At 44.0% G+C, this 115343-nt stretch carries 80 protein-coding genes and 6 pseudogenes; 44 read left to right on the forward strand and 42 right to left on the reverse strand.

The window, feature by feature from the left end; genetic code table 11:
* Positions 1–172 precede the first annotated feature (172 nt).
* Positions 173–4111, reverse strand: coding sequence for an AAA family ATPase (locus ACED41_RS07970; RefSeq protein ID WP_371724745.1), 3939 nt, complete (start codon positions 4109–4111; stop codon positions 173–175).
* Between the two features lie 138 nt (positions 4112–4249).
* On the opposite strand from ACED41_RS07970, the pseudogene ACED41_RS07975 reads away from it, so the two are divergent.
* Positions 4250–4345, forward strand: a pseudogene (locus ACED41_RS07975) (IS1595 family transposase); the annotation flags it as partial.
* 190 nt (positions 4346–4535) lie between these two features.
* Here ACED41_RS07975 and ACED41_RS07980 read toward each other — a convergent pair.
* Entirely contained in the window at positions 4536–4790 is a 255-nt protein-coding gene (locus ACED41_RS07980) for a hypothetical protein (protein WP_371724746.1), read from the reverse strand.
* Positions 4791–6257: 1467 nt separating this feature from the next.
* On the opposite strand from ACED41_RS07980, the pseudogene istB reads away from it, so the two are divergent.
* Positions 6258–6924 (forward strand): annotated as a pseudogene (gene istB / locus ACED41_RS07985) (IS21-like element helper ATPase IstB); the annotation flags it as partial.
* Between the two features lie 238 nt (positions 6925–7162).
* Here the strand turns inward: istB and ACED41_RS07990 are convergent.
* From ACED41_RS07990 to ACED41_RS08015, 6 genes are all read right to left on the reverse strand, one after another.
* A complete protein-coding gene (locus ACED41_RS07990; RefSeq protein ID WP_371724747.1) occupies positions 7163–11848 on the reverse strand; it encodes a UvrD-helicase domain-containing protein in 4686 nt (1561 codons plus the stop codon).
* On the reverse strand, positions 11838–14627 hold the full coding sequence (locus tag ACED41_RS07995) for a PD-(D/E)XK nuclease family protein (RefSeq protein WP_371724748.1): 2790 nt from the start codon (positions 14625–14627) through the stop codon (positions 11838–11840). Before ACED41_RS07995 ends, ACED41_RS07990 begins: the two co-directional genes overlap by 11 nt.
* A 173-nt stretch (positions 14628–14800) precedes the next feature.
* Positions 14801–15220: a glycine zipper 2TM domain-containing protein gene (locus tag ACED41_RS08000; protein WP_371724749.1), complete on the reverse strand. Its 420-nt coding sequence runs from the start codon at positions 15218–15220 to the stop codon at positions 14801–14803.
* A gap of 62 nt (positions 15221–15282) precedes the next feature.
* A complete protein-coding gene (lepB, locus tag ACED41_RS08005) occupies positions 15283–15942 on the reverse strand; it encodes a signal peptidase I (RefSeq protein WP_371724750.1) in 660 nt (219 codons plus the stop codon).
* A gap of 457 nt (positions 15943–16399) precedes the next feature.
* Positions 16400–17230, reverse strand: coding sequence for a hypothetical protein (locus ACED41_RS08010; RefSeq protein ID WP_371724751.1), 831 nt, complete (start codon positions 17228–17230; stop codon positions 16400–16402).
* An 89-nt stretch (positions 17231–17319) separates the two neighbouring features.
* A complete protein-coding gene (locus tag ACED41_RS08015) occupies positions 17320–18990 on the reverse strand; it encodes a WYL domain-containing protein (protein ID WP_371724752.1) in 1671 nt (556 codons plus the stop codon).
* A gap of 250 nt (positions 18991–19240) precedes the next feature.
* On the opposite strand from ACED41_RS08015, the gene ACED41_RS08020 reads away from it, so the two are divergent.
* The gene (locus ACED41_RS08020) at positions 19241–20263 is read left to right on the forward strand and encodes a helix-turn-helix transcriptional regulator (protein ID WP_371724753.1); all 1023 of its coding nucleotides are present in this window, start codon (positions 19241–19243) and stop codon (positions 20261–20263) included.
* Between the two features lie 499 nt (positions 20264–20762).
* Complete coding sequence (locus ACED41_RS08025) at positions 20763–22187, forward strand: hypothetical protein (RefSeq protein ID WP_371724754.1); 1425 nt, start codon at positions 20763–20765, stop codon at positions 22185–22187.
* A gap of 88 nt (positions 22188–22275) precedes the next feature.
* Here ACED41_RS08025 and ACED41_RS08030 read toward each other — a convergent pair.
* A pseudogene (locus ACED41_RS08030) lies at positions 22276–22548 on the reverse strand (hypothetical protein); the annotation flags it as partial.
* A 296-nt stretch (positions 22549–22844) separates the two neighbouring features.
* Positions 22845–23942 (reverse strand): alpha/beta hydrolase, encoded by a 1098-nt coding sequence (locus ACED41_RS08035; protein WP_371724755.1) that lies wholly within the window; start codon positions 23940–23942, stop codon positions 22845–22847.
* A 288-nt stretch (positions 23943–24230) separates the two neighbouring features.
* On the opposite strand from ACED41_RS08035, the gene ACED41_RS08040 reads away from it, so the two are divergent.
* The 5 genes from ACED41_RS08040 to ACED41_RS08060 all read left to right on the forward strand — a co-directional run bounded on the left by ACED41_RS08040 (position 24231) and on the right by ACED41_RS08060 (position 31344).
* The gene (locus ACED41_RS08040) at positions 24231–24935 is read left to right on the forward strand and encodes a response regulator (RefSeq protein ID WP_029235682.1); all 705 of its coding nucleotides are present in this window, start codon (positions 24231–24233) and stop codon (positions 24933–24935) included.
* Between the two features lie 36 nt (positions 24936–24971).
* Complete coding sequence (locus ACED41_RS08045; protein ID WP_371724756.1) at positions 24972–26291, forward strand: sensor histidine kinase; 1320 nt, start codon at positions 24972–24974, stop codon at positions 26289–26291.
* Positions 26292–26426: 135 nt separating this feature from the next.
* A complete protein-coding gene (locus ACED41_RS08050; RefSeq protein ID WP_017065177.1) occupies positions 26427–26702 on the forward strand; it encodes a hypothetical protein in 276 nt (91 codons plus the stop codon).
* Positions 26703–27274: 572 nt separating this feature from the next.
* Entirely contained in the window at positions 27275–29644 is a 2370-nt protein-coding gene (locus ACED41_RS08055) for a M4 family metallopeptidase (protein ID WP_371724757.1), read from the forward strand.
* A gap of 143 nt (positions 29645–29787) precedes the next feature.
* Positions 29788–31344, forward strand: coding sequence for a M28 family metallopeptidase (locus ACED41_RS08060; RefSeq protein WP_371724758.1), 1557 nt, complete (start codon positions 29788–29790; stop codon positions 31342–31344).
* 143 nt (positions 31345–31487) lie between these two features.
* On the opposite strand, the gene lhgO is transcribed toward ACED41_RS08060, so the two are convergent.
* The 4 genes from lhgO to ACED41_RS08080 form a co-directional block, all read right to left on the reverse strand.
* Complete coding sequence (gene lhgO / locus ACED41_RS08065) at positions 31488–32702, reverse strand: L-2-hydroxyglutarate oxidase (RefSeq protein ID WP_371724759.1); 1215 nt, start codon at positions 32700–32702, stop codon at positions 31488–31490.
* A 26-nt stretch (positions 32703–32728) separates the two neighbouring features.
* Positions 32729–34906, reverse strand: a complete 2178-nt coding sequence (locus ACED41_RS08070) for a TRAP transporter permease (RefSeq protein WP_371724760.1) — start codon at positions 34904–34906, stop codon at positions 32729–32731.
* Positions 34907–35119: 213 nt separating this feature from the next.
* A complete protein-coding gene (locus ACED41_RS08075; RefSeq protein ID WP_371724761.1) occupies positions 35120–36133 on the reverse strand; it encodes a TAXI family TRAP transporter solute-binding subunit in 1014 nt (337 codons plus the stop codon).
* 317 nt (positions 36134–36450) lie between these two features.
* Positions 36451–37791 carry a sigma-54-dependent transcriptional regulator gene (locus ACED41_RS08080; RefSeq protein WP_371724762.1) on the reverse strand — a complete coding sequence of 447 codons (1341 nt, stop codon included), beginning with the start codon at positions 37789–37791 and terminating at the stop codon, positions 36451–36453.
* A 230-nt stretch (positions 37792–38021) separates the two neighbouring features.
* On the opposite strand from ACED41_RS08080, the gene ACED41_RS08085 reads away from it, so the two are divergent.
* Positions 38022–40085 (forward strand): ATP-binding protein, encoded by a 2064-nt coding sequence (locus ACED41_RS08085; RefSeq protein WP_371724763.1) that lies wholly within the window; start codon positions 38022–38024, stop codon positions 40083–40085.
* A 120-nt stretch (positions 40086–40205) separates the two neighbouring features.
* Here the strand turns inward: ACED41_RS08085 and ACED41_RS08090 are convergent, their stop codons facing one another.
* The 6 genes from ACED41_RS08090 to ACED41_RS08115 all read right to left on the reverse strand — a co-directional run bounded on the left by ACED41_RS08090 (position 40206) and on the right by ACED41_RS08115 (position 48122).
* Positions 40206–42656, reverse strand: coding sequence for a family 20 glycosylhydrolase (locus tag ACED41_RS08090; protein ID WP_065584465.1), 2451 nt, complete (start codon positions 42654–42656; stop codon positions 40206–40208).
* A 127-nt stretch (positions 42657–42783) separates the two neighbouring features.
* Positions 42784–43413, reverse strand: coding sequence for a bifunctional 4-hydroxy-2-oxoglutarate aldolase/2-dehydro-3-deoxy-phosphogluconate aldolase (locus ACED41_RS08095; protein WP_017070148.1), 630 nt, complete (start codon positions 43411–43413; stop codon positions 42784–42786).
* Between the two features lie 20 nt (positions 43414–43433).
* Complete coding sequence (locus ACED41_RS08100) at positions 43434–44381, reverse strand: sugar kinase (protein WP_017070149.1); 948 nt, start codon at positions 44379–44381, stop codon at positions 43434–43436.
* A 90-nt stretch (positions 44382–44471) separates the two neighbouring features.
* Positions 44472–45986 carry a sodium:solute symporter family protein gene (locus tag ACED41_RS08105; RefSeq protein WP_048660497.1) on the reverse strand — a complete coding sequence of 505 codons (1515 nt, stop codon included), beginning with the start codon at positions 45984–45986 and terminating at the stop codon, positions 44472–44474.
* A gap of 206 nt (positions 45987–46192) precedes the next feature.
* A complete protein-coding gene (locus ACED41_RS08110; RefSeq protein ID WP_371724764.1) occupies positions 46193–46585 on the reverse strand; it encodes a RidA family protein in 393 nt (130 codons plus the stop codon).
* Positions 46586–46688: 103 nt separating this feature from the next.
* Entirely contained in the window at positions 46689–48122 is a 1434-nt protein-coding gene (locus tag ACED41_RS08115) for an amidohydrolase family protein (RefSeq protein ID WP_017065165.1), read from the reverse strand.
* A 176-nt stretch (positions 48123–48298) separates the two neighbouring features.
* On the opposite strand from ACED41_RS08115, the gene ACED41_RS08120 reads away from it, so the two are divergent.
* Positions 48299–49573: an amino acid deaminase gene (locus ACED41_RS08120; RefSeq protein ID WP_017065164.1), complete on the forward strand. Its 1275-nt coding sequence runs from the start codon at positions 48299–48301 to the stop codon at positions 49571–49573.
* A 173-nt stretch (positions 49574–49746) separates the two neighbouring features.
* Positions 49747–50610 carry a MurR/RpiR family transcriptional regulator gene (locus ACED41_RS08125; RefSeq protein WP_017062019.1) on the forward strand — a complete coding sequence of 288 codons (864 nt, stop codon included), beginning with the start codon at positions 49747–49749 and terminating at the stop codon, positions 50608–50610.
* Here ACED41_RS08125 and ACED41_RS08130 read toward each other — a convergent pair.
* Positions 50607–51146, reverse strand: a complete 540-nt coding sequence (locus ACED41_RS08130) for a hydrolase (RefSeq protein WP_371724765.1) — start codon at positions 51144–51146, stop codon at positions 50607–50609. The genes ACED41_RS08125 and ACED41_RS08130 overlap by 4 nt on opposite strands.
* 192 nt (positions 51147–51338) lie before the next feature.
* On the opposite strand from ACED41_RS08130, the gene ACED41_RS08135 reads away from it, so the two are divergent.
* The 6 genes and pseudogenes from ACED41_RS08135 (at position 51339) to ACED41_RS08160 (ending at position 56600) form a co-directional block, all read left to right on the forward strand.
* Positions 51339–51923 carry a porin family protein gene (locus ACED41_RS08135; RefSeq protein ID WP_065584469.1) on the forward strand — a complete coding sequence of 195 codons (585 nt, stop codon included), beginning with the start codon at positions 51339–51341 and terminating at the stop codon, positions 51921–51923.
* Between the two features lie 231 nt (positions 51924–52154).
* Positions 52155–53777, forward strand: coding sequence for a phosphoethanolamine transferase (locus tag ACED41_RS08140; protein WP_371724766.1), 1623 nt, complete (start codon positions 52155–52157; stop codon positions 53775–53777).
* A gap of 327 nt (positions 53778–54104) precedes the next feature.
* Complete coding sequence (locus tag ACED41_RS08145; RefSeq protein ID WP_017062015.1) at positions 54105–55040, forward strand: CorA family divalent cation transporter; 936 nt, start codon at positions 54105–54107, stop codon at positions 55038–55040.
* Positions 55040–55615 (forward strand): mechanosensitive ion channel family protein, encoded by a 576-nt coding sequence (locus ACED41_RS08150; RefSeq protein ID WP_371724767.1) that lies wholly within the window; start codon positions 55040–55042, stop codon positions 55613–55615. Before ACED41_RS08145 ends, ACED41_RS08150 begins: the two co-directional genes overlap by 1 nt.
* Positions 55616–55633: 18 nt before the next feature.
* A pseudogene (locus ACED41_RS08155) lies at positions 55634–55833 on the forward strand (AraC family transcriptional regulator); the annotation flags it as partial.
* Positions 55834–55967: 134 nt separating this feature from the next.
* Positions 55968–56600, forward strand: a complete 633-nt coding sequence (locus ACED41_RS08160; RefSeq protein ID WP_050647609.1) for a triacylglycerol lipase — start codon at positions 55968–55970, stop codon at positions 56598–56600.
* A gap of 151 nt (positions 56601–56751) precedes the next feature.
* Here the strand turns inward: ACED41_RS08160 and ACED41_RS08165 are convergent, their stop codons facing one another.
* Complete coding sequence (locus ACED41_RS08165) at positions 56752–57726, reverse strand: arginine deiminase-related protein (RefSeq protein ID WP_017061193.1); 975 nt, start codon at positions 57724–57726, stop codon at positions 56752–56754.
* 586 nt (positions 57727–58312) lie between these two features.
* Here ACED41_RS08165 and ACED41_RS08170 point away from each other — a divergent pair.
* Together ACED41_RS08170 and ACED41_RS08175 are read left to right on the forward strand one after the other, a co-directional pair.
* Entirely contained in the window at positions 58313–60163 is a 1851-nt protein-coding gene (locus ACED41_RS08170) for an ABC transporter ATP-binding protein (protein WP_017065156.1), read from the forward strand.
* A 285-nt stretch (positions 60164–60448) separates the two neighbouring features.
* Entirely contained in the window at positions 60449–61153 is a 705-nt protein-coding gene (locus tag ACED41_RS08175) for a hypothetical protein (protein WP_017065155.1), read from the forward strand.
* A 108-nt stretch (positions 61154–61261) separates the two neighbouring features.
* Here the strand turns inward: ACED41_RS08175 and ACED41_RS08180 are convergent, their stop codons facing one another.
* Positions 61262–61750 carry an Lrp/AsnC family transcriptional regulator gene (locus tag ACED41_RS08180; RefSeq protein ID WP_004732526.1) on the reverse strand — a complete coding sequence of 163 codons (489 nt, stop codon included), beginning with the start codon at positions 61748–61750 and terminating at the stop codon, positions 61262–61264.
* 278 nt (positions 61751–62028) lie between these two features.
* On the opposite strand from ACED41_RS08180, the gene ACED41_RS08185 reads away from it, so the two are divergent.
* Positions 62029–62199 carry a hypothetical protein gene (locus ACED41_RS08185; protein ID WP_017061196.1) on the forward strand — a complete coding sequence of 57 codons (171 nt, stop codon included), beginning with the start codon at positions 62029–62031 and terminating at the stop codon, positions 62197–62199.
* A 638-nt stretch (positions 62200–62837) separates the two neighbouring features.
* Here the strand turns inward: ACED41_RS08185 and putP are convergent.
* The 4 genes from putP to ACED41_RS08205 form a co-directional block, all read right to left on the reverse strand.
* Complete coding sequence (gene putP / locus ACED41_RS08190; RefSeq protein ID WP_371724786.1) at positions 62838–64328, reverse strand: sodium/proline symporter PutP; 1491 nt, start codon at positions 64326–64328, stop codon at positions 62838–62840.
* Between the two features lie 183 nt (positions 64329–64511).
* The gene (locus ACED41_RS08195) at positions 64512–65216 is read right to left on the reverse strand and encodes a 1-pyrroline-5-carboxylate dehydrogenase (RefSeq protein ID WP_371724768.1); all 705 of its coding nucleotides are present in this window, start codon (positions 65214–65216) and stop codon (positions 64512–64514) included.
* 11 nt (positions 65217–65227) lie between these two features.
* Complete coding sequence (putA, locus tag ACED41_RS08200) at positions 65228–68365, reverse strand: bifunctional proline dehydrogenase/L-glutamate gamma-semialdehyde dehydrogenase PutA (protein WP_371724769.1); 3138 nt, start codon at positions 68363–68365, stop codon at positions 65228–65230.
* 181 nt (positions 68366–68546) lie between these two features.
* A complete protein-coding gene (locus ACED41_RS08205) occupies positions 68547–69371 on the reverse strand; it encodes an AraC family transcriptional regulator (RefSeq protein ID WP_136982552.1) in 825 nt (274 codons plus the stop codon).
* A 258-nt stretch (positions 69372–69629) separates the two neighbouring features.
* On the opposite strand from ACED41_RS08205, the pseudogene ACED41_RS08210 reads away from it, so the two are divergent.
* Together ACED41_RS08210 and ACED41_RS08215 are read left to right on the forward strand one after the other, a co-directional pair.
* Positions 69630–69806: pseudogene (locus ACED41_RS08210) on the forward strand (SUMF1/EgtB/PvdO family nonheme iron enzyme); the annotation flags it as partial.
* A 364-nt stretch (positions 69807–70170) separates the two neighbouring features.
* Positions 70171–70953, forward strand: a complete 783-nt coding sequence (locus ACED41_RS08215) for a helix-turn-helix transcriptional regulator (protein WP_032546410.1) — start codon at positions 70171–70173, stop codon at positions 70951–70953.
* Between the two features lie 102 nt (positions 70954–71055).
* Here ACED41_RS08215 and pdxH read toward each other — a convergent pair whose 3' ends face one another.
* Entirely contained in the window at positions 71056–71691 is a 636-nt protein-coding gene (gene pdxH, locus ACED41_RS08220) for a pyridoxamine 5'-phosphate oxidase (RefSeq protein ID WP_137001607.1), read from the reverse strand.
* A 166-nt stretch (positions 71692–71857) separates the two neighbouring features.
* On the opposite strand from pdxH, the gene ACED41_RS08225 reads away from it, so the two are divergent.
* The 6 genes from ACED41_RS08225 (at position 71858) to ACED41_RS08250 (ending at position 81432) form a co-directional block, all read left to right on the forward strand.
* Positions 71858–73780 (forward strand): ATP-binding protein, encoded by a 1923-nt coding sequence (locus tag ACED41_RS08225; protein WP_229647589.1) that lies wholly within the window; start codon positions 71858–71860, stop codon positions 73778–73780.
* A gap of 84 nt (positions 73781–73864) precedes the next feature.
* Positions 73865–75151 (forward strand): sigma-54-dependent transcriptional regulator, encoded by a 1287-nt coding sequence (locus ACED41_RS08230; protein WP_371724787.1) that lies wholly within the window; start codon positions 73865–73867, stop codon positions 75149–75151.
* A 112-nt stretch (positions 75152–75263) separates the two neighbouring features.
* Positions 75264–76655, forward strand: a complete 1392-nt coding sequence (locus ACED41_RS08235) for an HlyD family type I secretion periplasmic adaptor subunit (protein ID WP_017061206.1) — start codon at positions 75264–75266, stop codon at positions 76653–76655.
* Positions 76656–76714: 59 nt separating this feature from the next.
* Positions 76715–77383, forward strand: coding sequence for a transglutaminase-like cysteine peptidase (locus ACED41_RS08240; RefSeq protein ID WP_019823329.1), 669 nt, complete (start codon positions 76715–76717; stop codon positions 77381–77383).
* A gap of 5 nt (positions 77384–77388) precedes the next feature.
* The gene (locus tag ACED41_RS08245; RefSeq protein ID WP_017061208.1) at positions 77389–79299 is read left to right on the forward strand and encodes a LapD/MoxY N-terminal periplasmic domain-containing protein; all 1911 of its coding nucleotides are present in this window, start codon (positions 77389–77391) and stop codon (positions 79297–79299) included.
* A gap of 18 nt (positions 79300–79317) precedes the next feature.
* Complete coding sequence (locus tag ACED41_RS08250) at positions 79318–81432, forward strand: type I secretion system permease/ATPase (RefSeq protein WP_371724770.1); 2115 nt, start codon at positions 79318–79320, stop codon at positions 81430–81432.
* Positions 81433–81556: 124 nt separating this feature from the next.
* On the opposite strand, the gene ACED41_RS08255 is transcribed toward ACED41_RS08250, so the two are convergent.
* The 4 genes from ACED41_RS08255 to ACED41_RS08270 all read right to left on the reverse strand — a co-directional run bounded on the left by ACED41_RS08255 (position 81557) and on the right by ACED41_RS08270 (position 88031).
* Complete coding sequence (locus tag ACED41_RS08255) at positions 81557–83227, reverse strand: DUF342 domain-containing protein (RefSeq protein WP_065584477.1); 1671 nt, start codon at positions 83225–83227, stop codon at positions 81557–81559.
* A gap of 419 nt (positions 83228–83646) precedes the next feature.
* Positions 83647–85740: a GNAT family N-acetyltransferase gene (locus ACED41_RS08260; RefSeq protein ID WP_371724771.1), complete on the reverse strand. Its 2094-nt coding sequence runs from the start codon at positions 85738–85740 to the stop codon at positions 83647–83649.
* A gap of 93 nt (positions 85741–85833) precedes the next feature.
* Positions 85834–86808: a ParB/RepB/Spo0J family partition protein gene (locus tag ACED41_RS08265; protein ID WP_017065141.1), complete on the reverse strand. Its 975-nt coding sequence runs from the start codon at positions 86806–86808 to the stop codon at positions 85834–85836.
* A gap of 5 nt (positions 86809–86813) precedes the next feature.
* Positions 86814–88031 carry a ParA family protein gene (locus tag ACED41_RS08270; RefSeq protein ID WP_081229176.1) on the reverse strand — a complete coding sequence of 406 codons (1218 nt, stop codon included), beginning with the start codon at positions 88029–88031 and terminating at the stop codon, positions 86814–86816.
* A gap of 1259 nt (positions 88032–89290) precedes the next feature.
* Between ACED41_RS08270 and ACED41_RS08275 the strand changes: the two genes are divergently transcribed.
* On the forward strand, positions 89291–91270 hold the full coding sequence (locus ACED41_RS08275; protein WP_017065140.1) for a replication initiator protein RctB domain-containing protein: 1980 nt from the start codon (positions 89291–89293) through the stop codon (positions 91268–91270).
* Positions 91271–91650: 380 nt separating this feature from the next.
* Here ACED41_RS08275 and ACED41_RS08280 read toward each other — a convergent pair whose 3' ends face one another.
* Positions 91651–92169 (reverse strand): transcriptional regulator, encoded by a 519-nt coding sequence (locus tag ACED41_RS08280; protein ID WP_371724772.1) that lies wholly within the window; start codon positions 92167–92169, stop codon positions 91651–91653.
* Positions 92166–93020 (reverse strand): annotated as a pseudogene (locus ACED41_RS08285) (ABC transporter ATP-binding protein); the annotation flags it as partial. The gene ACED41_RS08280 and the pseudogene ACED41_RS08285, both read right to left, overlap by 4 nt.
* A 218-nt stretch (positions 93021–93238) precedes the next feature.
* Between ACED41_RS08285 and ACED41_RS08290 the strand changes: the two are divergent.
* On the forward strand, positions 93239–93433 hold the full coding sequence (locus tag ACED41_RS08290) for a hypothetical protein (protein WP_017061218.1): 195 nt from the start codon (positions 93239–93241) through the stop codon (positions 93431–93433).
* Between the two features lie 189 nt (positions 93434–93622).
* Positions 93623–94183, forward strand: a complete 561-nt coding sequence (locus ACED41_RS08295; RefSeq protein ID WP_032547138.1) for an NADAR family protein — start codon at positions 93623–93625, stop codon at positions 94181–94183.
* A 174-nt stretch (positions 94184–94357) separates the two neighbouring features.
* Here ACED41_RS08295 and ACED41_RS08300 read toward each other — a convergent pair whose 3' ends face one another.
* Complete coding sequence (locus ACED41_RS08300) at positions 94358–95116, reverse strand: ABC transporter substrate-binding protein (protein WP_017061220.1); 759 nt, start codon at positions 95114–95116, stop codon at positions 94358–94360.
* An 88-nt stretch (positions 95117–95204) separates the two neighbouring features.
* Here ACED41_RS08300 and ACED41_RS08305 point away from each other — a divergent pair, with 88 nt between their 5' ends.
* Positions 95205–97637: a response regulator gene (locus tag ACED41_RS08305; RefSeq protein ID WP_371724773.1), complete on the forward strand. Its 2433-nt coding sequence runs from the start codon at positions 95205–95207 to the stop codon at positions 97635–97637.
* 151 nt (positions 97638–97788) lie between these two features.
* Here ACED41_RS08305 and ACED41_RS08310 read toward each other — a convergent pair whose 3' ends face one another.
* On the reverse strand, positions 97789–98541 hold the full coding sequence (locus tag ACED41_RS08310; RefSeq protein ID WP_017061222.1) for an SDR family NAD(P)-dependent oxidoreductase: 753 nt from the start codon (positions 98539–98541) through the stop codon (positions 97789–97791).
* Between the two features lie 12 nt (positions 98542–98553).
* Positions 98554–99249, reverse strand: a complete 696-nt coding sequence (locus ACED41_RS08315) for a sulfite exporter TauE/SafE family protein (protein WP_371724788.1) — start codon at positions 99247–99249, stop codon at positions 98554–98556.
* Positions 99250–99611: 362 nt separating this feature from the next.
* On the opposite strand from ACED41_RS08315, the gene ACED41_RS08320 reads away from it, so the two are divergent.
* Positions 99612–100928 (forward strand): aspartate aminotransferase family protein, encoded by a 1317-nt coding sequence (locus ACED41_RS08320; protein WP_371724789.1) that lies wholly within the window; start codon positions 99612–99614, stop codon positions 100926–100928.
* Between the two features lie 184 nt (positions 100929–101112).
* On the opposite strand, the gene ACED41_RS08325 is transcribed toward ACED41_RS08320, so the two are convergent.
* Positions 101113–102627 carry a PLP-dependent aminotransferase family protein gene (locus ACED41_RS08325; RefSeq protein ID WP_017061225.1) on the reverse strand — a complete coding sequence of 505 codons (1515 nt, stop codon included), beginning with the start codon at positions 102625–102627 and terminating at the stop codon, positions 101113–101115.
* A gap of 239 nt (positions 102628–102866) precedes the next feature.
* Here ACED41_RS08325 and ACED41_RS08330 point away from each other — a divergent pair, with 239 nt between their 5' ends.
* From ACED41_RS08330 to ACED41_RS08345, 4 genes are all read left to right on the forward strand, one after another.
* Positions 102867–103733, forward strand: coding sequence for a transporter substrate-binding domain-containing protein (locus ACED41_RS08330; RefSeq protein WP_065584482.1), 867 nt, complete (start codon positions 102867–102869; stop codon positions 103731–103733).
* A 131-nt stretch (positions 103734–103864) separates the two neighbouring features.
* Positions 103865–104503, forward strand: coding sequence for an amino acid ABC transporter permease (locus tag ACED41_RS08335; protein WP_017061227.1), 639 nt, complete (start codon positions 103865–103867; stop codon positions 104501–104503).
* Positions 104504–104625: 122 nt separating this feature from the next.
* Positions 104626–105291, forward strand: a complete 666-nt coding sequence (locus ACED41_RS08340; protein ID WP_371724774.1) for an amino acid ABC transporter permease — start codon at positions 104626–104628, stop codon at positions 105289–105291.
* The gene (locus ACED41_RS08345; RefSeq protein WP_371724775.1) at positions 105284–106138 is read left to right on the forward strand and encodes an amino acid ABC transporter ATP-binding protein; all 855 of its coding nucleotides are present in this window, start codon (positions 105284–105286) and stop codon (positions 106136–106138) included. The genes ACED41_RS08340 and ACED41_RS08345 overlap by 8 nt, the downstream gene beginning before the upstream one ends.
* Positions 106139–106246: 108 nt before the next feature.
* Here ACED41_RS08345 and ACED41_RS08350 read toward each other — a convergent pair whose 3' ends face one another.
* Entirely contained in the window at positions 106247–106975 is a 729-nt protein-coding gene (locus ACED41_RS08350; protein ID WP_004732583.1) for a UTRA domain-containing protein, read from the reverse strand.
* A gap of 211 nt (positions 106976–107186) precedes the next feature.
* On the opposite strand from ACED41_RS08350, the gene ACED41_RS08355 reads away from it, so the two are divergent.
* The 6 genes from ACED41_RS08355 to ACED41_RS08380 all read left to right on the forward strand — a co-directional run bounded on the left by ACED41_RS08355 (position 107187) and on the right by ACED41_RS08380 (position 112606).
* Positions 107187–108290, forward strand: a complete 1104-nt coding sequence (locus tag ACED41_RS08355; protein ID WP_371724776.1) for an ABC transporter substrate-binding protein — start codon at positions 107187–107189, stop codon at positions 108288–108290.
* A 61-nt stretch (positions 108291–108351) separates the two neighbouring features.
* On the forward strand, positions 108352–109251 hold the full coding sequence (locus ACED41_RS08360; protein ID WP_371724777.1) for an alkaline phosphatase family protein: 900 nt from the start codon (positions 108352–108354) through the stop codon (positions 109249–109251).
* The gene (locus ACED41_RS08365; RefSeq protein ID WP_371724778.1) at positions 109248–110141 is read left to right on the forward strand and encodes an ABC transporter permease; all 894 of its coding nucleotides are present in this window, start codon (positions 109248–109250) and stop codon (positions 110139–110141) included. The genes ACED41_RS08360 and ACED41_RS08365 overlap by 4 nt, the downstream gene beginning before the upstream one ends.
* Positions 110141–110926, forward strand: coding sequence for an ABC transporter permease (locus ACED41_RS08370; RefSeq protein WP_004732591.1), 786 nt, complete (start codon positions 110141–110143; stop codon positions 110924–110926). Before ACED41_RS08365 ends, ACED41_RS08370 begins: the two co-directional genes overlap by 1 nt.
* Positions 110926–111945, forward strand: a complete 1020-nt coding sequence (locus ACED41_RS08375; RefSeq protein ID WP_108195142.1) for an ABC transporter ATP-binding protein — start codon at positions 110926–110928, stop codon at positions 111943–111945. Before ACED41_RS08370 ends, ACED41_RS08375 begins: the two co-directional genes overlap by 1 nt.
* Position 111946: 1 nt before the next feature.
* Positions 111947–112606, forward strand: coding sequence for an HAD family phosphatase (locus ACED41_RS08380; protein WP_102320939.1), 660 nt, complete (start codon positions 111947–111949; stop codon positions 112604–112606).
* Between the two features lie 75 nt (positions 112607–112681).
* On the opposite strand, the gene ACED41_RS08385 is transcribed toward ACED41_RS08380, so the two are convergent.
* From ACED41_RS08385 to ACED41_RS08395, 3 genes are all read right to left on the reverse strand, one after another.
* A complete protein-coding gene (locus tag ACED41_RS08385; protein WP_010432275.1) occupies positions 112682–113347 on the reverse strand; it encodes a response regulator in 666 nt (221 codons plus the stop codon).
* Positions 113344–114714 carry an ATP-binding protein gene (locus ACED41_RS08390; RefSeq protein ID WP_065584490.1) on the reverse strand — a complete coding sequence of 457 codons (1371 nt, stop codon included), beginning with the start codon at positions 114712–114714 and terminating at the stop codon, positions 113344–113346. Before ACED41_RS08390 ends, ACED41_RS08385 begins: the two co-directional genes overlap by 4 nt.
* Positions 114715–115002: 288 nt before the next feature.
* The gene (locus ACED41_RS08395) at positions 115003–115248 is read right to left on the reverse strand and encodes a hypothetical protein (protein WP_010432281.1); all 246 of its coding nucleotides are present in this window, start codon (positions 115246–115248) and stop codon (positions 115003–115005) included.
* Positions 115249–115343 lie beyond the last annotated feature (95 nt).

Consider the following 115343-nt stretch of genomic DNA (forward strand, 5'->3'; position numbering starts at 1 on the left):
AGAAATACGCGAAACGGGGTTGTTCTATCTTTAAATTTAATTACGCAACAAAGCCTCTATTAGTACCGGATTTAACCTATAGAGGGGATATTATAAAAACTTACAACTCAAACCTTGGTTACACCGTCCTAATCGGACCCGATTAATGACTTCTTATCTTTTAGTTAAGGGATCAGACCGCTATTTTTAACTTATCATCCAGAGTCAAAAGTAATGATTGTATTTCTCGAAAAGACATGGTCTCTTGCTTTAAAATTTGTGTTGCGACCGCATCAAGCATAGGACGTTTAGTAGTAAGCTTCTTCTCGATTCTTTCTTGCGCGTTTTCTAACCATGACAACAATGCGGATTCCGCTTTATTGGATAATTCACTATGGCCGATGGCCTGTAGGCGTTGAATGTTTACTGAGCCAATCGTCGGCTCCAAACCAGAGACATAAATAGCTTGTACACACAGTTTTGTCGCTTCATCAATATCATTAGACGCTCCACCGCCAACATTATTTTCATCTCCAAAAAATAGCTTTTCCGCTGCTCTACCGGCAAGAATAACCTCCAATTGCTTTTTCACGTCCTCAGTAGTCAAACTCAGGTTGTCTCCCACCTGGTCAGCCACGACAAACCCTAAGGCCTTTCCTCTGGGCTTAATTGAAACTTGCTTTATTCTTCTCTCAGGAAATAGCCAGTGGATCGCAAGTAGATGCCCCGCTTCATGATATGCCGTTCGGGTTCTGTCTTCATTACTAGTTTTTACCTGCATATTTTGCTTGCCAAATACAACGCGATTAACAGCCTCATGAATGATCAAAGAGTTAACCGCCGTCTTAGACGATACTGCCGAGTAAACGGATTCTTTTATCACTTGATGAAGTTCAGCTCCTGATAACCCACCGGTCATTTGTGCAAAATCATCGCGCATTTCAAGTGCCAGATTCATACCTTTGCCACAAAAAAACCGGTCAAAATAGAGTCCACGCTCTGTCTCGTTGGGGCAACGTATATTGATTACTTCGTCTATGCGCCCGGGCCTAATGAGAGCACTGTCTAGAAGGTCTACATTATTGGTAGCCGCAATGACAAACACAGGATCATCCCCAGAGTCAAAACCGTCAATCTCAGTCAACAGTGTATTAATATTCAACACACCTGACCCGACGTTCTGTGCTGATGCAGAACGTCGGCATGGGGCAATAGAATCGATTTCATCAATAAACACTATCGAAGGGGAGTACTTTCTCGCCGTAACAAATAACTTCCTAATATTTTTTGCGGTTTCACCATATGAACTTGATACTAACTGAGCAGCGCTCATAGAAAAGAAAGGTAATTTGCACTCACCAGCAAGGGCTTTAGCAAGCATTGTTTTTCCATTCCCAGGAGAACCAGAAAAGACGTAGCCTTTAGGTGGTTTAATACCAAATGGCTTGAGTTCATCAGAAGATTTTACCCATTTAATTGCTCGTCTAAGTTGGGATTTTTCAGCATCTAAACCAATGACATCATCAAATGACATGTTTGGAATTTCGAGGTTAAATAAAGAATCCTTTCCAAGGTCTACACGATCAATTTTTTGCTTGTACCCAATACGCCTAAACACAACCTCAACTGTATCTCCGTTGCGAACAACTTCGGAATTATACTGTACGACTTCACCTCGACGCTTGAGTCGGAGTAAAACTCGCTCTGACATGATCCTGTGAAGAATTGTGTTTGTTACTTGTTCAAGCCCTCTTGTTAAAGATGAGCCTTCTAGATAAAAATGCTGGCGTGTGATATGTCGTAATTGTGAGTTTTTCTGCCCTAAGCTTGATTTTTCTGGCTTTACATCAATTGAGTCCAGCGTGCCTTCAGCATTGTCGCTCACGATATAATGACTATATTTATCATTTGAAGGGTATGAGTAGTCACTAATATCGCTATGACGACCAGAAGTTCGCAAAGAAGGTAAATGGCCTACTGCGACTTTTGCCTGATGCGTATCCAAACTGTAACTAAACACAATTAAATCACTATAGATGCTGCTTAATTTTTCGGCAAATACATTCGAATCATCTTTGGATAATGCATGGACATTAACAAGTAATGCATCAAAGCCCGCATTATCAATACGACTTTCCAGTGCTTCAATCGAAGAAAAGTGTGTAATTTGGCATAGAGAATCATCTAGATGAAATTCACTGAAGAGTCTATCTGAACTATCCAATACGGCGATGTTCAAGATCTGGCCATCATTGGCATTTTCAGCTAGCTTAACTGAAATTTTAATCTTTTGGCTGTCCACATCAAGTTGCGTAATAGCACGATTAATAAGATCAGCCTTTACCATTGCAACTGCCGCTTGCACGCTCCGAGGAGCCATCTTTGCGCCTAGTGTTTCCAGAAGAAAACCCGCAAATTCTTCTGGGAATGTAAAAGAAATGTCTTGATGAGATACCGCCTCAAAATCTAGGTGTTGCTTCGTTATATCGATCAAGTGGTTAACTTTCACTTCTTCAAAAATGACTGCATTACCTTTCATTAAGCGGTTAACAAACTCCGGAGACATTTGGCTAACATTATCCCCTGAATCTTCACGCAAAAGTTCGAATGGGCATACATCTTCTACCCGCATATTTTTCGTTATTAGATCAGCTCCGAGGTTGGTCGTAAAAACACACACACATTGAGAAAAGTCGACCGTTTCTTGAGTCGTGTTGTCCTTCGCTTTACCATCACTAAGCACAGACAACAGCGATTGCAATACGACTGGGTGGGCTTTTTCAATCTCGTCAAAGATCAGAACTTGTCTCGGTTGAGCTTTCACACATGAAGTTAATACGCCCATACTCGGTGAGGTATACTGAATACCTACACCAAATAATCTCATCGCATCTTTTCTATTCGTATAACTTTCCATGTTAAATGTATTGTACTCATAACCCGCTTCAGCAACTTGGCACAAAGAGACTGAGAGTTCCTCCGCCAACATAGTTTTGCCAACTCCAGATGGGCCCATAAAGGTAAAAATATTTCTTGGCCCTTTTGGTACATCGATTAAACTCGACATCAAGCCTTTTGATATCTCATTTATGGCCTTATGCTGGCCTTTTACCGTCTTGGTTAAAGATTCTTCAATCTGATTTATGTGCCTTGCGCCGCTTATCAATTGATTGGTTTTACGGTTGCTTGAAAGAAAATGATTCACGTCTGCATGGCTCAATTCACTCATACTTTCTAGCCAAACGACAACGTCAAAAAAACCATCCTCACAAGCACCCGCAAATGACCGCTTAATAAATTCATCGGATGTGAGTTTTGATGTTTTTCGTTTTGCTTCAGCATACCAACCCGGTGAATCTTCCCGCGAAAGAACCGTAGCTTTGTTCGCGAGTAATTCTCTAAGATGATAAATTGATTGTTCGAATCGGATCGAATACTGAGGAACACCGAAATAATTGGCTAGCCTTTGCATGCTGTCTGAATGCCCAAGAATAGCAGCTAATACGACCTTTGGATCAAAGTCTAAATCGCCATCCAATACATCAAACTGGTCCGTGGACAAAGTTGACATACGCTCTGCGACAGTTAAATAGGTTAATTCATCAAAAAACTGCTTACCTGATTGGTCAATACGGCTGTAGTTACCAGTGTATGAAAACATTTTATCCCCCCGACTTTCACTCATTGATTTTCTATATAAAGATTCAAAAAAACTCAGCTCAATATTACTGCTACTGCGTATCACCGCTTCATTCTTATAAACTCTTAATAATTCACTCTTCACTTTCTCTGAAAATTTTTTCGTGTCATACCCATTACGGCTATGCCTTTCTAATACAGAGTCTAAGTAACTAATTCCGCCCATCTCTTTAATGATGGAAAGAAATTTCCTATGATCATAGATAGAACAAATATGCAATTCATACCCAAACATGGCATCATTTTTCTGTCGCAACTCATAGCTTAATAACTTTGTTGATAATCCACTCCTCTTTGAGTAATCATCAACTAACATTATTATTATGGGTATGAAACACCACTCATTTTGAAGAACTTCTTTGACTATATGCATATCTCCAAAATAGATTTGTTCTTTTTCTAAAAAGGCATGAACAATAGTTTCATACTTCATAATAACCTCTAATTATTTGGCGACTTTCTATTGTTCAAACTTTACCGCTTTAAACTGACACTTTTCGTCTGAATCACTTGGTTTGGGCTAGCTTAGAAAATAGAGATATCATCTGCATTTTTTCGTAGCGGTGAGTAGTGCTATAACTGCCACCAACAAACCTAGTTAACCGCAGGTACGCTCTTAGCCAATATCAAGCTCCCTCTCACTACATGGTTTCTTGCAATATTCCTTTACAAAGAGGACTGCAAAAGCCTCACTTGATTCAGCATACTGTCGGTATTTCTCAATTAATTTCTTTTCCATACGATACCTAGCCTTCTGATATTTTTATTTCATGGTTTATGATTTTTTATCAAAGTCAGTGGTAATCAGGTTATTTTTTTAAAAATTAAAAACCACTTCTCACCAAAAATAAAACTCATCACTCCTGATTTTCTTTATGTTTACCAACTAACGCAAGCAATCTATCTCTTCCTAAAATAGCAAGTAACAAAGCAATAATCCCCACACTACATAAATATCCAGCTGAAAAGCAAACCAATTTCAATTGTGTACTTGTTTCTAAATCTTGAAAAAAACCAATTGATACAATGCCAAAATAACTCACCACAATAGACATTGCGACAATAATGAACACTGTGAGAATACATAGGTGGGTTCTATACCCTAAACTCATATTAAACACCTCGAATTAATATTAAACACAATAATTAGTTAGGTAGAAGAACCGTAGTAATTTCCACCTAATTAATATAAGAAGATAATTTGACAAACTTCGTCCACTGTTAAAATAAAACCACTAGTTGTTAGTCCGAAAAAGATAGAACACCCTCTTGATGTCCACTCAGAGAGTGACAACTCGTTGTTGCTCAGCAATCACCGCCGCCATTTTCAGTGTTGTCACTTCCTACGAATCTCGTACTTTTTCTGGCTAAGCCCTTAACTTCTGCAACAGTGAAATTTCCGATTGAACAGCTTTCACTGAATAAATTCTGTTAGCTTTCTTTATCCAGATTAACTTAGTATTCTTTTATATATTCGTAATAGATCGAAATTAACATGAACCCATAGACAACCACTGTTATTCCTGCGACTGGAAGATAAAAATAAAACCCGAATAGCACGCCAGGTAAATCCATTCTATTAAAAAAAAGAATTACATGTGTAAAGAAATGATAGCTAAGAATCAATGGGAAAATGAAAAAGCATGATATATACCTTAACAAAGTATTAAGTAAACCATTAAAAATATGACATAATAAATTTAAAACCGCACATAATACTAAAACACACAATAGAAGTAACACAAATTCAGTTAAGAACTTGAAAACACTTAGTATATATAGGTAAACCTTACCTGCCTCTGTATTTAATAGAAAGTTATTAGCCATTTCAATACCCCCATAATAAAATAGGGATAAATAGACAACTGACAACACTAAAATTATAGTCCAAGACACATTACCCAACCATTCTAATACTTCTTCCATACCATATTCCTTCAGTAATTCTTAATATTATTTGGCTATTTATCAGTTGATCTTTAATGTGCACCTTCAAGGCAGATGGGCGGTTAACCCAACGGGTGCGATATCTTCTTTTAAAAACCGAATATTAAGGGAAATAGGCTCTCAAGAGAGTGTTGATACCTTTAAGGCGAACAGGTGATTAATCTGTCGGGTATCTCACCTTCTCCTAAGAACCGAATATTAAGGATGAAATCGGCTCTCAAGAGAGTGTCGATACCTTTAAGGCGAACAGGTGGTTAATCTGTAGGGTATCCCACCTTCTCCTAAGAACCGAATATTAAGGATGAAATCGGCTCTCAAGAGAGTGTTGATACCTTCAAGGCGAACAGGTGGTTAATCTGTCGGGTATCTCACCTTCTCCTAAGAGCCGAATATTAAGGATGAAATCGGCTCTCAAAAAACTTGTTTGGCTAAAATGTCTTGACTCTCACACCACAACTTATGTTCTAGAACAATTGAGGTGACTCATTCCCAATGGCTTTAATATCACGCAAAAAGCGCTCATATACTTGTTCTTCATTGTTAAACGTTATTATGGTCTTTTTTCGTCTTGACTCCATAAGTTGAATGTATCAATTCCAATAGACACTTTTTATCTATTACTGAAGAAAATCGAACTAAGCACCTACGCAGAGCTGAATTTAGAGGAAAGGCTAAGCCTACTTCTGGAAAGTGAAATTTTGAATCGCAATCAGACAAAAATCCAACGCTTAAAACGACAAGCCAAACTGAGAGTGGATGCTCAACCGAGCCAACTCATCTACAAGGAGGGACGAAATTTCAATCGCTAACAGATGAGCGAACTTCTAACGGGCAGTTATCTACATAAGCACCAGAACATCTTGACCACAGGCCCAACAGGTGCTGGTGAAACGTATGTTGGCTGTGCACTGACAACCAGTGCCTGCGACCAACAACACACGGTCAGATACTACCGATTAACTCGCCTGCTTGATGACCTGACCGCAGGTAGCCTGGATGGTAGCTATCAGAAGCAACTACAATCGTTGGCTAAGAAAGCTCTACTAATCCTCGACGACTGGGGGGATGGAAAAACTGACTCAAGAGCATGCTGGTCACTTGTTAGAAGTGCTTGAAGACCGTTACCAAAACAGCAGCACAATCGTCATCAGCCAGTTACCTGTAAAGGAGTGGTACAACATGATCGGCAACGCCACTGTTGCAGACGCTCAAATGGATCGCGTAGTTCACAATAGTCATCGATTAGAACTGGGAGGTGAATCAATGAGAAAACTGGCGCAATCCGATCACTTAGAGTAAAAATAAGAAGAGAGAAAAACGGCAGGATCAAGTGATCGGAATAAACCGAAACAGCCGATCGAAATCACCGAAATACGAATACTTACCTAGCACATAGAGTTTTGATAACTGAAATAATACAATTTGGCTTGGACATTTTTTGTCTAAATGGAATACAGATTACACTCAAAAAATAGCCACCTTTACCATGAAAGTGGCTATGTATTAGAAGCAGAAAAGACTTTTACATTTTTTAGTCTTATTCGTATGGATCCTCTCCATTAATCAGGAATTTATAAACGCCTTCATTGTCTTCATTTATTGCAATATAATTAATTATTCTTTCCAATTCTAATGGAAAATCTTCGAGTTCGATATTTTTGTATGTAGCTTCACAAGTGTAACTGCTACCCGTAGGGCAATCAAAACTAACATATTTGCATTCGTAACAGTCCTCGTTGCATATAAGGTTTTCTCTATCAATATAAGGCTGAAAGTCATCCATGGTCATTTTGTGCAAATCAATCGTATTCCGGGGGTTATCAACAAAAACAATCTCTTGACCTATGTACTCTTCCTCTAAGCATTCTTCTAGTCTTTCTTCTAATGAGTCGACCTCAACTTCAATTGAACACGCTAACTCGTGTAATGTGTATGTGGTTTTTTCCTTGAATAAATCAGAGTTTTTGTCACCTATGAATATTCCTATAACGTGCCTTAATGATGTTTCGACACAATCACAACGATTATCACTACGAATTCGTTTTGATAAAATCTTGTATAGATTCGATATGGTTGATTCCATATTCTGGGTGATATTATTTCTAATCGTTTCTTGTGTAAGGCTTAATGATAACTCAAGCCTAGTGTTTTGCTTTACTTCTTTCAGACGTATCGCTTCTTTTGATTGGGCTTCACCCTTTTTATTTAGAGTATCATTACCAATATCTTCAAGATGTTTATAAGGGATTTCATCTAAACCAATACGAGAGCAAAATATAGTCAATGCATCTTTATCATCGGGGTCTTGTTGGTCATGATTTAAAATGAATCTAGTTAAATCATTATTTAGAATCTCGTCTACCCTGCGTGATGACAAATCTAACTTTTTATTCAGTCTTAATAATGAATTTCCAGTTAAAGACTCTATAAACTCTTCTGATGAACTCTCTTTAATAAAAATGATGTCAGAGGTGATTTTTTCTTTAAGTTCTTTTATTACCGTCGGTATTTTTCGGGCAACCACTGTTCCTTTTGCTGTAGGTGCCCAGTCAATGAATATCTTTGCCAATGACATTTGGAAAAGTTCATGTGCTGTCAGCTTCTCCATACTGATATTAAATCGGGAGCTTGCGGATTTTCTTACAAGCTTTTCTTCTGCCTTGGATAACAAGCCAACTTTTAGGTAAATGTTATCTAAAAACTCATACTCCCCCCATACGGGATGTTGAGCATCAACTGCTGGCTCTGCATTTATTGTAGGTAGTTGTTTGCTAATTGCTTCCATCTGAGCTTTTAGTGCCTCTACTTCCTTGCGAAGCACCTCATTTTCTTGGCGCAGCTCTGTCTCAACTTTAGATGCAATGACAGGTACTTCAGCAAACATATCCATCTGCTCACCAGCTAAAACCATAGGTTCCTTAGTGTTACTCATTGGCGCCGATTCCGTGGGCTTCAACTCTTTTACGCTTTTTAGCTCGATACGTCCATCACGTACCCAGTTGATTCCAATCGCAATGACCGGTTTATCGTGCTGTAAGTACTTTGCATATGCGGCCAATTGTTCGCAATGGTGCTCAAATTTTTCTTGAGACATATTTGCGTCAGTTTTGTGGTCGATAATGATCAATCCATCGGGTGTTTCAATCAAACAGTCGATAATTCCACTGAGTACCGAACCTTGCTCAGTCTTCGCCAAAAATGGAACTTCTGATTGAAAACGGATAGCGTGCATTTTAGATTCAAATTTCTGCTTAAATACACTCACTTGCTTGACTATCTCGCTACACAATTGCGTATTTTCAGCTAGCTCAGGAAGTTTCTTCCATAGGCGTTGTTCAAAGTCTGTTTTTGCCAGAAGCACCTGATAACATAGGTGAAGCCAAGTTCCAACGTGATTTGCTGCATGGCCTTGCTTACCGACAACTAAATCAAGTTCAACTAACGCTTCTAATTCGAGTGTTAATTGATAGGTAAAACGATCCAAGGTATCCGAAACCAACTGCGGGTTGCTATTAGTGATTGTTGATGGGTTGATTTCAGCCTTAATGCTCTCAGCCTGATTCGCATCACTTTCAACATTTACTTTGTAAGGTTTCACCACATCCGTACTGGTGTGTTGACTCTCATTCTCTGTTGGCTCATCTGCAATTACAGCTTTAGTGATTTCTGCTTCTGAATAATCAAGATCTCTAATTAACGCCATCATCGTATTGTTTTTTTCTGGCTGATCAAACCAAGGGAGAATTATTTGCTCACGGGCACGGGTCAACGCCACGTAACAAAGATTTTTGAGATCATCTGCTTTTTCATCAGCTAGTTTGTCATCAAATTTTTCAACCGTTTTAGGATGCGCAAATTGTGGGATGATTTCAATCCAGGCATCGTCAAGCATTGACTTATCTAACTGATTGTTCTCATGAGCATTATTGCTATCGTATCGAATCTTAGTTTCAGGGTATCGAATCTTTTGTACTTCTTCGAGTTTCGCAACCACCACCACCGGCCATTCAAGTCCTTTTGAGCCATGCCATGTCACTAGATTCACCGCATTGAGACTATCATTATCAACACAAGGATACGCAGTGAACTCTTTTTTATTAACAGTTAACCATGTCAAAAAGCTCGAAAGGCTGCGCCCATAAATACCTTGGGCACTGAGCGTTTCCGTGTTTAATTGTTCAAACTCTTCAGCAAGGCCGACCATTTTCAATACATTAGCGCTGCGCTGCTTTTCACGCTCAGCACCTAGATTATCTGGTGATAAGAGGGATAAACTCTCAATACATTGCGAGACTTGCTCGCTAACTGAGCATAGTGGTAACTTTTCTCGATGCCTTTCAAGTTTAGTTAAAATCTCTGATTGAAATTTATGCTTGTCTTCTTCACTCGCGACAATATCTTGCAACGCTTTTTCAAGACTAGCCTCATTAGAGTGTACTTTAAGGCTGAGCTTTGCTTCGTTATCATTTGGGTTAGCTAAAAAGCTTAAACCACTCCACAAATAGCGAATTTCAGGCGTAGTGAGCCAGTTGTCTTTATCTGTGTCTATTTTCTCTGGGTTTTTACGCCGTACAAGCAGACCACGCTTGGTTAGCGCAGTAGAATATTTATCCAGATGCTTATTTGTGCGCGCTAAAATCGCAATATCATTAGGGCGGATCGGCCGTTTCTGCTTAGTGTGTCTGTCGGTGATCTCTGTCTGATCTTTAAGTAATTGATCAATATGCTCTGCTATCACATCTGGGCTCTGGGCATCAAATATTTTAGGGCTTAATTCACCTTTTTGGGTTTGCCATTCATTAGTATCAAACTCTATTCGATGAATGGCGGATAAATCAGAGGTTAAGTTAGCTTGTGGAGTCAATGATTGATAATCATCACCGTACAGGTGAGCGCCTAACTGATTGACGAACCCCATCACCTTATCACTACTGCGCCAGTTATTGGTTAACTCTACCGAATCATTAGGGTGTTGTTCTAAAAGTGACTGAAACAGATAGCTGTCAGAACCTTGAAAACCCATAATAGATTGCTTGATATCACCCACAACAAGCGTGTTTATTCCCGCCCTAGAAAGCTTCCATAATAAAGAGAACTGTTGTGGGTTGGTGTCTTGGAATTCATCAATGATCAAACAATCGTAGTTGGCCTTAACCTCTTTAAGCCATTCTTCATCAGCTAGTAAAGCGTTAGGTTGACTCACCATGTCTGAGTAATCTATCAAGCTGCTGTCTGATTTCAATGTTTGATATTGAGTCAGCGCTTCAACGATACCTTGAATAAGCATTGTCGTTGTTTTGATTGCCGAATTTAAAGGGCCTTTATGGTATACAAGTTTATCCGCTGCAGACCAAACATCCACCCCTAGTTGTCCATCGAGTTCGTCTTTGGGTTCGCCGGTTTTTTTGTCCCAAATGTTCGGGGCTTCAATCCACCCCAAGTCAACCCACAAAGACCAATCATGAGCGACTCTTTCCTTGGATGTTTGATATAGAGCATCAACAAATTTTCTAGACGCTGGATTAGTCCCCCATTTATCCCGAAGCTCCTTTTTTTTGTATTTGCTTGTGATTTTGGCTACAGCATCATACAACCCTTTATTTAGGGTCACTTCTTTAAATGACTGGGCTTGATAAATATTTTCGAGAGAGCATTTGATTTTCTGCTGTAAACTATCCACTCGACTCTTATCACTTAGGTTAGCCAACATCTTCAATAGTGGGACGATCTCTTTGATATGCTTTTTCAATACTTCAGCACTGTTCAGTTGCCTTTCTTCTGTGCTGCAAAAATAGCCTTTATATCCGTGAGCTTTTAACTCGCCATACATTTCTTCGATAAGAGCGACATCTTTAAGGGCTAGGCTAACCAATACGTCCTGTTCTTTATCTGACAGCTGTTGAGGCTTGGCTGAAATACCCTGTTCATAACAAAAACGTTCAATTAATCCCAGACCAAAGCTATGAATGGTCGATATTTGTGATTGCTCAATACGATCAGCCTCTTCAAATAAGCGTTGTTCTACCAAAGCCTGTTTGATTCGCTGTTTCATCTCTTGTGCACCCGCTTCGGTAAATGTTACCGCTAGGATTCTATCGGGTTGAACATGACCTTGCTCAATCCATTCAACCAACGTTTTTTGAATGTGAAAGGTTTTACCTGCACCTGCGCCGGCTTTAATTAGAGTCAATGGCTTGAAAGGTGTCGTTAAGTTATTTTGCATTGGTCGCCTCGCCTAATTTTGCTACAGATAAAACTTGAAATGCGCGAACTAAAGGGTTGTCGTTCAACACATATTTCATGAGACTTATTCCTCTTTTATCCCACTCTTTTGTATCACCCGCTTGATTCAACATCACTTTCCCTTCGCGTAACTTCGCGAGACGCTCAGCAACTGTGTCTTCAGCCATTTTGGTCGGTGATTGGATTGGATTTTTAGGAGGAACAACCGAGACTGAACCTGGTTTATTTTCAATATCTTTATCGGAGACGATCTCAGAATCTTTCGTTGAGTAATAACCACTCACATATTCAACGTTAGCATCAACGTTAATTTGCTTTATCATTTCGGTATAAAGCTTGGTTTGCAGATCAAAACCTTGATTGATGCAATTTATTAGTTCTTTTGAGGCACGGGTTTTGTAATCAAGAATCAAACGCTGGTTATTCTTTTTAAACACCGCATCGACAGTGCCTTTTATTGGAATGCCAAAATACTTTCCGGTTAGCTTTTGCTCTTGCATGTCACTTGACCAACCTGCGTTATCACACCACTCCACCAAGTTATTCAATGTGATTTCAGTTTCACTTTTTAACGCTTTTTTATCTAATCGCCAACGCGCTTGGTCCAGGAATGGAGCTTCTTTTTCGATAGCATGATTAAAGAGAATATCAAAATCGGTAAAGGTCCCTTTAAAGTGGTGCTCAAACACACAGTGTACGACTAGCCCTTTAACTCGAGCATCTAGCGTCGCTACTTCCCACGGTTGAGGGATGATGTGCTGCTTTTTTAACAGCCAAGCAAGTGGCGATAGCATCATGTCATTTAGACTACTTGGTGATTCTGGTTTCTGATTTCCATCTTTATCGGTATGTAGCGCCAACAGATTCACTCCTAAGTCCAACTCACTGCTTTGTTCTATCGAAGAAGACGCATCAGTACAGGCAACCCCTGATTCATAACTAAGGAAAGGAACATTTTGTGGGCAACGCTTGATGGGTAAGACTAAATCATCAGGTTCAATGCTCCCCTCTGATTGCAGCAAAATCGCTAACTCTTGTAGGGCATAACTGGGTAACAAACGTTCACTGGAAAATGTCTGCTCTGAAAGACTAATATGCACACCGCTTTTAGTTTTATTAAATAGCCTTTTAAAATTGTTAATGAATTCGCTGTCTTTAAGTAACGGAGATAGTAGATCAAACGTAACCGTGCCATTGACTGCACTTTGCTTACTCTCGATGAAAGTTGTTTCAATCGACTTTGCAAGCGCACGCCATTGGTCAATTTGGAATACACCAGGAATAGAAGGCGTTGCTTGATAAGATCCTTGGTTGAATCCGAGAATAAAGAGGTGTTCTACTGGCTTTAATAAAGTGTCTTGCTCTGTTAGCAACAAGACGCTGTCAACAAGCCAATGTTCACTAGAGTCGCTTGAAATCGTAGTTGGTTGAAGATGCCTAGCCACACTCAATAATGCTGATTCTTCACTTTCATCTGTAATGATGTCTCGAATTTCATCGAGCTGTTTTTTAAATGATGTGAGACTATTTGATCCTTTCTTCTGCCTAAGTGACTTAGCGATATTATCGAGCCATGATGTCAACGTACTGTGTTCAGCCCATGGCGAGAACAACAGATTAAGCAGTACAACTTGTTTTTCTGTTTTATTGTCTGAAGTCTCTAAATGCTTTAGAAATTCACTCGGCTCTTTTTTGTAACTTCTAAACTTGGATTGCCCATAAGACAAAGACCAAGGCATCAATGGGTTAACGAGGACACTGGCGTATTGCAAAGGGTCAACTAACTTTTCCGACTGTTTTTTGATGACATAGAGTGCGATAAGCTCTTTTAACAATTGCAAATCCCATTGGTATTCGTTTGAAGGCTTATTCAGACTAGAAAAACGAATACCAGCCTTTGACAGTAAATTATGAAGTAAACCTAAATGAGGGCTCTGTTTAGGAAGAACGATGGCAATGTCGGCCAGTGCAACTGGAGTTGTGTATAATAGCGTTTGCAAACGACTGACCAACGTCTGGCATTCTTCCCACGCATCACGAGCGCTGATAATCGAAAGTTCATTATCTAAAGAGATCGATAATGGGGTTTTATCTGCACTGAACAAACCTAGAGCCAACGCCCCTAGTGACGAATTACAAGGCTGTGAATCGTAGATCTCATCAACCATTGCTTGAAGCGCCGTATGTTCTGTGTCCGAAGTTGGACACAGCGAAATATTTTTATTCAAACACTCAACAGCTTGTTGAAGCCAAACTGGCAAAGACATACTTTTCGGAATTATAATTTCGAATGATTCAAGCGGCTCACAAGTATCAAGTAGGTCAAACCACTGTTTAGCAAATGCCTGCTCTGCCGGTCGCAAGTCATGCATCTCCTGACTTAATGCAATCAAATCTTGCCAATAGTTTTTTACACGTGTTGGTGCGTCCAAACAGGAAAAATCTTCGAACTGTTGTGACAGTGGGAGGTTTGCAAAAACGTGTTTTATGGAAGCAGATAGTTCATGCAGCGTTGTCGATTCATCGGTAATTAAGCTTTTATACCAAAATGAATTACTCAGTTTATAAGCGGCACGTTTAAGACTCTCATCAAATTTTGCTGTTGCTTGATCAAAATCAAACTCCAATAACCAAAGTTCTGCTATTTGCTCAAACAAAGACAAGCTCGTGCCAACTTTTACATTTACTTTATTTTCATTGGCTAACAATGCCCTACATTGACGGCTACTTATTGCATCTGGCATTAAAATAAAATACATAATCATTCAACCATAAATAATACATAGGTTAATACTAACATTAAAAAATTATTATTTAGACTAACAGTGATAGGTAGAAACAACCTTTTACAATTTAAATTAGGAAACTCACCCACATGTTATAATAAGATTTCAACCACAAAAAAACTTATTAAAAATCCAGACATTGGGAATTATAAAACAAAAATTCGCTCCCTACCTGTTGATAAACGCTCAACAACCACCTTAGAACCAATTTTTTTTCGACTTTCTTTAGTCTCTAGAATAAATTTTTCTCCATCATGCATGGTGACTAGGTATTCATAATGCTCAACTCTTTTCTTGCTCATAGAATGACCACCACTACCTCCTATCAACGCACCACCAACCGTAGCGATAGATTTTCCCGTTCCACCCCCTAGCTGATTCCCCAATACCCCACCAGCGATTGCACCACCCAAGGTAGCAATTGAATTACTTTCTGATATGTATACGATTTTTTCGCGCATAATCGTACCTGTTCTTTTTTCTAGTACCGTAACAGGATTACTTGTACACCCAACAATTAGAGATAATGATAGTATTACCATGACAATATTTTTAATAAAACTCATTTAAAAGTGTCCATTAAAATAATTATACAAACATGAAATATAGTCCAGACATGAAGCATTTATTAGCACCTATCTTCATAAGGTAAGCTATCACTAACTTCATATAGTGAGCAGTTAAACTGACGACCACCTTTGCTGGCAAATAAATTAAACTTCACCTTATCGTACACAGCATATACATTATCGATGGAAACAAAACCAAAGCTATTATATTTTGAATCGTAAGAATTATTCCGATTATCTCCCAAAACAAATATCTGTCCATCTGGCACAGACCATGTGAGTTTCTTGTTCATATATTCAGGTTTGTTTTTCATGTACTGCACGTAATATTCGACAGCATCCAAGCGCTCTTTTACAAAAATAAAATCCTCATTTTCACTAGCAACACCTTGGTAAATCGGTTTCTGGTTAATATAAAGATGACCTTTATTAAACTCTACAATATCACCAGGTAGACCGATTACACGCTTACCGAATTTCTCTGTATCAGTGCTATTCGCAGTATGCTTAAACCCTACGACATCTCCTCTTGTAGGTTGGTATGCCCCATTTTTTATTCTGTTTACTTTAATATAAGAATCCCCCTTTATGGATGGGGCCATGCTTAAGCCTTTACCTCGCGAAACTGAATCACCAAAAATAACGGATATTAAAAGTATCAACGACCAAAACTTTATTGAAGTAATATTTAAAAGCATTTTATAAAAATCAACTCTCATGAAATCCCTTTAAATATTCTAGGTAACGACCATAGGATAAACATAGTGATGTAATAAAAGCGTTGGAAACATACGAACACCCATACACTGTAAGCACTTTAAACACACTGTCTACCAGAGAATCAGTGCCAGAAAACACTCCAACATATAACGATTGAGTGAAATACAATGCTACGAAAAAAAATGACAATGCAAAAGCAAGGCACCCATACTCTTCATAATCGAAACGTGCTAAATCCATAACACCACCACATAATAAAAAATGATAGGAACAATCGTAATTCTAACGAACATATTAAGCGGGCGAAATAAAACACAAAACTTACTATAATCAGACTCAAAGTCTATTTTAAGATAGCGTCTATGCAATTCCTTGGCGAAACATTTTTTTATAAATCTCATTTTATAACCTATTAAAGTTAACTATACCCGATACTAACGATTAATTTATAATCACTTACTCTGTATCGATAAAATCACAAATAGAATCTCCATATTTAATTGACATTAAATCCACTATTTTATGCTTAATTAACACCAGTTCTACCAACTGCTCCAAAACATCGTTAGATTGGATAGGCATTGAATTCAAATCTGATAAAAAATGGGCTGGTCTAACGTTTTTAATAGTCTCATTGTTTGCAAAAACAATTGCTACTACCGGCAATTCCTGATTAGAGTTAACCTCAAATACAAATGACATTCTTCCCAAAGAATTGAGCTCTTTTGTCAGAAATACTTTGTATTCATCGATTCTATTTAGCCATGATAAATTTATTTCTCTTTGCTTATTCCTCTGAGTACTAGCCCATTGACTCACTTGTTTAGTCGCCTTGCTCATAACGTAGTTAACAGCACTGGAAACTAATCCGAGATACAAAGTGCCTTGGTGGAAAAAATTTATCTTGGCTTTATCATATTGACAAACATAAGTGTCTGGCACTTTATCGATGACCATTGGTTGCTTTAATTTGTCGTTGAGTTGGCTTGCTTTTTCGTCCCACGAGTGATTTTCCATGTAACTTTGCCATTCCCAATGCACAACGTCGTAACTCAGCAAGTCCGGCCAATCTGAAAATGTGTCCATCTCATATGAGAGTTCACCCATTGAAATATAATCATCACCTTTCCCGCGGAAATACTGCAGTTCTGTCAACAAATCATTTCGCGTTTCTAGGGAGGAGCCCCACCATAGTTCATTGCGTATTTCGTCATTATCCTCACCTAAATATCCAGGCAGGTAATGTTCGTAGACTTCCTGCTCGGTTTGGAATTGAGTCTTAGTCATTCTATTTCTCTTTATGTTTTCAATAACAATGAATATAGATTTTTACTTATTTGGAACAGATGTATTTATCCGCTGATTCGATCATTCACTTAGCGATAAGATGCTGACATCACTTTCATGAGTTCCAACGTCAAATACGTATCATTCAATGCACGATGATAAGGTAAGTCGGCTTTAACTCGCTCGTGATCGATAGCAGCTGAAAGTTTGTGCCACTTGTATGACTTATATTGGTTATTCCACTCACCACGATAGCGAGCGTATTCCTTCATCACGCAATGAAAATCGGCTTCAATTGGAGGTAACCCTAAATTCGAGCAGGCAATATTGATAACCTTTTGATCAAAATCTGAGTTGTAGGCTGCGATGGGCTTTCCTTGAAGTAATCGTTTTACCTGCGGATAAACATCCTCCCAAGAATTGGCATCAGCAAGCATCTCATTCGTGATGCCAGTCATCATTGAAGCCTTTTCAGACATTGGCTGTTTCGGCTTGATCAGGCTATCAAACAAAATCTCTCCGCTGCTGTCTACAATCGATAGCTCAACGATTTCCGGGTTGTCTAAGCCTGTAGTTTCAGTATCTAAGACAAGGCATTCGCTTTCTAACATTCGTAGAGAGTGACAATGGTCTTCGATTGGTTGTTCGTTTTCATCTGATTTTGCTCGCCTCTTATCAGGCATATCGAATACAGAATAAGTATTTGCGGCTTTTTTAAGGTCATTAATAACCCTGTCTCGAATATGCAAAGGTGACACGATCTCTACATTACTGGCATTGGTAACTAACCACTTTCTAAAATCTAGGCAGTCATGTGCCACCGCATTCACTACGTAGTGATTTTCATCTTCGAATTCGACGGTTTGACATTTGCTGAGTTGATACTCATCAACAAATTTATGTGTGCCTGAGTGATTTTTTTTAAATTTTAAGGTGACCTTGCATTCAGAGCCGCCATTAAAAAATTTACCAGCATCAGAAGACAAGTAATCATCTAATGAGAAGTCCTTGTTCGCTCCCATCGCGAAGCTACTATTGGTGTGGATTTGCGTATCACTCATGCGATGTAGAGCATAAGTTCGATGCATACCAGTCATTACCTTTTCCGTTACCCCTGATTTATAACGCTCATAACCGACCAAGTAAAAAACCTTTCCGTACACAAATAAACCATAAGGGTCGACATGGCGGGTCGCGTTAGCGTAATCGAAAGAGATCGGAGAGCGACGGTCAAGCGCCGATTCGACATCTTTCAATACCGACTCCTGCATGTCAGGGATCACCACTTCATACCCAGCATCTTTAATTGTATACAAGCTTTTTAGTTTGTTAGATTTGCTTTGCGATACCAAAGGATAAAGGCTTCTCAGGCTCTCTTCACTACCAGGTAGAATTTTATGTTTGAGACTATCAGCGGCTAAAGTGAGGACAGAAACTGTTTCACTTAAACTTGGATTAAAAGGCAATTCTGTCCCGGCTTTGATTTTGTATCGAGCTTTTGAGGCAGTCCCATGGCATTCAATAATATTAGATTTCCCTTCAGGGGCATCACCGAGTTCTCCATGATATCTATAGATACCTTCAAGGATTCGTTCTGCCCATTTAAAGTCACCTGCCTGATCTGACGTTTCGCGATAATAGAAAGACTGCTCCTTTGCATCTTCCAAAAACTCTCGGGGAGTCAAACCCTCTTTTCGTTTTGTTAATAGGTTTAGACAGTGCTGGTAGCTGTAGTAATCGCCGAACGCTTTAGTTGACATAGCCAAGTCCTTAGTTGTTAGTTTCGCTGCTCTCTGGCAAGTGATTGTTAGTAAAACATGTTAAGTAGACAAAATTTGTCTCTATCAGTATTTTGTTCATATCAACTAAACCTTGATATGTTTCAATCACCTATTGCTCTATGTAATCCATAATACGCTCCACGATGGAGTAAATACCTCCGCGCTTGTGCAATAAACAAGCAACTCGCTTAGTTTCGTAAATTTTTTGAATTAACAGGTAACCAACTCAATGAGTATTACGCTTGCACGCTGCACTAAATTACTTGAAAGCATCCCAAACCACCCCTCAGAAACATCAACTGAACAGCTGCGTCAAATCTTGGAAGATCACGGCCTTTTTAATGACAATGCCAAGAAAGTCTCCAACGCGAGGACAGTACGAGAGCTATTAGAAAAAATTATGGTCGAGCAACCTAGCGTGGAAGTGACGAGAACATCTAAAGGAAATTTCTATCAGATTGCTCAAGGTCAGCCTCACCCGGTAAACCCAGATCGATTTTCATCAACCATGATATTGCAGTTGATAGAAGAGCAAATAAAGACCATGTTACCCCCGGTCTTTAAGGAGGAAACGAAAAATCTATTTAATCAAATCAGCAATAAAAGAAACAAAAGGTATGAGCTTTGGAAAAAGCATTTTTGCTATGTGACAACCGAGTTTAAGCCCTTACCCTCCGAGATCGATCATCACGTATTTTCTACGATAGAAATGGCTCTGCAAAATAAACGTGACCTTGTCATGGACTATCGAGCAAAAGAAAATGCTCCCATGAAAAAGTACCTAATTTCGCCGAAAGGTATCGTCCTCAATGGTCTAGATATCTATCTTGTCGCTTATAGTCATACCTCTAGTGGTTATCGAAACTTTGCTTTGCATCGAATAAAACAGATTTCTAGTGAATTCCCAAGCTCTACTGATAACAGTACCGAACGTTTCTGTCTCCATACCTACGTTTCAGAGGACAAGTTTTACAGTGGTGATAAGTGCGTTCAAGTCGTACTAAAAATTGATCGTAAAAATGGGTCTCACTTCTTATGGAACAAGAAAATTAGCGCCAATCAGAAAACATTAAAGGAAAATGAGCACTATGTTGAGATTCTCGTTGAATTACGAGATAGCTTTGATCTCACTCGTTGGTTAATAAAAAACGCAGACATAATTCAAGTTGTTTCTCCTTTATCCCTTAGAAAAAAAGTCATTGAGTCACTTGAGACTGCAGCAAAACTTTACCAAGCAATAGAGAATGAGTAGAGGAATACCTGAGTTATCAGGAATAAGCAGTGTTATGTTCTGCTCAATCTCATTCTTCAATTTGAGAGTTAGAGAGTTACCTCGCTTTGATTAAAGGCATGGACCCGTAATCAAAGGCAGCAAGAATTAGCCCTAATACGACCACCGATAAAAGTAGAAACTTATACAGCCATTTTATTTAACACTGGTTAATACAAAATTATTAACAATTTTCTCCACTGATAACCCTCCGCACACCCATAAATTAATTTGTTGATAATTTAAAAATTCTCATATAGCCCCAACCAGAATGGCATTCTGAACTTTTAAATAATGAATCCCGGAATATAAGTAGCAATAATTAATTTTTAGACGATTTCTGTCGATTCATTCTCTTTAAGAGCACGAATACTTGTCAATCCACATAGATGAAAAGTGTCCATAAAGCTAAATATAGTTGTATTTCTAACAAAAACTTAGGTTGGGTAAGCCCATATCTGTGACTTCATGAGAAAATGACATGAACAAGAAAAAATTAACCGGTATTATACTCGTTGTTTCAATTATCTACTTAGTTCTAGAAACAAGTTTTTTTATTAGCCTAATGAATGCTATTCGTCACGATAAAGTCCATACCATTGATGATATTGAACTCTATGGGCGTTCACTTTCTGGCTTTGGAATGTCGCTATTGGTGTTTAAGTTCATGACACTTGGCAGCAGAAGTTTTTGCTTTTCTGTCAAGTTCGTAGCGGTAATCGCTGTGTTTTCTGCTACTTTTTATGGTCAAAAATTATTTGTAGACCATTATCTTGACTCTCGCTCAGAAGCTAAACAAAAGCGTCACCATCGAGCTTATATGATTCAGAAATCATACGCCAATAATGTACTTGCTTTTCCTAATATAAACAGCCAGTATGCTGGAAACTTATCGCTTGATGTACAAATAGCATTTTTTACACCTGTTGCTATTGGGCAAGCAGAATTATTTGAAGATCGTGGTAGGCTGAAACCTGACTATTGGCTTTCTATTTACCAAAGTGATTTTAAAGAAAATTGGTATTATTACTACACAAAATATCAATCTATTAACCAGAATATCAAGACTCTTTTGAAAGAATACGAGCAGCAATCAAATCAACTGACGAGTACGTTACGTGTCAAAGGTGCTATCGAGCATAATAAGATTAAAAGAAACTACCACCGCTACGTTCGTAGGTTAGGTCACACTGGTATAACGACAAGGATTAAAGATGAAATATATAAAGAAACCGGTGTTCGTATGTCTACTAACTGGCACCCAACCAAGGATAGAGAAGAATTTTTGGATAAGTATATTTCTCAATTTGGGGATGAAATAACAAAAAACAAGCAAAAGTTGATCAATTCATTATATGGTGTAAACGTAGAATCAATGCATATAGATAACCCTTTAAGAAGCCCATCAGTCATAAAAAAGATTAATGAGAAAATTGACATTTTCTCTAATGACTATATTTTTCCGATAAACCTGACTGGATATGAGTTCTATCATCACTATAAAGACACGATTCCTGAAAATTTAGTAAAAAAATACAAAAATGCTGATCGTGATCCTGAATTGCTTAATGATATCGGTCGAGTTTTCTTTGTACCTTTTATAGCATTGCTTTTCTCTGCTATTTGTATCGCTCTCAACTTCCGTTCATTTATTGATACTTCATCTCTCGTTTTTGTGTTCGGAAATAGGAAAACTCTGATGTATCAATGTACTCGTGTTGCTTTATGGATGCTTATTTTGGTTGGTCCATTGGCTATCAATTACACTATCTTTGGTGATGGGAATTTTCTATTCGACCAACTTAAACGCTGCTCAACTGTTGAAGTTTGGGGGACACAGTATGCTAGTGCAGTCGCTTTTATTATCAGCTCGGTAACCGGAAATAATATCTTTTCAATGTTTTAATCGGAACTACATTATTTTTTGTGATTGGCAGGGCTGTTAGTAATGTAGGGTAGGATTAGATGTCGATAGGCTATCAAGAAACTGTTCAATTACAAAAAGTGATTTTCGCCGTTGCGTACTCTGCACCGTTCAACTCGTCGTCAATATCAATGCTCGAATAACGCTCGAGCGCAATAAACGCACTATTCACCGTACTGCCTTCAGGGAGCATCGAATAGACATTAGTTAAGACATCTTGTGGGAGTGAATCGGCTATCGAATAAGTATTGTTGGGGTTACCTTTTGCCGAATAGTTTGACGCATCTGGTCCAGATTCAAAGGTAAGATCCGCAGTTGTCAGCGCCATCGCAAAACACGGCATTAAACAACTGGGCAGTATAACTGAATTCCAATTTCTAATTATGTTCCCTCTTTCAGCTAGCCATAAACGTGTAAAGAGGAATGGAGCAAGTATAGCGCCGAAAAATAAAACTATATTTAACAGAGGCTTATGATTGTAGAGTTGAATTTTCTCATTTTTAGAATGAAGTTGACGTGAATCGAGGACATCTAAAGTCACCGCGGCAAATCTCGGTCAAGCAGACACAAAAAAGGTTGGTGACAACAACGTCATCACCAACCTTATCAAGTCGTTTCTTATGTTATTACGAGCCTAAGCTACTCAATGCGTGTGATGAAGTCGTATTTATCTGACTCAGCCTTAGTCACCCAGTGTTCACCAGAAGCCGGAGCAGAATCTAACGTAAAGATATAGAAGTCGATTCCTTTGTCTCCCATTACCTTTTTAAAGTAGGTCGCTTGCTTGCGATGGCTTTCGTTGGTGTATGGGAAGTCTTTGGCTGTTTTATCATCCTCAGCCCAACTGTGCACACCAACCTGCTTATTAAGCTCAATGGCTTTAGTGGTATCTGCTCGTTGCAAAACTCGTGGGTTACCCGCAGCGAAAAGATCCGTGCCGCCAGAGAACACCGACCCCGTAGGCGTTACGATCGTCGTCATGTTGTTACTGTGGATCATGCGACCGGTGTACATATTGATATCATCGTCGGCACTTCCACCAATATGGTTGGTAAACTTCAACGTCATCTCACTGCCTTGATACAATTTCACGATATCAAAAAGCTGAGAATAGGTTGATGCGCCTAGAGTGGAAGTAATGCGATCAACAGCGCCAGTCTCGTTGAGCACATCACGGTAAAAAGCGTTGAAAGCAAACGAGGTGGTTATCGTTACCTTGTTCCCACTTTTATTGTTACTCAGAATGGTAGACCCAAGGCTAGTCACGTATTGAACCAGTTCATTGTGATACTCAAGCTCGATGGGCTTATGAGTATTCGTCGTCGTGTTAATTAACGTGGTGTCATTGCCGATTGAGCGTTGAGCCGCACCACAATCAAACACGTCCAAACCCTTGCTCTCTGTGTAGATACCGCAGCTATCAAATCCTGCATCAGGGAGGTACAGATCCACACTTTGACCTAAACTATCCGCAAGCCTAACCACTTTTTGCTTATCACTAATATCTTCCGCAAACAGAACGATTTCATACTGCACACCGTTGTAATCAAGTTTTATGGATTCTTGGACCTCTTGTCGCTCTTTATACAACTCACCCAGTTTCGCTGATGAAAATACGTAATCCGCTTGAGGTTTTGCTTGCACTTTGGTGGCAGCTTTACCTGAGTTAGAGCTTGAATTACAGCCCGCTAACAGAATCAAAGGTAACGCCAGTAATGCATTTCTATAGTCGTTCATACCGTTATTCCCAAAATGTTTGATGAGAAAATTCTATTGTTTAGCGCTGAATTTATCTGTCGTGGAAATGTATGAGAATGTCGAGCCTATTTGAACGATGTTTTTTATTTTCCTATAAATGCCAATTCATCATTGAACTAACTTATAAAGTGTTTAATCATTCGCTTTAGGTATTTGGCGAAGCATCTGAACTTATATGCAATAGCGTATAATCGTAATGGTTCATCACGACGAAGACTCGCTCACCTAATCTCAATAAGTGAAACGCACGACAAGGCTGATAATGGAATGACAAAACCTAAAATGATCATCGTGGAAGACGATTTGAAACTTCAGAAAATGTTGCAGGACTACTTCGTCGCGCAAGATTTTGATGTCACGGTGTTGGACGATGGCAGTGATGCCGCACACACCATCCTCACGGAGCAACCTGACATCGTACTGCTGGATTTGATGCTTCCTGTAACTGATGGACTTACAATCTGCCGACAGACGCGTACGCACTATAAAGGTAAAATCTTGATGCTCACTGCTAGCGATGACGACTTTGACCACGTCGCTGGTTTAGAGACAGGGGCTGATGACTATGTCACCAAGCCAATCAAACCAAGAGTTCTGCTGGCCAGAGTTCGTTCGCTATTACGCCGCCAAGACACCAATACCGCTTCAGTCGATGACTCAGACACCCTTCAGTTCGATCAACTCGTTCTGAAAAACACTTATAAGAAGTGTGAACTTTCAGGTGCGGTTTTATCACTCACTGACAGCGAGTTTGACCTACTTTGGTTATTGGCAAGCAACCCAGACACGCCGTTATCTCGTGACTACTTGACGCAAACATTGCGCGGGATTGAGTACGACGGAATAGACCGGACGATTGACAACAAGGTTGTACGTCTAAGGAAGATTTTGGGCGACGACCACACACCAGCAGAGAAAATTCAGACCATTCGCGGTAAAGGCTACTTATTTGTTTCGACCGCCTGGCGTTAACCTCGCTCAATACGAGCGTAATAAAAGAGAGCGATTATGCGACGTATCTTTTTGGAGTCCTTAATAGGGCTGTTAGTTTGCTTTATGGCCGGCCTTGTCGCCTACGAGATTAGCGTCTATCAGCTCAATACCGACTACGAATACGTACTGGAAGATTACGAAGCGGCTGCCCACCAGCAATTGATCGAGAACATCGCTAAAAATCAAGGCCTTGAAGCGGCTCATCAAGCGATAAACCAGTTTGTAGAAACCACACGAAATAAATTGGTTACATTCAGCCCAGACGATGAAATACCCAGCCCCGTTTCAGAGTTCTTCAGCACGAATCCGAATACCTTTGTTTTTCACGATGATGAACGGGACCTATGGTTTCGCTTAGCAAGCAGTGACAATACCTATCACTACCTCCCCAACAGTGAAGCGTTCGTTAGGCAAAAAATAGAGTTGGAGGATGACCTCATTTGGTTGTTCTTTTTAGCGAGCTTTATCTTATATGGGTTATGTCATCTATTTATTATCTTCCGCCGAGTTAAAAAGCTTGAGGCTGCCACTCTGCGTTTTGCGGAGGGCGATCTCTCGACACGAGCCGAGACTTCAAGTGGTATTGCGATTGGTTCACTGAACAAATCCTTCAACCTAATGGCCGACCGAATTCATCGCTTGGTAGAAAGTAATCGCTCACTCACTAATGCTGTCGCTCATGAACTGCGCACGCCAATATTCCGTATTCAGTGGCAAGCTGAGATGTTGAAAGACACCCAACTAAACGCAGAGCAAGAGAGCACGATTGAGAGCATTGTCGAAGACACGGAAGAGATGGAAAAGATGGTCGATGAACTATTGTATTACGCCAAACTCGGTAGCACTGACCTAGAGAACTTAAAAAAGCCATTAGAGATTCGAGACTTTCTCGACCACGCAATGACGCGTTGGAGTAAAGACACTCAACTCAACATCGACCTTTCACTACCAGCGCAACCTAGCTCAATACTTGCGGATGAAACACTACTCAACCGAGCACTAGATAACCTCGTGCGTAACGCAATGAAGTTCGCACGCTCGCAAGTGTCGATAGAAGCAAGCGTGCACCAAGATCAACTGAAAATTGCGGTACATGACGATGGTGATGGCGTTGCAGAGGAGCACCGAGCACATCTGTTCGATCCCTTTTATGTTGGCGACAAAGCACGTAATAAAGCTAAGAGCGGCCATGGGTTAGGGTTATCTATCGTCGAGAAGATCTGTGCTCAACATAACGCAACTGTGGAAGTGGGTCAGAGCCAAGCCTTAAAGGGTGCAGTATTCACCATAACCATTCAGCTATGTAATGATTCAGCTGACAAACCCATACAGTAACGACAAAACACCTCTGGAATAATGTTCAACATCGGTCGGGAGATGCTGTCTCCCATGAACTTATTAAATCTAGATAATCATGCCACTGCCTTTGTGCCTTGCCATCTAGGTTCCAATCATTCTTAAGGTATTTTTATGAAAAAGTTATTAGTTGTTTTAGGCATTGTTTCTCTAGCGGGTTGTTCTGGTATTAGCCACAACGAAGAAGTTTACACAGCGCACGCTGAAAGCTTCAACATTGTCGGTTTCCAAGTTCCAGGTAATACTCAAGACCGCGCAATGGAATTAGTACCTGAAGGTGCAACCGTTGATACGATTCGCTCAACAAACTCTGATACGAGCTCTGTTCTGGGTATTATCAACCGTATTATCGGTATCGACTACGTACAAGTTGGCGGTAAAAAGCAGTAATTCGCTATAGTGACGTTAGCCACGTACCATAATTAAGTGTCGCAGTTGCCTACCTATATTCAGTAGCCTGCACAAACTAAGTTAATCTAAGCCAGTGACCCGTCGCTGGCTTTTTTCATCCAGCAGATTTTGTGCTCTGTGCCAAACAAGTGCCCGATTCCCCTTCCCTCTTTTAACTAACAATTCGAAAAATAAGCCGAAAAGTCTTCGATTTCTTATCAAAATTGCCCCTAAATTCGCTAAATGGCCTTCTGTTTAAAGTGACACTTTCAAATCGTTGATCCTTCTATCAACCCAGAATCCGTTAATTGAGGCACAGATCAATTTACTCGAAAATCTTAATTTCCAAGAGAAATAAACACTTAATAAAAGTGTCACGATTTTATAAATAAACATATAGGTGCGTTCAAAAATAAACAGAAATGATAACTATCTGTAAATACGAGAAATATAAGTTTCATGAATAAAAGAGATCATTGCCATGCTACTAATTAATCAGATCGAATGATGTAAATTCGCTGTGATTAATTTGTTACGTTTTCTTGGATTTTACATGGAAAGAGAAAACAACAATGAAAATAAGAAAACGTTTAGTTGCCGTTGCTATAGCCAGTGCTATGTCTTTGTCAGTGCATGCAAGTGAATCCGTTCAAATCGATCAACCGATCAACTTTACTAGCTTCTCTGGGTTAAACGCTCAGTTAGGAGTCAGTAACGCCTCTAGCTTCAAGATGGTGAAAGAAGTAAACCTGAAAAAGCGTGGTATCTATAAAGTTAAGATCCAGCAGAACATCTGGGGAACACCGGTATGGGGACATTACCTAAATGCCACCCAAAGTGTCCAAGGTGGCGCACTTAAGTCCGTTCAAGGTCGCTACCTTAAAACAACGACCTTAGAGCGATCTTTTGTTAAGCCATCAATCAACAGCGCTCAAGCGGTTGAACTCGCAAGTAAAGATCTAAAGACTCAAGGCTTAACCAGCAAATCTCTAGACAACGTTCAACATCAGCTATTTATCTATCAAGGCTCTGTGAAGCAAGGCATCGGACAGCAAAGCGTAGATAAAACACGACTAGTGTACGTTGTCTCTTACCTAGTAGAAGGCAGTGAACAGCCGACTCGACCGTTCACCATGCTAGACGCGCACACAGGCGAAGTCATCGACCGCTGGGAAGGTATTGCCCATGCTCAGATCGGTACTGGCCCTGGCGGCAACGAAAAAACCGGCATGTACGAATACGGCACCGACTACCACTACCTTGATGTTCAAGAAGTGGGCACAGAGTGTGTAATGGAGTCTGAAAATGTCGTTACCGTTGACCTTAATGGCGCGACCGACGGCGACACCACTTACAGCTATGAATGTCCTCGTAACGAATATAAAGCCGTGAACGGCGCATTCTCACCACTCAACGATGCCCATTACTTTGGCAACATCGTGTTCGATATGTATAAAAACTGGTTCGACACAGCGCCACTCTCCTTCAAGCTCATGATGCGTGTTCACTACGGTGAAAACTACGAGAATGCATTTTGGGACGGCAGAGCCATGACCTTTGGTGATGGGGAGAGCTTCTTTTACCCGCTTGTTAGCCTAGATGTATCAGCCCATGAAGTGAGCCACGGTTTCACTGAGCAAAACTCAGGTTTGATCTACGCAAACCAATCGGGCGGTATGAACGAAGCCTTCTCTGACATGGCCGGTGAAGCCGCAGAATACTATATGAAAGGCACCAACGACTGGATGGTCGGACGCAATATCTTTAAAGGCGAAGGTGCGCTGCGTTACATGGACGATCCATCACGCGATGGCTCTTCAATCAACAACGCATCCGAGTACTACGATGGCTTAAACGTGCACTACAGCTCTGGCGTGTTCAACAAGGCGTTCTACCATCTTGCAACCACACAAGGTTGGGACACCAAAAAAGCGTTCGAGCTTTTCGTGCTATCCAACCAAATCTACTGGTCAGAAAACAGTGACTTCTGGCAGGGTGCTTGTGGCGTGAAAAACTCGGCAACAGACCTTGGCTACAATGCCGATGACGTTGTTTCTGCGTTCGGTCTTGTGGGTGTTACCCCATGTGCAGAGCCACCACGGCCACCAGAACCGGAATATCAACGCCTTGAAAATGGTGTTGAAGCCGCAGTTGCTGGTGAAACAGGTTCGAAAACTTACTTTGATATCGAAGTACCATCAGGCCAAGAGAAACTGACGATTGATCTTGCTGTGTCTACGGGTGACCCAGATATTTATGTCGGCCTAGATTATGCGCCAAGCTCTCAAGAGAATATCTGTAAGAGTGAAAGCGTAACCGATGAAGTATGTGTAATTGAAAACCCAACAGCTGGTCGCTACACGGTGAACATTCTGGGTTACTCAGATTACGCAGGTGCAAATCTGAAAGCATCGTACGAATCAGGCAATGCTAACGTACCGCCAGTTTCTTCTTTCGAACACACGGTCGTAGGCAAAGAAGTAGAGCTGCGTAGCACAAGTTCGGACAGCGATGGTCAGATCGTTTCTTACCAATGGAACCTAGGCGATGGCAACACACAAACCGGTGAAGTGACTCGCTATACCTACGCTGAAGCTGGCGACTACGTGGTGACTCTAACCGTGACAGACGATGCAGGCGTTGCAACATCAACAAGCAAGTCGATTACGATTGAAGGTGACTCAGCGGAAGGCTTCCCATTAAAACTGAAGTTTGGTAACAAAAACCCGAATGGCAAAGCTCGCGTTAAGCTAGCATGGGATTACGACACCAATGACTACTTCGTGATTAAGCGTAATGGCAAGAATGTTGGTGCTACAGACTTTAACTCATACGTCGACAAGTTCCGTCACAACGGCACAGTAGATGTTGAGTACCAAGTGTGTACCTCAAGCGATATCTGTTCAGAAACCAAGCACTACCGTTTCATTAAAACACAGTAATCAATAGCAAATTCAGGGCTCCGAAAGGGGCCCTTTTCGCGGTTAACTGTTCTGAAAATGAAACATCTACACAAAAACATCCACGCACTAAACAAAATTCACACCCATCAACACAACAATACTCACTATAAAAAGGACGACAAATGGCTATTCAAAAAAGCATGCTAGCTTTGGCTGTGCTCGGAGGCTCTTTAGCCTTAACCACCAGCACTTCGGCTTACGCATCCCTAGGTATCACACCACCAGCGAACGAAGAAGTCTGGATTACCACCGATGCTGACGCACAGCATATAATGACTCAACATGGCGCAACAGTTTACCCAAGCGTGACTGGAAACAAGCATTCCATCGTCGCGAAAATCAACCAGAAACAGCTGGCGAAACTATCCAGCCACATGCACGAAGAAACTCACCGTTGTGGTGGCTACATGGTGCACGAAGACAAAGCAAGCGCACTCAAAGCGGCAGCTATGCCACTGACCATGAGCAGCTTCGAAAAGCCAGTTATCAGCCATCAAGATACGGTGAACGACCTACTCGCTCAGGTCGAGCCGAACAACATGGTCACGACCATTGAAAATCTAACCAACTTCACCAACCGTTTTTATACTACTTCTACTGGTGTCGCTGCTTCAGATTGGCTTTTAGAGCGTTGGGAAACAGAAATTAAGGATGTGCCGTATGCGTCTGCACGCCAGATCACGCATGCCGAATACCCACAGAAATCCGTTGAAGTGACACTGCTTGGCGCTAAATATCCTGAAGAGATCGTCGTTGTGGGTGGACACCTTGATTCAACGGTAGGATCTTGGACAAGCGAAGGCACCATCTCACCGGGGGCCGATGATGATGCGTCTGGCATTGCAACGGTAACAGAGTCGCTTCGCCTGATGATCGCCAGTGGTATTCAGCCAGACAAGACCATTAAATTTTATGGTTATGCAGCCGAAGAAGTGGGATTGAGAGGCTCACAAGATGTCGCCAACGCTTTAAGAGATGAGCAAGCCAACGTTGTATCGGTATTGCAATTAGACATGACCAACTACAACGGTTCAGCGCACGATATCACCTTCATCACGGACTACACCGACAGCAACCTCACCGCCTATTTAAGCGAGCTGATCGACACTTACGCGAGCGACATCAGTTACGGTTTCGATGATTGTGGCTATGCCTGTTCTGACCACGCCTCTTGGCACAATGTTGGCTACCCAGCTGCCATGCCATTCGAAAGCATGTTCAATGATTACAACCCAAGTATTCACACTGAGCACGACACGCTTGAGAACTCCGATCCTACGGCGACACACGCGACCAAGTTCGCCAAACTAGCCATTGCTTACCTTGTCGAAACCAGCCTTGATTCACCCGTTGCAGGCCCTAAAGAGCTGCAAAATGGCGTGCCTGTTAAAGGACTTACTGCAGGATATGGTGAAGAGCAGTTCTTCACATTTACGACTCAAAGTGCAGGTCAGTTAACGGTAACATTAACCGGCCCTCGAAGTGGCGATGCCGACTTATATGTGAAACACAACGGCACCGTATCGAAAGCGAACTACGACTGCCGCCCATACCAGAACAGCAGCAACGAACAGTGTGTATTGAACAAGCCAGCGGGTGAATTCAGCATCATGGTGCGCGGTTACCGTAACTTTAGTGATGTCACCATCGTCGCTAACTTCGTTCCTGATTGGCTTTAAGGTTGGTTAATTGACTAACAATTAAACCTAGCAAACACGGCTAAAACTAAAAATCCGCAAGCCCACGATCATAAATAGATTGGAGCTTGCGGATTTTTTATTGTCTTCGGAGAGCATCTCAACTTAATAACCTTTAGTTATCATCAAGCCGTCTTTTTCATTACCTTGCCACAGATGTACTCACCAATCGGCATTGCAGAGGTCGCAGCCGGTGATGGCGCGTTACATACATGTAAGCTTCTTGGGCTTTCGGCAAACAGGAAATCATGGACCAAGGTGCCATCCTTCAGTACCGCTTGAGCACGAATCCCAGCAGGATAAGGCTTAAAATCATCAACCGTAATACTCGGGCAGTATTTGTTCACTAGCTTTAGATATCCCGGTTTCCACCACGAGTTCTTAAACTCGACCAAACCCGTTTTCAAGTGATTCGCAGTCACTTTCCAAAAACCCACAAAGCTCAGCATCTGCCAAGTGTCCTTGAAGCTAAAGTTAAGCTTGCCATAACCTTCTCGCTTCCAGCCTTGAACTGCATTTGGCCCTACTGTTACGGAGCCATCAATCATGCGTGTTAAATGCACGCCCAAGAAAGGCAGTTCTGGGTCAGGGATCGGATAGATAAGATGATTCACCACTTGGTTGTGCTTAGCGTCTAACTGATAATACTCACCGCGATAAGGCACGATTTGGAAGTCGGTTTCGATGTCTAACATCTTGGTCATTCTATCGGCCATCAAGCCAGAACACGTGATCAAGAATCGACTGTTCAGTTGAAGAGTCTGACCATCTACTTTGCACGTTAACTGCACTTCATCTTCTTGCTCATCCGCCATAATCACTTCCGTGCCTAGACTGAGCTGACCACCCGCTTCAACAAACTCTTGAGCCATCACTTCGGTGACTTTTTTGTAGTCCACGATACTGGTGGTTTTGACATAAATCGCGCCCAAACCGGTGATGTTAGGCTCTGCAAGTTTCAGTTGCGCTTGATCTAAGAGGTCGACATCAATGTCGTTATCATGACAACGTTGATAGAGCGCGTTCATGCGCTCCACTTCCTGCTCATTGGTCGCGACCAACAGCTTGCCACAGTTTTCGACAGGGATATCGTGTTGACTGCAAAAGGCGATGGTGCGCTCTACGCCACGCTTACAAAAATCCGCCTTTAAACTGCCCGGAGCGTAGTAAACTCCAGCGTGAATCACACCACTGTTATGGCCAGTTTGGTGCTGCGCGAATCCACGCTCCTTTTCGACTAAAAGGATACTTTTATCAGGGTGAGCTTGCTGTAATTGCCATGCCGTCGACACGCCAACAATGCCACCACCAACGATAATATAGTCGTATGTTGAGTTCATAATATTCCTACATTCAATCCTTTTAATTATAGGGAAGACGCGACAGTGTTAGACCCAGTTTGAGGTAACTTTTGTTCCTCACTTTCTGATTCTTTTTTAACTTGATTTGCATCGTATTTACGACCGCTGTAGATGAAGATGCCAACAAAAATGGCGACACATACCAAGCGAATCACGACTGAAACATCAGGCCATACTAAAGCTGCACCTATTACTACCAACACTACTCGAGTAATGACATTAATTTCGCTCTCTAGATAGCCTTCAATCGCCGCGATAAATGCGTAAGTGCCAATAATAGCAAAACCACCGGTGACCAATACCGAGGTAATATCCCAACTCACCAAGTTAGTGTAGGCAATCAACAACGGCACTAGGTATAAACCTTTTGCTATCTTCCAAGCCATTAAACCGGTTCTCATTGGTGGTGTTTTAGCGATAGTCGCTGCGGCAAACGCAGTTAAACAAACAGGCGGAGTCACGTTGCTGTCTTGCGATAGCCAGAAAATGATCAAGTGGGCAGAAAGCAGTGCAAGGCTGATCGCTTCTAAGCCAAGGCTCTGTTCAAGCAGAGTTTCCACAAAATCAGCAGGGACTAACGCAATCATCTCTTTGGCTGTTTCAAGTGCCATTGGCGCGTTCAGCAAATCAAGCTTATCTGGCGCAGCCAACATGAAGATAGCTTTCGCCTGTTCCGGTAACTGTCCCGAAACCAACAGGTCGAGCAACTGACTTTCAGCAATCAGTTTATACAAAGCTGGTGCAGACAGAGTACCCAACACGATATAAGCCGCGGTTACTGGTAAGCCCATGCCCAGAATCAAAGACGCCAGTGCAATTAAGGCGATCATCACCAGTAACTCGCCATTCGCCCAGCTGTTGATCATCAAAGAGAAGGTGTTACCAATTCCCGTAGTGCTAATGACATTAACAACTAGACCAATACCCACTAGCAACACAGCCGTGGTCGCCATGTTTTTTGCGCCTTGAGAAAGCGCTTCGATGATCGCCTTTGGACCCATTTTGTGATTTTTAGAGAACCATGAAGCCACCACGACAGACAGAATCGAGATGCCCGCAGCGTAAGTCGGCGTAAAGCCCTTCACCAACAGAGTCACTAACACCGCTAATGGGATCAGGTTGTGCCAACCCGACAGCAATACTTTCAATAGAGGCTCACAGCCAGAAGTCACCTTTTGCACACCACTGCGTTTTGCTTCGATGCGCACGAAGAATGCCACAGACAAAAAGTAGATAAGCGCAGGAACGAAGGAAACCGCAATAATATCGACATAAGGAATTTGCGTGTAAGAGGCCATGATGAACGCGCCCGCACCCATCACAGGTGGCATCAGCTGCCCGCCAGTAGATGCAGCCGCTTCAACACCTGCCGCGAAGCGCGAAGGGAAACCTGCCTTTTGCATCAAGGGAATACTGATCACGCCCGTCGATACTGTGTTTGCTACGCTCGACCCGGAGACTGAGCCCATCAAGCCGGAGCCAATAACGGCAATGAAACCAGGGCCACCAATCACTTTGCCCGCCGCGGCACGGGATACATCAATAATGTAGTCGCCGACACCAGATCGAACTAAAAATGCGCCAAACAGGATGAACATGAACACGAAGGTCCAACTGATTCTTGAGATCGAACCAAACATCCCTTCTGATGAATAAAAGCTTCGATAAAGTAACGTCTCAAGGCTTAAACCCGGAAAATGAAAAATACCGCTGGTCCATTGTCCCCAAAGCACTACATAACTTAAACACACTAAGATAAGCACTGGAATGAACCAGCCCATAGTGCGTCTAATCAGCTCAATGACGATGGCAATCGCCAAGATAGAGAAAAACCAATCACTGGCGATAAATTTTACGCCTCGGTCATACAACGCATCTTCTGCAAAGGGGATGTAGATAAGACAAGCCAGAGCCGCCAAGGCAATTCCGATATCGACCGCCAGAGCTATCTTGCTCTTTTTCAGTGAGATATGAGCGGGATACCAAAGCGCGCAAATGATTGCGAAACCAGCGAAATGCGTCGCCGAAATCCAAAGCTCTGGCAAGGTAGATAAGGTATTAAACCAAATATGTAGGAGGGAGAGTATCACTCCCATTGTCGTTATTGCTTTGCCTACCCAAGGGAAATCTGTTCGGGTAGGCAATTCGAATTTTTTCAGTTCCTGCTGCAGCGAATCGCTCATAGAAAACTCCTGCTCTCCACAGCCAAACGCGCAGAGAAAATCCATAAAGTAGGGTGGTGCGTTTTCACTTCAAATAATCGAACGAATCGGAGACGGTCAAATCAAACAAAGCAACCGAAACATATGAAAACGCACCAAGCAATTAATTAACGCGAATATTCAGTTCACGCCAAATAGCGAGTTAAAGATAAATGGCTAATCGAAGACAAAGGGTTAGTCGACGATCAACTCAGAAGGGATTTCTATACCCACTTCTTTATAGTAACGAGCAGCACCTGGGTGAAGCGGAACAGGAAGGCCTGCGATCCCTTTCTCAAGTGCCATTGCTTTGGTTGCTTTGTGGATACCTTGTAGGAAAGGTAGGTTTTCATAGATAGCTTTGGTCAGTTGATACACATCTTCTTCAGAAATGTCTTCACGAACCGCTAGGAAGTTAGGTTGGGCAATCGTAGTAATTGGTTTATCGACACCTGGATAAGTGTTTGCTGGGATCTCATACTTGGTCCAAATATTGTAATCACCATTCGCTTGTTTGATTTGTGCATCGGTAAACGACAAGATTTGAATATCTTCACCCAGTGCTGCAAAGGCTTGCGTCACCGCACCAACAGGAACACCAGCAGGCGTGTTCATACCATCAATTGTGCCATTTTGTAATGCGCTCGCACTGCCACCATAACCCATAAAGGCGAGTTTAAATTGTTCTGGGTCCACGGATAAGCCTTGCATGATTTGACGACCTGAGTTTTCAGTCCCAGAGTTCTTCTTACCGATAGAGAATTTCTTACCGTTTAGGTTCTCTAGATCGCTTACCGTACCTGTTTTTGCTAGATCTGAACGCACAATAAAGTGTTCTACGTTTTGCCATAACATGGAAACTGAACGCAGTTGAGTTTGTCTGCCAGATTTCTCATATGGCCCTAAACCCTGCCAAGCCCAAGCACCATACAAACCTTGTAGAATTGCGAACTGAGCTTCGTTCTCGTTCAACAACTTTACGTTCTCACCCGAGCCCGCAGAGCTGATAGCCGCTAAAGAAAAATGCTGCTTAGGCGCAAGCTTAACTTTACTCAATGTCGCTAAGGCCACACCCACTGGATAATAGGTACCACCCGTTGAAGCCGTCGCTAAAATATAGCTGCGATCTTCTTCAGCTGACGCATTACTGATAAGGCCAAGAGAAGCCATTGCTAGCGCTAAAGTTTTAACCAGCTTGTTGTATTTCATTGTTACTCTCCATGTAGGGTTATTCACGTTATATTTTTGTTAACAACAATAGATAGCAAGCGTAATGCCAGTTTTTAACTATTTGTTTTAATTTACTTTTATTTTAAAACCTATTCAAAATAAGCCGTTTTTTGCTTATTCCCCTGTTATTAAGTAAGCCATTTTTTGCTTATCGGCTACCGGAATTAACACCTGTAGATCGGGAAGCAAGTCACACCATGTTGCAGTTGTGTGATCAATGTATGTAAATTGATAAATATGCAATGAGCCATTTATTGCTCATTAAAAATCAACAAGCACTGCGATGAAGCCGCTCTCTAAGGGTCAACATAGTCACTTCGATTTAACCCATAACGCACCATCTTTTGGTTCAATGTTCGACGAGGTAAATCCAAGTCTTGCATAACATCATTGATGCGTCCCTGATAACGAACTAGCGCATCATGAATCACTTTCCGTTCAAAGCTCTGTACTTGAACCGCCAAAGGGATGCCCGCCGTTGTGGACTCTGTGACAGAATTGGGACGACACGCCAAAATATCCCCAACGGTCAAGCTTTCATCCAATGCAAAACGAATCGCAACATTACGCAGTTCACGCACATTGCCCGGCCACGCATACGAGAGCAGTGCATAGCGATCAGCCTCACTGGCTATACGTGTTTCGGAATTGGCTTCTTGGGTGAAGTGTTCAAACAAAAGTAAGGCATCTTCTTCACGCTCACTGAGTGGAGGCAAATGCAGCTGGGCAACATTCAAACGATAGAATAGATCTTGGCGAAAGTCGGGGTGATTCAGTAGATCGCTTTTCGAGGCAGAGACCACTCGTAGATCAACATGTTGTTGCTGATTCCCCCCCACGCGTTCGACGACATTATCTTGCAAGGTGCGCAGCACTTTTACCTGCATCGACAGCGGCATACTCTCTATTTCATCAAGGAACACTGTGCCTTTGTCGGCAAATTCCAGCTTACCAATGCGTCGTTTGGCCGCACCAGTAAACGCTCCGGCTTCGTGTCCAAACAGCTCGCTTTCAAAGAGATTTTCTGGGATTGCGCCACAGTTGAGCGGAACAAACGGATGGGTTTTACGTTGGCTGAATTCATGTAAGCAAGAGGCGACCAGCTCTTTACCACAACCCGTTTCACCATAGATGATCACGTTGGTGTCTATGGAAGCGACTTTCTGGATTTGCTCGCGCAGTTCACACATCACTTTACTGCGACCGATCAGCACCTGTTCAATGCCCTTAAGGTTATCCAGATAGTTCTGACGACTGTTTCTGTCTTGGCCACTTTGATGTTTATCTACCGCTTCCGATACCGTTTGAGACAGACGCTCTGGGTCGAATGGCTTCTCAATGAAGTCATAGGCACCTTGCTGTAAGGCTTTCACCGCCATATCGACATCACCATGCCCAGTAATCAAAATAACAGGCACATCTGGCACAAGACCTTTGAAACGCCCTAGCAGATCAACACCATCAATATCAGGTAAACGAACATCGGTGATAATGGTTTGAAAATCACCCTGCTCTACGGCGTTTAACGCATCTTGTCCTACTTCAAATGCGGTGACATCGAAGCCCGCCAGCTGCAACCATTGGCTGGTTGCTTGACGCACAATCGCGTCATCTTCAATTAAAGCAATACGCTGCATAGTTTGGTTCCGCCACTCTACATCTGATTAATATCGTCCACGGTATGTAAAAAAACCTCAGACGAAAAGGAGCTAGCTCCCACTTTGAATAACACTCCTTTAACAGTTTAATAATGTTTGTTAGCTTCGATTTGTCTCACTCTCCATTCGCTTAAAAAGCAAACATAAAACCTTGTCAAACCACTAGCTCAAAGAGGCAAGCCACTAATTTTAAAGGGATTTGATCAGCAATGATGAATAACAATCGATATTGGTTATTCCTGTGTACCTGTTTATTGATTGGTTTGGTGCAGGTCACCACCAAGAATGGCATCAGCCAGTGGAAGCTTGAACAAGCCCAACGCTATGCCGAACAGCGCTTCCTTGGCTACATTGCCGAAGCAAGGCGAACCCTTAAGCGTTTCTATTATCTGCCCTACCTAGTAACCAATGATGAAACCAGTGTGCGCTTCATTGATGGTGAAGCCCGCCTAGAAAAACGCATTAAGAAGCAGCTGATTCAATTGGATAAAGCCGCCAACACCAAGGGCTGGTATCTGCTTTCTGGCGAAGGGGACTTGTTGGTATCGAGTGTTGAAAGAAGCAAACTGAGCAATAAGAACGCCAGTACAATTGTTTCGAAGATCCACCAACAAGGTGGTGCGATTTCAGTGGTGACAAAAAACAAAGGCGTGACACCCGATTACTTCATAGCGGCACCCGTATATCGAGCCTCTGATGTGGTTGGCATTGTCGCGGTGCAAATCGATTTGTCATTGTTAACCGATCAATGGTTTGCCGATGGTGAGGCGATACTGTTTCAGAACCCTAGCGATCAGTTCTTTCTCTCCAGTGACAACAGGTTGAGTGCCGATTGGTTCAATGACACCTTCAATTCTCAGCCCACAGCGACAAAACGTGAGCTGTATGACCAAACCCATATTCGCGTGTGGCGATTGCAAGATAAAGATTACCTAATTCAGTCCATCAAGTTAGACGATCTGAATTGGCGTTTAACCTACCTAACGCCATTAACCAGCCTCAACCAGACCACGAACTGGATCAGCTGGAGTGTGGCGGTTGGCTGTCTTTTCATTCTGTTACTGTTGGTTATTCTTTACCAAAGACGCCAGAAAAAGCTCAGCAATCTGAGAATCCAAAAGCTTATCGAAGAGTCTGAGAAACGACTGTCTGGGATGATCAATAAAACCCATGTTGGGTTAATACTGATCGATAAACACGGACGCATTCACGATATCAACCTGATGGCGAAGAACTACTTTTCACTATCTGATTCAATGATCAATAACATCAAGGCGTGGCAGTTATTTGAGGCAGGTAATCCGAATTCAACCACCTTGCAACTGCTCAAAAACTTAGAGCAGCATCAAGAGCTGGCCGAGATAACTAGCGTCGAAACCATGGCAAGACGCAGCGATGGCAGCTACTTCCCTGTTTTATTCTCTATTAGCGCCTTTCCTTGGCATGCGACGACTTACTACCTGTGTACCGTAATCGATATCAGCAAACGTAAGAAAGCCGAAATTGCGGTGCAAAACGCCAATAAAACGCTACAACTGCGGGTCGAAGAGCGAACTCAAGATCTAAAAGATGCGCAGCAAGAACTTGTCGAATCTAGCAAACTGGCTGCACTAGGGCGGATGTCGAGTGCGATTACTCATGAACTCAATCAGCCGCTTACTGGCCTAAAAACGCTACTTTCAAGTAACCAGCTATTGATGGAAAGAGGCGAGACCAAGATGTTGAAAGCGAACATGGACTTAGTCATGAGCCTGATCGACCGAATGGCTAACATGACCAGCCAATTGAAGTCGTTCGCCTTCCAAAGACTTGAAAAGCCTTACCCAGTTTCACTGACAGACGCACTGCAAGAAACCCTGCGAATTCATCAAGCCGAACTGGAAAACGTCGATATTCGCGTGCGTGTCGCTTCCAATATTTCGATGGTAATGGGAGAAGAGGCGCGACTTCGTCAAGTGCTTGGTAACCTGCTTAGAAACGCTGTCGATGCCACGCAGAATCAGAAACCAGCAACCATTGTGATCAGCGCTCATACCGAGCAACAACGCGTGATCATCAAGGTTCAAGATAACGGTTGTGGTGTGTCTGAAGATCAACTCGAAACCATTTTCGAACCATTTCATACCAACAAAAAGATGGGCGAAGGCTTGGGGCTCGGGTTGGCTATCACAGCGAACAACGTGCGCGATATGCAAGGCACATTAATAGCGAAGAACAATTCAGACCAAGGCATGACATTTACGTTAACACTAAACAATAGCAATAGTGAGTAGTTACTTACACAGACCTTGAACTCCACATTCTATTGAAGCGCTAGAACTAAAAAACCGCCCACAGAGGGCGATTTTGATTCACTTATTGGCGTGTGACTTATTCACTAATCCGTTAACGACTTACTCAGCTAACTGCTTCAACAACAGTTCTGTTGGGCGCACAATCGCGATGATCGATTCATCGTAGATTTTCGCTGAATCAGACAGTATCGCTTGGTAGGCATTCACGTCAGCTTCTCTTACCTTCTCGCCAGCTTGCGCTTTAGCAATCAAAGTTAATGCTAAATCTGCAACTTCAACGGTTTTCTCTGCAACCACCACAGTCTCTACCGAAGACACGTTACCAGCGAAGACAGTTTCCGCCGCTAGTGCAGCTGATTTTGCTTGCTGATAATGCTCTGCAAGTTGCTCTAGCGCCTGCTGATTGCCTGTCGCCACTTCATTGACCAAGTCTTGCATCTCATACACCGCGTAGCTTTCTACTGGCAAAGCATCCACGAAGCGATTTAGGCGCTCGTATTGGCTGTACAAGGTGCCCTTAGGTTCAGTGGAGTTCCACTTTTCCCAGTTGCGAGCATAGTATTGAGCCGGCTCGGTGTATTTCGCTAGCACGCGCAGGTCGTGAATATCTTGGCCTTTGGCAATGCGCTTCAACAGCATATCAGCATCTGCGTGATGACGTAGCCCTACCGATACTTCCGACCATGTATCCATTGCTTTCATGCGCTTATACATACTGCGTTCGTCTGTCAGTTCTGCATCCGACCAGAAACGTTCTGCAATTGCATAACTGCGAGGCCATAGGTAGTTTTCGACCGTGAGGCTGTCTTTGTTTTCTAGCCACATGGTGATCTCGCCGCCTAAAATCAGCTCTTTTTCTTTGTCGGTTAGCTCCGCGGGGTAGCCTCCGTTTGGCTCAGGGATCACGCTGCCTTCTACATCGCTGCTCGCAATCACTTCGCCTGTGGTTGGCCAGCGCACGTTACCAATTAACTGATAGCTGCCTTCCGCAAACCCATTTGGATTCAAGTTCAGGTTGAATTCGGTATACGACATGAAGTTATCGAAGTGGCCGACAAAGGTTTTACCCGGCACATAATCAAGGATGTAGATCTCTTCACGAGACTTACCGTTGTAATCACTGAACGCGCGGAAAGTACCGTCTTGCGCTTCAATGATAGTCAGTGTTCCCTTACGTGGGCTGCCTTTAGAGCGAGGCTTTTGCCATTGGTAAGTCACAAACTTCTCACCACTGTGCAGCTTATCGTCAACCGTGATGCCACTTGGCATTGGATCATTGCGATAGTGGTAACTGGTTGGCTGAGGTTGGTCTAGGTAGTAACCCGTAGACAGAATACCTGGGTAGCCCTCTTTCGCCGCACGACCGATACTGTCGTGTCCTTGCCAGCTTTGAATCACGATAGAAGTTGGCAGATCTTTATGCCAAATCTCATCCCAACCCGTCATCTTCTTGCCACGCTCTTCCAGCATCTTTTCAACTTTTACGTTGAGGTAAGACTGTAAGCCGCGCTCGCCATCGATATTGTTCTCTTCGATGAACTCTTGGTGCTTTTCGCTGTTTTTCCATTGCGCATAGTTCGGCTCATCGCCACCAATGTGGAAGTACTCGTCTGGGAACAGTTCTGTCACTTCATCAAACACGTCGCCCAGCATTTCATAGAGCTCTGGGTTAAGTGGGTCCATCAATGGCTCAAATACACCCCAGCCACGTTCTTGTTCGTAGCTTTGACCTTCACCACCCGACATCAAGCGTGGGTAAGCGTGCGCCACAGCAGAAGAGTGTCCCGGCAGTGAAACTTCTGGAATAACACGAATACCAAGATTACGAGCGTACTCAACTAAGTAACGAACTTGGTCTTTGGTGTAGTAATCACCATCAGTGGTTTCTGACCATAGACGCGGCCAAGATTCCGTTTGAATGCGGATACCTTGATCGTCCCAGAAGTGCCAATGGAACACGTTCATTTTCGCAGAAGCCATCGCATCTAGCTGACGAATCAACACATCAAATTCAATGAAGTGACGCGAGGTATCGTAAGAGACTCCACGCCAACGAAAGCGGGGCTCATCAACAATGGTTACGGCAGGAATATGGTAGCCAGTTGCTGTGGTTTCAACGAGCTGTAAAAGGGTTTCGATGCCGTGAATAGCGCCATATGGGCTTGGTGCGCTCAGCGTGATTTGCTCACCCTGAGTCGTAATTTTGTAAGACTCTACAGAGTCGATGTTCTGTACTTCAGACTTTGGCGCCGCGTCGATATCAATGATCAGGTTCGCTTCGTCTGCGCTATCAACCTGCCAGTTTAGAATCGGCACGCCAGTTTGGCGCTCTAGGCGATCGATAAAGCGTTTCGCGGTGTATTCAACGCGATCAGAGTTAAAGCCTTTGATGTAAACCTTGAAGTTACCGTCGACCTTAACTTGCCCAGCTTGCAGCTCGACTGTTTGTGGATACGGCATTAAATTTAGATCGGTATTCGGAGCCATTGCTAACGCCATTGGGGACACTACTGAACTTGAAATCAATAGAGACAATATAGTTTTTTTCATTATTAGTTTTCCTATATAACGGGCGTTCTGTTTTGTTTATCGGAGGCAATTCACAAAACAGAACCATCAACCACTGCTGTTGTTTATCTTTATTTAAAACACTTATCTTTATTCCAAACGCTTCTCGTTAGTTCACAAGAGCGACCGCTTCTCGGACTAACTCCGCGATCTCGTCCCACTGTTCGTTCTCGATCATCTTCGGAGATACCATCCAAGTACCGCCACAGCACACCACGCGATCCACAGCTAGATAGTCATTAACGTTGTGTTTGCCGATACCACCAGTAGGCATTAGCGACACATCAACGTAAGGTGCGAGTAAAGATTTCACCATGTTGATGCCGCCAGACGCTTCTGCAGGGAAGAACTTCAAGAAGTTAAGACCAAGCTCTAGCGCTTGCTCTACTTGGCTTGGGTTGTTTACGCCCGGAACGATTGGCATGCCGATCTCTTGGCAGCGTTTTACGGTGTTTGGATTCAGGCCCGGTGCTACGATGAATTCGCTGCCCGCCTCTTTCGCAAGGTCGATCTGCGCTGGCGTTAATACTGTACCAGCACCGATACACATCTCTGGGTAGGCATCACGCATCGCACGAATCGAATCCGCTGCCGCTTCGGTACGGAACGTCACTTCTGCGACTGGCAGGCCGTTTTCTACTAACACTTTTGCTAGTGGAATCGCATGTTCCACCTTGTTGATTTGAATAACAGGGATAACTTTGAACTGCTTAAGTGTGTTGATCATTTCTTGAGACATAATAAATTCGCTTTGTTTTTCTATTTTTTAATTAAGTGATTCATAGCGCTTACCGGGATGATCGCGCCTGAGTATTGAATAACGGTAGAAGCCAGTTGGTGACCCAGTTCAGCTGCATCATTGGTGCTCTCACCTGTAAGACGCGCCGCCAGATAACCCGCAGCGAAGGAGTCACCTGCTGCGCAGGTGTCGACCACGTTAGAAACACGAGTCGCGGATACATAACTCTCAACAACATCGCCTTGTTCAACTTGAACAATCTTGCATGGCTCACAGCCACGTTTGATGACGATCTCTTGGCAGCCTAAGCGAAGGCAGCGTTGTTGAACGCTCTCGCCATTGCCCCAAACCAGCAGGTCGTCGTCTTCGGTAATCAGTGCAATGTCGACCAATGGTAGTAACTTGGCGTACCAATGCTGAGCTTGTTCAGTCGTCCAAAGTTGCGGGCGATAGTTGTTATCAAAAATCAGCTTGCCGCCTTGATTTGAGAACACGCTAATAGCTTTGAATAAGCGCTCACGATAGGCGTCATCTAAAATCGCGATACTGATACCGCTGATGTAAACCGCATCGACTTGTTTCTCGGTCAGGGCGATTTCAAGCTTATTCAGATCACTAGCTTGAAAGTAAGATTTGACTGCCGCGTCGTTGCGCCAGTAATGAAAGTGTCGCTCGCCTGTCTCGTCGGTTTCAACCATGTAGAGTCCAGGAAGCTTGTTCGCAATGCGTTCGACGAAATTGGTTTGAATGCCTTCTAGTTGCCAGCTATCAATCATATTTTGAGACAGCTCATCACTGCCAAGCCCTGTCGCATAGTGCACAGAGAGGTTTTGATGTTGAGTTAAGCGAGAAAGGTAAAGTGCGGTATTAAGTGTGTCACCGCCAAACTTTTTGGTTAATGGAGAGCCGCTGATTTCGACCATACATTCGCCAAAGAAAGCAATATTGAAATGAGAAGATGCAGGCATAGCCGATCCTAAAATAGAGAGATATATGTGGGAGAAGGCCCTGCCACTAAGCAGGGCCTGAATTAAGCAAACCAGTTGTGGAGACTAGGTTTAGCTTGTTTGATTTGCAGGACGTTGAGGTGCCGCTTCTTCTTCAAGTACGCCAGTCTCAGACATTTCCATCTCCATCAGAGCACGCTCGTCATCAAGAATCGCTTTTGCCATTTCAGGTGTTACTTGGTTAGCCGGAGTCACTAGGCTCACAACCACACCTGCCGTTAGAGCAAACAGACATGATGGGATAACTGGGTTGCCCCAGAAGGCTGTGTAGTCAGCGTTTAACATTACTACGAATGAAGCTACAGAAGCACCCGCTAGTGTTGCAAGCGCACCTTGCCAGTTGTAGCGTTTCCAGAATTTACCCAACATACCGCACACAAACATGCCCGACATAACCGTTGAAATCATCTTAGTGATGTAGCCAATGATGTCGTTTGACGTCAGTGCGAACAGTAGTGCGAAGCCAATCACCACAACCAAAGCTAGACGAGAGTAGTTCAACATTGATTCTTTGTTTGGTACGCGGCCTGTGAACATCACGTACACGTCACGCAGTAGGATAGATACACCGGCAATCGCATCTGAGCTTGCACTCGACATGGTTGCAGATAGACCTGCGATAAGAACAATCATGCCTACGCCAACTGGAAGAACCGTTGCAGCTACGTATGGGAACGAGTAGTTCGGGTTATCCAATGATGGGTCGATTGCGTGCGCAGCCATACCAATGATTGCTGGAATAATAGAGAAGAAAAGGTACAACACACCAGAAGCGACAAATGAGCGACGGATAGTTGAAACATCTTTACCAGAGTAGATACGCTGACGGAATGAAGGTGTTGCAAGTACGCCCACACCGATAACCACAGCCAGAGAAACAGCAGGCAGAATGCCCAGTTTATCGATTGCTAAAAAGCTTGTAGCAGCAGGGTCCATCGCAGCGTAAAGGTTATCCATACCACCAATGTGATCAACAGACATTACCGCCATTAGGATGAAGCCAGCAAAAAGGATGATTGCTTGAATCGTATCGGTCCATACAACTGCTGTGTAACCACCGATAACAACGTAGATAGTGAAAGCTGCAGCAATAATAATTTTCGCAAGGTTAAGGTCGATGTCTGCAATCCACGCTAGGTACATGCCGCCACCTAGAATGTGCGCACCTAACCAACCGATTGACGCGATAAAGATAAGTAGGCCAACCACGTTTTTTACGATTCGGTTAGCGCCAACGTAATAAGCCAGCTCTTCACTCATGGTCATGAAGTTCAGTTTACGAACCGGAGCAAACCAAAGTGCAAGCAATAGGATGCCCACAGCACCGCCAATTCCGTACAGAGCACCTGCCCAGCCATTTGCGTAGCCGAAGCCAACCGCGCCCATACTTGAACCCGTGCCGACCATAGTCGCAACCGTTGTACCAAGTACTAAGAATAATGGCAGGCCACGGCCGCCTAATAAGAAATCTTCGCCAGATTTTTGATTACGCGAGACAAACCAGCCTAACCAAATTAGAAAACATACGTACACGCCGAAGCCTGTAAGAAAAAGTGTGCTGTTCATTTGACACCTCTCAGTGAAATATTGAGTTCATTCTTGAACTTTATTTATGATTCATTCATTTTTATATTTCATATAATTACTTTATTGATTTTATCTATTTTAATTAAAGTAATTTTTATAAATGTAGGGTGAGAGTATTAAAGGATAATAACAGGGATGACTAACCCCTAATACTCTCTAAGTAGGTAATTGTGATTAGGTTATTACTAAACGCGATCCGCGCGGTAGCAAGTCACATCTACTTCAACCTTCACGTCTACCACTAGGTCACAGACCATGCAGATACGAGCCGGTGGGTTAGCACCGAAGAACTCTTTGAATACCTTATTAAAAGATTGGAAGTAACGAGAATCCGTTAGCACAACCTTTACGTGCATTACGTCTTCTAGGCCGTAGCCCGCTTCAGTCATGATATCGACACAGTTTTGGATCGCTAGGCGAGACTGGTCAACAATGCCACCCTCTACCACTTCACCATCTGTCATCGGTGTCTGGCCAGAAACGTATAGTAAACCACCCGCTTCAGTTGCGCGTGCAAATGGTAAATGTTGTCCGCCTGTACCTGTACCGCCTTCAACACCGTAACGTTTAATAGTCATTTTTTAACTCCACTTCTTTATAGATAATATTGGTTCTGTTCCAATATATTTAAATTAATTCGTCGTTTTCTTATTACTGTATATTTAATAAAATAATTAAATTCTAATTACGGTAAATAAAAACGCCTGAACGATTATTTTTTACTTTTCCTTTTTGGTAAGTTAACTCACCATTTACAAATACACTTTCGATTCCCTCAGCAACTGAAATAGGGTTTTCAAATGTTGCTGTGTCTTTAATATTCTTTGGATCAAATAAAACTAAATCGGCAAATGCGTCTTGGCGAATCTCACCTCTTCCCGCGAGGTTGTAGCGCTTCGCAGACATTCCGGTCATTTTGTGAATCGCTTCTGGCAGCGCAAACAGTTTTTCATCTCGGCAGTAGTGGCCTAAGACTTTCGGGAAAGTGCCCCACAATCTTGGATGTGGATGCGGGTCATTTGGTAAACCATCAGAACCAACCATGGTCAGCTTGTATTTCAATACGCGCTTTACGTCGTTCTCATCCATGCAGTGGTAAACCGCACCGGCTGGTTGAAGCGCTTTTGCTGCGTCCATCAGTGGTAGGTTCATCTCATCAGCAATCTGCTTAAGCGTTTTGCCTGCATGTTCAGGCTTTGCTTTAGACCAAGTGATGAAGATGTCGAAATCGTCTGTCACCTGTTTCAGATCTAATGTCGAAGAGCTCGCTGAGTATGGATAGCAGTCGCAAGACACATCTTGGTGCTCTGAAACCTTGTCCATCAAATCAAGCACTTCAACAGTTCTGCCCCAGTTGCCTGCACCTGCACATTTAAGGTGAGAGATAACAACCGGTACTTTCGCGTATTGCCCGGTCTCAAACGCTTCTTCCATCGCGCTTAAGATCTCTTCGAATTCAGTACGCATATGCGTGGTATAGATACCGCCATGACTAGACAGCACTTTCGCTAACTGCATCACTTCATTGGCGTTGGCTTGTTTCGCGCTTGCGTAAGCCAAACCTGAACTCAAACCCAGTGCACCCTGCTCCATCGCTAAATCAAGGTTGCTTTGCATTGCCGCGATTTCTTCTTCGCTTGCGGTGCGTTGCAGGTCGTCCATCACTTGGTTACGCAGTGTAGTGTGGCCAACTAATGCTGCTACGTTCACCGCTGGTTGCGCTTGCTCTACCGCTTGTGCATACGCCGCAAAAGTTGGGTATTTAAAATCAGCCTGCGCACCTAAAAGATTCATTGGGTCAGGTGGATCGCCAGCCAAAACCGTTGGCGATGCGCTGATGCCACAGTTGCCAACAATCACGGTTGTCACACCTTGGCTGATCTTAGGTAGGCAGTCTGGGTAACGAATTACGTTGGTATCGTCATGTGTATGTACATCGATAAATCCAGGAGCCAATGCTAAGCCTGCTCCCTCAACCAACTGGCCACAATCTTCGTGATCGATTTGACCAATTTCGGCGATTTTTCCATCAAGGATTGCTACATCGGCACAAAACGATTGTTCGCCGGTGCCGTCAAACACCTCTACATTTTTGATTATCGTATCGAACAACATTTTTCACTCTCTCAATCCACTGTGTTGATGGAGCTATATTAGAAATCCAGCCGATTATTTTCAGTGACAAAACACACATAATATTTTAATTTGTGTGATAGTTTCTATCACAAAACACATTATAGATATATTTAAACATTAAATAACAACCACTTAAATCATGTTAGGAATCAGCAATGAAACATAACCCTGCACAAAAAGATGTTATAAAGTATCAAAAAGATAGTTTCATCTTGACTGAAAAAGGCCAAAAAGGGAGAGCAGTATCACAATCTGAGAACGGTGTTTATCGACTGGTTGATGAAGACATTTCGCTTCCGGTAGCAATTATCAAACAATCAGCGTTGACCAATAACCTGAATTGGATGCAATCATTCGCCGATCATCATCAGGTTAAATTGTCGCCACATGGCAAAACATCGATGACGCCTGATTTCTTCCGTCAACAGCTAGAAAATGGCGCTTGGGGAATTACCGTTGCGACACCTGCACAAGCAGAAATTGCAGCAATGGCAGGCGCAAAAAGAATCATCATGGCTAACCAATTGGTAGGTAAAACCAACATGGCGATCATCGAACAGCTTATTAGTGAGTTCGACGTTGATTTCTATTGCTGTGTGGATTCATCGGTAAACGTGCAGCAACTCAACCAATACTTCGCCAACAAAAAGCAGACGCTAAAAGCTCTAATCGAGTTTGGTGTTCCGGGTGGCCGTTGTGGTTGTCGTTCACCTCAAGAAGTTTTAGAACTGGCTCAAACCATTCAAGATACGCCTGCACTTTCGCTAGCGGGTATTGAGGTGTATGAGGGCGTGATTCATGGCGACAATGCCGAGCAAGACATTCGTACCTTCTTAAACCAAGCGCTGACCTCGGTCGAAAGCCTCGCATCAGATGGCCTAATTGCAGGGCAACCTATCATCACTGGTGCAGGTTCGGCTTGGTATGACGTGGTTGCAGAATGTTTAGCGAACCTAACCGATTACTTGGCGATCATCCGCCCGGGCTGTTACGCGATTCACGACACAGGTATCTACCTAGACGCTCAAAGCAAGGTGTTGCAGCGTGCCCAAGTAAACCAAGGTTACGCGTGCGAATTGGGTGGAGATCTCGAATCGGCACTTGAGGTATGGGCGTATGTAATCTCTCGCCCAGAACCGACCAAACTAGTTGTTGGGCTAGGCAAGCGTGATGTGGCCTTTGATGCGGGGTTACCTATTGCCGAACGCGGCTATCGCAATGGCGAAGCTATCTCTGTGAAAGGGCTGACTGCGACCGCCGTGATGGATCAGCATACCTTTGTTGAAACGGACGGCTCTTCTGAAATTGAAGTGGGCGACATGATTGCATTCTCAACCTCACACCCGTGTTTAACCTTCGATAAGTGGCGCTACATTGCCATCAGCGATGACGACCATCAGGTAACAAACTGGGTGGAAACCTGCTTCTAGTTCGATTTTTCAATAAGCTAGAATCAGCGAAGCAATAAGATATACTAACGGGGCTAAGGCTTAGTTTTTAATGGATTAGTGCTCATAAAAAGCTAAAGAGCTTGCTTCTTACGAGCTAGATTCTTAATAACTAGGTAATAACGATTAGCCCCATCAACAAAGGATCAGGATTCTTGAGTTTAGAAGTAGATATCATTTCACAGATAACGGAGCGTTTTCCCGCTCTTCGTGATGCAGAGAAAAAAGTCGCTAAGCTGATCATGGACGACATTGATTTTGCTGCCAATGCCAGCATCACAGAGCTTGCTGAAAGCGCTCAAGTGAGTGAAGCCACCATTACACGTTTTGCTAAAGCGATCGGTTGCAGCAACGTACGTGATATGAAGATTAAGTTGGCTCAGACGCTAACCGTTGGCCAGCGCTTTATCCTCGAACCGGTTGACCAAACGGGTTATCAAGGTATCTACGAATCGATCAAGCAAAGCCTAGACATCAACCGCACCTTGTTCAAAGAGCAAGACGTTGAAACCGCAGTCAGCTGGCTGCATAACGCCAGACAGATCATTGCTATTGGTATGGGTGGTGGTTCAACCATTGCTTCTCAAGAGCTGCAACATCGACTGTTTCGTTTAGGCTACCCAGTGGTGTCGTACAACGATGGCTTGATGTCACGTATGGTTGCTGCCACGGCAGATGCTAATGACGTAATGGTGATGATCTCTGCGACTGGCTTTACACCAGTGATCACAGAAACGGCAGAGCTGGCTAAGCAGTACGGACTTAAGATCATTGCGATTACCCCACAAGATACACCGCTAGCAAAAATTGCCGATATCTTGTTACCCATCAAGCATATGGAAACCGACTTCATCTACAAGCCGTCGGCTTCTCGCTACGCTATGTTGGCGTTAGTGGATGTGCTTTCTATGGGAATCGCAGTCAATCACAAGAACCGCTCGCGCGACAAACTGCGTCGCTTGAAAGTTGCGCTCGATTCTTACCGAGGCGGTGGCGATAGACAGCCTCTCGGTGATTAACGAATCAAGGATAGAATGAGCTTAAATTCACGCGCGCGGCAGTCTTTCACAAGCTCGTATAAGCTCATTTCTAATCCTGTGATTTGGATACCAGCATCCATTAGTCGACGGATTGCCAGATCTTTGTTGAGTGCCGTTCGTGAGCTAACACAGTCGCCAACTACCTGAACCTTGTACCCAAGTTCCAACAACCCCATTGCGGTTTGATAAACACAAATATGAGCCTCAATACCACACACTAACCAAGTCTCTACATCCTTGGCTTGAACCGCCTCAACAAACTTGGGCTCATCACACGCGTTGAAAGTGAATTTAGGTATCGGCTTTGCATCATTCAGCAAGTCATTAAGTTCGTCGACTGTAGCACCTAGCTTCTCTGGGGTCTGCTCCAAACGAATAATTGACAGCCCCAAAACCTGCGCTCCTTGAGCTAACTTCCCGCAATTAGCAATCAGCGTATCGCTCTCATCAACAAGGCGTGCGAGCTTGCCTTGTACGTCCACAACCACCAAACCTGTGTTTTGTTTCGTTAGCATGTTTATTCCTTGTTTTAAACAGCCTGACTCACTAAGCAACCTGATGTGTATTTTTTCTACTATGTAACGATTCAGCTTACAAAGCCATACAGTAATACATACAAGACTACGGAATAATACTCACCAACGGTCGAAAGGTCGCAAAATAAAAATTATTGATACTGGCATGACATTTAAGAGTGAGTAACAAAGATGAACAAGATAACGAAATCAGCATTAGCACTGGGTTTAATCAGCGCAGTTTCTCTTCCAGCTTTAGCAGCAGGTACTGACGGCGGTGCGTACATTGGTGGCGGACTTAGTGTCTACCAAGATTCTGACACAGACGGTCACGGTAGCTTAGATTCAGATGGCATGGGCTACAACCTATACGGCGGCTACCAATTCAACCGTATCGTAGGTGTTGAACTTGGCTATACAGATTACGCAAACTACAAAAATAGCGCTGAAAAGCTGTCTCCGACGTCTGTTTCTTTGTCAGCAAATCTTGGTTACACATTCGACAACACAATCCGCCCATTCGTATTGGCTGGTTTAAGCTCTGTTGACCTAAACGCAAATAAGAGTGCTGGTTACGCTGATGACAGCGGTACGGGTTTCCACTTTGGTGTAGGTGTTGAATACACGCCAATCGAACACCTAACGCTACGCTTAATCTCGCAAGCGGATGCAGTAAGCGTAGACGACACGGTCCAATTTAAGAACTCTCAGATATCAGCTGGTGACCACACGCTTGCCTTCAAAAGCATTAGCTTCGGTGGTTCATACAACTTCTAATGTGATTGAACCACATAGAATAAGCTGAACATACTAATTCACTTTGCTGTTCCACCTTGTCATGAAGGTCACTCAGTAAAGTAAATTTTTTGTATCTACACACCTTAGCGTCATTTCACTTTAGCCAGTTTATCGCTCACCATCACTGATTGAGCTTTATGCGTTGATATTAGAGTTTTCTTGGTAGCGAGACTAAAATAAAGGGATAAGTGACACAGGAAGACAAGACCTATGAATCTACCACGCTTAAACATGTCGATAAACAAACTCCCTTTCGTTTTGGCAGTGTATTACCTGCTTGTCATTAACTTGCCTATCTCACGCGAACTGTTCAATATTCTTAGTGCCTCACAAGCCGAAAGCATTGGGTTTATCATCTCGATCCCATTTTTCTTTCTCGCCGCATTCAACTTTATCTTTCAAGTATTCAACTGGCCGATATTCGCCAAAGCTTTTTTTATCTTGTTACTACTTACTTCCTCTTTAGTCAGCTACAGCATGTTCAACTACGGCATTTTTGTAGACTATGGAATGATAGAAAACGTCTTCGAAACCAACAGCGGAGAGGCTGCTAGCTACCTAAGCAGCTATTCTATTTTATGGTTTGTTCTGATGGGAGGAGTCCCGTCACTGCTGCTTTTATTTACGGATCTTGAAAGAGAATCTTGGAGAGATTTTGCGATTTGGAAGTCGATAGGGCTGCTGTCTTCGTTGATCGTCATTGCCATCATTGCCGGGTTGTTTTACAAAGATTACGCATCGATTGGTCGTAATAACTCTCATCTTAAAAAGATGATCATTCCGACCGAATACGTCGCTTCAACCGTAAAATACATCAACAATACTTACATCAAAGAACCGATTCCTTACCAAGAAATCGGCTTAGATGCGCAGCTAAAACCAGAAGCTAAACAAGCTGAAAAACCAACCTTATTGGTGTTTGTTCTTGGTGAAACGGCACGTGTATATAACTACCAATATTATGGCTATGAGAAAGAAACCAATGCTCATACCAAACCCTATAACCCGATCTTTTTCTCTGATGTTCAGTCATGCGGAACAGCCACTGCGGTTTCTGTGCCGTGTATGTTTTCTAACATGAATCGCAGCAACTACGATCGTGATAAAGCCTACAACCAAGATAACGTAGTCGACATTATGAACCGCGCGGGCATTCACTCTATCTGGCGAGAGCACGATGGTGGAGACAAGGCGGTCGCACATCGAATCAAAGAGATGACTCTCGTCGCCAAAGACAGCGACCCGCTGTGTAATAACGATGTGTGTTATGACACAGCCATGCTAGAGAACTTCGAACAAGATACTCAAGATCTTAAACAAGATAGCATCATTTTCTATCATATCTCCGGATCTCACGGCCCAACTTACTTTGAGCGATACCCAGAAGATCATAAGAAGTTTGTGCCAGACTGCCCACGTTCTGATATCGAAAACTGCACCAAAGAGCAAGTGGTCAACACCTACGACAACACCATCTTGTACACAGATTTCTTTCTATCACAGGCTATTCAGAAACTAGAGAAACTCACCGATAAGTACAATGTCGCGCTGATGTACATTTCCGATCACGGAGAATCATTGGGAGAAAATGGCATCTACTTACACGGCATGCCTTATTCATTGGCACCGAAAGAGCAAACCCATGTGCCTATGATCCTATGGATGTCTGATGGTTTCGCCGAGCAGAAAGGGATAAACCAGACCTGCTTAAGAAAGGCAGGCAAAGAACAGAGCTTCTCCCAAGATAACCTGTTCGATTCTTTACTCGGTCTAATGGATGTACAAACCAAAGAATACCGAGAAAACCAAGACATTTTTGCTGCGTGTCGGTAGTGTTTTTGCTTATGTAAACCATCGGAAAACTCGAGTTGCCTGAACAAGCTCTCCTCAACTTCCCCTAAAAAGAAAAGACCTCGGTCTTTTCTTTTTTTTCGTCGCTAACATGGAGCCAGAGTGCTAATTTATAACGACGAAACAATGAGCTACATTTAATAGAGACAATAATGGAAGAGTCCGTCGTACTCCAAAGACCAACATGTCTTATTAGACTTCATCTCACTCACATCGCTCATTGAACTTACCACGATTAAGCTCAGTTCAATACCGCGCCTGAATGGCGCATAATATCAATGTTTACGTCATATCATTAAGGACAAATGAATGGACGCTTTCATAATTTCAAGCTGGCAATTTTCTGAGGGGGTGGCACATGAACACACCACCAGCCCAGCCTCATTCGAGCAATCAACTTGGTATCACTGCCAAAGAGATGCTGACGGTTTGAGAGAATGGCTCCACAGTAATACGGTTCCAAATGCCATCATCGATTCATTACTCACCGATGACACCCGCCCTCGGTTCGAACAATTTGGCCACGACTGTTTTTTGATGATTCTGCGAGGCATTAATCTAAACGAAGGTGCTAACCCTGACGACATGCTTAGCCTACGCATCTTATGGTACAAAGGCACTTTAATATCGACACGTAAAGTTCCTTCAAAAGCGGTCAGTAATCTGATATCTGATCTCAAACAAAACCAAGGCCCTACATCATTACCTGATGTGTTGTTGGGCATGATCCGTGGAATCAACCACAGTATTTCAACCTTCCTAGCACCCGTCGAACTATTAATTGACGAGTTAGAATCTACATCCAATATCGACATAAGATCCATTAACGCTCTACATTCAAGGCTACTCAGACTAAGGCGTTATTTGAAGCCACAGAAATACGTTTTTGAAGATTTAATGAGTGACCTACCTGCGCCATTGAGTAAGCACAACAGTCATATAAAGAACAGCCTTGATACCATCCTGAGAATTAACGAGTCTGTTGAGTTTTACATCGAACAAATTAATGTATTTTTAGCGAGCCTAAGTCAGCAACAAGCTGAAAAAATGAATAGAAATACGTACCTATTTTCTATCATTGCAGGTATTTTCCTCCCTGCTGGGTTTTTCACCGGTTTACTGGGTGTCAATATCGCTGGGATACCCGGAACAGATAACCCGATAGCATTTCCACTATTTTGCGTTGGGCTGCTCGTGGTCATAGCGGCAGAGGTCGTTATTTTGAAAAAATTGAGGTTTATTTAATGGTTGAGTTTTTGCAATCCAATATGTGGCTTAGACAAGTAGTTTTAGGTTTACTTCTTATCACTGTGTATTGGGTGATCAAACGCTTAGGTAAGAACTGGATAGAAACATTAGCGGAAAATAAACGTGTCGAATTGAAGCGAAAGCAGTTCGTGATTAAGTGTTTCAATATTGTTCTGTTTCTACTCTTCATCGCTGTGTTTACGATTGTTCTTAACTTGGGTTTTGGTGATATTTCTCTGTTCTTGTCTTCGATATTTGCGGTGCTGGGTGTCGCTTTATTCGCGCAATGGTCGATTCTAAGTAACCTCACAGCCAGCGTACTAATATTTTTCGTCTTCCCTTATCGCATTGGCGACAGAGTAAGAGTCGCGGAGAAAGACGAAGACATCAGCGGTGTGATCATCGATATCACCATGTTCCATGTTATTCTTCGACACAGTTCGGGCAACATTATCACCTACCCTAATAACCTGATCCTACAAAAAGGCGTGATAAAGGTATTAGTTGATCCTGAGTTAAAGAGTGAAACTGTCGATACAAAACTCATCAAAGCTGAAAATTCAGAATCATAAGATCTACTGGTGCCTTAGATATCGGCAAGTCAAACAGATAGACACAGCGAACTGATTCGTAAGATATTAAAAGAGCTTAGTTCGACATGGATTGCAAAACTTGGCGATAAAGGACATTAGAGAGAAGCTTCAATAAGGTAAAAAGTCTAACACCCAATACTTACGCCAAACAAGGCGGATTAACCATAGATGTGTATGGTAGAGTGAGATCTGACTAACCCACCTTTTCTCTATGACGAACGCACTGTTTATAACGTACACCTCTGTCTTTTGTGCCCCATTCGTAGCAAGTTTTATTGAGTTTAGATTTGCGACTAAATATACTGGGGACATCATCAGACGGAGGACAAAAATGAATAATAAAAACAAACATATAGTTTTAATTCATGGTCTATATATGCCTGCGTTGATCATGCAGTATCTGGATAGAAACTTCAAAAAACGCGGCTTTACAACGCACAAGTTTGCCTACAACTCGCTGCGTTTCCCTTCTGCAGCCAAACGCCTCAATCGCTTCGTGAATGCTCGCTTTAATGAATACGATGAGGTCTATTTCTTTGGTCACTCACTCGGTGGCTTACTCATTCGTCACTACTTTAAGTTTTATCAGCCCAATTTTGCCGACACCTGCATTATTACCGCAGGGACGCCGCACAATGGGGCAACTATCGCCAAAACACTGTCGAATCATGGGCTTGGTTTTATATTTGGTTCGAGCAAAATGATCTTAAGCGATGGCCTGGGTGACTACGATATTGATGTGCCGATTGGCGTGATTACAGGTACCTACGACGCCGGAGTCGGACGTATTGTTCTGGGAAGAAACCCGGGCGATGGCACAGTCACACTCGAAGACGCCAACCTGAGAGGAGCAACGGATACTTACGCCCTCAAACTCAACCACACGGCGCTCGTCTACTCCAAAGAAGTCGTAACACTGTCGGCTCAGTTCATCGAACACAGAGCTTTTAAGGACGCTTCATAGCTTATTTCCATTAGCTTTTGCGCGTTGACTCCTGTATCGAGCTCTGTTCTCTTATATGTGAAAGACAAAAACAAAAATACCACTCTGCGATAAGAGTGGTATTCAAAGATTCATTACTGAAAGTGAGTGCTTGTTATACTTTCTATACTTGTTACAAGCGATTAACTCGTGTTGGTAGGAACACCTCACCCAACATGCATCGCACCGAACCACCACCAATGTCTTCAATCGTTTTCACGTTAAATGGTAGCAGCTTGCCATGTGTCGAAAGCTGAGCTAGTTGGGCTGGAGAAAACGCATCGTAAGCCGATTGAGACATCGCGATCACCTTGTCGCCATTCACGGTTTCAAGCTGCAGGATGTTGCCACAGAAACGGTTCATCTGATCAATTGAGATAGAGATAACCTGCTTATCTTTAGCAAGCGACTTCACCACAAAGCGGCGTTCAAACTCAGGAATCACTTCATCACAGATCACGCAGAAGTTATCGCCAATCGCCATCATCACATTGGTATGGTAAATCGGTTGGCCAGACGGTAATGCCGTTTGGAACGAGACCACGCGAGAATAACCAATGCGCTTCGCATAATCTTCTAACACTTCGCGGTCACAACGCTGAGAAAGCGCAGCGTAGATGGTCTTGTTGATATGGTCGATAACCATCACGCCCGTGCTCTCTAGATAAGAACCTTGCGCGATGTAAGACTCTAGAGACTCGCTATGGTTAACAATGCGACCCGACGCTTCTAACGCTTCAATAAGAGCATTTGGCTTAACTTCATTCTGACGGTTTTCACACGCCATAGGGAACGTGAATAAGCTTCCATCACTACAGGTACTGAACCAGTTGTTTGGGAAAACAGCATCCGGAGTTTCAACGCCCAATTCTGGGTAATCAAACTCTACAACTTGCACACCTTCTTTACGCAACGAAGCGACCATAGCTTTAAATTCGGCCATCGTTTCTACTTTCACCTCAGCTTCGGTCAGATTAACTCTGTGCTGAAATTCGTTATCACGTGCTGTTTCTTCGTTAAATTTAAACTCTTTTGGTGGCACCATAACAACGCAATTGGCGTTTTGAACATTAGTGATATGAAGTGATTTTTTGTGTAGGTTTAACATTTCAACCGTCCCTATCTTTTATTTACTTCGGAATTGTAAACAACTTGTTACAACAAGATTCACTGAAAAGAATATTTATTTGAATATTTATCCCAAACAATTACTGCAGATCTTAGATTAATCGGTAATTTTTACTGCAAGATAACAGCACATCAGAAAGAACCAACTGTATGCATATTCGTTAAGTCACTTTATGGATAAATATTCTGATTCCATTTTCTCGCCCATCACGAGTTTTGATTACAATTCAATCCATTTAACGTTAGGATTATCACCGTTGCATAACAATCAATTACGTTTGAAATAAGCTTAACTTTTCCTGTCTAATTCAATCTAAAATAAGCGTCATGAAAGACACTCTTTGGACCTTTCCTGTATCGCTTAGACAAAGTTTTAGTGTTTTAAAGCCAAGTGCCTAAATAGGCGCTAGAACAAAATCCATCGAATGACTTAATACTGATAAGAACCCATGGGCGCTTATATAATTTCAAACTAAGACAGTTAAATTTCGAATCAAGACCATAAAAACAAAGCTGCACCAACGATGCAGTCGCTTATAGATGCACTAGTTTATAAAGGGAAATCTATGTACAAGAAATTTGAAGGCTTTACTGAAGCCTTTCCAAAGGGAGAGCCGATACAACCTCCTACTGGCATACTGGCATTCTGCCGCCATTACACTCGAGGTTTCGAAAAACCATTGATTTTGCTCGGGTTGATGAGCATGACCATCGCGATCATCGAAGTCGCGCTGTTCGGTTACATGGGGCAATTGGTCGACTGGCTATCAACAAGCAACCCAGACACTTTCTTAGCAGACAACGAATCGACATTGATGGGGCTCGGTATTCTGCTGTTGGTTGTGATGCCAATCTTGATCAGTGTTTACTCGCTATTGCTTCACCAAACTTTGCTGGGCAACTACCCAATGTCGATTCGTTGGTTAGCACACCGCTACCTTTTGAAGCAAAGCCTGTCCTTCTATCAAGATGACTTCGCCGGACGTGTCGCGACCAAAGTGATGCAAACCTCGCTTGCAGTGCGCGAAACTGTGACCAAGATGGTCGATGTGTTTGTCTACGTGACGGTTTACTTCACGGCGATGCTGTTCATGCTTGCTGAATCAGATTGGCGCTTGATGGCTCCGATGCTGATTTGGCTATTCGTTTACATCGGTATTCAACTGCACTTCGTGCCAAAGCTAAAAGACGTGTCTTCAGAGCAAGCGGATGCTCGTTCACTGATGACAGGTCGTATTGTTGATAGCTACACCAACATCGCGACGGTGAAATTGTTCTCACACAGTAAAAGAGAAACCGAATACGCCGAAGAAGGCATGGAAGGCTTCCTAGATACTGTGCACCGCCAAATGCGCTTGGTAACCGGCTTCAACATCTGCGTGGAATTCGCTAACTATCTATTGGTGTTCAGCATTGCGGGTATCTCTATCTACCTATGGCTAGATAGCGCAATCACCGTGGGTGCAATCGCGATTGCGGTCAGCTTGGCTCTGCGTATTAACGGCATGTCGAAATGGATCATGTGGGAAATTGGTGGTCTGTTTGAGAACCTTGGTACCGTGATTGACGGCATTAAAACTCTGTCTAAGCCTATTGCTATTGAAGACAAGAAAGACGCGAAGCCTCTGGAGGTTCCACAAGGCGGTATCAACTTCGACAATGTAAGCTTTAACTACGGTGAGAATAAGGGGGTGATCAACAACCTAAACCTCAACATCAAACCGGGTGAAAAAGTGGGTTTGGTTGGCCGTTCAGGTGCAGGTAAATCGACCCTAGTTAACTTACTACTGCGTTTCCACGATGTAGAAAGTGGTCGCATCCTGATTGATGACCAAGAGATCTCGAGCGTTACTCAAGATTCTCTGCGTAGCAACATAGGTATGGTGACCCAAGATACCTCACTGCTGCACCGTTCGATCAAAGACAACATTCTTTACGGTCGACCAGAGGCATCAGACGAAGAAGTATACGCGGCAACTAAACAAGCACACGCGCATGAGTTTATCGAAACGCTAACCGACCCGTTTGGCAACATTGGTTACGATGCTCAAGTAGGTGAACGTGGCGTTAAGCTTTCTGGTGGTCAGCGTCAACGTGTCGCTATCTCACGTGTTCTTTTGAAAAATGCACCACTATTGGTTCTCGATGAAGCAACTTCTGCACTCGATTCTGAGGTAGAAGCGGCCATCCAAGAGAGCTTAATTGAGCTAATGGAAGGCAAAACGGTTATTGCGATTGCACACCGCCTGTCGACCATTGCAGCGATGGATCGCCTGATCGTACTCGACCAAGGCAATATCGTTGAAGAAGGCACTCACCAAGAGCTGATTACACAAAATGGCATCTATGCTCAATTGTGGAATCACCAGACCGGTGGCTTTATTGCCGATGATCTTGAGCAAGCTACGAACGCTTAATTTTTGTGCTATTTTAAAAGTGCGATGTGATTCACACCAATTTGTTTATTAGCGGTAAATTACACATGGCAGAATGTTATGTCGTAATTATATAATGACATTAACACCAAAGACGCCTCGCTTGCGCGTTCTGGAATAAGGCTAGACTTCGGGGGGAGGCTAGCCTTTTTATGCCTGCTATTTGGCGCTCTTTGCTACCTGTCCAATAAACTTCATCGATCCTTTTGTTTTTTTCTTGGCGTTTTTTTCTTAAAATGCGCGCAATATTCTTTCTAGAGATCAACCATGAACAAAAGTGTCTTAACTAACGTTATTGCGTTAGCACTGCTTGCTGGCGGCTATGCGACAGCAAACCAATACTTGCTTTACGCAGGCCTATTCGCCTTTTCTGGTGCCATCACCAACTGGCTTGCGATTCACATGTTGTTCGAGAAAGTACCCGGCCTATACGGTTCAGGCGTTATTCCAGCACGCTTTGAAGAGTTCAAGGCAGCCATCAAGCAACTGATGATGGAGCAATTCTTTACAGAAAGTAACATCGACCGCTTCCTAAGCAGCGAGATGACAGGAAAGTCGCTCAATCTAGAGCCTGTGATTCAGAAGATCGACTTTAACCCTGCATTCGACTCACTGGTGCATGTTATCGAGAACTCTCAGTTTGGCGGTATGTTGGCAATGTTTGGTGGCACAGAAGCACTAGAGCCAATGAAAGCGCCGTTTGTTGAGAAGATGCAAGAATCTGTGATTGAAATCAGCAAGAGTGATTCTGTAAAAAATGCCATCAAAGACGAGCTAGAATCGCCTGCGATGATGGATGAAATCAAAGAAAACATTGAGGCGATCATCGATCAGCGCTTGAATGAACTAACACCTAAGCTGGTTAAAGAGATGGTTCAGACCATGATCAAGAAACACCTTGGCTGGCTTGTGGTTTGGGGCGGTGTATTCGGTGGTGTGATTGGCTTAATCTCTGCGGCCATTACGCTTTAAGGCGAACAAGTTTATCGGATTGCTCTTTATCTGACGCTCAACAAAAAATGGAAGCTTATTGCTTCCATTTTTTATATCTAAATCACGTTGGTAAGCGAAATTAGGCCACTATTTTAGAGTTGCCAACAACTCAGGGTTCACGCCGAAGCCCTTTTTATGCTCTTCAATCACCACTTCACTACGTGTCTGAATCACACCAGGCAAGGTGCCCAGCTTGGTGGCCATAAACGCTTGGTACGCCTTCATGTCTTTCACTCGAACCTTGATCATGGTGTCAAAGTCACCCGACAGTGAGTAGCACTCTTCCACCTCAGGCATCATTTCCACGGCTTGGGCAAATTTGTCGAAGATCGAAAAGCTAGTCTGATCGAGACGGATATGGATAAAGACTTGAACATCGAGTCCCAGCTTTTCTGAACAAAGCTCAGCATGATAGCCCGTGATGTAGCCCTCTTTCTCCAATCGCTTGAGTCTATCAGAGCAAGGTGACGTCGTAAGGTTGACCTGTTTTGCCAGTTCAACAACAGGTAAACGCCCTTTCATATGCAGAATTCTTAGTATCTCTTTATCGATACGATCGAGCTGATGCTGAGACATAACATTCCTTAAACATTCTAAATTCCGCTCAGTATATTCCATACCAAGTGCAATCGAAGAAAACCTCGCTCACACATTTAAAAACTAAATGCACGGATGACATTCACGCCAAATATAAATACATACAAATAGATAAGATTCCTTATAAATCAAACTCTGGTTATTAACAAATTATTATAGAAATGACCCGATTAACAAATAAGTTGAGCCGGAAACGAAAGAAAGGATATAGGCCAAAGTGAATAATATAATTATCAAAGAGAAAGGATGACTCTATTATGAAAACGCAAGAACTCGCATATAAACCTTACGGTATTGGTTCATGGACACACGTAACGGTATCAAAAGATGTTGCTCAGGCACTAGCAAATGAGTACTCAAACTACGGTTGGGATGTGAAGATTGATGGCGACGCCATTGTTGCCGAGCTAGCACTCAAAGCCGCATAGAAACGCAAAAACCTCCTAAAACGGAGGTTTTTTGATCTAAGTTAGTGAGCGCTTACTGTAAGTTAAGCTAAACCAATTTGGGGTACAGTACTTCCTGTTTCGCAACGACAATTGCACGTGCGGCAGAAGTGCTGAGTTTCCATATCGTAGTACAGGTTTCCACTAAATAGTTTTGACGTCCATTGCATCATACGGCCAGAAGCTGTCTCGGGCTCTGATTCACAACGTTTCATTATAGACTTATGTAGTGTTGTTTTTTTACATCCTTTGCAATAGAGATCAGGCATACCTTTGTCCTATAGGTCTTTAGTGGTTACTGACAATTGACACATCATGTCCAATTCGGTTCCACAATTCACCGAGCTAATGACAAAAGTGAGCGCCAAGTTCAAAAAATAGCCATTTTTCTGTTTTATTTTTTGACATCAAACGCCACCAACAAGACAGACCTTTCATTTCTCGCTCAAGATCCTTCGCTTTCGATTTACATTGTAAACCCCCATTTCAATATCAGAAAACCTCGAATAAACTTAATTTGAAATAAGACAAAGGTCGTACTCACATAAAAAAATAGAGCCACCGAAGTGACTCTATTGTTCATGTCTTTTGCTAATTCATTGGTATTTTTACAATGTAAATTAGTCTAGCTCAACAAGGTTCTTCTCGAACTCAGCGTGTTGCTTCTTAACTTCGTCTTCTGGCTCGCCAGTGATTAGGCTCACGATAACGATAGAGATAGTTGATAGGATGATTCCCGGTACGATTTCGTACACATCGAACCAACCGCCCGTGAACTGTTTCCAAAGTACGATAGTCACACCACCAACCACGATACCCGCGAGAGCGCCGTTACGGTTCATACGAGACCAGTACAGGCTCAATACAATAGCTGGGCCGAATGCAGCACCAAAACCAGCCCATGCGTAAGACACAAGGCCAAGTACTGAACTGTCTGGCGTCATCGCTAGCACAAGTGCAATCAAAGAGATTAGGATAACCGCGAAGCGGCCTACACGAACAATCTCTTCAGACGTCGCATCTTTCTTAAGTACTTGCTTATACAGATCTTCTGCTAGTGCAGATGAAGATACAAGTAGCTGTGAATCCGCAGTACTCATGATTGCCGCTAGGATTGCAGCAAGTAAGATACCTGCGATTACTGGGTGGAACATCGCGTTCACAAGAAGCATGAAGATCTTCTCGCCATCGTCTAGCTTAGGCGCGCCAGAGTTAGTCACGTAGATTAGACCAACCAGACCTACTAGCATTGCACCAACCATAGACAGAGCAGACCATACCACCGCGATACGACGCGCTGTTGTTAGGTCTTTGTTGCTACGTGTTGCTTTGAAACGAGCAAGGATGTGTGGCTGACCGAAGTAACCTAGACCCCATGCCGCTAGCGAGATGATCGCGATAGCAGAAAGTGGCTCACCTTTCACATCATTCCATAGCGTGAGAAGCTCTGGGTTGATGTTGTGAAGATCAGTCGATAGCTGACCAAGACCACCGTTCATCGCTGCGATTGGTACAATCAATAGCGCAGCAGACATCAGCAGACCTTGAACCAAATCCGTCCAAGATACCGCAAGGAAACCACCAAATAGCGTGTAAGAAACCACACATACTGTACCGATGATTACCGCTGTTGTGTAATCTAGGCCGAATACTGTTTCAAACAATTTACCACCTGCTACCAAGCCAGAACTTGTGTAGAAAAGGAAGAATAAAAGGATAAAGAAAGCAGAAATTGTTTGGATCAGCTTAGAATTATCATTGAAACGACGAGATAGGAACTCAGGTAGCGTCAGAGACTCTGTTGTAATGCTGTAAGTACGCAGACGCTTAGCACTGATTAACCAGTTCGCCCAAGTACCAACTAGCAGGCCACCAGCAAGCCAGAATGCTTCAAAACCAGCAGCATAAGCGTAACCCGGTAGACCAAGTAGTAGCCAACCACTCATGTCTGATGCACCAGCAGAAAGTGCAGCAGGCCATGGGCCTAGCGAACGACCACCTAGGAAGTAGTCTGTCGAGCTAGAAGTACGTTTGTAAGCAATAACACCGATTGCCAGCATCATAATTAGATACGCAATGAACGTCGTCGTTATTGCAAAACTGTTTTCTATCATTTGATAGTCCTCATTTGTAAAAAGCCTTCCATACCTAATTCAATGCAAGACACTCACCGTAAAGGCAAGCGAGTGCATTGAGTTAGGTATTGAGGCTCCAAGGCACTATGAGTTAAATCCAAAGATGGTGAAACCAACAATGGAGAAAACAAAAGTGCTTAGAGCCAATGTTACTGAAGGTTAGTGAGCTTCGCTTCCAAGTTCGAGCAAGGTCGCGTTACCGCCCACGGCTGTTATATTTATAGTTCGCGTACGCTCGGTAATGAAACGCAGCGATAAGTGTGGATCGTGAGCAACATGCATTACTGTCAGATCCGTTTCAGCTACTAAACTGACGATGGCACCGTCACGCTTAGCAAGTTGTAAATTGATAGCTTGAGCCGTTTGTGAGCTACCTACGTAACCTGCGCTACGTACATCGCAAGACAGCAGCTGTTGAGCCGCGTCGTGCGAAGCAACCTGCACCAAGTTCGTCGGTAAATTCGCTTGTTTCGCTGCATCAGCGATCAAGGTGTTGAATTGCACTTCATCACTGCACAATTGCACGCTGTTACCCGCTAATAGTGCTGCGGTAATCATCGCGGTTGCTGTTTGCAGTGCTGGCTCTTTGTCTTGGCAATCATCAACAATCACCAAAGCCACACCACGTCCTGCAGCATACAGCTCGTTTGTTTCACCAGTCGGGCCAGCCATTAGGTGCTGCTCAGAAAGCAGCGCAGAGGCCTGCTCTAGGTGATAAGTTGCCACTGCCGCCAAAGACGTAGATTGGCTTTCGATCTCTGATTTGAATGCAAGTACCTGAGCACTCTTATGATCAAAATCGGTAAGATTCCATTGTTCCCACGCCAAGAAAGCATCAGAAAAACCTGTCACTTGATGAACCATGATACTGCTCCTTATGCCTTGTCTTGTGATTGAGAGAAATGAACATCAGTAAAGCGGTATAGGTAGTGAGGACCACCCGCTTTAGGGCCAGTACCAGACAAGCCTTGACCACCAAATGGTTGTACACCAACAACAGCGCCGACCTGGTCACGGTTGATGTAACAGTTACCCACACGAACGTGTTTTTCGATCCAACGGTAAGTTGTCTCGTTACGGCTGTGGATGCCCATGGTTAAGCCAAAACCGGTTTGGTTAATTTGGTCTACCACTTGCGCCAGTTCACTCGCTTTGAAGCGAACGATATGCAGTACAGGACCAAACTGCTCTTCTTTCAAACAGCTGATGTCATCGATTTCAAATGCACTTGGTGGAACAAAGTCACCATGTTCACAATCCGCTCCTAGAGAAAGTTGAGCCACTTTCTTCTGGGTCTTAGTCATATTTTCTAGGTGCGTCATCAACTTCTGCTTCGCGTTTTGGTCGATAACTGGGCCCACATCCGTTTTATGAAGATGTGGAATACCAACGCTTAGCTCATCCATCGCACCGTGAATTAGTCCAATCACGCGATCTGCAATGTCTTCTTGAATGTAAAGCACACGTAGCGCAGAACAACGTTGACCTGCAGAAGCGAATGCCGAACGAATAACATCACGGACTACCTGTTCAGGCAGTGCGGTACTGTCGACGATCATCGCATTCTGACCACCGGTTTCCGCGATAAACGGAACAGGCTTAGCGTTACGACTTGCCAATGACACGTTGATACGTTGTGCTGTTGGTGTTGAACCCGTAAAGGCAACGCCCGCAATGGCATCATGGCTGGTAAGTGCACTGCCGATCTCAGCGCCACGCCCCGGTAGTAACTGAATAGTGCCAGCAGGGAAACCCGCTTCATTCATCAGTTCAACGGCGCGAGCTGCAATTAAGCTTGTTTGCTCGGCAGGCTTAGCCACAACCGTGTTACCCGCCACTAGTGCAGCTGTAATTTGGCCAAGGAAGATAGCTAGAGGGAAGTTCCAAGGGCTAATACAAACGAACACGCCACGACCTTGTCGAGAAGCAATTCGTGTTTGGCCATCAAAACCTTTTAGTTCGAAACCTTGTAGGTTATCCGCTTGTTTTGCGTAGTAACGACAGAAGTCGACCGCTTCACGTACTTCATCAACGCTGTCGTGAATCGTCTTACCCGCTTCTTGATGACAAATTGCCACCAGCTCAGCGAGGTTGTCTTCCATCAGGTCAGCCAACTTATCAAGCGCTGCCGCTTTGGTTTCAACTGAAGTTGCGTTCCAATCAGCAAATGCTGCATCAGCGCCAGTGATCGCTGCGGAAACATGATCAAGGTTAGCGAAAGCCACCTGACCCACATTAATTCGACGATCATAAGGTGCAGTCACTTGTTCAACGTTCTGATCAGCCTTGATCATGCTTTCGGCAAGAGATTCACCGTTGATCACAGGGCCCGCAGTCCATTGATTGTTTAAGAAGCCTTTTACTTGCTCTTCAAACTGATGCGCTTCGCTTTCGATATCAATGTTCACACCGTATGAATTTTTACGCTCAGGGAATACCGCTGGAGGCAGAGGAATCTTAGTGTTGTTTAATGTATCGAACGCCAGAAGCATATCGACTGGGTGTTGAGTCAGCTCTGCCACAGGGCAACGTGCATCAACTAGACGGTGTACAAACGAGCTGTTTGCGCCGTTTTCTAGCAAGCGACGTACTAGGTATGGCAGTAGATCTTTGTGGCTGCCAACCGGTGCGTAAATACGTACTGACTGTTGGTAAGCTTCCATCGCATGGTTGTAAAGCGAGTCACCCATGCCGTGTAAGCGTTGGAATTCAAAGTCTTTATGATCGGTCATTACTGCAATAGCAGAAACCGTATGAGCATTGTGGCTCGCAAACTGCGGGAAGATATTGCCACGAACGCTTGGGCTCAATAGGTAACGTGCACATGCAAGGTAAGCTACGTCTGTCGCTTCTTTACGTGTGTAAACTGGGTAATCAGTAAAGCCCGCTTGTTGTGACCATTTGATTTCGCTGTCCCAGTACGCGCCTTTCACTAGGCGAAGCGGGATCAAATCACCCTGCTCTTTTGCTAGGCGGTTTAGCCAAACTAGAACCGGTAACGCACGCTTTGAATACGCTTGAATAACCAGACCAAACTTGCCCCAGCCTTTCACTAGCTCGCTGCGATACAGTTTTTCGAATAACTTAAGCGAAAGCTCTAGGCGATCCGCTTCTTCTGCATCAATCGTGATCGCAACATCAAGCTCAATCGCACGGCGCAGTAACTGCTCTAGCGTGTCGCATAGCTCAGTCAGTACGCGGTCTTCGTTCGCCACTTCGTAACGAGGATGAAGTGCAGAAAGCTTGATAGACACAGATGGCGCTGGGCTAGATTTTGAAGAGACATAAGTGTCTCGACCTACGGCTTCAATCGCCATTAGGTAATCTTTAAAGTACTTATTTGCGTCAGCTGTGGTCAGTGCTGCTTCACCTAGCATGTCGTATGAGTAGGTAAAGCCTTTGTCGCGCATCGACTTACCGTTCTTTTGCGCTTCAGCAATGCTGCGGCCAAGAACAAATTGGTGACCCATCACTTTCATCGCTTGGTGCATCGCTTTACGAATTACCGGCTCAGAAAGCTTGTTCACTAAACGGTTAACCGCTTGTCCAGCACTCTGCTCGTTCGATGAAAGTCCAACCACCTTGCCTGTTAGCATTAAGCCCCAAGTCGAAGCGTTAACAAAAACCGAATCAGAATTCTTTAGGTGAGACTTCCAATCCGCAACGCTTAGCTTGTCGCGAATCAGTGCATCAGCCGTTGCTGAATCAGGAATACGCATCAAGGCTTCCGCCAGACACATCAGCAAGATGCCCTCTTGAGTATCTAAGCTGTATTCAAGCAACAGTGCATCGATCATCTGGATAGAAGTCTTATCCGCACGGATAGCTTCGATCAAAGAAGTCGTTTTGTCTGTGATTTGCTGCTTTTCAGACTCAGAAGGGGTAGCTAGTGGCAGAAGTTGCTCTAGCCATTGGGTTTCATCCACCATATATAATGGTGAGATAAGCGACCATAGATCATCAAGCGACTGCTCGTTGAATTCTGGCTTTAACACATCAGTAGCTGTAAACATGCGTTTTCCTTAATCTCACACCCGGAATTAGCCCGGGATCTCTACAATGGCTGCAGTGTATTTAGAGTATATAAGGATTACTTGTCAAAAACTCCGAGTTTTTTGCTAAAAACTCGCTTTATTAACAAAACAAACACAACGTCACATATGAAACTTTAAAATAATATGCCGTTTTGTTTCACTATTTAACAGAAATTTTCTTTTTGTATTGGGATGGAGACATGCCTTGAAGGCGTGAAAAGGTGTGAGTAAAAGAGGATTGACCGGAGAAACCAGCCAGTTCTGCGACCTGACCAAGGCTAAGGTTACCCTGTTCAATTAAACGGCGAGAACGATCGATACGCTTACCAAGAACATACTGGTGAGGGGTAATGCCCATTTGCTCTTTGAACAGCATATGGAACTGGCTTTCGCCCAAGAACACGCTGCCCGCAAGCTGAGCGACAGAGATCTTATTCGCGAGGTGTTGCTCGATGTAGCGATCCAGTGCTTCAAGATCAAAACGCGAGTCTTTAATTGAGGTTTCAAATGCCGATATGTGCCTTTGCATCAGAGCGATCACCGTGTCATTGCAGGCACGGCTTAACAATAGATCATCCGGGCTCGCCTGCATTTCTTGCACCAACATATGGATAAGCTTTTGAATTTGCGCGTCTAATTGGAAGTAGACGTTCGATGATTCTAACTGGTTAATCTTCTCTAACATTAGAGGGTCATCATCGGTTGGCACAGGCATATTGAGCACTAGGATATCCGACTGACCAACCACCCCACCGAAAGCATGATCAGAGCTCGCTGTTACCACACAACCTTGACCCGGCCCGATAAGATTACCTTTACCGCAAACTTCAAATTCCGCCTGACCATTTAAACCAATCACCACCTGAGAATAGTGGTGATCGTGGCAATCCATATGCGATGGCAAAGTGATGATCTCAGCAGGACGAGGGCCAGTAAGGCCGAGCGGAGAAAGGTCTAGGTTAGGAAAGGGTAAAGGTTTAGACATGACAGAAAAATACTCGGGTCAACATAGTAAGAATAATACTCTTAAATGCGCATAAGATGAATTTGTAAATGCTCATGAGAGTTATTTGCTCGCGAGAATAAAAAGATCATCATCGCGATCATCATGATCATGCCTCTGGAAAGATGATCAAGAGCGTACAAACTACGGGCATTGTAAAACCAATCGTTCCGGCGAATTTAGGGGCTTCACAAGCAATCACACGAACACGAACACGAACACGAACACGAAAAACATTTTACAGGCTTCTACGACATGGTGGGTAATGTATGGGAATGGACAACCGTTCAGAAAGGCCTAGCAAAAGGTGGCGCGTGGAGCTTCTCTCCTGAAGAAGCAAAAGTGTTTAACGAACTGTACGTACCGCCTTCAACGGCAGCGAACTATCTAGGATTCCGAGTAGTACGAGAGCTGTAGGCTCCCAATCACAGGCTCAGAATCCCAAATATTTACTCTAGGTTCTCAATTATCACATTGAGCAGCATTTATAGGGGAATTCCCCCCTTATGCATAAGCACTCCTAGGAGTAGATTCGTCGATAGAGTAGTAAGTCACTCTGGGTATCAAATTGATGCCTCAGTTTAATTTACCTGACCCTCGTAAATTAGACTGAAAATCTTCTACATGTCGACAAGGCATATCTTGTCTTTAGCCAGCCCCTCTTCAGGCTGGCTTTTTTTTGCCTGATTATCACCCTTTATGCCCATCGATTCTCCGTGATTGACACAGTTAGTCAGCAGTCCGTTTAACTGTCAGTCCCCCCTTATTTTTCGTACTCTAATTGCCATTGCAGCGCTATAAGAAACTGATATTATTGCAACATCGCAACACACGAGATAAAACCTTGCCAGATCCACTCAACTCCATACATCGTTCTTTATTCGAACAACTTCCAGGCTGCTGGGGCTGCAAAGATACTGACTCGGTCTTCGTGTACGCCAACCTTGCTTACAACCAATTGATTGGCTTAAAACCCAATGAGACTTGTACTGGCTTGACCGACTTCGACATGCCCAGTCAAACCACCGAGTGCGCACAAGATTTCAGAGCTCAAGACAAACATGTGATGGATACACGCAGTACCCTTAAGATTCTCGATATTCACCCCTATCCAGACGGACGCTGGCACGCCCATATCTTTACTAAAACACCATGGCTTGATGACGACGACAACGTCCAAGGCACCATCTTCTATGGCCAAGAGCTTACCGATACCGCGATCTTAGAGGTCGGTCATTGGGTTTGTCAGGCCACAGGAACAAAAGGCGATCAGGCATCGCTTGCGGGGTCAGAGCCGCGCGTGTCTAAGCTGCAAAAGCGGCTGACTTCGAGAGAATCAGAGGTACTGTTCTTACTGCTTTTCGGCAAGAAACCACAGTACATCGCGTCGACGTTAAACATTTCAATCAAAACGGTCGAAGGTCATGTCGCCAGATTGAAACAGAAGTTTGATGCACGCAGTAAAAGCCAATTGATTGAGTATGCATTGGATTCAGGATTGGGCTCAGTGATCCCAGAAACTCTGCTCAAAAAACAGATCTCTGTTGTTCTTCACAGTGACTGATTGACTGTTCAGCTGAAAATGCAGACAAAAAAATGCCGTTGATTTGATCAGTCTAATCAACGGCATTTTTGGATCTGTTAAGCAGCTAAGCGATCAAGCAGCCTAAGGCGCTAGGCGATCAATATCCCAACTGTTGTCTTGGCGTGAGAACAAGAAACGGTCGTGCAAGCGGTGTTCACCACCCTGCCAGAACTCAATGCTATCAACACGAACTCGGAAGCCACCCCAGAAAGAAGGCACGGGAATCTCGCCTTTGGCAAACTTCTGTTTAAGCTCTAGATACTTACCTTCTAAAATCCCACGCGCTGAGATGCGGCTACTCTGCTTACTTGCAATCGCGGCCAATTGGCTCTCTTTTGGACGTGACGAGAAGTACTTCATATTTTCCATAGCCGTCAGCTTTTCAGCCGTGCCCGTAATATGAACTTGTCGCTCAAGTGGATGCCAAGGAAAGTGCAAACTGATTTTGCTGTTGTGCTCAAGCTGGTGCGCTTTACGGCTACCTAGGTTGGTGTAAAAAACGAAACCGTCTTTATCCACATTCTTCAGCAGAACAATGCGTTGGAATGGCTGACCATTTTCATCAACCGTAGCAACTGTCATGGCAGTAGGGTCCGTCAACTTCGCTTCAATGGCTTGCTCTAGCCATAGATTGAATTGCTCAATCGGGTCTGGGGCCAAGTCTTTGCGTCTCAATCCACCCTTAGCGTATTCGCGACGAATATCTGTCAGTTCCATTTGGTTGCTCCTTTTAATTTTTTGTGATTTTGCGCCGTAATCCTTTGAAACACAAGTCTAAGCCATGGTTTTGTCTCACAGAAGGTGCTCTGTGTTAACAAGATCTCGGTACTCTCTCCATCATATTGATAATCTTTATACAAACCGATGACAAGCTGAGATCCGAGTGACCAAAATATTGCCTAACCTAATGACGCCCTTTGTTTTATTCTCATTGTTATTGGGAGCTGCAGGGCTGACCGCAACCCACTTTATGGCAGTACAATTCCAAGAAAAAATCGTCACTCAGCAACTCGATGAAGCGGCGAATAAAGCCAATCTACAAATCGATTCTGAGCTGGATAAATTCAAACAGATCCCAGATTTGCTCAGCCATGACCCGCGCTTGCTCTCTTATTTTGACTCATCACAACGAGCAAACAAGATTTCCGCTGCGCAGCTCAATCAATTGCTGTTTGAATGGTCGAATCAAAGCCAAGCCGACACCATCTATATTCATGACCCGAGCGGTACTGTGGTCGCTTCCAGTAATTACCAAAAGCCTCGTACCTTTGTAGGTGAGAACTTCTCGTTTCGTCCCTACTTTGCTTCTGCCATTCAAGGTAACAACACACAATATGTCGCGCTAGGCGCTCGTTCGAACGTACGCGGTTATTTTCTGTCTTCACCGCTGTATGTTGAGAATCACATTGTGGGGGTTATCACCGTAAAAGTGAGTTTAGAAAACCTCGAAAACATCCTGACCAGCGACGACTTTGAGATCGTAGTACTCGACTCGAACCAAGTGGTCTTTCTATCAAGCCAAGCTCCATGGCTTTATCATTCACTGTTGCCATTAACGCAGCAACAACAAACGGATATCGCACTTCAACGCCAATACGGTCAAAGCGAAATTTCGATCATCGAAGCCTTTCGTTCTTCAAGATCTCAGTCAGAAGCTAGCAACGCCAATCAATCTAGCAACCTTCAATCCAATGAAATCCGAAAAGAGCTCACCGCCAACCAGTTATTCAAGCTTGGTGCTTTTAATCTTTACCCCGCTACCATCAGCAACAACCAGTACCAAGTCGTCGCCCTAAAAGAGACCAGAGCTGAACTTATTAAAATCTTTCAGATCGATGTCATCTTCGTGGTGATTTACAGCTTGGTGATGCTCATCGCTTGGTCGTGGCGCCAGACTTATCTCGCGAAAGTGGCGTTGACCCGACTCAACCAAAACCTAGAGCAAACCGTTGATAAACGTACCCACTACTTGAAGCAATCCAATCAGCAGCTGCAACAAACCCTTTTTCAATACCAAGAGTCGCAGTCGAAGTTGAAACAGACAGAACAAGAGCTGACACAAACCGCGAAACTAGCGGTACTCGGTGAGCTGTCAGCCAGCATTAACCACGAAATCAACCAACCGCTTGCAGCACTGCGAACCTACAGTGAAAACAGCTTAAAGCTACTGGAAATGGAACGAACCGATTTAGTGAAAAGCAATCTTGAGAAAATGATTGGCCTCAACAACACCATTACCGACATCATCGCGCGACTCAAAGTCTTTACTCGCAAGGTCACCAAACAAGAACATCATGTGGCGAACCTGCATCAAGCGGTCAATAACGCCACTAGCATTCTCAGTGCGCTGATGATCAAGCAAGGCATTACGCTAAGGCTAAGCACGGTGCCAGATGACATCAATATTGCGATTCATCCAACCGAACTCGAGCAAGTACTAGTGAACCTGATTCACAACGCGACTCAAGCGCTGCAACAACAAGTTCTTGAACACAAAATCTTGCAGGAGCAACAAAACCTGGAAAGCGTTGACCAACAGGCTAGCCCACAGATAGGCATCGAATGGCAACTGCATCATGACGCTTGTCAGCTGATCATTTGGGATAACGGAATTGGCATGCCGAACGATAAGCTAGAACAGCTGTTCGACCCGTTTTTTACCACCAAACCGGAAGGCTTAGGGCTAGGGCTTTCAATATCGAAACGGATTATTGAAGCGTATCACGGCACGATCAGCGCGAACCGATTAGAGCCTTCAGGCATGGTATTCTCGCTAAACATCCCGTTATATAACGATAAGGGCTAACACGCCGTTGTTATTGTTAACGGAAAACGAATTTCACATTACTGCTAATCTCACCTACAGCTAAGGACTCGACTTTTGCACTCTATGCCTAAACTCTATTTTGTCGACGATGAACCCGCCATTCGAGACTCCGTAGAACAAGCCATGCTCATTGAAGGCATCGATATCGTCTGCTTTCCCAATGCTATTGAGGCATTAAAGAAAATAGATACCACGCAAGCCGGAATTGTCATCACCGATATTCACATGCCAGTGATGGATGGCATTCAATTAACGCAAAAATTACTGAGCCAAAACCCTCATTTTCAGGTCATCGTACTTACCGGACATGGTGACGTGCAAACCGCGGTATCAGCGATGAAAGCCGGTGCTTACGATTTTCTGGAAAAGCCATTTGTGGTCGATGCCCTACTCACTGCCGTTAAAAAAGCCGCAGATAAGCTCGCACTGGTTGAAGAGAACAACCTATTGCGTAAAGAGTTGGCAATGCAAAATCAGGTTGGCCCGAAACTGATTGGTCAATCACCATCAATGCAGGCATTACGCCGAGAATTGATCACCCTAGATACCAAAACTAACCCACTTCTATTATTTGTTGGTGATTTAGGGACGGGGAAAAGGGTCACAGCACAATACACCCATGATTTACACAGTCATCAAACCGCGGAGCTTTGCCCTGTCGCTGCGTTTAATTTGCCACGCAGTGACGAAGCGACATTCCATCAGTTTATTTTGCAACTGTTCTTGAAGCATCAAGGTGGAACACTCTATATCCATGAGACAGAAGCACTAACTCAGGATCAATGGCTGTGGTTAGCGAACCTAAAACCTACTCTACTTCGTGAAAACTCATGCAAGACCAATGCAACTTGTATCATTATCGCAACTACAGTAGTTCCTACTACAATTACAGGTGAACTGCGCCGATTTAATTTACTACCCTTGGCGCAAAGAACGGAAGATATTGGCTCTTTGTTCAAACACTTTGCTCGTGGTGCAGCCAGTCGCTATCAACTGCCGCCACCCGTCATTACAGAAAAAGAGATTCGGCGACTCATTACAACGCATTGGACTGAGAACATTCGTCAGCTTCGCCAACATGCTGAACTCAGAGTGCTGACTCAAATTAAGCAGCCGTCGCTCGACAGCGATACTGATGAGCAAAATGAACTCGATATGAGCATTGAAGAGCAACAACAGTCGTTGAACCAACGCACCGATAGCTTTGAACAAATTATCTTGATTGAGGCGCTACATCGCCATCAAGGTCGTTTAAAAGAGGTACAACAAGAGCTGCAGGTGTCGCGAAAAACACTGTATGACAAACTAAGAAAGCACCAACTCGATAAAACAGATTTCAAGAACCGATAAGTCTTAAAAAATATATAAATTCAAAGATTTAAATGAGCAAAATCTTAACATTTATCAAAAGTAAGAATACACTCAATAGGCTTGCACTTTTATTTAGCGAACAAGGACTGTTATGAGTCAGAAAAATTTCAGCAAATTGAACGAGACCGAGCTTGAGTATGTCGATGATAAAACAGCGGCACTACTCCTCAATACGCCCACCAGTGCGCGAATTATGTTGTGGGTGATCGTTCTGTTTTTTATTGCTGCTATTGGGTGGTCTGCATGGGCAGAGATCGACAAAGTTACCGTTGGCCAAGGCAAAGTGATCCCCTCCTCTCAGATCCAAGTGGTACAAAACCTTGAAGGTGGCTTGGTTAAAGAAATCTTAGTTAAAGAAGGCCAACGCGTTCAAAAAGGTCAACAACTGCTGTTAATCGATGACACACGATTCCGTTCTGACTTCCGCGAACGTGAACAACAAGTCGCGAACTTGACCGCCAACGTGTTAATGCTTTCCGCTTCCCTGACCAGTGTTGTCATCAATGAAGAATTCTCTGAAAAAGAATGGAAGAAAAGTGTCACTCTCGATTATGGCAAGCTTGCGTTCCCACCTAAATTCTATGAACTTCAACCTCAACTGGTTAATCGTCAAAAAGCAGAATACCGTCAAGATCTCAATAATCTGAGAAACCAGCTTTCCGTTTTTGATCAACAAGTTGAACAGAAACAGCAAGACCTAGTTGAGATTAAAGCGCGTGTTCGAAACCTAAAACAGAGCTACCAGTTTGCTCGCCAAGAACTGGATATCACCAAACCTCTCGCCGATGAAGGGGTGGTACCACGAATTGAATTACTTAAACTGCAAAGACAAGTGAACGACACTCGCCGAGAAATGACTTCGAGCGAGCTAAAAATTCCTCTTTTACGCTCAGCAATCAAAGAATCCATGCTCAGCCGTATTGACGCCGCACTGAACTTCCGCTCCGAACAACAAGAAAAACTCAATCAAGCCCAAGACAAGCTCTCTGCAATGACCGAATCTGCCGTTGGCCTAGAAGACAGAGTAAACCGTACCGTGGTGGTTTCTCCTGTAACAGGCACCGTTAAAACATTGGGTATTAATACTGTCGGCGGGGTTATCCAACCAGGTATGGACATCGTTGAGATTGTACCAACAGAAGACTCTCTATTGGTTGAAGCGAAAATCGCCCCGCAAGATATCGCGTTCCTACGCCCAGAATTGACTGCCATCGTTAAATTCAGTGCTTATGACTTCACTAAATACGGTGGTCTAGAAGGCGTGCTAGAGCACATCAGTGCCGATACCACCCAAGATGAAGAAGGCAATAGCTTCTACATCGTGCGCGTGCGCACCGAAAAACACAATTTTGGACAGAACGAAGAGTTGCCAATCATTCCAGGTATGACCGCCTCTGTCGATATCATCACGGGTAAAAGAACCGTGCTTGAGTACATGTTGAAGCCACTATTAAGCGCTCAAAACAATGCACTAAAAGAGTAAGGACGTTTGATGTTTGATAACGCCTTTCAATACACAGCAAATAGACAAGAGCAGAGGCTATGAAGTCTCGGATTTCGCTATTGCTGCTGGTCCTCACCTCTTTCACCTCTGTGGCGCTCAACAAGAGCGACCAACGGTGGATAGATGCAGTGACCAAAACCTACGGCGATAGAGCCGGAAAGCGAGTGGCAACATGGCGCTCAAATATGACGTCATACGACGGATTAAGTGAAAAAGAGAAGCTCAGGTCGGTGAACCAGTTCTTCAACCAGATGTACTTTGTCGATGACAACATACTGTGGGGAAAGAATGACTACTGGGCAACACCACTGGAATTTTTAGGCAGCAACGCCGGTGATTGTGAAGACTTCACAATCGCAAAATACTTCTCTTTGCTTGAACTGGGCGTCCCAGATAAGAAATTACGATTAGTGTACGTAAAAGCACTGGAACTAAACCAGTTCCACATGGTGTTAGCTTACTACTCAACACCGAGTGCAGAGCCATTAATTTTGGACAACTTAAACCCTGAAATTAAACGCGGTTCCAAACGCCCAGATCTAAGACCAATTTACAGTTTTAACGGTAAAAACCTTTGGTTGATCAAGTCGGCAGCAGGCAGCGGCAAGTTGGCAGGGAAATCTTCAAGATTGAGCTTATGGAACGACTTACGTTCACGTGAGCGCTCTCTAAAATTAAACAAACCCATTATCAATTACGATGAGTAGGTACAATGACTTTATATAAACAGCTTGTGGTCGGGATGGTTGCAGTGTTCATACTGCTGATGACGTCAGTTTTTATGATCGAATTCAATACCACCCGTGGATACTTAGAAGAGCAGCAACGCTCTGAGGTAAGTAATACCATTAATACTGTTGGACTGGCTCTCGCCCCTTACCTAGAAGAAAAGGACAAGGTGGCAGTGGAGTCTGTTATCAACGCCCTGTTTGATGGCAGTTCTTACTCAGTCGTTCGATTGATCTTTCTCGATAGCGGTGAAGACATTCTCCGCTCATACCCTGTAAAGCCAACTGGCGTACCAGAGTGGTTTACCAACCTAAACCTGTTCGAGCCTGTTCATGACCGCCGCGTGATCACCAGTGGCTGGATGCAATTGGCCGAGGTCGAGATCGTAAGTCACCCAGGCCCTGCCTACGATCAACTTTGGCAAGCATTCATCCGCTTACTGAGCATATTTGGCACGATCTTCTTGCTCGGTTTGGTGTCTATCTCTTGGATCCTTAAGCGCGCTTTACGCCCGCTCTCGTTGATCATTACCAAGATGGATCAGATCGCCAAGAATCAGTTTGGCGAACCTCTGGCTCGTCCAAAGACAAAAGATCTCACCTTGGTTGTCGATGGTATCAACCACATGTCGACTCAAGTTGAACTGGCATTTAAAAACCAAGCGAAAGAAGCTCAGAAGTTACGTGAAAGAGCATATATCGACCCTGTATCTCAGCTAGGTAACCGTGCTTACTACATGTCTCAGTTAACTCAATGGTTAGAGGAGTCGAGCTTAGGTGGTTTAGCGGTACTTAAAGCGGAGTTTATCAGTGAAGAGTACGATGAAAAGGGCTATCAAGAAGGTGATGCCTTGGTTCATCAACTGGCTGAACAGCTGCAAGCTTCAATTTCATCTCCAGATATCACCATCGCTCGTATTTCTAGTGACGAGTTCGGTTTCATCATGCCAAACATTGATGAGAGCGAACTGAAACTTGTCGCGAGCAGCATCGTAAACTGTATCCAGAGCCTAGGTTCAGACCCAACAGGCACTGCGAATCCACATATTGCTCTTGGTGTGACCTACAGCAACAAGCGTAAAACCAGTACTGAAATCATGTCGCTGGTGGATAACGCACTCTCAAGTGCCAAGGCGAATCGAGAACTTGCTTACGGCTACGTAACCGCAGACGATCACGGCGCAGTGATGGGCAAACAACAATGGCGTATGTTGGTTGAAGAAGCGATCATCAACGACCTCATTACCTTCCGTTTGCAGGCTGCAAACAATGCCTTTGGTAAAACGTATCACCAAGAGGTGTTCTCTGCGATTGAAAAAGATGGCGTGCGTTACGGTGCTAACCAGTATCTATACGCGCTAGAACAGCTTGAAATGAGCCACATTCTCGACCAATACGTTATTGAGAAGATGGTTGAAAAGCTCAATGCAAAAGAAGTAACCAGCCCAGTCGCTATTAATCTCTCGCCAAGCAGTATATCTCAACCAAGCTTCATCCGTTGGATCGGTAAGACGCTTGAACAGAATGCTTCAATCGCTCACCTGTTGCACTTTGAGATTCCAGAAAACTGCTTCATCAACGTTCCGCACTACACGGCACTTTTGTGTAACACCATTCGCAACGCTGAAGCGGTGTTTGGTGTCGATAACTACGGACGTAACTTCCAATCACTGGATTACATCAACGAATACCGTCCAAGCTATGTGAAGCTAGATTACCTGTTCACACATAACCTTGATGACGAAAAACAGAAGTTTACCTTAACGTCGATCTCTAGAACCGCTCACAACCTAGGCGTCACCACCATCGCGTCTCGAATAGAAACTCAGACTCAGCTAGATATTCTGTCTGATAACTACGTAGAAGTGTTCCAAGGCTTCATTGTTGATAAATAGTTGTAAGGGTTATATCACATGCAAGATCCACTATTGAACTCACTGATCTACGTTAGCCGGTATTACGGGTTAGCTAACTCGCCCGAAGCGTTGATCAATGGGCTACCACTATCCGATGGAAAGCTAACCCCTTTCCTATTCCCACGCTCTGCTGAACGAGCAGGATTAGTGGCAAAAGAAAACCGTTCCGACTTAGAAAAGATTCCTCACCTGATTCTGCCTGCCGTTTTACTGCTTAAACAAGGTGAGGCGTGCGTTCTCAACAGTATCGATTTAGAGAAGCAAGAAGCGGAAATCATTACAGCGGAAAGCGGAATGGTGCCAATCATCATTCCTGTCGAAGAGCTGAAAAAACAATTCATCGGCCGCTACTTCTTGGTAAAGAAGCAGTTTCGCTATGATGAACGTTCACCAGAGGTTCTAAAAACACGTAAAGGGCATTGGTTTTGGAGCACGATTTGGGAATCTAAAAACATCTACCGAGATGTGTTGATCGCCTCCATTCTGATCAACATCTTCGCCATTGCCGCGCCGATGTTCACTCGCTTGGTGTACGACAAAGTAGTCCCTAACCTCGCCTTTGAAACTTTGTGGGTGCTAGCGAGTGGTATCTTTGTCGTGTTCCTATTCGATTTGCTGCTCAAATTGATGCGAAGCTACTTCATTGATGTTGCCGGTAAGAAATCCGATATTCTCATTTCCTCCAAGCTATTCAGTAAAGTACTGGGGATTCGTATGGAAGCGAAGCCTGCTTCCGTCGGTGCTTTCGCTAAAAACTTGCAAGAGTTCGAATCCATTCGTGAATTCTTTACCTCTGCAACCATTGGCTCGTTAATCGACTTACCGTTCGCACTGATGTTCTTAGCGCTAATTTGGCTAATGGCTGGAAACCTTGTATTCGTTCCCGTTGCTGGCGTGGTCATTTTGATCGTCTATGCATTGCTAATCCAAGGCCCACTGCGCCGCACCATTGAAGAAGGCTCTCGTCTTGCTTCGCAGAAGTACGCAAACTTGATTGAGAGTTTGGCAGGGTTAGAGACGGTTAAGCTGTTCAGCGCGCAAAGCCAATTCCAATTCCGTTGGGAAGAAGCTGTTGCTCACATGGCGAATTGGAATATCAAAAGCCGACGCATCACTGACAGCATCCAAAACACCGCCGGCTTTGTTCAGCAAAGTACTAACGTTGGTATGATCATCTTTGGCGTGTATCTAATTGCAGAAGGTGAACTTACGATGGGTGGCTTGATCGCTGCAACCATGTTGAGCGGCCGAGCGATTGGCCCGCTTGTTCAACTGTCTTTGCTTTCGACTCGTTACAACCAAGCGAAGTCATCAATGACTCTGATTGAGCAAGTCATGTCGATGCCAGATGAACAAGAAGAAGGTAAGCGCTACATCCACCGCCCTATTATTCAAGGTCATATCTCGCTCGACAAAGTGACGTTCCACTACCCTGATTCGCCCGTGGCTTCTATCAGAGATTTAACTCTGCATATTAAGCCCGGTGAGAAAGTGGCGATCATTGGACGTATCGGTTCAGGTAAAACCACACTAGAACGTCTGATTATGGGCCTCTACAAGCCCACAGAGGGCCATGTACGCATTGATGACACCGATATGGAACAACTGCATCATGTCGACGTACGACGCAATATAGGCTGTGTGCCGCAAGACAGTAACTTGTTCTACGGTTCGGTAAGAGACAACATTACTTTAGGTCGCCCTTTAGTAGATGACCGTGACGTGATGGATGCAGCAAACCGTGCAGGGGTAACCGCGTTTACTCAACAAGATCCGGCAGGTTTGGAACGCCAAGTGGGTGAAGGTGGTGCCTTGCTGTCTGGTGGTCAACGTCAGTCAATTGCCATTGCTAGAGCCTTCCTTGGCCGTCCGCCAGTGTTGTTGATGGATGAGCCGACCAGTGCTATGGATAACCGTTCAGAGATGCACATCAAACACCAACTTAACCAATTGCTACCAAGCGAGACGTTAATTCTGATTACACACAAAACGTCGATGTTGGACATTGTCGATCGAGTGATCGTAATGGAGAAAGGCTGCATCATTGCAGATGGTCCTAAAGCACAGGTTCTTTCAGACCTTAAACAAGGCCGAGTGAGAGCGGTTAGCTAAAACGCGCAATCCACCTAAATAAATCATTATCAGTAGAAAGCAAAAGGGGAGCATCAACTCCCCTTTTTCTATTTGTCAGTATCGACACCTAGACAATACGTCACTTTGTGTTCAGCACAAAAGTCTACAAAGCAATATCCTCTTGCTCCATCTTAAACGAACATTGGATCTCGTATTGGTTGAATGAGAAAACACTTCCGCCGTGGGTTCGCTTGGTTGTGACTGTCTCATCACCAAATTGAATCGTCACTCGGGTATACACTTTTTCGTGTACCTCTACAGTGCATTCAGCAAGGTTGGTTGCAAACTCCGCTTCGAGTGTATCTAGCTGCGACTTTGTGTTTTCAATTGCGAGATTATTCTTCTCACGTTGCTGCTCAATTTCTAGGGCTTGCTCTTCGCTTCTCTCGGTTTTAGGGCGCTTCTTAAATTCTAACTCTTGGCGAATCACACCCATGGTTTGCTCTTGAGTGTGTTTATAAGCTTCCTTCAGCTCGGCTAGCTTTTGTCGGTAACCATCGTAGCGCGCAAAGCCATGTACTTTAGTTGCGGTGTCTCCCTCAACACCTAAGAAGACACATTCTACTTTCCCGCCGACTTTGGCTTCACCACCGCTGAGCGTGCCGTGTTTTTTCAAACTGTCCATCACGATAAGGTTGTTACCACAGCGAATGTCATTACTCATACTGTGCACACCAAGTCTAAGGTCGTTGGCCGTTTGTAGCTCAGCATTCTGTGCGTAGCTTGCTGTGATAGAGCCTTTACTGAATACCTTACAACTTTTTGGCTCCCCCTCTTTAGTCGTATGGCCGATAATGCCTTTGGCGACTTTGATATCCCCCTGGGCTTGAACTTCGGCCGATTCGATAAAGCCACCAACCGTAACACTTCCGGTCGCCTTGACGATCATCCCCGGCTCGATGTTGCCAGAGACGAAGACATTACCTTTAAATTTAACATGCCCAGTTGAGACATCGACGTTGCTGACACATAAGGCGTCATCCACTTCGATGGTTCGATCTTTAATGATGGGCAATCCAGGGTGTGAGGCGAGTAGTAAATTGGGATCTTCAGGGGAGATGTAGGTGCCCTTTCCTGGCTTGATTAAACTGTCTTGCCCAGGAAGCGGTGGGATAATTCGGCCTTGAACGGTAAAGCCAGCGATACCTTTGGTAGCGGGGGTACGTTTCATTAAGTGATCATTTTGACCAACGGTAATGGTTTGTCCCAAGTCTCGCATATCAATCTTGCCTTCGTCTTTGCTGCGAGGCTTCAAGACTTGGCGAGTAATGTCTTCAACCAAAGCGGCAAACTTAGCATCCTTACCTTTTACTGGTTGTGTCCCTTTAGCGACGGGCTGAGTAAACTTTTCCCCGGGCTTAAGTTTGCTACTCATCATCAGAACTTTTCTGAGCGCTAACTTATTTATTCCTTTTGTTATTTGAGCTAGAGATAAGCACTGAATGATGTCGCTACCACGCAGTGGGTGTCCATTGTAGGGACCAGTGACCACGAGACTCGCCAACATCTCATCATCAGACAGTTCGACCGCAACAGTGGCATTTCGAACTTCAGCAATCAAGATTCCTTCATAAGCTTCACCCTTACCTTCTTTAGCAAGAGTAACGAAACGCAACACCTCTTCTTCGAAAAGAAAATAGTTTGATGCATTCAAAGCTTCCAAGGTTGGTGGCAGCGTCTTGTTATCAAAGCTTGCGTCAACCACAATCCCGGTTGGCAGACATGCCATTACTTGTTGCTTGTCTTCCGACAATGTAACGATGTTATCCCACATTCGAATTGAGTATCCCTAATGACTCAGTTGTTATTCAGTCTATATAATTCATTCTGCGCTGAGTATCACATTATTAGAATAATCAGCGTCACATCACTTACTTTCGATTCTGCAAACATGACTCATAAATAAGACTTACACATTTTATGATCTGCTTCGCCTTTACAAATACATAGGAAAATTTTTTCAGAATATTTCGTGCGATTGAATGTTGATTCGATGTAGGGCTAGATAGTAAAGGCGAATAGCTTTAGAAGATTAAAGGCTGTAGTGGAGAGATGAAACAGAAGTGATGTAACAGATAATCAGGGTAAAAACGGATTTGAATATGGAGCTTCAGTTTACAGTGTAAATCCAAGATTCTAATTTACACTGTAAATCTAATTTGTAGCGGTCAGTCTATTTAAATGATGGCTAGCCTATTTACACTGTAAATTTGCTAGCAAAACATCGACATCTTTACGAAACTGAATCTCTGCTTGTTTACGACCAACAAGATTAAACTGTTCAACACAAGTCCCCCACTCTTTCTGCTGAACAACCTTTGCGATGAGTAAGTCAGAAATACCTATGTTTCGATCGTTACTGAGTAGAATCAAGTTCAGTACGCTGAAGCTGATCGCATCATAACTGTTGCCACCGTTCACGTAATTTCTAACTAACTGAGTTTCAAACTCACTAACGGTGTGAACACTCTTTGGCAGCAGAGCTCGCACCATATCGGTTTCAAGTGAAACCAAAGAACCTGAAACAAGAAAACAGTAGCTACGCTCGAAGTGATTTTGAACTTGGTTTATCCAGCCTTGAGAGTTTGAGTTAAGCGCCTTAACCATCAGAACCGAGTGACAGCCACTGGCCTGATCTCGCTGGTGGCCGATGTGCACAGCTTCAAATTCACTACCACGCCAAAAAGAAATCAATTCGCTGGTCGCGCCAAAGCTTGTCGCCAGATAATCTGCTTGGCTGGTTTGCTGTGATAACTGAGCCAACATCCAACGGCCAATACCCAAACCTTGATGACGTGCTGAAACAGCAATGCGCATAACTCGAAGGCACCGACTGGTCGCCGCCTGAGTACAGCCAAATTGGTTTGCCAGTAATACAGAGGCAAGGTGACCTTGAGGCCTGCGTTTTCCAAGTTGAACTTGAGCAATCAACTCGCTGTCCAAACCACCCTCTTCCGTCACTAACATACAACCTAAACATTTATCTTGCTGCCAAGCGGCGTATAAACGGATTGCTGGATTGTTGAGAAATTGCATTAAGTCATTTGGCGAGGTCTGATAGTGCGCATCCACGAGAAGAGAAAAACATTGTTGTAGCTGCTCAGGATTAGCCAAGCATTCTGATTTTGATAACTCGCCCAAGTTTAATTGGTTGATTGCGTCAGCAGAAAAGCCTTCGATTTCATCAACCGCCGATTCAGTGACTGATGCGTCATTACCAAGTAGGAAGCAATCAAACAACCAAGCTTCTAGCGGATCGTTGCTATTCCAACGAATCGGTTGTTCGAGCTTAAAGCCTTTCCACCCCGGACGATGCTCAGAAAGCCAAGACTCAAACTTAATACCGAACCCTCGCCCACTGCCTTCGTAACCATGTACCGTGGTTGAAAAGACCATACGGTGATAGATGTCGACCATGGATTTAAGCATCGGAATTGGAATTGCAGCTGCTTCGTCAACCAATAACAGATCGCAATCAGGCTTAGATTTAAGTAATTCATCTGTTGCGACGAATCTTAAACTGCCACCTTGATGACGAATGTGAGTAGCGTTGACCACTTCGCAAGATTCCAACCCTTGGCTAGCATGGGAAAATACCGGCTCTACCGCTTTCACTGAAGGTGCGGTAACAACAATATTAAACCCGTGACGCTCAACTAACAGCTGCGCAGCGGCAATACCCAATGTCGAACTTTTACCACGCCCTCTATCCGCAGTGAGAATCAAAGGACGTTTACGATGTCCAGACACCACTTTTTTGACTAATTCAACAGCCGTGTTTTGCTGTTCAAATTTATCCAACCCGTTTTGGGCGCTTTGCATCTGAGGAAGAGCGTGAGTTGCTTGAACTACATCGCAGGCTTCATTGTGTTGTGAAACAGACATCAGTTTATCGAAATGACGTTTTAACCAACGTTGACCAAAGCTTTCACTATCTTCAGAGGCATTAACTTTTGGCGGCAACACCAACAACAGCCCACCACCAACTAACGAACCCAACGCGGCACTAAAACCATTCGCATCGAACTGCTCTCTAAAATCACAAACAAGAACCTGACACTCACGACCAAGCAGTTGTTGGCCTTTTTTTACTGGAGCATGAATCACACCTTCAAATGGCGTACCGCCAATCTGGAAGATGCTCGGACTGTGTGAGTCTTGAAGGAAAGTAAAAACAGCTGAGTTTTGCCAATCAAATTCGCCATCAAAGACCACGCCGTAACGGTGATCGTTATGTTGAGCAATATTAGAAAGTGTATGCAGAAAAGTGTTGGTTGGGTTTGTCATAGTTAGCGTCCAGATTCATCTAAACACAGTTTATCACAGCCAAATAAAAAGCCGCATTAAGCGGCTTTAGAGGAGTAATGAAAAGTCGTCGACTTAGTCGAGCTTCGATTGAACGAAGGCGAGGATTTCTTCCATTGTTGCATCATCAACTTTCTTAAGGTTCAACGCCAAGTTTGAACCCTTGCGGCTGTATGATGCGCGGCCCTTAATAAGCTCAACTTTTGGAGAAGCTTTCTTCGCTGGCGCTGGCGCCAATTCAAGAATCCAACCTTCCAGAGTTTCTGTCACGTCTTTGGTTAGACGAGTTACGCCTTGAGCTTCGCTACGCTGCCATACAAAACCTTCAGAAGCATCACACTTAGTCAGTAGTGTTTGCTGCTGTTCACTCGTCAATCCACCAAACTGCTTGTGTAGTTTAACAATTGTTGGACGACCAAGGTCGCTCACATTTGGGTAAGCTTGTAGCAATTCAAGTGGCAAAGCGGCTGCTTTCAATGCACCACTCACCAAAGCTTCACTGCACTGGAACATTTTTGCCAGTGCTTTCTGGTCTTCAGCTTCGCCTTTATCTAGCTTCGCTTGCATCTCTTTGCCCTTCTCGTAAAGAGAAAGCGGTTTATGAGCGTTAGCTACGTCTGATAGGAACTTAGCGTGTTCGCCGTTAATGTTTTCAGCAACATAGATTAGGAACTCTTTGTCAGCCAAAATACATGACATACGACGACGGCTACCATCAAGAACTTCAATCTTACCGTCTTTGTTCTTACGACCGACCGCAGGGTATTGCTGACCACGTTCTTTCAATGTTGTAAGAACATCAGAAAGCGCGTGCTCATTTAAGAAAGATTGCTCACGAGCGTTCTCTTCAAAAACAACCGTTCGAGTTGCCACTTCAGCCGCAGGAATTCGAACCAATTCAAATGAAACCAGATCTTCGCCAGCAACAGAAAGCTCGATCACTTGAGCCTGTTCTTTTGCCGCTGTTTGCGCTTCTTGTGGTGTTGCTACGCGACGTTTGTTTGCTTTACCAAATAGCTTTGCATTTAAGTCAGATGTTTTAATTGCCATTGTTGTTATCCCTGATTAAGTGAAGGCCAGTTGCTATGTAATACGCGCTCTAATTCTAGAGCACTTTTTTGTACTGCGTCTTGAGCAACAGCTAGAGTTTTCTTACCGCCCTCAAAGTCGCTCACCGTTAGATCGAAAACCGTGCTGTAAGTGTCAGCACAGGTTTCAAAAGCACGGCTTCTTGGAATGGTTGCCATCATTACTTGGTCATTCAACAGGTAGTTCATTTCGGTCAGAACTGACACTTGTTTCTTGTTGTCGTCTTCAAACATGGTTGGCATTAGACGAACAAATTCGAGCCCTTTCCAATCATCCGGGAACATTTCGTAAACCGTTGGTAAGTGCTGGAAGAAGTTAACCGTTGAAGCCCAATCCAAACGCTTAGCTGCACATGGAATCAGAAGTGCGTTCGACGCGTACATTGCATTCCATACTAGAGGGTCAACGTGCGGGCCGGTATCAATCATAATCACATCGAAATCATCGGCGATTTTGTCGATAAGCTTCTCTTTTAACAGACGAACAATATCAAGTGACTGATCTTGTGAAAGGCTTTGCCACGCTTCAGCGTTAAACATCGCATCTTCTGGGAAAGCAGAAATTGTCTTCAGATTTGGATACTGAGTTGGCAATAGTACGTTCTTACGAAGAAACTCTAGATCGACGTCTTGGTCTTCAGGCACGTTGTCCAACATGATATCGACAGCAGAATAGATGCTGTCGTGCTCTGCCCCACTAATTTGTGGATTTAGGAACAGACGCAAAGAGCCCTGTGGATCCAAGTCAATCAAACAGATACGGTAGCGCTTATCTAAATTCAGAGACAAACAAGCGGCTAAGTGAACCGCTGTCATTGATTTACCCGTACCACCCTTCTGGTTTTGTACGTTGATAATCCATGGCTTATTGTCAGCGTGCTGTTTACGTTCATGGAACTTTGGCACTTCTGCCGCGTCCATCAACATGTGAGCTTCTGTCAATGAAATCGAGTAATGATTGGCGTTGTTCTTTGTAAACTGATGGCCATCAGCTTCAAGTTTAGTGATCGCTTCATCGAGTTTACGACGCGTTAAACCAGAACGAGTCTCCATCATAGCTTTAGACATTGGAGGGAAATGTTCATCACTTCGCTCTTCCAAAATAATCTCAATTCGGTCAGCCTGAACTTGTTGAGTTTGTTCGGCTAGCTGATAGAGCTTATCAATCGTTTGTTCTCTTTTCATTGCCAGTTTCCGTAATGATTAACTAAGTACAAATTGTACAGCGATTAACAACAAACACAACAAAAACATGAACATACATTTATGAGTAAAATCACATAAAATAGACCGCGTTTTTACAATTTGATGAAACATCGCCTTAGACAAACACAAAAATGACCGTTTTTATCATGCATAACCTATGTTATTTCTAACCTACATTTAAAATGTTACAGCATCACTTATTTACAATGTAAATGGAATTTCAGCGAAAAACCTTCGGAACGATTGAAATACAACCGTAGATTACGGTTGGTGTGATTTGCATTCGAATTTATAGATTTTCAATCCAATAAAAATTAAAAAACACTCAATGACCAAAAAATTCAAAACAGAAGAGAAGATGGGGTGTCAAAAAAAACAGAGGATTGGAACCTAACCGGAAGAATGATCATGGAGCACATCCAGTGTAAGATAATTGATAACGCCAAATTATGAAGCATGATCAAGGCGTAAACTGAGCAATATTGATCCGAGCAACTGCACATTGAAATGATCAACCTCCGGAAAAATGATCAAGTAAATATAGTTCCGGAAGCATGTAATTTATGAACTAAGTTACGGACAAATGCTTTTGGAATGGGGATTCAACGCCTATAAGGGCTCAATGATTGAAAATTCAATCGACACAGACCAAGAATACACAAACATGACAATTTCATGATCATGCTTCCTAGTTAAGACCCACCCGCTCTAAATACATCAAAGCAATCCATTTCCAGCGGATACAGACTAAATTTTGCACTCAATAGGGTAGGAACGATAAAAAAGTATGCTCTCTTGATCATTGTTCCGATAGATTGGCCACCACAAGTGTCCACTTAGACAACTCAAAAGCGACTTAGAAACCGATGTTGAATTCCGATCTGTGGATAAGCTGTATAAGTATAATGATCATGCTTTCGAACCAATAATGATCATGCTTACAATGACTTAATGATCATTGTTCTGATGTTCTGTGATCATGCTTTCTTAAGTATAATGATCATAGTTTCGGAACCTTTATGATCATGCTTTCCAAGGCGATTTATTTTAATGCTTTAAATTCAGCCACTTATAAGCAAGGTTACGTCCAGATCATTAGATCACTTAATCATTTAAGATCATATTAATCAAAAAGATCAGTTATTTAAAAGCCAATAAATTCTCTTTATTTATGATCATTCTTTCTTTATCATTCAGGAACTATAGTGAAATTACGGTTAGTGTGATACGGATCAAAAATGAAACCAGAAGAGAAATTGTTAATTAAGGCACGAAGCCACAAAGATGGTCATTTATTTGAGGTATCTGAAACAGCCGTTGAATGGATAGAACAATATCAACACTTCAAAGGTGTCACCAAAAGCATAGTTGAGCTTCTTAACCTAATTTCACTTCGTGGGTTTAGCAGTAAAGACGGGTACGTTTCCACCACTGAGATTATTGAATCAACCGATGGTCAAGTCACTCGCGCAGCCTTACAGCAAAGGCTGAGAGCTGCAGTTAATATCGGATTGTTCAAACAAATCCCCGTTCGCTTTGAAGAAGGCCTTGCTGGTAAAACCATGTTGCATCGCTTTGTGAACCCAAACCAATTGATATCGGTGCTGGGTGCCACCAGCTTAGTGACAGAAAGCGTGAAGCAAAATGAAAAGCAAAAGCGCTCTAAAGCCCTAGCTCAAACCAAAGTAAACAAGCGCTTACTGAATGAACATGGGTTGAATACCCCACCAACGATGAAAGATGAAGCGGATCAATTCATTGTTTCGCCAACCAATTGGGCGGGGATTATTGATCAAGCGTTAGCGCCACCTAGAACTCGTAAGAGCTACCAGAAATCCATGGTTTCGATCTCTGGCACTCGCGCTGTGATCGAAACACGATCTTCTAAAAATATCATGACCGTTGACGATCTGATGACGCTATTCGCGTTATTCACTCTCACCGTTCAATATCATGATCATCACCAAGATGATTACCATCTAGACGCGAAACACACGCCAAACAAAACACCACTCTACATCACTGATATTTTGTCTTTACGTGGCAAGAAAGACAGCGGCCCTGCACGTGATTCTATCCGCGACAGTATTGATCGTATCGAATTCACGGATTTCCAACTGCACGAGCTTACAGGTCGTTGGCTTAGTGAGAACATGCCAGAAGGCTTTAAGAGTGATCGTTTCCGATTCTTAGCTAGAACCATTACCGCATCGGAAGAAGCGCCTACAGAAGGCTCTGACGGCGAAATTCGCATTAAACCGAACCTATACATCCTGGTTTGGGAACCTTCGTTCTACGAAGAGCTGCTGACGCGTGACTATTTCTTCCTATTTCCGCCAGAAATCCTGAAGCAACATACCTTGGTTTTCCAAGTGTATTCGTACTTTAGAAGCCGCATGGCACGTCGCCATTCAGATAGCATGTTGCTCAGTGAGCTCAACCAGAAATTGGCGCGTAACATCGATTGGCGTCGTTTCTCGATGGATCTGATCCGCGAGCTCAGAAAATTGGGTGAAGCCGGGGATCAAGAAGATACCTTCCTGGTTAATCTATGGGGTTATCACTTGACGATCACCGCGTTGATCGAAAAAGGGAAAACGACCGATTATCAGGTAGATATCAAATGTAATGTGGAAGAAGTATTACGTTACTCAAGAGCGCGTACCACTAACGCAGGTAAGCGTAATATGGCACCAACGCTGCCGAACCCACTTCGTAACGAAATGGTGTCTAAGCAGAAACTGGAAGAGCTGTCTGAGATTATCGACGGTGAGTTTGAACCCATTCAGCGTAAAGCACCGTCGCCAAGAGGCAAATTGGGACGTCGAGTTAAGCAGCGTAAACACTCTGTTGAGATCAACGCTGACGAGATCATGATTACTCTCTCTAAATATACCTCTGCAGAGGCTCTAGAACGCAGCATAACGGCTTTATCTGCTATGACAGGGCACTCACATGCCTCAATCAAAGAAGAGTGCTCAGAGCTCATTGAGAAGCTTGATTGGTTGAGAGTAGGGGAGGACGTTATCCCATACGAAACACTGAGTCGCTTGATTGAGCTATATAACGACCGAGATAGCACCAGCAATCGACATTTGTCCATTGAACGTTTGATCTCTGGTTTAGCGGTGCGTCGTAAAGTGTGTAAACAAGTTCATGAAGGTCATTTAGACGAAAACGTGTTCCTTGCGCTCGATGAAATGGCGATTGGCCACTAGTCATTATCCTATCGCGATAAGCCTGTTTTACCGTCGCTGAATGGATAGTTTTGAACACATTAGGTGCTGATTAAAATCGCACCTAACGCTGACAAAGTGATGACAAAGTAGCGCATCTAGTTGATTATTATTTATCCCGAATAGACAACCTTTGTCCTTTCTTGTGATTAATAGATTGGCTCATATTTTGTTACATCATACTGAATAGATTTTTGCGAGTTCCCAAGGGACTCGCTTTTTTTTGCCTAAAATTCAGTCAATCATTAAAATTCAATAGCTTACAGAGTTAAACGCCGAAGCATGATCAAGGCTCGATCATGCTTTCTACGGATCTAGCTCTGGTGAGATTCTGATTTGATGCTTGATCGAGAAGGGCTTGATCAGTGGAGATGGCGTTGAATAATTCCTTGATCATCGTTTCGGAGATGGGTTGCCATAAAGCGTACATGCGACTCGATCAATTTTTCAGACTCTGCTTTCCAACGTGGTTCTTGCTGTTGGTTCGTAAACTCCAAAGCCAATACACACAAGTGTTGTAGCCGCTGTGTACACCACTCTTGCAATCCTGCTTCTGATTTTGGGTCACATGACACCGCTTGCAGCTTACTGTAGGCAAACATTAGGTATTGGTAGGCTTTATCTTGATGGCTTGAGCTGTTGGCCTCCTGCGAAGCCAAGTCCGGATTCGATGAATCCGCGAGGTGGCGATAGAAAGTAAAGATTCTCAGGCATCCGTCTAGCCAACATGCGATGCCTTTGCTCTGCTCATCCGTGATCAATGGCCCCCAGAGCGCATCTGGAGGCGTTAAGATCAAAGGTTCTAACCGGTCCACTTGATCATGCTTTCGGTCTTTGTACCAATCTCCGATCCGCTCTAACCAAGTGTCTAGTTCATTCATGCAACGTTATCCCACTGTTTTACAAAGTGATTATCAGAAACTTGTTTGATTTCATGCTGTATTTCACTGCTCTGCTCTCGAATACGATCAGCGTCTATTGAATAGTTTGGCTCATTTTTGACGAGTTCGCCAAATGGCAGATCGGGATCTGGTACCGCAGAGATCAACAACTTAGTGTACGGGTGTTGTGGATTGGTCAAGATCGACTGGGTTGATCCCCACTCGACGATCTGCCCTTTGTACATCACCGCCGTCTCTTCAGCGATGTAATGTGCCGTGGCAAGGTCGTGGGTTATGTACAAAAAGCCTATGCCTAACTCTTTCTTCATTTTTTGCATCAAGTTCAACACGCCAAGTCGAATCGAAACGTCCAACATCGAGGTGGGTTCGTCAGCAAGAATAACCTCAGCGCCAACGGCCAGTGCTCTGGCTAGGTTAACCCTCTGTCTTTGGCCCCCACTGAGCTCGTGCGGGTATTTGGCTAGCGTTTCGATGGGTAACTCCACCAGCGTTAATAACTCTTTGAGGCGCTCTGTGAGAGCCTGTTTAGTGGCTACCTGTTTATGGATCTTAAGTGGGCGCGTTAAATGGTGATCAATAGTGTGAGTGGGATTGAGTGAACCAAAGGGGTCTTGAAAAACCATTTGCACACGGCTGCGATAATCCAAGATATCTTTACGGCTTTTCAGAGTAGAGATGTCTCTGCCTTTGAACAGTATCTCTCCCTCTGTCGCAGGGTAAACCTTGGTCATCAATCGTGCGCAGGTGCTTTTCCCGCAGCCAGATTCTCCGGCTAAGCCGAAAATCTCGCCTTAGCCTATGTGAAAGCTAACGGATTTGATTGCATTGAAAGAGGGGAAAATGAGAGTTGGATCAAACCACATTTCTTATGGGGAATCTTTTAAATATAATTGCAGAAAATGGCTTTGGCAAAGTTTAAATGAGGCATTTATTAATTAGCTTTGTGAAGCGTCGGAATCATCACACTTCAGTACAGAATTTCTTAACAAGCGAAAAAGCATTTGCTACAGATTACCTGTCCATTACATGGTGCTTTTCGGAGGAAAACATGTCCATTAATTCTATCAACCATGATGAAATGACAAATATTGCAAACAAGTGGGATGCTGAAGAAGAAGTATCTTTCAAACCAGAAAAGAAAATGAAGTCTGCTGAAGCTCGTCGTCGTATCGAGACTCTAAGAGAAATTAGAGAAAGCGGTTTGAGTCTGGAAGAAGCGAGGGAGCTAGGTCTTATTCACTAATAATCCCCATTGCATTTAGAAGGGTGGCACAACGCCACCCTTTGATTTATAAGTGTTTTTTCATGTTCCCTATCCAGATTTAATCAACTCCTTGATTCTTTGGCTCACTGTTCCGTTTAGCCTATCCCTTGTGATATTACGCTTTTCAGATGAAAAACACGCACATGGCATACTCTTGAACTAAGTTGTTTGACAGTCATATTCAACGCCACTAATTTTAAAGTTAAAGCAAAAATATGCGATGTCGTTGGTAAGGAGAAGGCTATGTCTAATTCTGTGGCTCAAGTTAAAGAAGTGCTGTTTTACGAACCCGAAGATCCGAACGGATACCTGTCAAATTTTGCCGCTTGTCCTATCAAGGTAGGTGATCAAGTTTGGGCAACCAGCGAACATTATTATCAAGCGATGAAGTTTGCCTCCGAAGCGCTACGTAATACCATTTTGGAAGCCAGTACACCTGCTGAAGCGTTCTCTTTAAGTCGTGACTACGAAGACCAAGTTCGCGAAGATTGGTATGACATTCGTGTTGAAGTGATGCAGTTCATCGTCACCGAGAAGTTCAGACAGAATCCACAGTTTGCGCTGTTTCTTACCAATACCGGAGATTCGGTGATCAAAGAACATTCGCACAAAGACCACTTCTGGGGCGATGGCGGCGATGGAACCGGCGAGAACCATTTGGGTAAGATTCTGATGGCAGTGCGTCACCAGCTTCGCACTCAGCAACTGCATTTGATTGCTTCGCACTGATTCGTCGATTCAGATAGCGGCATGCTTATGATTACCCCTTAGACGCATTTAAAAGGCCGCCCTGCTATCTAGTATGAAGCAGGGCGGCCTTTTCGGTTTTAGAGAGTCAGGCATCAACGAGAGTTAACGTACGTGACTAAGCTATCCGTTGCTAAGTTCTAAGTTACGCTGGTGCTATAAGTAACTCTGTACGATGTCGTCAAGCTGTCCATCGTCTTTCATTTGGTCTAGGCGTTGGTTGATGAAGCTTTGCAGTTTAGGATCCATCTCAGGGTCAAACGCCAAATGGATAGGGTAGTTATTGATGACAGAACCAAACTCTTGCATCTGGTAATCATCAATACTCAGTTTTTGTTCGTTTAGGTTGTATTTGATTCGTGATTCCATTTCCACAAACACGGTGTCGCCAGGTGCTCGGTTCAGGACACGAAACGCAGCAGTGTAATCTTTTACTCGAATCTCGTTGAGCTTGCCCTGTTGGATATAAGGTTCCAAGTTCGGATACTCAAATCCTTTCAGCAATACTACGGCTTTCCCATCGAGATCATCGATTGTATTGAACTCAAATGGCTTTTTACCGCTGCTGAGTAATACGTGTTTTACATTGTAAATCGGGTCTTCAGATAGGTTCGCAGATTGAATATTCCCCCAACTAGGGCTGCCATAGGTAACCCAGTTTGGATTCTCTCTCGCATCGAGCTTGTCGATCATTCGATTAAAAGGGTAGGTGTGGTAGTTGATCTCATATTGGCTGTCATCAAACACGGCTTCCACAATATCTGAAACAATTCCTCTGTGAGATGACCCGTCAGTTTCGATTTGAAAAGGTTGCGCTTGGCTCGCAATAATGTAGTAGTGAAGAGGTTCGTTTGCAGAAGCATAACTGCTTGAAAACAAACTGACTATGGATGCAACGATAAGATGTTTTTTCATAACCTTCCCTAGTTATTTGATGAATGACTACTATTATACTAGTTGAGTAATTGTAGTTTGCTAGGATAACAATAATGGTAATTTGTGTATGGTGACAAAAGGAAAACGCTACGTTGGACTCTCCCGACAGTTGATCGGGATGATAATAGCGATCAGTACCTTATTCACAGTTATAGTGACAGGTCTCGGGTTGTATGTAGAGTACCAAAGTCGAGTTTCTTTTATCAGCTCTCAGATCGAGCAGGTCAAGGCTGGCTACCTTTCTGGTTTAACGGCAAGTTTGTGGGTTGAAGATCGAGAGCAATTGTTTGTGCAAGCCGAAGGCATCTCTCGCCTCCCTTCGGTCAGTTACCTTCTTATCGAAAGTCCCGATGAAAAAATTCTAGAGTTAGGTCAAAAGACCGAAGGCCAATCTTATTCTCAGTCTTGGGAAATGGTGCACCAGATGGGCGGCACAGACTTCCCGTTGGCGACGCTCACGGTGCAATCAGACTTGAGCATGATCCTAGATGACTTTGAAGAACGAGTGTTATTGCTGCTCGCCTTCGAAGCCGTTAAAATCTTCTTGTTGTCTCTCGTATGTTTAACCATCGTCTATCGTCTTGTCGTAAAACGTTTGATGACTATGTCTTCCCAAATCAACCAACAACAGGTCGAAGACAACAAACCGCGCTTTATAACGCCAACTCACTCTACTTACAAAGATGAGATATCGACTCTAGAGAGTAGCTATAACCGATCGGTAGAACGTATTCGTCAACAATATCAAGAGCTGGAAAAAGCTAAAGATGTTGCTGAGGTGGCCAACCGCAATAAAAGTGAATTTCTTGCCAATATGAGTCACGAAATCCGTACACCAATGAATGGGATTATCGGGTTGTCGTCTTTGCTCTCTGAAATGGATATGCCGAAAGAGCAAAAAGAGTACATCAACATGCTCAACACCTCTTCGCTTACGTTGCTCGACTTAATCAACGACATTCTCGATTACTCGAAGATCGAAGCGGGGCGACTAGAGCTTCAGCAAGAGCCGATGAAAATGATGGGCATTGCGGCCGACGTTGAATCAACCTTTCGAGTGAAAGCCGAACAGAAAGGGCTTCGATTCCAATTAGCGATCGACCCTAAGATCCCAACCATGGTGATTGGCGACGGTACACAACTAAGACAAGTCCTAAATAACTTAGTAGGCAACGCGATTAAATTTACCAAGCATGGCCACGTCACGCTCTCACTTCGTTTGGAAGAGGTGGTTGAGCCTGAGCAAAAACTCCGAGTGAAATTCGAGGTTGTCGACAGCGGTATCGGTATTGCAGAAGACAAACAGAAATCGGTATTCGATAAGTTTCAACAAGCCGACGGCAGTACCACACGTATTTACGGAGGCACAGGGCTTGGTCTAACAATATGCGAGAAGATCGTGACATTGATGGGCAGCAAGCTTGAACTCACCAGTGTTGAAGGTAAGGGCAGTACATTCTTTTTTACGGCTGACTTTGACCCGTGTTTAGAAGCCGATGAAAGCAATATCGATTTCAATAAGGTTTCGGTTCTGCTTGTGGATGATAGCCAGCTGAACATGTGCATAACGTCTACACAGCTTCAATCCTTTGGCGTTAAGTCTGAGTGCTGTGAAACGGCAAACCAAGCGTTAGAGTTGGTTTCAGAGTCTGTGGCTAAGTCATCACCTTATGATCTCGTTCTGATAGACAAAGTAATGCCGTCCGTTGATGGCTTTCAACTGGCGAGAAGCTTAGTTGAACGCTTTGGTAGCGAGTGTCCCAAGTTAGTGATGATCTCTGCTGACCCTAGAAAGCAAGATGAAGCTCGTGCTAAACAAGTCGGTTTTGTTGCCTACATTGCGCGTCCTTACCAAGATAATCAGCTTAAATGGACCATCAGTGAGGTACTCGCGAGAGCGGCTGATACTTCAGTCTTTACCTATCCGAACAGAGGAGAGGTTGCGTTTAAAGACAATGAACCTGTGCCGTTAAGTAAACCTGCAGCGGTTGTTAAAGATGCTCCCATTGTCTCTGTAAACGCCACACCAGCCGATAAACAAGCTCCAATTCAAGCAGAGTCAAAACCTGTCGCAGTTGCCGGAGAATTTAGTGGTACAGTTTTAGTTGTTGAAGACTCGCGAGTAAACCAACAAGTCGCCAAGATGATGCTCAAGAAGCTTGGCTTTGAGGTTGATATTGCCGACAACGGTGAAATTGGTGTCGAGAAATTCAAAGCCAACGAATACGAGATGATTTTTATGGATTGTCAGATGCCGGTTCTCGATGGCTTCGAAGCGACCAAGCAGATCCGAGCGCTCGAAGAAGGGGCTGCAAAGCATATTCCAATCATTGCGCTGACGGCCAACGTCGTGCAGCGAGACAAGCATTTGTGCTTCGATGTAGGCATGGATGAGTTTTTACCTAAACCGGTTAACCAAGGCAAACTGAGAGAGATCGTAGCGAGTTTCTTGTCGAAAGAGACGGAATCAAACAAAGAACATGAGCAGCAAATTGTTTAGTTGAGTATCTCTAATCTTACTTTCATTAAAAGAGTAATGAGGCGAATTAGACATAGTCTTTTATGCCGTTGGTTATATTTGAAGTATCGTGTGAAAGAAATGATAAAGGTGGCCTGAAAAGACCACCTTTTTTGTATGTGTCGGTTTGAACTTAATCTCTATCGATTGCGAACGCAGACCATGCTTGACGTGTCGGCATCACTTCGACTCGGTTAATGTTGATGTGATCTGGCAAGGTTGCGATATAAAACATCTGCTCGGCAATATCCTCTGCTGACAACGGTGTAGTGCCTTGGTAAAGGTTGTCTGAAGCCGTCTGGTTACCTTTAGTTCTTACAAGAGTAAATTCCGTTTCTGCAATACCAGGGGAGAGGTCAGTCACTCGTACCCCTGTGCCTTGTAAGTCACAACGTAGGTTGTAACTGAACTGCTTTACGAACGCTTTGCTGGCACCATACACATGGCTTCCTGGGTAAGGCCACTGTCCGGCGATTGACCCAACATTGATGATTGAGCTTCCTGCGCCTTTTTTAATTAACGTAGGCAACAGCGCATGAGTAACATTAACCAAGCCTGTGACATTGGTATCGATCATAGTGTGCCAGTCTTTCAAGTCCACATCAGGCGCGCCTTCTGGTGCCAAAGCTAACCCAGCATTATTGACCAATGCGGTAATCGATGAAAATTCAGCGGGTAATGAATCAATGGCTTGTTTTACGGCGTCTGCGTCTCGAACGTCGAGTTGAATTACATGCACAGGCACCGTTAATTCTTCCTTTAGGTCGAGTAGCCTTTCGATTCGACGACCAGACAGCACTAACGACCAGTTATCTTCTGCGAAACGTTTTGCTGCCGCTTTGCCGAAACCAGAGGTTGCCCCTGTAATGAACGCTATCTTATCCATAAATACATCCTTCTAATTTGAAATTAACATAAGTAGTGCCATGCCGATCAAAATCGGCGCGGTCGTTGTTTTTGCAGACAAGTTCGGTACTGATAGATACAGTTTTTGCCCCAGTACATTGCCAATCAAAGCTGCCGGTAATAGCCATAAACCTGTGATGAACGATTCTTGGTTAAATGCGCCAATCCATATGAAGCCGGTCAGTGAAATCGCTGAACTCAGCAGAAAAAACACAATCGCGGTGGCTCTCTGTTCACTGGTTTTAATGGTCAGGTTCATCAAATACGTCACTAATGGCGGACCTCCTGAAGAAGCGGTGGTCATGCTAAACCCCGAAATGGCTCCCGCCCAAAACGCGTGTCGTTGGTGCAACCAAGTGAGGCGTAAGTCCAAAATAATCAGCGTGCTAGCGACCAAAGACATCATCGCGATAAAGGCCTTCAAGCCTGATTCCGATATCGTGCTAATGAAATACAGCGAGAAAGGCACCGCAACCAACATGCCAATACACAGCGGCGCAATAAGCCGGATATTGATGGTGGTTTTACTTCGCTTGAGCAGAGGAAAGGCACTTAAAAAGTCCAACAAGATAGCGATAGTTACCGCTTGCAATGGTGGAACAATAAAGCTGAGGGAAAGCGCTACGATAATCGCAAACCCAAATCCTGAATAGCCTCGAACTACTCCTGCAAACAGAATCAATGTCATCGCTAATCCTAATTCCACTCTTGCTCACCTCTTTGCTTTTGATATTGCTGCTGCGTTAATTAGAGTTCGATGAGACCTGTCTCGTCTGCCTTTCAATCTATTCACACCTAAGAGTTTTGAATAGAGCCAGATCGACGATTGGATTGGGTCAGGCTGTTTGTTGGATCGGGGATGAGACTTGGGCTGATGTACTGGCCCAATGTTTTGTTGAAACTGACACTATGACCTCCGCCCTGTTTGGGATGAAGATTATTCCATCCGATAGCGCAGCCTTTTCAATGTCGTGTTTTGTGTCTTTCATTCTCGAAGACGAGCCAAGCACGAGCGGCTGTGAATCTAGTGTTGTTAATGGAGACGATGAAATGGAAGTATCAACAGAACAGCTTGTGAACCAAGATATTATCGACCTCGACAAGAGCGTATTTCATTCTTGGTCGATTCAAGAAGCAGCGGAGCCTATCGCCATTGCGGGTGGGCAAGGATGCAAAATGTGGGACTACGAAGGTAAAGAGTACCTTGATTTTAGTAGCCAACTGGTTAACACCAACATTGGTCATCAGCATCCACAAGTGATCAAAGCGATTAAAGATCAAGCGGACTCATTGGTAACCGTTGCCCCTGCGACCGCCAACCTCACTCGCGGTTTGGCGGCCAAGCGCATCTTGTCGAAAGCGCCAAGCTCGTTTAAGAAGGTGTTCTTTACCAATGCAGGCGCAGACGCCAACGAAAACGCGATTCGCATGGCGCGACAATTCACAGGGCGCGACAAGGTGCTATCTGCTTACCGTTCTTACCATGGCAATACAGGTACTGCGATTGCTGCGACGGGGGACTTTCGTCGAATTCCAAACGAGTATAGCCGTGGGCACGTTCACTTCTTCAATCCATTTCTCTATCGAAGCGAGTTCAATGCGGCGACTGAGGCAGAAGAGAGTGAGCGTGCCCTGCAGCATTTAGAGCGAGTGATTGAATGCGAAGGGCCAACAGCGATTGCAGCGATTATTCTAGAGACCATTCCGGGAACGGCTGGTTTTCTCATTCCGCCCAAAGATTACCTTATCGGCGTGCGTGAGCTGGCAACCAAACATGGTATTCAGCTGATCTTTGATGAGGTGATGGTCGGCTTTGGCCGCACGGGCAAGTGGTTTGCGTTTGAGCACTTTAATGTAGTGCCAGATCTGATTACTTTTGCGAAAGGGGTGAACTCGGGTTATGTGCCGGCTGGTGGCGTGGTGGTCAGCGAACCGATCGTTGAGTACTTTAAGTCAAACTTCTTTATGGGCGGCTTAACGTACTCAGGTCACCCTTTGGCGATGGCTTCTATCGTTGCAACGCTCGATGTGATGGAGCAAGAGGGCATTGTCACACACGCTGATAACGTCGGTAACAGCGTTTTAGGGCCGCTTCTACTGAGCCTTCAAGAGTTGCACCCTATGATTGGTGATGTGCGTGGTAAAGGGATGTTTTGGGCGGTTGAGCTGGTGGAAGATCGTGAAAGCAAGTCTCCATTGAGCAATGATAAAATGGGTCAATTGAAAGCGGAACTAACCAAGAGAGGTTTGTTAACCTTCATTGTGAATAACCGTATTCACGTCGCTCCACCTCTGGTTATTCAACCAAGTGAAATTAAGAAAGGCGTGAAGATCATTGATGAAGTTTTGCTTGAGCTCGCTTCTTAATTCTTCAAAAGATAGCTAACACAGAAACACAGGCACTTTGGTAAAGGATTCCCCGTCCTTTTCAAAGTGCTTATTTTTTCCGGAGTGCCTAGCTTCAAATTGGTTAGGAATAGACGAGAAAGAGCATCGATTGATGCTCTTTTTTACGTTATTGCTTGAATAACAGCGTCCATATAACGCGATGCTAGCTCTTCATTACCTCTGATAGCTCTTTAATGCCGGGGGCGATCAAGTCTTTGTCGATGGCGTGAAAGCCCAACCTGAAATAAGAATTAGGATCAAATTCGGATGAAGTTTCATTGCTCAACTTCGTTTCAGGATCGGTCATGAAGTGAGAATACCCTGTCTCAATCAAAATCCCTTTTTGTGCGGCTCGTGACGCTAAGCGTTGGCTATTGATGTGACTGGGCGTTTGTAGCCACAGAGAGTTGGCCTGCTCGCTTTGAGCCAGTCGCTTGCAGTCAGGTAAGTACTTCAAGACAGCATCGTTGATCAGCTTCCAGCGCTGGCGAGTGTTTTCTCTAAAGCGCCTCACAAAGCTGTCGTAGTAGCCTTGTTCAATAAAGTGCGCTACTTCCATCTGAACACGGCTTGGCGCATGTCGGTACATCAAGCGACGCAGTATTCTAAGGTCGTAGATTAACTCTTCAGGTGCCACGATGTAGCCTAACCTCAAGCCGGGTGCCAGTAGCTTAGAGAAGCTGCTGACATAGATGACTCTCCCTTCCTTGTCATTGGCTTTTAGCGCGGGTTTAGGATTCCACTCCACGTTGCACTCGGCGTCATAGTCATCTTCGATAATTACCGCGTCATTGGCTTTGGCCATTTCAAGTAACTGAGTTCGACGCTCATCACTCATGGTGACGCCGGTTGGAGCTTGATGGCTAGGCGTGACATAGAAGTGATCACACAGTGAAGAGTGCTCATTGAATCTCAATCCTTGTTCATCCACTTGATGCGGGTGTAACTGCGCGCCAGAGAGATTGAAGATGTGATTCGCTTCTTTGTAGCCGGGGTTCTCGACTCCGACTCGACTCTGATGGTTCATGAGCAAAGTCGAAATCAAATACAGCGCATTCTGCGAACCTAAGGTTATGAGGATCTCATCACTTTGGGCATGAATACCGCGCTGTGGGAGCACCCTTGTGCGTATCTGTTCGACCAGCATGTCGACGTCTTTATCGACCTTGTCGCAAAGCCAGCGGTGATCATGTGGGTCTGAGGTGACCTTTCTTGTCGCTTCTCGCCATTGAGCTAATGGGAAGTCATTGATAGAGGGTTGGCCAAAAATAAATGGGTATTGGTAACAACTCCAATGCGAGGGTTTGACGATGCGTGGGTATTGGCCCAATTGCAGCTTAACGCGTTTGCTCCAATCCGGTGCATTGTCGCTGTCGGCTGATTCAAAATGATCCAAACTCGCGTCGATAGTATCACTCGGGTTTTCATACTTTTCTGAAAGGTAATAACCACTGCGAGGCTTACTGATGAGGTAGCCATCGTCGAGCAAACTGTCGTACACCAACGAGACAGTATTGCGTGAAACACCCAATTGGCTAGACAGCTTACGACAAGACGGAAGCGCTTGTTCAGCCGGAAAAATACCATTCAATATCGCCGTCACCAAATAGCTACGTACTTGTTCTTGCAGGCTTCTTTTGGAATCAAACTCGATGAAACAATTGTGATTTATCGCCATGAGATACAGTCCTTATTCTCAGTGAACCTCAGTCCAATTTGTATAAAAGAGCAAGAAATGCGCCAGAGTTCATATTGATGTTTTAAGAGTGTGTTTTGCTCTCTCTCAACCCCGAAAATTACGTTGTCCCAAACTAGAAAATCGTTCTGTCCCAACCTGAAAATTAAATTGGCTCTACGTCTCCGATGCATTCCGTTCATAAAGTAAAGGCAGGCAAATAATCTCGATAAGGAAAGCGTATGAAACAGGGAATGACGATGAAGGCATGGGTTTCAACAGCGGCAGCGACAGTTGTACTGGGTTGTTTTGGAGTCGCACAAGCATCGGAGCTTGCAGCCATCGAAAAGCAAGGCTTCATGAAAGTGGCGACAGAAGACAACTACTCTCCATTCAACTATATCGACCGCGGTAAGCCTGCGGGGATTAACAAAGATTTGCTTGATGAGTTACGTGAATATTCGAAGTTCGATATCGAACAAGAGATCTTACCTTGGACAGGACTACTCGCTTCGGTATCTGCGGGTCAATATGATGTGGCGTTAACTGGCGCGATCATTACCGATGCTCGCTTGAAGGCCTTTGATTTCACTCCACCTATCGCTTCAGCGCAGCATTACTTCTTAACCAGAGCTGACGCGGAAGATATTAATACGGTAGCCGATTTAGATGGAAAAACAGTGGGCTTACAAGCGGGCAGTGCTTTGCTAGAAAGGCTTCCAGAGCTCGAAGTGATGCTCGAAGCACAAGGCAAATCTTTGGGTAAAGTGGTGCAGTATCAATCCTACCCAGAAGCGTATTCCGACTTGGCAATCGGCCGAATAGACTATGTGATCAACAGTGTGGTTTCAGTTAACGAGGTAGTGAAGTCGAAGTCAAAGGTATTCAAAAAAGGCGAAGCAGTCTCTGGCCCAGGTTTCGTTAGCTGGCCAGTTCCTAAAGATAATCCTGAGCTTTTGGCTTACCTAACGGAATTCTTCCTACACCTTGAGCAAACAGGAAAAATGGCAGAGTTGCAGAAGAAGTGGTTCGGTGAATCGTTCGACCAACTCCCTTCAGAAGCCATCACTTCGGTTGAGCAGTATCACAAGCTAACAGCCGTTCAATAGATGAATAAGCATGCGCCGACACAAACAGTTAGCGGCTGTTTGTGTCCATGCCAATGGGTTCAAAGCGGTTTAACCCATGAGTCTTTGGCGCACAATCTATCGAAAGAAGTCGCTGATCAAAGAGGTCGTTTATGGATTATTACGCTTGGGAACAGTTACTACAGGGCGCGTGGGCAACGGCATGGATATCGGCAGTATCGATTGTATTAGGTGTCGTCATCGGCCTAATGATTGCCTTAGTTAGAATGATGAAAATCCCGTTTGTGGATCAAATGTTGGGTATCTATGTCAGCTGGGCACGAGCAACGCCTTTGGTGACACTGGCTCTGTTTATTTTCCTTTCTTTTCCGTCATTTGGCATCAATTTAGATAAACACGTTTCTGCTATTTTAGCTCTCACACTCAATACATCGGCATTCAATGCAGAGATTTGGCGCAATGCCTTTCTTAACTTTTCAAAAGGACAAATGGAAGCGGCAGAAGCCATTGGTATGAGACGTATCACTTATTTTCGCCGCATCATGTTCCCGCAAATGGTGATCATGAGCCTACCAGCGCTAGTCAATGAGATGTCGTTCTTAATCAAAGGCAGCCCAGCGATTGCGGTGATCGGCATCGTCGACCTAACTCGTGTCACCAATCGAATCTCTGCGGTTACCTATGAACCACTTGGGCCGATTCTATGTGCCGGTGCCATTTACATGTTGATTATTGGCGTGTTGGTGAAGTTGCAAGCGGTGGCTGAAAACCGAGCTACTTATCTGCAGTAGTAAGTGCATACATCTGTAAACAGCAGCAGTAGTCGCAGTTTAGCCGTTATGATTACTTGGTCAGAAACACGATTTATCTGCGTATTGAAGTGCTATCTCGTGGGTAAATATAAGGAGTAAATATGGAAGAATGGAATATTATCTGGCAACAAAAAGAGCTGTTTGCTTCTGGTTTTGTGACCACGTTTTATCTTTTTGTCTCGTCTTCAATCTTGAGTTTCGTCATAGGTATTGGTTTGTTGTACTGTCTCGAAAACTCGAGACTCGGTGTTAAGTACACCATCAACAGTTTGATCGGCATTATGCGTACCTTACCGTTTCTGATCTTAGCCTACCTGCTCTATTACGGTTTGCCTCAGGTTGGTATTCGATTGGACGCAGTGACAGCGGGAATCATAGCGCTCAGTCTCTATCATGGTACGTATTTTTGTGAGATTTTCCGAGGTGTTCGTAAAGGATTAGAGCCAGGTTACATCGAAGCGGCGCACGCTTATGGCTTCTCTAAATTCAAAACATTTACCCGAGTTATTACCCCAAATGTGTTGTTTAAGTCGGTTCCACTGATCACGAACCAACTCATCATCTGCTTAAAAGACACTGCGTTTCTTAGCATCATCACCGTCGCAGAAATTACCGCGGCCGCCAACAGCATTCAATCAACGTACTTCATCCCATTGAATGCGTTCATCATTGCTATCGCGCTCTACTGGGCCGTGAGTATTGCACTTGAAACCATCACCAAACGAATCCAAACCAAAGTTGAACTTAGAGGACTTAGCCATGCTTAAACAATCAGAGATTCTTGAAACGGAAGCACCGATTAACCCTTCTTTGGGCGTGAATTTGGAAGTGATTGAGTGCGAGCCACTATTGGAAGAACGAGAGACGATCATCAAGGTTGAAAACCTGTCGAAACAGTTTGATGGCATCGAAGTACTGCGAGACATCAACCTCAACATCAACAAAGGCGATGTGGTGAGTATTCTCGGCTCGTCAGGTTCGGGGAAATCGACGCTACTGCGTTGCATGAACTGGTTAGAGCAGCCAGAGCGCGGCACGATTTTTATGGGTGATGAGCGTATTGGTATCAACTCTGAAACGGGTAAGCCACTCAAATACAAAGAGTTGGCGAAACTTCGAGAGCGTCTTGGAATGGTTTTCCAAAGCTTCAACTTGTGGCCGCATTTAACCGTGTTGCAAAACGTTATGGAAGCGCTCGTTCACGTTAAGAAGATAGCGAAATCAGACGCCGAAGAGATGGCACGTAAGCAACTCGATAAGGTTGGGATGTCGCACAAACTAGAGAACTACCCAAGCATGTTATCGGGTGGGCAAAAGCAACGTGTCGCTATTGCCAGGGCTCTCGCGATGGAGCCGGATGTGTTGCTGTTTGATGAACCAACGTCAGCACTCGATCCTGAATTGGTCGAAGAGGTGTTGTTGGTGATGAAGAAACTGTCGCAAGAGGGCTACACCATGGTGGTTGTGACACATGAGATGGAATTCGCGCGTCAGGTGTCGGATCAAGTGGTATTCCTTGAGAAGGGCATCTTGATTGAGAAGTCCAACCCAGAGAAGTTCTTCACTAACCCAGACTCACCAAGGGTAAGGCAGTTCCTCAAGCTTGATTCGTGAACTAGATGATCCACATCACCTTAATGTTTGATCGCTAAATCCAAAACTCCGACCTAATCAGTCGGAGTTTTTGTATTTGTGTTGCTACCGCATTAAGAGGATGTGGTACTAGCCAATGCTATCAATGTGGATCACTACTGAGTCTGGTCGCCAGTATTCCAGTTCGCAATCCATCAACTCGCCATCTTGCTTGTAGTTCACACGGCAGATCTTCAGCACCGGTTGACCCTCAGCCAAATTCAGCGCCTTGGCGACATGAGCAGGGGCAGAAGTTGGAATTACATCAAAACGCGAGCGTTGGGTCTCGTAGCCGTATTTTTCTCGGTAGATGCCTGTCAGCGACATGGTGAGGTTTTCTGACAACACCTTCTCAAACAACGGCGCTTTTAAGACGTTTTCAACAAACAGCACCGCTCGGCCATCAATAAAGCGTAGTCGCTCAATCACGTGTATCGGCGTTATCTGTTCTATCTCTAATGCTTTGGCGTAATCGCCCGCGGCCATCTCTGTGCGGGTGCTCAGCAGCCTTGTTTCTGCAATACGATGTTGTTCGCGAATCATTTGATGAAAGTGAGAGCGAGACAGCGGGTTGTAGCGAATTCGTTCGGGTGACACATACCAGCCTCGACGCTCTTCTCTGTATATCAGACCTTCGGTTTCTAATGACACCAATGCATCTTTGAGCGTGATTCGTGTGGTGGAAAACAGCTCGCTAAGGTTTCTTTCGGATGGCAGTTTTTGCCCTTCAATGAAGATACCTGATTGAAGCTGCTCTCGAATACTCGCCTTAATTCTTCCTAACTGTGTCCCTGATTGCCCGGTGCCCAATGTTCTCATTACTGATCTAGTCCATAAGTTCGTGTGCTTAATAAGGTAAACCATGGAGTTAACAGGAATGTGACAGTAAACAATGGCTTATTGTCATATGAGTGAAATATAACTGCCACGTAAATGCACTCGAACTGTCAAATAACTTACGGCAAACCGTCACATTCCGGCTATAGCATACAAAACGAACTTACTGACCTAGTCCAGAAGGATAGAGACAATGAAAACTTTGCTTAGCCGTTCAACTGTATCGCCAGCTAAATTAATCGGTTCACCTGCAAAATTAATCGGCGCAACGCTAATAACGGCAACACTTTCAATGCCAGCGATGGCGAAGGATGCTGATCTTGAGTCACTGATTGAAGCCGCTCAAAAAGAGGGTGCAGTTTACAGTGTGGGTATGCCAGACAGTTGGGCAAACTGGAAAGGCACATGGACTGACCTGAAAGCAAACTACGGTTTGAAGCATCAGGATACCGATATGAGCTCGGCGCAAGAGATCTCGAAATTTGAAGCAGAGAAAAGAAACGCAACCGCAGATATCGGTGATGTTGGTTTTGCTTTTGCACGTGTCGCTGTGAAAAAAGACGTAACGCAGCCATACAAACCAACCACTTGGAATGACATTCCAGACTGGGCAAAAGACAAAGATGGTCATTGGGCTCTGGCTTACACTGGCACCATCTCTTTCATTTCCAACAACAACCTTGTTGAAGATGCGCCGAAAACTTGGAGTGACCTACTAGAAGGCGACTACAAAGTAACAGTCGGTGACGTAGGTGTAGCCGCGCAAGCAAACAACGCGATTCTAGCGGCAGCATTTGCTAATGGCGGTGACGAGTCGAACCTAAAACCAGCGATTAAATTCTTTGGTGAATTAGCGAAGCAAGGCCGTCTGTCTTACACCGACCCAAGCATCGCGAATCTTGAAAAAGGCGAAGTGGAAGTGGCAATCATGTGGGACTTCAACGCACTGAACTACCGCGACAAGATCGACCGTGAGCGCTTTACCGTCAGCATTCCACAAGATGGCTCAGTGATTTCTGGTTACACCACCATCATTAATAAATACGCACAAAACCCGAACGCGGCGAAGTTGGCTCGTGAATACATCTTCAGCGACCAAGGCCAAATCAACCTAGCAGAAGGTTACGCACGTCCAATCCGTAGCAACATTACGCTACCTCAATCAGTTCAAGACAAGCTGATCTCAAACGAGCAATACAGCAATGTTCACCCAGTGACTGACTTCTCAGCATGGGAAAAATCAGCACGTCGCCTGCCACGTCAATGGCAAGAAAGCGTATTGATTCACCAGCAATAACCCCGCTTAACACACCACCTGTAACGGGTGGCTTATAGAAACAAGCAATAGAGATTAGACCATGAGCAATAAGGTTATCCTTGTTGTTCTAGATGGACTGAACTATCAGGTAGCCCGTGATTGCATGGGCTACCTGAACGGTCTTCTAGAACTAAGTGATATGCAGATAAAACAGGGCGATTCGCACAATGAACAGAGCGATTCGTACAATAAACAGAGCACTTCGCAGAGCACGCAAAAAAACAAGCTGCGCGCCACGCTTTACCCTGTGCAATGTGAGCTGCCATCTATGTCACGCCCGCTGTATGAGTGCATTTTAACTGGGGTTCGCCCTGTCGAAAGTGGCATCGTTAACAACCAAATCGTGCGTTTATCGAATCACGAGTCGATCTTTAGCTTGGCTAAATCGCAGGGCAAAGTGACGGCTGCAGCGGCATATCATTGGGTGAGCGAGTTATATAACCGAGCGCCATTTGATGCAGTACGTGACCGTTTCACCAACGATGAAACCATGAACATCCAACACGGTTGTTTCTACCACTGGGACCACTACCCAGATGAAGCCTTGTTCTTGGATGCTGAGCACCTGCGCGTCACTCATCAGCCTGATTTCTTATTGATTCACCCAATGAACATTGACGACATGGGACATAAGCACGGGCTGGATTCTCGCCAGTACCGTAATAGTGCTCGTGGCGCGGATATCTACCTATCGAACTACCTTGAGAAATGGGTAGATGATGGTTATCAAGTGATCATCACCAGTGACCATGGCATGAACAATGACCTGTCTCATGGTTGCATTCTGCCTGAAGAGCGTGAAGTGCCTTTCTTTGTGATTGGCGATAAGTTTACACACCAAGCTTGTGCAGTGAAACAGACCGACATCTGCGGCAGCGTGTGTCAGCTACTCAACTTAGATCACGATAAATCTTACACTCAGGAATTGTTGGCCCTATGAGCAGTTCTGTAATCACGCAGAGCGATGGCTCTGCGCTTAAACCCAAAACCAAATCTTTGTTTCAACGCTTCAAGCCCGCTTTGTGGCTTGCGCCTTTCGCATTGTTTTTCTATCTGTTCCAACTGGCACCTATGGTTTGGGTGCTGATCAACAGCTTCTTCTATGACGACGAACTCTCTATCGAAAACTACGCTGAAGTGTTCGATTCTGCCTTTATGATGCAGGCTTTTGGCAACAGTTTATGGTTGTCGATTTGGTCGAGCATTGTTGGCTTGGCGATTGCAACTCTGTTGGTCTCTTCATTGCGCCGTGTTGATTCTAAAATCCGCGATGCGGTGATCGCGTTTACCAATATGAGCAGCAACTTCTCTGGTGTGCCTCTGTCGTTCGCATTCATCATCATCTTGGGCACCAATGGTGCGATTACCTTATTGCTCAAGCAGTATGGATTGCTGGGTGATTTCGACCTTTACGGCAAGTGGGGCTTGCTGGCGATTTACATCTACTTCCAGATCCCATTGGCGGTGTTGTTGCTGTATCCAGCGTTTGATGCTCTGAGTGACGACTGGCAAGCCGCTTCGGCACTGCTTGGCGCGAAAACTTGGCAATACTGGACCAAAATCGCGCTGCCTGTGTTATCTCCGGCTTTGTTCGGCACCTTTATCATCTTGATTGCTAACGCGATTGGCGCCTACGCAAGTGTGTATGCGTTGACCTCGGGCAACTACAACGTGATTACGATTCGTATCGCGAGCTTGGTATCGGGCGACTTGTTCCTAGAACCAAACCTAGCTGCGGCAATTTCAGTGATTCTGATGGTGATGCTGGCCTTCATCACCGTGATTAACCAATGGCTGATCAGCAAAAGCTACGCAGGGAAGAGAAAGTAATGAACACCGTCAATACTCGTTTTCATAAAACGGTTGTCTATTCGATTGTCGGCATCATGATGATCCCGATCTTAGCGACCTTTATTTACTCGATCTCTTCTCGTTGGGGCGCAACGATCCTGCCGGATGGCTTCACGTTAGATTGGTACATCAACCTGCTGACCGATCCTCGCTTCTTGCAAGCCTTTGGTCGTTCACTGTTTATCTGCGTGGCGGCACTGTCATTGAGTGTGGTGTTGGTTCTGCCTGCGATTTTCGTGGTGTTTTACTATTTCCCTAAACTCGACAAGGTAATGAATATCCTGATCTTATTACCATTCGCTGTACCACCAGTAGTGTCATCGGTTGGTTTACTTCAATTGTATGCAGACAGTGAAATCTCACTGATAGGCACGCCGTGGATTTTGATTGGCACCTACTTCACCATCGCACTGCCATTCATGTATCGTGCGATTGCCAACAGCTTTGAAGCAATCAACTTGCATGACTTGATGGACGCGGCACATCTGCTTGGCGCAAGTACCACCAAGGCGTTCTTATTGATTATTCTGCCAAACCTTAAGAAAGGCTTAATGGCGTCACTGTTCTTGTCGTTCTCGTTCCTATTGGGCGAGTTCGTGTTCGCCAACATCTTGGTAGGAACACGCTACGAGACACTGCAAATCTACCTATACAATATGCGTCAAACCAGCGGCCACTTCACGTCAGCCCTAGTGATGACGTACTTCCTGTTTATTTTCTTACTGACTTGGTTGGCAAGTCGTTTCAGCCAGGGAACAAAATAATGAGTTATGTAAATGCGAAAAACCTCACCAAGAGCTTTGGTGACAATACAGTGTTTGAAGACATTCAATTTTCAATTGAGAAGGGTGAATTCATTACTCTGCTTGGCCCAAGTGGCTGTGGTAAATCGACTCTGCTGCGCAGCTTGGCTGGCTTAAACCCTGTCGATGGTGGCGAGATCTGGGTCAACGGCGAAGAGATCACCCACCAAGTGCCGCAACAACGTGGCATCGGCATGGTGTTTCAATCTTATGCGCTGTTCCCGAACATGACGGTTGAAGGCAATATTGCGTTTGGCCTCAAGATGAAAAAGCTTGCTGCTGACGAGATTAAACGTGAAGTGGCGAAAGTGATTGGACTGGTGGACTTAACGGGTAAAGAGAAATTCTACCCGCATCAGCTTTCGGGAGGTCAGCGTCAGCGTGTTGCCTTGGCAAGAGCCTTGGTGGTCAAGCCGCGTATTCTATTGCTCGATGAGCCACTTTCGGCGTTGGATGCGAAGATCCGTAAACACCTTCGCCAACAGATTCGAGATATTCAAAAAGAGATGAACCTGACCACGATCTTCGTGACCCACGATCAAGAAGAAGCGATGATCATGTCTGACCGTATCTTCTTGATGAATAAAGGCGAGATCGTACAAGCGGGTACACCCGAAGAGATCTACACTCAACCTGCCAATGAATTCGTGGCGGGGTTCATGGGGCACTATAATTTGGTGCAAGCAAACCAAGCTAAGCAACTTTTCAACATTGAAACGGAATGGAAAGTGGCGATTCGACCGGAATCTATCTACGTGAAAGAGCAAGGTCGACAATATGGCGAGCATATCTCTGCGCCGAAAACGGGCACCATTCGTAACCACCAGCTCTTGGGCAACGTGATTCGCTACCAGGTAGATGTCGATGAATGTGAATTAACGGTCGACTTATTAAACCGTTCCTCTGAACGACTGTTGGCAAACGGCAGCCAACTTGAACTCCTGTTTAACCTTAACGAAATTCAACCTGTGAGAGCCTAAGATGTTCAAACCTTTGTATGTATTTGATATGGATGAAACGCTGATCAATGCTGATGCAGCAATGCTTTGGAATGAGTTCTTGGTTGAAAAGGGCATTGCCACTGCGCCCAACTTTATTGATGAAGATAAACGCTTAATGGGCCTGTATTCGGAAGGCAAACTGAACATGGAAGATTACCTCACGTTTTCCATGCAGCCATTAGCCGATATGCCAACAGAGCAAGTCACCGCCTTGGTGGAAGAGTGTGTTGAACAGCATATTTTGCCTAAACAGTTCAAGCAGTCGAAACCTTTGATTGAGCAGTTAGAGCGTGACGATATCGACATGTTGATCATCTCAGCCAGCGTCACTTTCTTAGTAGAAGCGGTCGGCCGTAAGATTGGTATCGAGAATGCACTCGGTATTGATTTGATTGAAAACCAAGGCCGTTTTACTTCTCAAATATCAGGCGTACCAAGCTATCGTGAAGGCAAAGTGACGCGTTTAAAAGAGTGGTTAGACAATCAAGAAACCAATTACTCAGATATCCACTTTTATACGGATTCAATCAACGACTTACCTTTGTGTGAACATGCCGATTTTGCCTATCTGGTGAACCCATGTCCGCGTTTAAAAGCGTTAGCCGATCAACTGAACTGGTCGATTCTCAACTGGGATTAACGCTGATCCCATCTTTGAATTATGTTCGCTTTAGAACGAAAAAAGCCGCTGATGAAAGCGGCTTTATGATTCGTATTATTCTATTTCTAGTTTGTAACCTATCCCGTAAATGGATTTGATGTAGTCACATTTTTCATTTATCGAGACCATTTTTTTGCGTAAGTTTTTAATATGGCTATCGATAGTGCGATCACTGACCACTCTTCTATCGTCGTAGATTTTATCAATCAATTGATCGCGACTATAAATGCGGCCAACATTTTGATAAAGAAGGTGCAAAAGCCGAAACTCAGCTGGCGTTAAACTTAGCTTAATACCACATAGGACGGCGGTCATACTCAATTCATCAATATCAATGGCGTTCGTTGCTGACGTGGCTTGGGGCTTGTTGGAACGGCGCAAAATATTTTTCACCCTCACGACTACTTCTCTCGGGCTGTACGGCTTACATATATAATCATCTGCACCCAATTCAAGCCCAACGAGTCGATCGATCTCTTCGACCTTGGCTGTCGCCATAACCACTGGGATGTCACTGAACGTTCTCAGCTCTCGATAAATATCCAACCCGTCTCTATTGGGTAGCATGAGGTCGAGAATAATGAGTTTAGGCGATGCTTGCTTTACCCAGTCAATGACAAGGTTACCATCGATAATATGATGACTTTCAAGGCCAGAGTGCTCTAAGTACTCACACAGTACACTTGCTAATGCAGGCTCATCTTCGACGACTAAGATCACGATTTTATTTCCTTTGGTAACGCTATGATGATTCGTAGTCCACCCAATTCTGAGTGGTCGGCAGTAATGTGTCCTTGGTGCGCTTCAACGATATTTTTACAGATAGATAAGCCAAGCCCAGAACCGCCACTTGAGCGACTGCGCGATTTATCAACGCGGTAAAGCCTCTCAAACAAACGCGGAAGTGATGCATCAGGTACACCTGGATCACTGTCTTCAACGTTGATAATAATACTATCACTAATGTCGGTAACATCTATCGATACATGCCCATTATCGCTAGTGTATCGTGCGCTATTTTCCAACAGATTCACAAACAGTTGTGTCAGTAATCTCTCATCACACGAGGTAAACAGTGGCGCCGAATGGTCATAGTGCTTTGTTAATGTGATGTTTTTTTGTTCTAAACGGATCGAGTTTTGAACGATCACAGAATCAATCAGTTTATGTATATCAACGTTGTTTTTAACATTGAGGTTAAATCCGATGTCATACAGGGAGAGTTGGTGAAGATCCTCAACGAGTTGACCCAACGTGATGATTTGTTGATGTAACGAGTCGATGTATTTTGGTTCAGGTGATCGAATACCGTCTTGTAGCGCCTCTAGTTCACTTCTAAGCACGGTGATAGGCGTTCTAAGTTCATGTGAAATATCTGATAACCACTGTTCTCTAAGTGTTTTCTGTTTTCTTAGTGTCTCGACAACACCGTTGAATATTCCGATGAGATCGGACAATTCATCATTGCCGCTTTTTTTAATGTAGAAATCGAGATCGCCATTTTCGATAGATTTGGCACCTTTCGACAAAGCACGCAATGGTTTCAAAAATCGCCTAACAAGAAACAAAGAGATAAGGAATGAAAGTAACACGGTAATCGATGCGATAGTGCTTACATGCGTCGTTTGTTGTTTGAAAAAGCTTTCTGCTAAAGGCCCTGATATTTTATCCATCTGGACGATAGAGATATACCCAATAACTTGATCATCCAGTGTTATTTCGACTAGCGCTTGATGCTGACCATCTTCAAGGTGATGTAGGTTTTCAGGCGGTCCAATTATGGCTCGCCCGTCTTGATCTAAAATGTTGAGTCGTTGCCAAATAGGTTGAAGGCCTGGCGCTTCCGGCTCTCTTAATGGTGGTGGCGATGGGTGTCTGTCACGAGGATGTGGTCGTGAGGGGCCGCCAATGCTACTGGCGATTAAATGTGGTTCACGCTCTAGCCGCCTCCACTGTTCGGAAGGTGAGTAATATTGCTTTAAGTTATTGGCGAGTTCTTGAGCTAGGGCAATCTCATTATTATTTGTGAAATCTTGGAGCCCTCTTTGAAAACTGGAGTTAATAAAATAGGTCAGTACAAAGAGCATGGTCACGCACACCATTAGTATTGAAACAAACAGTTTGGTGAAAATTGATATGCGCACGTTCTCTCCAGAAATTAAAGTGAATTAAGACGATAGAGTGAGTTAAGACAATAAAATGAGATAAACCAATATTAGCCCTCGATCGTGTGGGAAATATGGACATTGATTTCTTTATTCATCTTAGGCCATGTATAAGCACTCTTTTGTTAGAAATGAATAGCGAGCTGACAGGGTGCTATACCCCATCAGCTCGCATTGAATTATCACTATTTTAGGATAACCCTCTAACCATTATTGACGTCTTGGTGGTGGTGGCGGAACTTCCTCTTCCGATAGACCACCGCTTCCATCTGCGTCTAGTTTATCAAAGTCATCGGCGAGTGGACCTCTGAGCTCTTCTAATTGTAACTCGCCATCACCGTTTGCATCCATTTCTTCAAAACTTGGCATTTCTCTTGGACCTTCACGGCTTTCAGCACACGCTTGAAGCGCGAATGTCGATGTCAGTAAAAGTAATGCTGTCGTGATTTTTTTCATAATTTAATTCCTATTCGTAACCAAATATAAGTGTATTTCTTTGACGCAAATAGGTTAGCGATCAAATTAGCAGAGAAAATGGATAAATCTAGGAG

The sequence above is a fragment of the Vibrio sp. 1F255 genome, assembly GCF_041439145.1.
GTDB lineage: Bacteria > Pseudomonadota > Gammaproteobacteria > Enterobacterales > Vibrionaceae > Vibrio > Vibrio crassostreae_C.

Coding starts and splice junctions, on each gene's coding strand:
- ACED41_RS07970 (WP_371724745.1), bottom strand. CDS start 4,111: ATGAAGTATGAAACTATTGTTCATGCCTTTTTAGAAAAAGAACAAATC.
- ACED41_RS07980 (WP_371724746.1), bottom strand. CDS start 4,790: ATGAGTTTAGGGTATAGAACCCACCTATGTATTCTCACAGTGTTCATT.
- ACED41_RS07990 (WP_371724747.1), bottom strand. CDS start 11,848: ATGCAAAATAACTTAACGACACCTTTCAAGCCATTGACTCTAATTAAA.
- ACED41_RS07995 (WP_371724748.1), bottom strand. CDS start 14,627: ATGTATTTTATTTTAATGCCAGATGCAATAAGTAGCCGTCAATGTAGG.
- ACED41_RS08000 (WP_371724749.1), bottom strand. CDS start 15,220: ATGAGTTTTATTAAAAATATTGTCATGGTAATACTATCATTATCTCTA.
- lepB (WP_371724750.1), bottom strand. CDS start 15,942: ATGAGAGTTGATTTTTATAAAATGCTTTTAAATATTACTTCAATAAAG.
- ACED41_RS08010 (WP_371724751.1), bottom strand. CDS start 17,230: ATGACTAAGACTCAATTCCAAACCGAGCAGGAAGTCTACGAACATTAC.
- ACED41_RS08015 (WP_371724752.1), bottom strand. CDS start 18,990: ATGTCAACTAAAGCGTTCGGCGATTACTACAGCTACCAGCACTGTCTA.
- ACED41_RS08020 (WP_371724753.1), top strand. CDS start 19,241: ATGAGTATTACGCTTGCACGCTGCACTAAATTACTTGAAAGCATCCCA.
- ACED41_RS08025 (WP_371724754.1), top strand. CDS start 20,763: ATGAACAAGAAAAAATTAACCGGTATTATACTCGTTGTTTCAATTATC.
- ACED41_RS08035 (WP_371724755.1), bottom strand. CDS start 23,942: ATGAACGACTATAGAAATGCATTACTGGCGTTACCTTTGATTCTGTTA.
- ACED41_RS08040 (WP_029235682.1), top strand. CDS start 24,231: ATGACAAAACCTAAAATGATCATCGTGGAAGACGATTTGAAACTTCAG.
- ACED41_RS08045 (WP_371724756.1), top strand. CDS start 24,972: ATGCGACGTATCTTTTTGGAGTCCTTAATAGGGCTGTTAGTTTGCTTT.
- ACED41_RS08050 (WP_017065177.1), top strand. CDS start 26,427: ATGAAAAAGTTATTAGTTGTTTTAGGCATTGTTTCTCTAGCGGGTTGT.
- ACED41_RS08055 (WP_371724757.1), top strand. CDS start 27,275: ATGAAAATAAGAAAACGTTTAGTTGCCGTTGCTATAGCCAGTGCTATG.
- ACED41_RS08060 (WP_371724758.1), top strand. CDS start 29,788: ATGGCTATTCAAAAAAGCATGCTAGCTTTGGCTGTGCTCGGAGGCTCT.
- lhgO (WP_371724759.1), bottom strand. CDS start 32,702: ATGAACTCAACATACGACTATATTATCGTTGGTGGTGGCATTGTTGGC.
- ACED41_RS08070 (WP_371724760.1), bottom strand. CDS start 34,906: ATGAGCGATTCGCTGCAGCAGGAACTGAAAAAATTCGAATTGCCTACC.
- ACED41_RS08075 (WP_371724761.1), bottom strand. CDS start 36,133: ATGAAATACAACAAGCTGGTTAAAACTTTAGCGCTAGCAATGGCTTCT.
- ACED41_RS08080 (WP_371724762.1), bottom strand. CDS start 37,791: ATGCAGCGTATTGCTTTAATTGAAGATGACGCGATTGTGCGTCAAGCA.
- ACED41_RS08085 (WP_371724763.1), top strand. CDS start 38,022: ATGATGAATAACAATCGATATTGGTTATTCCTGTGTACCTGTTTATTG.
- ACED41_RS08090 (WP_065584465.1), bottom strand. CDS start 42,656: ATGAAAAAAACTATATTGTCTCTATTGATTTCAAGTTCAGTAGTGTCC.
- ACED41_RS08095 (WP_017070148.1), bottom strand. CDS start 43,413: ATGTCTCAAGAAATGATCAACACACTTAAGCAGTTCAAAGTTATCCCT.
- ACED41_RS08100 (WP_017070149.1), bottom strand. CDS start 44,381: ATGCCTGCATCTTCTCATTTCAATATTGCTTTCTTTGGCGAATGTATG.
- ACED41_RS08105 (WP_048660497.1), bottom strand. CDS start 45,986: ATGAACAGCACACTTTTTCTTACAGGCTTCGGCGTGTACGTATGTTTT.
- ACED41_RS08110 (WP_371724764.1), bottom strand. CDS start 46,585: ATGACTATTAAACGTTACGGTGTTGAAGGCGGTACAGGTACAGGCGGA.
- ACED41_RS08115 (WP_017065165.1), bottom strand. CDS start 48,122: ATGTTGTTCGATACGATAATCAAAAATGTAGAGGTGTTTGACGGCACC.
- ACED41_RS08120 (WP_017065164.1), top strand. CDS start 48,299: ATGAAACATAACCCTGCACAAAAAGATGTTATAAAGTATCAAAAAGAT.
- ACED41_RS08130 (WP_371724765.1), bottom strand. CDS start 51,146: ATGCTAACGAAACAAAACACAGGTTTGGTGGTTGTGGACGTACAAGGC.
- ACED41_RS08135 (WP_065584469.1), top strand. CDS start 51,339: ATGAACAAGATAACGAAATCAGCATTAGCACTGGGTTTAATCAGCGCA.
- ACED41_RS08140 (WP_371724766.1), top strand. CDS start 52,155: ATGAATCTACCACGCTTAAACATGTCGATAAACAAACTCCCTTTCGTT.
- ACED41_RS08145 (WP_017062015.1), top strand. CDS start 54,105: ATGGACGCTTTCATAATTTCAAGCTGGCAATTTTCTGAGGGGGTGGCA.
- ACED41_RS08150 (WP_371724767.1), top strand. CDS start 55,040: ATGGTTGAGTTTTTGCAATCCAATATGTGGCTTAGACAAGTAGTTTTA.
- ACED41_RS08160 (WP_050647609.1), top strand. CDS start 55,968: ATGAATAATAAAAACAAACATATAGTTTTAATTCATGGTCTATATATG.
- ACED41_RS08165 (WP_017061193.1), bottom strand. CDS start 57,726: ATGTTAAACCTACACAAAAAATCACTTCATATCACTAATGTTCAAAAC.
- ACED41_RS08170 (WP_017065156.1), top strand. CDS start 58,313: ATGTACAAGAAATTTGAAGGCTTTACTGAAGCCTTTCCAAAGGGAGAG.
- ACED41_RS08175 (WP_017065155.1), top strand. CDS start 60,449: ATGAACAAAAGTGTCTTAACTAACGTTATTGCGTTAGCACTGCTTGCT.
- ACED41_RS08180 (WP_004732526.1), bottom strand. CDS start 61,750: ATGTCTCAGCATCAGCTCGATCGTATCGATAAAGAGATACTAAGAATT.
- ACED41_RS08185 (WP_017061196.1), top strand. CDS start 62,029: ATGAAAACGCAAGAACTCGCATATAAACCTTACGGTATTGGTTCATGG.
- ACED41_RS08195 (WP_371724768.1), bottom strand. CDS start 65,216: ATGGTTCATCAAGTGACAGGTTTTTCTGATGCTTTCTTGGCGTGGGAA.
- putA (WP_371724769.1), bottom strand. CDS start 68,365: ATGTTTACAGCTACTGATGTGTTAAAGCCAGAATTCAACGAGCAGTCG.
- ACED41_RS08205 (WP_136982552.1), bottom strand. CDS start 69,371: ATGTCTAAACCTTTACCCTTTCCTAACCTAGACCTTTCTCCGCTCGGC.
- pdxH (WP_137001607.1), bottom strand. CDS start 71,691: ATGGAACTGACAGATATTCGTCGCGAATACGCTAAGGGTGGATTGAGA.
- ACED41_RS08230 (WP_371724787.1), top strand. CDS start 73,865: ATGCCTAAACTCTATTTTGTCGACGATGAACCCGCCATTCGAGACTCC.
- ACED41_RS08235 (WP_017061206.1), top strand. CDS start 75,264: ATGAGTCAGAAAAATTTCAGCAAATTGAACGAGACCGAGCTTGAGTAT.
- ACED41_RS08240 (WP_019823329.1), top strand. CDS start 76,715: ATGAAGTCTCGGATTTCGCTATTGCTGCTGGTCCTCACCTCTTTCACC.
- ACED41_RS08245 (WP_017061208.1), top strand. CDS start 77,389: ATGACTTTATATAAACAGCTTGTGGTCGGGATGGTTGCAGTGTTCATA.
- ACED41_RS08250 (WP_371724770.1), top strand. CDS start 79,318: ATGCAAGATCCACTATTGAACTCACTGATCTACGTTAGCCGGTATTAC.
- ACED41_RS08255 (WP_065584477.1), bottom strand. CDS start 83,227: ATGTGGGATAACATCGTTACATTGTCGGAAGACAAGCAACAAGTAATG.
- ACED41_RS08260 (WP_371724771.1), bottom strand. CDS start 85,740: ATGACAAACCCAACCAACACTTTTCTGCATACACTTTCTAATATTGCT.
- ACED41_RS08265 (WP_017065141.1), bottom strand. CDS start 86,808: ATGGCAATTAAAACATCTGACTTAAATGCAAAGCTATTTGGTAAAGCA.
- ACED41_RS08270 (WP_081229176.1), bottom strand. CDS start 88,031: ATGAAAAGAGAACAAACGATTGATAAGCTCTATCAGCTAGCCGAACAA.
- ACED41_RS08275 (WP_017065140.1), top strand. CDS start 89,291: ATGAAACCAGAAGAGAAATTGTTAATTAAGGCACGAAGCCACAAAGAT.
- ACED41_RS08280 (WP_371724772.1), bottom strand. CDS start 92,169: ATGAATGAACTAGACACTTGGTTAGAGCGGATCGGAGATTGGTACAAA.
- ACED41_RS08290 (WP_017061218.1), top strand. CDS start 93,239: ATGTCCATTAATTCTATCAACCATGATGAAATGACAAATATTGCAAAC.
- ACED41_RS08300 (WP_017061220.1), bottom strand. CDS start 95,116: ATGAAAAAACATCTTATCGTTGCATCCATAGTCAGTTTGTTTTCAAGC.
- ACED41_RS08305 (WP_371724773.1), top strand. CDS start 95,205: ATGGTGACAAAAGGAAAACGCTACGTTGGACTCTCCCGACAGTTGATC.
- ACED41_RS08310 (WP_017061222.1), bottom strand. CDS start 98,541: ATGGATAAGATAGCGTTCATTACAGGGGCAACCTCTGGTTTCGGCAAA.
- ACED41_RS08315 (WP_371724788.1), bottom strand. CDS start 99,249: ATGACATTGATTCTGTTTGCAGGAGTAGTTCGAGGCTATTCAGGATTT.
- ACED41_RS08320 (WP_371724789.1), top strand. CDS start 99,612: ATGGAAGTATCAACAGAACAGCTTGTGAACCAAGATATTATCGACCTC.
- ACED41_RS08325 (WP_017061225.1), bottom strand. CDS start 102,627: ATGGCGATAAATCACAATTGTTTCATCGAGTTTGATTCCAAAAGAAGC.
- ACED41_RS08330 (WP_065584482.1), top strand. CDS start 102,867: ATGAAACAGGGAATGACGATGAAGGCATGGGTTTCAACAGCGGCAGCG.
- ACED41_RS08335 (WP_017061227.1), top strand. CDS start 103,865: ATGGATTATTACGCTTGGGAACAGTTACTACAGGGCGCGTGGGCAACG.
- ACED41_RS08340 (WP_371724774.1), top strand. CDS start 104,626: ATGGAAGAATGGAATATTATCTGGCAACAAAAAGAGCTGTTTGCTTCT.
- ACED41_RS08345 (WP_371724775.1), top strand. CDS start 105,284: ATGCTTAAACAATCAGAGATTCTTGAAACGGAAGCACCGATTAACCCT.
- ACED41_RS08350 (WP_004732583.1), bottom strand. CDS start 106,975: ATGAGAACATTGGGCACCGGGCAATCAGGGACACAGTTAGGAAGAATT.
- ACED41_RS08355 (WP_371724776.1), top strand. CDS start 107,187: ATGAAAACTTTGCTTAGCCGTTCAACTGTATCGCCAGCTAAATTAATC.
- ACED41_RS08360 (WP_371724777.1), top strand. CDS start 108,352: ATGAGCAATAAGGTTATCCTTGTTGTTCTAGATGGACTGAACTATCAG.
- ACED41_RS08365 (WP_371724778.1), top strand. CDS start 109,248: ATGAGCAGTTCTGTAATCACGCAGAGCGATGGCTCTGCGCTTAAACCC.
- ACED41_RS08370 (WP_004732591.1), top strand. CDS start 110,141: ATGAACACCGTCAATACTCGTTTTCATAAAACGGTTGTCTATTCGATT.
- ACED41_RS08375 (WP_108195142.1), top strand. CDS start 110,926: ATGAGTTATGTAAATGCGAAAAACCTCACCAAGAGCTTTGGTGACAAT.
- ACED41_RS08380 (WP_102320939.1), top strand. CDS start 111,947: ATGTTCAAACCTTTGTATGTATTTGATATGGATGAAACGCTGATCAAT.
- ACED41_RS08390 (WP_065584490.1), bottom strand. CDS start 114,714: ATGCTCTTTGTACTGACCTATTTTATTAACTCCAGTTTTCAAAGAGGG.
- ACED41_RS08395 (WP_010432281.1), bottom strand. CDS start 115,248: ATGAAAAAAATCACGACAGCATTACTTTTACTGACATCGACATTCGCG.